Here is a 115,343-nt window from a genome sequence, read left to right on the forward strand (position 1 = left end):
TGACTGCCGTGTTCATGGTCTCTCCGTGATCGATGCGTCGGGGTGTCGGCCGGCGGTGGGGCCGCCCGGGGGGGGTGGGGGGCGCCCCCCCCCCGCCCCCAGGGCGGGGGGTCACGGGGCGCCCCCACGCGCCCCCCCCCCCCCCCGGTGGGGGGGGCCGCGCGCTTCTCGGGTTTCGGGGTGTTTCGGGTGACTTCGGGTGATTCGGGCGGGACGGCCGGGGCCGTCCCGCCCGCCGGTTACACCTTGCGCAGCCAGAACCGCAGACCCAGCGCCGGGTCGCCGTGCTCGAACAACTCCTCGTCCTCCGGGGAGCCCTGGGTGAATTGGGTCGCCAGCACCTCGTCGGCGACCTGGACGCCGTGCGCGAGCAGCGCCGACGTGGTCTCCTCCGACTCGTCGGCGGCCCACCACACCAGGATCCGGTCGGACACCTCCAGGCCGCTGTTCTTGCGCGCCTCCTGGATCAGCCGGACCACGTCGCGGGCCAGACCCGCGAGCCGCAGTTCGGGGGTGATGGTCAGGTCGAGCGCGACGGTGGCGCCGTCCTGACCGGCCACCGTCCAACCCTCGCGCGGGGTTTCGGTGACGATGACCTCCTCGGCCGCCACCTCGACCTCCTCGCCCTCCACCACGACCACCGCGGTGCCCGACGCGCGCAACGACGCGGACAGCGTCGCCGCGTCCGCGCCGGCGATCGCCGCGGCCACGATCGGGGTGCGCTTGGCGAACCGCTTGCCCAGCGCCCGGAAGTTGCCCTTCGCGCTGTACTCGACCAGGTCCCCGCCCGCCTCGGACAGCGCCGCGACGGAGACCACGTTGAGCTCCTCGGCGATCTGCTCGCGCAGTTCGCCGGACAACTCGTCCCAGCCCGCCGCGCCGATCAGCGCGCGGCCCAGCGGCTGCCGGGTCTTGACCCCGGAGTCCGCGCGGGTGGCCCGGCCCAACTCGACCAGGCGCCGCACCAGCGTCATCTGCCGGCCCAACTCCGGGTGCACCAGCGCCGGATCCGCCGTCGGCCACGCGGCCATGTGCACCGACTCGGGCGCGTCGGCGGTGACCGGGCGGACCACGTCCTGCCAGACCCGCTCGGTGATGAACGGCACCAGCGGTGCCATCAACCGGGTGACCGTCTCCAACGCCTCGTGCAGCGTGGCCAGGGCGGCCGGCTCCGCGTTCCAGAACCGGCGCCGGGACCGGCGCACGTACCAGTTCGACAGGTCGTCCACGAACGCGGTGAGCGCCTTGCCCGCGCGCTGCGTGTCGTATGCCTCCAGGGCCGCGTCCACGTCGCCCACGAGGGTGTTCAGCTCGGAGAGCAACCACCGGTCCAGCAGCGGACGCTCGGCCGGTGCCGGGTCGCTCGCGCTCGGCGTCCAGTTGCCGGTGCGCGCGTACAGGGCCTGGAAGCTGACCGTGTTCCAGTAGGTGAGCAGGGTCTTGCGGACCACCTCCTGGATGGTGCCGTGCCCGACCCGGCGGGCCGACCAGGGCGAGCCGCCGGCGGCCATGAACCAGCGCACCGCGTCCGCGCCGTGCCGGTCCATCAGCGGGATGGGCTCCAGGGTGTTGCCCAGGTGCTTGGACATCTTGCGGCCGTCCTCGGCCAGGATGTGCCCCAGGCACACCACGTTCTCGTAGGACGACTTGTCGAAGACCAGCGTGCCGACCGCCATCAGCGTGTAGAACCAGCCGCGGGTCTGGTCGATCGCCTCGGAGATGAACTGCGCCGGGTAGGACCGCTCGAACAACTCGCGGTTGCGATAGGGATAGCCGAACTGGGCGAACGGCATCGAACCCGAGTCGTACCAGGCGTCGATCACCTCCGGCACCCGGGTCGCCCGCCCGCCGCACCCGGTGCCGTCGCCGGCCTTGGCCGGGCAGTCGAAGACCACCTCGTCGATGAACGGCCGGTGCGGGTCCAGCCCGGACAGGTCCCGGCCGGTCAGTTCGGACAATTCGCCCAGCGAGCCGACGCAGGTGAGGTGATTCTCGTCGCAGCGCCAGATCGGCAGCGGCGTACCCCAGTAGCGGTTCCGGGACAGCGCCCAGTCGATGTTGTTGTTCAACCAGTCGCCGTAGCGGCCCCACTTGACCGTGTCCGGGTGCCAGTTGGTGCGCTCGTTCTCGCGCAGCAGCGCGTCCTTGACCGCGGTGGTGCGGATGTACCAGGACGGCTGCGCGTAGTAGAGCAGCGCGGTGTGGCAGCGCCAGCAGTGCGGATAGCTGTGCTCGTACTCCAGATGGCGGAACAGCAGCCCGCGTTCGCGCAGGTCGGCGACCAGCGCCTCGTCGGCCTTCTTGAAGAACTGCCCGCCCACCAGCGGCAGGTCCGGCTCGAAGGTGCCGTCCGGACGCACCGGGTTGATTACCGGCAGGTCGTACGCCCGGCAGGTCTTGAGGTCGTCCTCACCGAACGCGGGCGCCTGGTGCACGACACCGGAGCCGTCCTCGGTGGTGACGTACTCGGCGAGCACGACGAAGTTCGCGTCCTCCAGCGGCAGCAGGTCGAACGGACGCCGGTAGGCCCAGCGTTCCATCTCCCGACCGGTGAACCGCTCGCCGGTGGCCACCCAGCCCTCGCCGAGCGCCTTGGCCACCAGCGGTTCGGCGACCACCAGCCGCTCCGTGCCGTCGGTGGCCACCACGTAGGTCACGTCCGGGTGCACCGCGGCGGCGGTGTTGGACACCAGCGTCCACGGCGTGGTCGTCCACACCAGCAGCGCGGCCTGCCCGGCCAGCGGCCCGGAGGTGAGCGGGAAGCGCACGTAGACCGAGGGGTCCACGACCGTCTCGTAGCCCTGCGCGAGTTCGTGGTCGGACAACCCGGTGCCGCAGCGCGGACACCACGGCGCGACCCGGTAGTCCTGGGTCAGCAGACCCTTGTCGAAGATCTGCTTGAGCGACCACCACACCGACTCGACGTACTCGGGGTCCATCGTCCGGTACGCCTTGGACAGGTCGACCCAGTAGCCCATCCGGGTGGTCAGGTCCTCGAAGGCACCCACATGGGTCATCACCGACTCGCGGCACTTCGCGTTGAACTCGGCGATTCCGTATCGCTCGATGTCCGACTTGCCGGCGAAGCCGAGCTGCTTCTCCACGGCCAGCTCGACCGGCAGGCCGTGGCAGTCCCACCCGGCCTTGCGCGGCACGTTGTAGCCGCGCATGGTGCGGTAGCGCGGGAACACGTCCTTGAACACACGGGCTTCGATGTGGTGCGCGCCCGGCATGCCGTTGGCGGTCGGGGGGCCCTCGTAGAAGATCCAGCTCGGGCCGTCGGCGTTCTGGGCGAGGGAGCGCTCGAAGATGTCGTTGTCCCGCCAGAACGCGAGAACCTCGTGCTCCATGGCGGGCAGGTCGACCTGCGCCGGTACCGGGCGGTACATGTGGCTTCCTTCCGCGGGCTGTGATGCGTGCCTACCGAAGGGACGAGACCGCCGTGCGCCGGTCCCGCGGTACCACCCTTCTTGGCCGCGCGCCGCCGAGGGCGGGCACAACCCACTCGTGTGTGCGAGGGCCGGTTCTACGGGCCGATGCAAGATCGCATCGGCCTTTCCTCCGGCGGCTCCGGGGTGATCTTCACGTCGCGCACACCCCCGGGCTCGCACCGTCCCCGGATCGCTGGTGGCTGCGTGCGGCGCTACTCGTCCCCATCGACACCGTCTCGCTCTGCGGATTGTACGACCCCCACGGGTCGACGTGCCGCCGACTTGTCCCGCGCCCAGGTGCATAACGATCCGCTCGGGAACCGGTAACGAACGGGACACGTAGAAGAGGGATAAGCGTGGTTGCGTCTGGGCACAACCGATTTACGTCGCCGCCCCGGCGCAATCAGTGACGGGACGGCGCGTCCGGTTGTCCGGGGCGACCCATCCCTAAGCGAAACAAGGGGGCCGTGACCATGACGGATACAGAGAAGGCCAGTGGCGGGCGGACGCGTCGTGCGACCGCGACGACGACGCCGCGCGCCACGGTACGGGGAGGAACGGGACGCACCGTGAAGGCACCTGCACACGTGACTACCGCCGCCACGGCCACGCTGGCCACGCCGCCCGACGGGTTCCATGCGCCGGCGGTCTACGTGGTCCGGCCCGGCGAGGACCCGTGGGACACCGCGGAACTGCGCGAGGTGCGCGAGGGGCTGATCGAGACCGCGCACGAGCTGCGGGCCGAGATCGCCGTCTCCGAGAACGGCATCGCCGATCTGTTGCGCGACTCGGGCGAGGGCGCGGGCGACGATCAGGCGGACACGGGGACCAAGAACTTCGAGCGCGAGCACGAGATGTCCCTGACCAACAACGCGCGTGGCATGCTGCTCCAGTCGGAGAAGGCGCTGCGTCGTCTCGCCGACGGCACGTACGGGGCCTGCGAGTCGTGTGGTTCGGCCATCGGCAAGGCGCGCCTGCAGGCGTTCCCGCGTGCGACCCTGTGTGTGACCTGCAAACAGCGCGAGGAACGCCGGTAACCGTCGAGACGGCCGGCGGCGCGTCGAAGGACTGGAGCGAGCCATCGGCACCGGAGCGGAACCACGCGATGACGCGGAGTCGCAGGCCCCCGTCGGGGAGTCGGACACCGAGGCGACCGAGAGCGGGGCGGGCGGCGAGGAGCCGACCGCGCCCGCCGGTTCGCGCACTCGTCGATACATCGCCGTCCTGCTCGGCGTCGCGGCCTTCGCCTACGCCCTCGACCTGATCAGCAAGCTGATCGTGGTGGCCAAGCTGGAGTACCACGCGCCGATCGACATCCTCGGCGACTGGCTCCAGTTCCGGGCCACCCGCAACGCGGGCGCGGCGTTCGGCATGGGGCAGGGACTGACCATCGTGCTCACGGTGATCGCCGCCGCCGTGGTCGTGGTGATCCTGCGGCTCGCCCGCAAGCTGAACAGCCTGCCCTGGGCGATCGCGCTCGGCCTGCTGCTCGGCGGCGCGTTCGGCAACCTCACCGACCGGATCTTCCGGGCCCCCAGCGTGTTCGAGGGCCACGTGGTGGACTTCATCGCGCCCAAGCACTTCGCCATCTTCAACCTGGCCGACTCGGCCATCGTGGTCGGCGGCTGCCTGATCGTGCTGCTGTCCTTCCTGGGCCTGCAGCCCGACGGCACCCGCGAGGGCGACGACGAGGACGAGGCGGGCGAGGACGAGGCCGCGCCCGAGGCGCCGGAGGACGGCGAGGGCCCGGCCCGGGACACCGCGGCGACCGACCGGGTCCCCGCGCCCGTGTCGAACGGCGCCACCAAGGCGGTCGTCGAGCCGGTGCGGAGCGAGTCCGCGCGGGCCGCCGAGCAGGCCGCCGAAGACCAGGCCGTCGAGTCCGGCCCGGATGCCGGGCATACTCGTATCTCGTGACTGTCAATCCCGGCTCGCCCGAAATCCGTACTCTTCCCGTTCCCGATGGCCTCGAAGGCGAGCGGGTCGATGCCGCGCTCTCGCGGATGTTCGGCTTCTCGCGCACCAAGGCGGCCGAGCTGGCCGCCGCCGGGAAGGTGCAGCTCGACGGCCGGGCGGCGGGCAAGTCCGACCGTGTCAACGGTGGCGCCTGGATCGAGGTCGAGATGCCGGGCGTACCCAGGCCCGTGCAACTGGTCGCCGAACCCGTGCCCGGCATGCGGATCGTGCACGACGACGACCACATCGTGGTGATCGACAAGCCGGTCGGCGTCGCGGCGCACCCCAGCCCCGGCTGGACCGGCACCACCGTGGTCGGCGGCCTCGCGGCGGCCGGCTACCGCATCTCCACCTCCGGCGCGGCCGAGCGCCAAGGCGTCGTGCACCGGCTGGACGTGGGCACCTCCGGGCTGATGGTGGTGGCCAAGTCCGAGCGCGCCTACACGCTGCTCAAGCAGCAGTTCCGGGACCGCACCGTGGACAAGCGCTACCACGCGCTGGTCCAGGGCCACCCGGACCCGCACACCGGCACCATCGACGCGCCGATCGACCGGCACCCCACCCACGACTACAAGTGGGCCGTGGTGATGGGCGGCAAGCCCAGCATCACGCACTACGACACGATCGAGGCGTTCCGCGCCGCGAGTCTGCTGTCGATCAAGCTGGAGACCGGCCGCACACACCAGATCCGGGTGCACATGGCGGCCCTGCGGCACCCGTGCGTGGGCGACCTGACCTATGGCGCGGACCCGACGCTGTCCAAGCGGCTGGGCCTGGAGCGGCAGTGGCTGCACGCGGTGAGCCTGGCCTTCGAGCACCCCGGCGACGGCACCTGGGTGCAGTACGAGAGCGGCTATCCGGCCGACCTGAGGGCCACCCTGGAGCGGGTCACCGACAAGTGACACCTTTGCCCGCCGGTCGGTGATTCGGCGGCGTTTCGGGGAACGCTCCAAGATCGAATCGCGGTCGATCGGTCTGGGGGCGCAGTGGGGCAGCTCACGCTGTTGTTCCTGTTGATGTTCGGCACCGTCGTGGTCGTGCCGCTGGCCGGTCGGCTGCGGTTGCCCTTCCCGGTGTTGTTGACGCTCTACGGCGTGCTGCTCGGCTGGTTGTCGTTCGTGCCGAACCTGCGGATCGATCCCGACCTGCTGTTGCCGCTGTTGTTGCCGCCTCTGCTGTACGCGGCGGCGCAACGTTCGAGCTGGCGCGAGTTCGCCGCGAACGCCCGGCCGATCCTGCTGCTCGCGGTCGCCCTGGTGCTGGTGACCACGGCGGCGGTGGCGGCCGTGGCGAACGCGATGGTGCCCGGGCTGCCGCTCGCGGGCGCGGTCGCGCTGGGCGCGCTGGTGGCGCCGCCGGACCCGGTGGCGGCCACGGCGGTCGCCGGGAGCCTGCGGTTGCCGCGCCGGCTGGTGTCGATCCTGGAGGGCGAGGGGCTCTTCAACGACGTCACCTCGCTCGTGCTCTACCAGGTCGCGGTCGCGGCGGTGGTCGGCGGGACGTTCTCGCCGACCCGGGCGCTGGGCGTGTTGGCGCTGTCCGCCGTGGTCGGCGTCGGGATCGGCTTCGCCGTCGGCCTGGCCGGCCGGATGTTGCTCGGCCGGCTGGACGAACCCACGCTGCAGACCCTGCTCACCCTGCTGGTGCCGTTCCTGGCCTACGTGGTCGCCGACGAACTGCACGGCTCGGGCGTGCTCGCGGTGCTGACCACGGCGTTCTATCTGGGTTCGGTCGCCGAGGACGCGGACAACGTGGTCGGCCGGCTGACCGGGCGCTCGTTCTGGGAGGTCATCGACCTGGTGGTCACCGGCGTCGCGTTCGGGGTGATCGGCCTGGAGATGTGGGAGATCTTCCACGCACTGCACGGCGACCGGGGGCGGCTGTTCCTGGAGGCCGGCGCGGTGGTCCTGGTGCTGATCGTGGTGCGCGGCCTGTGGCTGTTCCCGGTCGCCGCGCTGGCCCGACGGCTGCACAACCGCCTGCCGACCAGCGGCGAGACGCAGACCCCGGACCCGCGCGAGACCGTGGTGGTGTGGTGGGCCGGGATGCGCGGCGTGGTGACCATCGCGCTGGCGCTCGCGCTGCCGCTGTCCACCGACGACGGCGACGCCTTCCCCGAGCGGCAGCGGCTGATCGCGATCGCGTTCTGCGTGATCGTGGTGACCCTGCTCCTCCAGGGGGTCACCCTGCCGTGGCTGGTGCGCCGGCTGGGAGTCTCCGAGACGGACGACGCGGAGAGCCACGAGGAGCGCCGGATCGCGGTCGCGGCGACCAAGGCGGCGCTGGTGCGGCTGCGCGAGCTGGAGGAGGAGCGCGATCTCCCGGACGAGATGGTGCAGCGACTGCGGGCCCGGCAGAAGGCGCTGCTCGCCGAGCTGAAGCCGGAGGGCATGCCCGAGGAACTAGCGGACGCGGTGATCGAGCGCTCACGACGGATCAAGCTGCTGCACGAGATCGAGGCCGAGATGACCGCCGCCGCGCGCCGCGAGGTGATCGCGGCCCGGGGGCGGCGCGGGGTGGACCCGTCCGCCGCCGACCGGGTCCTGCGCCGCCTGGACCTGCGCAGCGTGCGCTGACCCGCGGCGGCGGGCGATACGGTTGATCCTTTGTCCGATCCTTCGACCCCTCTCGCTCCCGTCCTCGGAAGGACCCCCCACGTGGCCCGCATCGTGCTGTTCCACTCCGCCTACGGGTTGCGGCCCGCCGTGCACGCCGCCGCCGAGCGGCTGCGCGCGGACGGGCACGAGGTGACCGTGCCCGACCTGTACGACGGGCGCGTCACCGAGTCGATCGAGGTGGGCATGGAGATCAAGGACGAGATCGGCGCGGACGAGCTGATCCGGCGGGCCGTGCGGGTCGCCGCCGGGCTCGGTCCGGGTCTGGTCTACGCGGGCTTCTCGCTCGGCGCCTCGATCGCCCAGAACGCCGTGTTCGCGGACCCCGCGGCGGCCGGGCTGCTGATGTTCCACGGCACCTCGGACCTGCGCGAGGACGCCGCGACCGAGGTGCCGGTGCAGTTGCACGTGGCCGAGCCGGACCCGTTCGAGACCGAGGACTGGCTCGGCACCTGGTACCTGGCCATGCGCCGGGCGGGGGCGGATGTGGAGATCCACCGCTACCGCGGCGCCGGCCACGTGTTCACCGACCCGGACCTGGCGGACTACGACCGCGAGGCCGCCTCGCGGGCCTGGGCGATCGCCTCGGACTTCCTCAGTGAGATCGACTCGGCCGCGGCCGCCGCGGCGGCCAACGACTGAGGCTTCTTGGCCAGGTCCACGTACCGGCGCGGGCCGGTCTGCGCGGGCACCTGGGCGACCGGCTGGGCCTTGGCGAAGCGCCCGTTGCCGCTGTACGGGCCGACCGCCTCGTTGCCCAGGGGAGCGGGCGCGGTGGCGATCCGGGGCAGCGCGTACGGATGTTCGCAGCGCAGGTAGTCGAGCAGCTTCTCGCGCACCTCGCAGCGCAGCGTCCACAGGTCGTCGGAGTCGCGCGCGGTCACCACGGCGCGGACCAGGATCGTGGTCGGGGTGGTGTCGGTGACGTACAGGCTCCAGCCCTGGCCGTCCCACAGGCCGGTGTCCTTGAGGATGCGGTGCAGTTCCTCGCGCAGCTCGGCGACCGGCGCGGAGTGGTCCAGGTGCAGGAAGACGGTGCCGGTCATCCGGATGTCGGTGCGCGACCAGTTCTCGAACGGTCGGGAGGTGAAGTACGAGACCGGCATCACGATCCGACGCTGGTCCCACGTGTTCACCACCAGGTAGGTCAGGGTGATCTCCTCGATCGTGCCCATCTCCTGGTTGACCACGACCGAGTCGCCGATCCGGACCATGTCGCTGAAGGCGATCTGCAGTCCCGCGAACAGGTTGGCCAGCGCGCTCTGCGCGGCCAGACCGGCCACCACGCCGAGCAGACCGGCGGAGGCCAACAGGCTGGTGCCGATGGTCTTCATGCCCGGGAAGGTCATGATCATCGCGGCGAAGGTGATGATGCCGACGATCGCCACCGCAGTGCGTCGGATCAGTGCGATCTGGGTCTGTATCCGGCGTACCCGGCCGGTGTCGGTCGCGTTCGCGGCGTAGCGCTCGAACGAGGTGTTCACCAGCAGCGTGACCGCGTGCACGATCAGCCACGCGCACGCGGCGATCACCGAGAGCACCAGGATGTGCCGGATCATCCCGCGACTGCGTTCGGGCAGGCCGGCGGCGGGTTCCGCGAGCAGCAGGACCGAGGTGCCGAGCGTCGTCACGATCGAGGCGCGGCCACGCCGCATCATCGACCAGAGGGGTCCTGTCAGCGGCTTGCGGGTCTGTACTTCGCGGGCCAGGCGAGCCATTCCCCAGGTCACCAGACCCGTGAAGGCGATCACCGAGACGAGCACGATCAGCGGGCGAAGTATGTGCCACACGTCCACGTCGAGAGCCTCCTAGGGGGCTTGTGGTCAAACCCGTACCGTACCCGAGCAAGCCGAGCCCACCCACGCGTGCGGTTCGCGCCGGCCGTGCCCCGCAGCCCGCGCGGGGCGCTAACGTGCGGGTCGGGCGGCGGACCGTACGGAGGACGCGCGATGTCCAAATGGACCAGGATCGGCAAGGTCGGATTCGGCGCGGTGCGCCGCGGCCAACGGTTTCGCAGCGCCTCCCGGGCGGCGGCGGAACGTTCCGCCGGCAGCGGCGCGACCGCCTTCGACCCGGAAGTGGACACCCGGTTGACCCCGCGCCAGGCGGCCCTGCTGGTGCGCTATCTGGTGGGCAAGGTGGTGCTGGGCCGGTTGGAGTTCCTGTTCCTGCTCAAGTACCCGCTGCTCGTGGCGGGGGTGCCGCTGCTGTTCCTGTTCCCGCCGGCGGGCATCGCGCTGCTCGTGCTGTTCGGCCTTGCCGCGCTCGTGCAGTGGGTGATCGCCCGCGCGATCGGCCGACTCGCCGCCTTCCACCGGCTGGGCGCGGCGGAGAACGAGATGACCGACGCGGCCACCGTGTGGTGGCCCAACCTCAAGCGGGAGACCGCCCGGGTGGGCCTGCCCACCCGGCCGCTCGCGCTGCTCAGGCTCGCCGCCGCCCGGGCGACGCGACGGTTGGACCCGGCGCGCGAGGCCGCGTTCGCGGCGATCGACTGGCGTGCGGTGATCCCGCGCGAACAGTGGCAGCGGGCCCGGGTCCTGCTCGCCGAGGAGGCGGGCGGCCGGGTGGGCGACGCGACCGCGTAGAGTCGTCCCGACTGTGTGTCACCCCACTCGGCCGGCGGACCACTCGGCGCGAGGTGCGGGTCGCACGCCGTCTCCACCACCTTCAGGACGACGCGCGGGGTCGGATGTACAAGCTGCCCGGAACGGACGAGCGGAGCGTGACCATCCCCGGCGAGCCCATGTCGGCCGATCCGTGTTTCACGGTGCGCGGACTGACCAGGACGTACCGCACCGGGCGCCGGCGGGACCGGCACGTGGTGACCGCGAACGACGCGATCGACCTGGACGTGCGTCGCGGCGAGATCTTCGGCCTGCTCGGCCCCAACGGCGCGGGCAAGTCCACCCTGGTCCGGCAACTCACCGGCCTGCTCCGGCCGGACACCGGCAGCATCGACCTGCTCGGCCACGACCTGGTGCGCCGGCCGGAGATCGCCGCCCGCCTGGTCGCCTACCTCGGGCAGGAGTCCGGCGCGCTGGACGAGTTGACCGTCGCGCTGGCGATCGAGACCACCGCCCGGCTGCGCGCCCTGGACGCCGCCCGGGCCCGGGCCGAGCGGGACGCGGTGCTGGACGAACTCGAACTCGGCACGATCGCGGACCGGCCGCTGAAGAAGCTCTCCGGCGGCCAGCGCCGCCTCGCCTGCGTGGCCACCGCGCTGGTCGGCGCCCGCCCGGTGCTGGTCCTGGACGAGCCGACCACCGGCATGGACCCGGTCGCGCGTCGCGCGGTGTGGGCCGCGGTGGATCGCCGCCGGGCCGAACAGGGCGCCACCGTGCTGCTGGTGACGCACAACGTGATCGAGGCGGAGACCGTGCTGGACCGGGTCGCCGTGCTCGACGAGGGCCGGGTGATCGCGTGCGACACGCCCGGTGGACTCAAGGCCATGGTCGGCGACGAGGTCCGCCTCGACCTGGTCTGGCGGGCCGACCCGCCGATGGACGACCCGGCGGTGAGCATGCTCGCGCAGACCGCGGTGCGCACCGGCCGGCGCTGGAGCACCCGGATGGAGCCGGGGGTGGCCCGCGAACTGCTCGCCGGCGTCACCTCGGGGCCCGCGTTCGAGGCGCTCGACGACTTCACGCTGTCCACGCCGAGCCTGGAGGACGTCTACCTCGCGCTCGGCGGGCGCCATCAGGGACTGGTCAAGGGATGAGGGTGTCGACCCCAGTGAGTGCAGCGAGCATCGAGACCGCGCCGGCGCGGCCGGCCGCGCCGGTGGTACCCGCGCCGGCCACGTCGCTCGGCGCCGGGCTGCTGACCGTGTACCGCGCGCAGCTCTCCCGGGTGCGGGTCTCCCGGGTCCCGCTGCTGTTCGTCGCGGTGTTCCAGTCGGTCGGAATCATGATCCTGATGCGCGGCGTGGTGGACACCGGCAGCGACAGCGCGCGCGAGGCGGTGGTGGCCGGCTCCGCCGTGCTCGTGGTCGCCTTCGTCGCGCTCAACCTGCTCGCGCAGCACTTCGGCAACCTGCGCGCGGCCAACGCGCTCGACTACTACCTGACGCTGCCGGTGCGTCCGGCCGCGGTGGTGCTGGGCATCGCCGCGGCATACGCGTCGTTCACGCTGCCGGGCACGGTCGCGACCGCCGTGATCGGCGCGCTGATGTTCCAACTGCCGTTGGCCAACCTGTGGGTGCTGCTCCTGGTCGTGCCGCTGTCCGGCGCGGCCCTGGCGGGCATCGGGGCGGTCCTCGGGCTGCTGGCGCCGCGGCCCGAATTGGCCACGCTGCTGGGCCAACTGGGCATGTCGGCCGCGCTGTTGCTGGGCGTGCTGCCACAGGACCGGATGCCCGAGTTGATCGTGCTGGCCCGGGACCTGTTGCCGTCCTCGTACGGGGTGGACGCGTTCATCGCGAGCTACGGCGATCCGGACTGGGCGGCGGTGGGGGCCAACCTCGCGGTCTGCGCGGGGGTCGGCGTGGTGATGCTCTCGTTGGCCACGTGGTCCTTCCGGCGCAGCACCCGGGCCTAGTCGATGTCGTCGGCTTCGTTCCCGTCCTCGCCGTTGTCTTCGTCCTCGGCTTCGCCTCGCCTCGACTCACCCTGCCGTGCGGGGTCACGCCGCCGGCTCGATTCGCACATGGGACGCTGACCAGATGACGTCTGCCGGGGATTTCGACCCCTACCCCTCGCCCGAGGGCGCGCACGTGGGCTTCGCGCCCGGGCCCGATGCGCCTCCCACGCTGTGGCAGCGCTACCGCGCCGACGTGCTGGCCTTCGCGGTCGTGGTCGCGGCGTGCCTGGTCGTGGGTGCGATCGTGGGGCTGATCTGGGAGCAGGTGACGCCGCGCGTACCGCTGCTCGCGACCAAGGAGGGGGTCTTCCAGACCTCGCCCGAGACCGAGACCTCGATCGCGCTGGACGGGTGGTTCGCGGTGTGCGGTGTGGTCGCCGGCATCGTGCTGGCGCCGCCCGCGTTCTGGCGCTTTCGGCGGCAGGGGGTGGCGACCGCGCTCGCGCTCACCGTCGGTGGGCTGGCCGGGTCGTACCTGGCGTTCCGGGTCGGCGTGCAGTTGGGGCCGGACGGGATCATCGAGCAGGTCCGTCGGATCGGGCTGGGCAAGCGGTTCGATCAGCCGCTGGAGCTCAAGGCCAAGGGCGTGCTGCTGCTGTGGCCGATCGCGTCGATGGTGATCTTCCTCGGCCTGTCCGCCGGATTCGCCCCGCCGGACCGGGAGCCGGCGGCGGGGCCGCAGGGATGGGGACCGGGGGAGGCGTTTCCGTGGGCGCGGTCGGGGCCGTTGCAGGCGGGGTCGCCCGAGGCGGGGGCGCCGCCGGCGGATTCGCCCCCGGCCGGTTCGTCGGCCCTGCCTTCGACACCGGTCGATCTGACGAAGCGGGGGCCCGAGGAGCGGTGAGACCGCTGCCGGGGGCGCGGGGCGGCCGGGGTCAGGCGCGGGCGATGGAGGCGGTGCCGGCCTGGGTCAGGTGGGTGAGCGTGCTCGGCGGGAGCTCGATTTCGAGGCCGCGGCGCCCGGCCGAGATGTAGATCGTGGGGTGGGTCAGGGCGGATTCGTCCACCACCGTGGGGTGCCGGCGTTTTTGGCCGAGCGGGCTGATGCCGCCCAGGACGTAGCCGGTGGCTCGTTCGGCCGCGGCGGGGTCGGCCATCGCCGCGCGTTTGCCGCCGACCGCCGCCGCCAGGGCCTTCAGGTCGAGTCTGCCCGCGACCGGGACGACCGCGACGGTGAGGGTGCCGTCCACGTCCGCCAACAGGGTCTTGAAGACCCGCTCGGCCGGGACCCCGAGCGCCGCGACGGCCTCCTCGCCGTACGAGGCCGCGTCCGGGGCGTGGGTGTACGCGTGCACGGTGAACTCGAACCCTTCGCGGGTGAGTGCGACGGTCGCCGGGGTGCCCTGCCCGCCCTTGGTGCCCTTGCTGCTCTTCGCCATCTCGCGCCCTCGATCGCCGGTCAGTTGGGTTCGATGCTCTGTCGCAACAGCTCGACGGCGGGCAGCGACGGCAGGTGGTCCAGGAGGGCCGCCTCACGGCGCAGCAGCTCGACCTCCGCGGTCAGCCGGACGGTCGCGTCCTCGGCCTCCAGCAGGCGTTGCTTGTCGTGCGGGTCCAGCACCACCGCGGCGGCCACCAGGTAGGACAGCACCACCGGATCGTCGGGCAACTCGGGCAGGCTCATCGGGGTGCGCTGCTGGGCCGAGAGCAACCGGCGCTGATACTCGGCGAACGCCCGGGTGGCGGCCAGACCGAGCACGTCGGCCCGCTCGCCGACCGGGTCCTCCAGGTATTCCACCTCGGCGTACAGGTAGGGACCCGAATCGTCGACCGACAGCAGCCGGAACCGGGTCGCCCCGGTGGCCACCAGGTCGTAGCGCCCGTCCTCGTGCGTCTTGATCGTGGCGATCTCGGCGGTACAGCCCACCGGGTGCAGGATCTCCAGCGGATCGCCCTGGATGTCGCCCACCTCGCGCCCGGTGCGCAGCGCCACCACGCCGAAGCGCTGCTCCGCCTGGGGCAGCACCTCCAGGTCCCGGACCAGTGCGCGGTACCGCTCCTCGAAGATGTGCAGGGGCAGCACCAGACCCGGGTAGAGCACCGAGTTGAGCGGGAAGAGCGGAAGCCGGTCGGTCACGGTGACCAAGAGTAGGCCCTGACCGTCGGAGCGCGTCGATCATTGCCCGCGGCTCACGCGCGATTGAGCACCCGGCCCGCTCCCGCCGCGGCGGCGCCCGCGAGCACCCAGCCGAGCAGGATCAGGGTGTAGGCGAGCCATTGGCCGGCGCCGGTCGGCTTCCAGGCACTGTCCTGACCGAGGGTGACCACCGGCAGGAGAAGGTCCAGGGTGTACCAGAACGGGTTCCAGTGCGGTGCCTCGCCGGGCTTCAGCGGCGCGGGCGGGTCGACCGCGAACACCGCCGTGCCGACCGCGATCAGCGCGACCAACCAGCCGAACGCCCGTGCCGGGCGGTAGCCGTAGCCGATCGCCAGATCCTGCACGTGGCCCCACAATCGACCGGCCGGGCCCAGTCCGGCGCGCCGTCGGCGCTGCTTGGCCAGCAGCACGGTGCGCGCCTGATCGTCCTCGCCCGCCGCGCGATAGGCGCCGGCGAGTTGGTCGTACGGCTGCGGGGTGTACTCCGCGGTCCCGCGCTCGACCCAGTCGATCCGCCGGTCCACGGAGATCGGTCCCTCGGAGCGCAGCGTCGTGTACCGGGTGCCGGCGAGCACCAGATCGCCGGGCGCGGGCCAGGTGTCCGGCGCGTCGGTCAGCGTGCCGATGGTCGCGCCCGCCAACACGATCCGCCCGCGCGGGGGACGGGCCAACGCCATGTGCAGGCCCTCCGCGACCACCCGCCACATGGTGAGCTGCTCGCCCGGATTCGCGCACACCACCGCCCGACTGAGCACGAGACCGCCACCCAGGCGCGCGTCGTTCAGCCGGATCGAGCCGGTCGCGGTGAATCCCACGCTCAGGTGCAGCGAGTGCTCGACGGTGATCCGGCCGAGGTCCATCGCCAACTGCCCCGGGCGCTCCACCGTCGAGCCGTACAGCGTCACCCGTCCACCGAAACGGCCGCCGTACAGCGTCACCTGCCCGGCGAAGACGGTGTTGTCCAGCGACGAGTCCGCGCCGACCTGGAGGCCCTTGGCGTGCAGCGCGCCGCCGTGCCGGTCCGGCCCGATCACGCAGTCGTCCAACCGCAGGTCGTTGTCTATCCGCGCGTCGGGGATCCGCACCCCGTTCGCCACCTCGCAACCGTGCAGCACCAGGTCGCCGTCCACCCGCATGTTGCGGCCGTGCAGCGCGGTGAGCACGCAGCCGCGCAGGTTGACGGTCCGGATCGAGGCCACGTTCAGCAGGATCTCGTCCTCGAAGCGGCAACCGATCATCGACAGGTACACGTCCAGCCGCGCGCTCCCCAACTCCAGCGGGCCCACGACCCGGGCACCGGTGATCCGCAGCGCGGTGCTGTGCCCGGGTTCGGCCTCGGGCGGCTGGAGCAGCACCTGCGCGAGCACCTGGGCCCGGATCGTGCGGTCGGGCCCCCAGCCGGCGCCCAGCCGCGGATCGTCGTCCGCCGGCACGCCCGTGCTCAGATCCAGCCGTTCACCCCTGCGGTACGCCTGCCACACGCGGATCTCGGTGGCGCTCAGATGCCCCGGCGGTGTGCTCATCCGTGCTCCCCCGACACTGGAAGGCCGCTGCGTCCCGCCCATGATCGCGTGTCTCACTGTCCGACACGCAAGGACGGTGTCCCGCCGGCCGTCTCTACACTGGGGCAGGTGATCTCCCGTATCGACCTGCGCGGTCCCGCCTCGCGGGCTGTCCTGGACAGCCCCGCCGCACTGCGCGACGTGTTGCCCCGAGCCGAACTCGACGTCGAGGTGGCCCTGGAGAAGGTGCGCCCGATCTGCGAGGACGTGCGTCATCGCGGCGTCGAGGCGCTGATCGAGATCACCGAGCGCTTCGACGGGGTACGACTGACCGACATCCGGGTGCCCGCCGAGGCGATCGCCGAGGCCCTGGACACGCTCGCGCCCAAGGTGCGCGCGGCCCTGGAGGAGTCCATCCGCCGGGCCCGCCTGGTGCACCGCGAGCAGCGCCGGCGCGACGTCACCGTGCAGGTCGTGCCCGGCGGCACGGTCACCGAGCGGTGGGTCCCGGTCGAGCGGGTGGGCCTGTACGTACCGGGCGGCAACGCCGTCTACCCCTCGTCGGTGATCATGAACGTGGTCCCCGCGCAGGAGGCCGGGGTCGCCTCGATGGCGGTCGCCTCGCCCCCGCAGGCCGACTTCGGCGGGCTGCCGCACCCGACCATCCTGGCCGCGTGCGCGCTGCTCGGGGTGGACGAGGTGTACGCGGTCGGCGGCGCCCAGGCGGTCGCGATGTTCGCCTATGGCGCGGGCTCGTGTGCGCCGGTGCGCCTGGTCACCGGCCCCGGCAACATCTACGTCGCCGCCGCCAAGCGGCTGCTCAAGGGCCGGATCGGCATCGACGCCGAGGCCGGCCCCACCGAGATCGCCGTGCTCGCCGACGACACCGCGGACGCCGGCCACATCGCGGCCGACCTGATCAGCCAGGCCGAGCACGACACGCTGGCCGCGTCGATCCTGGTCACCGACTCCGAGTCGCTGGCCGACGCGGTGGTCGAGGAGCTCAAGACCCGGGTGGACGCCACCCGGCACCGCGAGCGGGTCACCGAGGCGCTGGCCGGCCGGCAGTCCGGCATCGTGCTGGTCGACTCGGTGCCCGACGGCCTGCTGGTGGTGGACGCCTACGGCGCCGAACACCTGGAGATCCAGACCGCGGACGCGGCCGGGGTCGCCGCGCGCGTGCACAACGCGGGCGCGATCTTCGTCGGCGCGTTCGCGCCGGTCTCGCTCGGCGACTACTGCGCCGGGTCCAACCACGTGCTGCCCACCGGCGGTTGCGCGTGCCACTCCTCGGGGCTGTCGGTGCAGTCCTTCCTGCGCGGCATCCACGTCGTGGACTACTCGCGCGAGGCGCTGGCCGAGGTCGCCGAGCACGTGAGCGTGCTCGCCGACGCGGAGGACCTGCCCGCGCACGGCGAAGCGGTGCGGGCCCGGTTCGCGACCGGCGAGCTGGCCGGTCTCGCGGCCTGGGAGGAGAACCGATGACCGGCCTGGCCGAGCTGCCGATCCGGGACGAACTGCGCGGCCAGTCGCCCTACGGCGCACCGCAGTTGGCCGTCCCGGTCCGGCTGAACACGAACGAGAACCCGTATCCGCTCCCGGACGCCCTGGTGGCCCGGATCGCCGAGCGGGTCGCCGTCGCAGCCCGCGAGCTGAACCGCTACCCGGACCGCGACGTGGTCGAGCTGCGCACCGCGCTGGCCGCCTACCTGTCCCGGACCGGCGGCCACCCGCTGGGCCTGCACCAGGTGTGGGCGGCCAACGGCTCCAACGAGGTGATCCAGCAGCTCCTGCAGGCGTTCGGCGGACCCGGGCGCAGCGCGCTGGGCTTCGACCCGTCCTACTCGATGCACGCGCTGATCGCGCGCGGCACCAACACCGAGTGGATCTCCGGCACCCGGGACGCGGACTACCGGATCGACTTGGACCAGGCGCTGGCCCGGATCGCCGAGCACCGGCCCCACGTGGTGTTCCTGTGCTCGCCGAACAACCCGACCGGCACCGCGCTGGCCCGCGAGGTGGTGGAGCGGGTCTACGACGCCGCGCAGGCCGCCCGGCCCTCGATCGTGGTGGTGGACGAGGCATACGTCGAGTTCGCGCACACCGACTCGCTGCTGCCGCTGCTCGCCGGCCGGCCGCACCTGGTGGTGACGCGCACGATGTCCAAGGCGTTCGGCGCGGCCGGGCTGCGCCTGGGCTACCTGGCGGCGGACGCGGCCGTGGTGGACGCGGTGCAACTGGTGCGCCTGCCGTACCACCTCTCGGCGGTCAACCAGGCCACCGCGCTGGCCTGCCTGGAGTTCGAGGACACCCTGCTCGGCTACGTCCGCGAGCTCAAGGAGCAGCGCGACCGGCTGGTCGCCGAACTGCGCGCGCTGGGCTGCGAGGTGACCGACTCGGACGCCAACTTCGTCCAGTTCGGCCGGTTCGAGGACCCGCACGCGATCTGGGCCGCGATCCTCGAACACGGGGTCCTGGTCCGCGACAACGGGGTCCCCGGCATGCTGCGCGTGACCGCCGGCACGGACGCCGAGAACACGGCCTTCCTGGACGCGATGCGGCACGTGCTCAAGAGCGCGCGTCCGAAGGACTGAGAGAAAGTCGGAATCACCGTCATGGCAAGAACCGGTCGCGTCGAACGCGCCACGAAGGAAACCTCCGTCGAGGTCGAGATCGACCTGGACGGCTCGGGGAAGGTCGACGTCGCGACCGGCGTCGGCTTCTTCGACCACATGCTCGACCAACTCGGCAAGCACGGCCTGTTCGACCTGACCGTCAAGACCCGCGGCGACCTGCACATCGACGCGCACCACACGATCGAGGACACCGCGCTCGCGCTCGGCGCCGCGTTTCGCCAGGCGCTCGGCGACAAGAAGGGCATCCGCCGGTTCGCCGACGCGTCCGTGCCGCTGGACGAGGCGCTCGCGCAGGTCACCGTGGACCTGTCGGGCCGGCCGTACCTGGTGCACTCCGAACCGGAGAACATCGCGCCGATGATCGGTCCGGACTACGACACCACGCTGACCCGGCACATCCTGGAGTCGTTCGTCGCCCAGGCGCAGATCTGCCTGCACGTGCACGTGCCCTACGGGCGCAACGCGCACCACATCGTCGAGGCCCAGTTCAAGGCGTTGGCCCGGGCGTTGTCCGACGCGTGTGTGCTCGACCCGCGCCGGGCCGGCGTGATCCCCTCCACGAAGGGCGCGCTGTGAGCACCGGGGCGATGGTTCTGATCGTGTTCGGACTGTTCCTGGTCGGCGGGTGCATTTCGTTCGTCAAGCAGGGACTGCCCAAGAGTGTGATCGCCCTGCTCGCCATCGGCGCGTTCTTCTCGATCGCGGCCGGCGTCCTGAAGATCGGATAGGCACGTGCCCAAGAAGGTCATCGTCCTCGACTACGGCTTCGGGAACGTGCGTTCGGCCGAGCGGGCGCTCGCGCACGCCGGCGCCGACGTCGAGATCAGCGCCGACCACAAGGCCGCGCTGAACGCCGACGGACTCCTGGTGCCCGGCGTCGGCGCGTTCGCCGCGTGCATGGAGGGCCTCAAGGCGGTCCGCGGCGACACCATCGTGGACAAGCGGCTCGCCGGCGGCCGGCCGGTGCTGGGCATCTGTGTCGGCATGCAGATCCTGTTCGCGCGCGGCGTCGAGCACGGCGTGGCCACCGAGGGCTGCGCGCAGTGGCCCGGCACGGTCGAGCGGCTGGTCGCGCCGGTGGTGCCGCACATGGGCTGGAACACCGTCGAGGCGCCCGCGGACAGTGTGTTGTTCCGGGGCGCCGACGCCGATACGCGGTACTACTTCGTGCACTCCTACGCGGTGCGCACGTGGGAGATGCCGGTGGTCCAGGACGGCCCGCACATCCCGCCGGACGTCACCTGGACCACGCACGGCACGCCGTTCGTAGCCGCGGTCGAGAACGGCGCGCTCAGCGCCACCCAGTTCCATCCGGAGAAGTCCGGCGAGGCCGGTGCCCAGTTGCTGCGCAATTGGCTCGCGACCCTGTAGTCCCGCAGTCCCGCAGTCCCGCAGTTTCGCTGTCTCCTGTCGTGTCCCGTACGAACTGTTGAGGATCCGAACCGTCATGACCCAGACCCACCGCCTCGAACTGCTGCCCGCCGTCGACGTCGCCGACGGCCAGGCCGTCCGCCTGGTCAAGGGCGAGGCCGGGTCGGAGACCTCCTACGGCGACCCGTTGGCCGCCGCGCTGGCCTGGCAGAGCGCCGGCGCCGAGTGGATCCACCTGGTCGACCTGGACGCCGCGTTCGGCAAGGGCAGCAACCGCGAACTGCTCGCCGACGTGGTCGGCCGGCTCGACGTCAAGGTCGAGCTGTCCGGCGGCATCCGCGACGACGCGTCCCTGGAGACGGCGCTGTCCACCGGCTGCCGGCGGGTCAACCTGGGCACCGCCGCGCTGGAGACGCCGGACTGGGTGCGCTCGGCGATCGCCCGGCACGGGGACCGCATCGCGGTCGGCCTGGACGTGCGCGGCACCACGCTGGCCGGGCGCGGCTGGACCCGCGAGGGCGGCGAGCTGTTCGAGACGCTGGCCCGCCTGGACGCGGACGGCTGCGCCCGCTACGTGGTCACCGACGTGAACAAGGACGGCACCCTGACCGGCCCGAACCTGCAGCTGCTCAAGGACGTGTGCGCGGCCACGGACCGCCCGGTGGTGGCCTCGGGCGGGGTCTCCTCGCTGGCGGATCTGCGGGCCATCGCCGAACTGGTGCCGCTGGGTGTGGAAGGCTCGATCGTCGGCAAGGCGCTGTACGCCCAGGCGTTCACCCTCGAAGAGGCGTTGGAGGCGGTGTCCCGGTGACGGGAAGCGACAACTCGGGCAGTATCGAGCGATATTCGTCCGGCGGGCGGTGGGAGGAGTCCTTCGGCTACTCCCGTGCCGTCGCGGTCGGCGAATACGTGCACGTGTCGGGCTGCACCGCGATCGTGGAGGGCAATCTCGCGCACGAGGGCGACCCGCACCACCAGACGCTCGCGGCGTTTCGGATCGCGTTGGACGCGCTGGCGCACTTCGGGCTGGGCCCGGCGGACGTGGTGCGCACCCGGATGTTCATCACGCACGCCCGCGACGCGGACGACGTGGGCCGCGCGCACGGCGAGTTGTTCGCCGAGACCCCGCCCGCCGCGACCATGGTCGTGGTGGCCGGGCTGATCGACTCGCGGATGCTGGTCGAGGTCGAGGTGGACGCGTACCGGGGGAGGGCCTCGTGACGCTGGCCGTACGGGTGATCCCGTGCCTGGACGTGGACGCCGGCCGGGTGGTCAAGGGCGTCAACTTCCAGAACCTGCGGGACGCGGGCGACCCGGTCGAGATGGCCCGGGTGTACGACGCCGAGGGTGCGGACGAACTGGTCTTCCTCGACATCACCGCGTCCTCGGGCAACCGGGAGACCACCTACGACGTGGTGCGGCGCACCGCCGAGCAGGTGTTCATCCCGCTCACCGTCGGCGGCGGCGTGCGTGCGGTCGAGGACGTGGACAAGCTGCTGCGCGCGGGCGCGGACAAGGTCGGCGTGAACACCGCGGCCATGGGTCGGCCGGAGCTGATCGCCGAGATCGCCGACCGGTTCGGTTCGCAGGTGCTGGTGCTCTCGGTGGACGCGCGGCGCCGCCGGGACGGCACGCCGGGCTTCGAGGTGACCACGCACGGCGGGCGCACCGGCACCGGCATCGACGCGGTCGAGTGGGCCGCCCGGGCGGCCGGGTTGGGCGCGGGCGAGATCCTGCTCAACTCGATGGACGCGGACGGCACCAAGGACGGCTACGACCTGGAGCTGATCCGACTGGTCCGGGCCGAGGTGGGCATCCCGGTGATCGCCTCCGGTGGCGCGGGCGCGTTGGAGCACTTCGCGCCGGCGGTGCGGGCAGGCGCGGACGCGGTGCTCGCGGCCAGCGTGTTCCACTTCGGCATGTTGCGGATTCCGCAGGTCAAGGACGTGTTGCGGGCGGCGGGGCAGCCGATCCGCTGAGCACGCGAACATTTCGAGGAAGCCGGCCGCAGGTGTGGCCGGCTTTTTCGTGGGCGGGTACGAAGGAATTTTTGCGAAAGACTTATTGCGAAAGAATATTTTCGGATCTACGGTGGGGGTATGAGCGAGCAGCCGGCACGCCGGATGATCAAGGACGTACAGACCCTCAAGGTGTTCACCCACCCGCTGCGGATCACCCTGCTGCGGATATTGCACGCCGGCGGCCCGGCCACCGCGTCGATGCTGGCCAAGCGGGTCGAGGAGACCCCGGCGCTGGTCAGCTACCACGTGCGCACGCTGGCCGGACACGGCTTCGTGGTCGAGGACCCCGAGCACGCCCGGGACGGGCGCGAGCGCTGGTGGAAGGTGGTCGAGGACCTCACCTTCTCGCTCGGCGACTTCGCCGAGGACCGGGTCGGCCGGGATCTCTCCGCGAGCATCGTGCGGGTGCTGGGTTCGCAATCCGAGGACCGTTACCGGCACTTCCTGGACGAGATGCAGTCGTGGGGCGCGGAGTGGGCGGGCGCCGCCTTCAGCGGTGCGCCCACACTCCGGCTGACCGCCGCCGAACTGCGCGAACTGGCGGGCGCCGTCGAGGCGCTCGTGGACGGCTACCGGGGCCGGGAGACGCCCGGCGCCGAGCACGTGGAGGTCTACTACCGCGGCTTCCCGTTCCGCCTCTGAAGCACCCGCCGCCGCTCGGCAGCTCCCGCGCGCCACGACCGCACACACCGCACACACCGAACGGGGACGTCCATGGCCATCACGAGCACCGCCGCCGGGCCCGGGCGGCTCGCCCATCGCGACCCGCGCGTACTGGCCTGGCTCGGCGCCTACACCGCGTCCCTGATCGGCGATCAGATCTGGTTCCTGGCGCTGTCCTGGACCGCGGTGCGCAGCGGCGACGCCACCCAGACCGGCCTGGTGCTGGCCGCCGGGTCGCTGCCACGGGCGCTGCTGATGTTGCCCGGCGGCGCGATCGCGGACCGGGTGGGGCCGCGCCGGGTGGTGATCGGCAGCGACCTGGTGCGCTGTGTGGTGATGCTGGTGGCCGCGTTCGCGGTGTGGGCGAGCAGCCCGGCCGTCTGGCTCCTGGTGGCGATAGCGCTGGTGTTCGGCGCGGTGGACGCCTTGTTCATGCCCGCCGTCGGCGCGTTGCCGGTGCGACTGACCACGCGCACCCAACTGGTCCGGGTGCAGGGGATGCGCTCGTTGTCCCAGCGGGTGGCCACCGTGGTGTCCGCGCCGATCGGCGGCGCGGTGTTGGCGTGGGGCGACGCCGAGACCGCCTTCCTGCTCGACGCGGCCTTGTTCGGGCTCTCCCTCGTGTTGTTGTGGCGGCTTCGCCCGGGGCCCGCGCCGGAGGCCGAAGCCGGCACCGAGGAGCCGGAGTTGGGGCTGCGGGCGGGGCTGCGCTACGTGGCCCGGCATCCGGTGTTGCGCCCGCTGCTGGTGATCACCGCGCTGATGGAGGCGGGCTTCGCCATCCCGATGAACATCGGCATCGTGCTGCTCGCCGACGACACCGGTTGGGGGCCGGGCGGGATGGGCCTGGTGCTGGGCGCGTGGGGGATCGGCGCGGCGATCGGCGCGCTGGCGCTGACGATCGTGGGCCGAGTGCCGCGCCCGGGGCTGGTGTTGCCGGTGGGCATGCTGGTGATGGCGACCGGCCTGGTCGGCCTGGGCTACGCGCCCGGGATCGGGATCGCGGTGGCCGCCGCTGCGGTGCTGGGCATCGCCACCGGTGTGGTCGGCGGTTGCGGGAACGCCCTGGTGCAGAGCATCTGCGCGCCCGGCGCGCTGGGCCGGGTGACCGCGATCCAGATGTTGACCGGGGTCGGCCTGATCCCGCTGCTGTATCCCGTCGGCGGCTTCGTCGCCTCGGCCCACGGCGCCTCGGTGGTGTTCGCCGGCGGCGGCGGTGCGATGCTCGCGGGGGTGCTCGTGACCGTGGTGACCCGACCGTTTCGGGCCCGGCCGCATCCGCCGTCGAAGTGAAATCGGGTCACGGAAGGATTCCGGTCCCACAACGATCATCTGACTCGCAGTCAAGGAGTCGGGCCCGGTCGAGCGCGGGGTTCACCCGATCGGGCAGGCTAGGCACATGACGACGCCGCCATCACCCGGACAGGGTGGCTACCCCGGCTACGGGCAGCAGCCAGGCCAGGGTTATCCGAGCAATCAGCCGTACCCGGGGCAGCAGTACCCGCAGGGCGGTCAGCAATACCCGCAGGGCGGCGGCCAGTACCCGCCGCCGCAGAACCCGTACGGTGGCTCCCCGCAATACCCGGGGGCCGGCGGCGGGCCGCAGTACCCCGGCAACTACGGCGGCGGAGGCTACGGCGGCGGCATGCCGCCGGGGCCCAACCAGGGCGGCTCCGGCAAGGGCCCGCTGATCGCCGTGGTGATCGCCGCGATCGTGGTGGTCGGCGGCATCATCGCCACGCTGGTGGTGGTGCTGGGCGGCGACGACAAGAAGGACAAGACCGCCTCGCCCACGAACAGCGCGAGTGGCTCGCCCAGTTCCGCGCCGACGAACAGCGCGAGCGCGCCGCCCACGTCGCGGCCGACCACCACCCGGCCGACCACGCCGCGCACCACCTCGGCCGGCACGGCGAACCCGGACCTGCCCTCCGAGGTCCAGTACGTGGACCTGTCCAAGGGCGACTGCGTCACCCTGGACACCGTCTCGGGCACCATCGACAAGAAGTCCTGCACCACCACGCACAACGGCGAGGTCGTCATGACCTACGAGCTGAGCGGCAGCACCTACCCGGGTGAAGCCTCGATCACCGAGCAGACCGAGACCAAGTGCACCCCGGCGATGAACACGGCGGTCGGCGGCCGGTCCGACGCGTCGCAGTTCACCTTCACCTACACCTACCCCAAGCAGCCCGGGTGGGACATCGGCCGCCGCAAGGTGACCTGCATCGTGAAGTACAAGTCGGGGCAGACACTCACCAAGCCACTGCGCTGACCCGGGCGTTCGGCCCGTGGGGGGAGGGACCGACCTGATGAGCACTCCCGGCGGATATCCCGGCGGCAATCAAGGCGGCGGCTACGGCGGGGGAGGGTACGGCGGCGGCGCGGGTGGCTATCCGGGCGGCCCCGGCGGCCCCGCGGGCCCGCCCCCGGCGAACCCGCCGCCGCCCTACGACGGCCCGACGATCGGCGGTCCGCCCTACGGCGGGGGCCCGCCGTACGGAGGGGGCGGCCCTCCCTACGGCGGCGGTCCCCCCTACGGCGGCGGCCCTCCCTACGGTCCGGGCGGCCCCGGCGGTCCGCCCGGCGGCGGCCGGGGCAACGGGCGGGTGGTCGCGATCGTGGTGGTCGTCGCCCTGGCCATCGCCGGCGGCGTGATCGCCCTGGTGGTGAGCCTGGGCGGGGACGACAAGAAGGGCGACCGGGCCGGTCCGGCGAGCACCACGCCCGAGCGCACCAGCGCACCGCCGACCACCGACCCGGAACCGACCACCGACGAGCCCGAGCCGCCGACGAGCGAGCCGCCGAGCACGGACGCCCCGGTCACCCCCGCGGCGACCAACTCCAACGGCAGCGTCGCGGTCAAGAAGGTCCCGCTCAGCCCGGGCGACTGCATCTCGTTCGCCACGGGCAGCACGGACGTGAACAAGGTCGCCTGCACGAGCCCGCACGACGGCCAGCACATCAAGAACGTCGCACTGCCGGACGGCACCTGGCCCGGCGACGCGGAGATGGACACCAAGGCGTCCGGGGTGTGCAAGCCGATCGCCGAGCCGGTGATCGCCCGCCAACCACAGGCCGATCAGTTGACCTGGTTGTACATCTATCCCAAGGAATCCGGCTGGGGCAGCGGTGACCGCGAGGTGCAGTGCCTGGTGTCCTACACGGACGAGACCAAGAAGCTGACGGCACCGCTGAAATAGCGCGGACGCCCGCACCCGGACAGGGCGTCGCCCGCGAACGCCGGGAGCGCGGTCGACGCCGGACGGGCTGTTCGAGGCAGCCCGTCCGGCGTTCGACCACGAGCCGGCCGCCGCACCCGGGTCAGCGCGGGTGCGGCGCCGTCTTCTGCTGGGCCGTCCACGACGCGTGCAGCCGGGTATAGATCCCGCCGGCCCCGACCAGGCGCGCGTGCGGGCCGCGTTCGACGAGCTTGCCGGCGTCGAACACCAGCACCTCGTCGGCCGATTCGGCGGTGGACATCCGGTGCGCGATGAACACCGCGGTGCGGCCCCGGGTCAGCCCGTCCAGGGCCCGCCCGATCCGCACCTCGGTGGCCGGGTCGACGGCCGACGTCGCCTCGTCCAGGACCAGCAGGTCCGGGTCGGCGATGTAGGCCCGCACCAGCGCGACCAACTGCCGCTCACCCGCCGACAACGACTCGCCGCGCTGGCCCACGGGAGTGTCCAGGCCCGCGGCCAGCCCGCCCAGCCAGTCCGCCAACCCGAGGTCGACGAACGCGGTGCGAATCGCCGCGTCGTCCGCGTCCGGTCGGCCGTACCGCACGTTCTCGCGCAGCGTGGCGTCGAACAGGAAGCCCTCCTGCGGCACCATCACCACCCGCGCGCGCAGCGACGAGAAGCGCACCCGGGGCAGTTCGACGCCGTCCAGCAGCACCCGACCCTCGTCCGGGTCCACCAGCCGGGTCAGCAGCTTGGCGAACGTGGTCTTGCCCGAGCCGGTCTCGCCGACCACCGCGACCCGGGTCCGCGGCGCGAGCCGCACGTCCACGTCGTGCAGGATCCGCGGCCCACCCGGATAGCCGTACGAGACGTGCTCGAACGCCACCTCGACCGGCCCGCGCGCGAGCACCTCGCCCGCCTCGCCCGGATCGGCGATGTCCGGCTCCGCGTCCAGCACTTCCAGGACCCGGCGCCAGCCGGCGAGCGCGTTCTGCGCCTCGTTGAGGATCTCCACGCCCATCTGCACCGGCCCCACGAACAGCGTGACCAGGAACAGGAAGGCGACCAGTTCGCCGACGCTGAGCTGCCCGTCGATGCCCAGCCACACACCCACCACGACCACCAGCCCGTTGGCCAGGCCGACCACGAACTCGCCCATCGGGAAGGTCAGCGCGACGAACAACTGGGCACGGCTCTGCGCGTCCCGATGCGCGTTCACCGACTCGTCGATGCGATGCGCGGTGCGCTCCTCGATGCCGTGCGCACGCACGATCGCGGCGCCCACGACCGGCTCCGCGATGGCGCCGAGCATGCGACCCATGGCCACCCGAACGTGCGAGTAGGCCGCGGCGATCCGCTTCTGCACCGCCCGCATGAAGAAGTACAGCGGCGCGAAGCACACCCACACCAACAGCGTGAGCTGCCACGAGTAGACGAACATCAGCACCGTCACCAGCGCGATCTGCCCGACGCTGACGATCAGCAGCAACCCGCCGAACTGGATGAACCGGCTGATCGTGTCCACGTCGCCGGTCACCCGCGAGACCAGCGAACCGCGCTTCTCGGACTGCTGGTGCAGGGTGGACAGGTCGTGGATGTGTCGGAAGGCGGCCACCCGCAGGGTGGACAGGCCGCGCTCGCTGGTGCGGTACAACCGCACGTTCATCGCGTAGGCGGACACCGCGGTGACCACCACCGCGAGCGCCGCGACCGCGGCCATCGTGCGCACCACGGTCAGGTCGGGACCGGCGTCGGCGCGCAGCCCCCGGTCGATGGTCTGCTGCACGGCCAGCGGCACCACGATGCGCCCGGCCGTGCCGACCACGGCCAGCAGCAGCGTGACGATCAGGCCCTCGGTGAACTCCGGCGTCATCCGCAGGCCGCGGCGCAGCACGCTCAGGCCGGACTCGGCGGGCCGGTCGGAATCGGGATCGGCGCCTATTCGCGAACCGGGCCCGGGGCCCGGTTCGGGTGCCTTGCGCACGACGGTGGCGATACTCATGAAGCCGTGGCCTCCTCGGCCTCGCTGACGTCGATGTCCTCGTCCGCGCCCTCGCGCGCGGCCCGCTCGTAGGCGTTGACCAACCGGCGGTAGCCCACCGAGCGGTCCAGCAACTCGTGATGGGGACCGCGATCGAGCACCCGGCCGCCCTCGACGTAGACCACCTCGTCGGCGAGCGCGATGGTGGCCTTGCGGTAGGCGACCACGACCACCGTCGCCGGCCCCGCGTCACGCAGCCCGTGCAGGATGGCCGCCTCCACCCGCGGGTCCACCGCCGACGTCGCGTCGTCCAGGACCAGCAGGCGCGGCCGGCGCACCAACGCCCGGGCCAGCGCGATCCGTTGGCGCTGCCCGCCGGACAGCGTGGTCCCGCGCTCGCCCACCCGGGTGTCCAGGCCCTCGGGCAGCGCGGTCACGAAGTCGGCCTGGGCGATCCGCAGCGCCTCGTGCACCGCCGCGTCGTCCAGATCCAGGCCCAGGGTGATGTTGTCGCGCACGGTGTCGTCGAACAGGAACGCCTGTTGCGGGACCAACGCGGCGGTGGCCGCGATCCCGCCGCGCCGATACTCGCGCAGGTCGGTGCCGTCCAGCAGCACCCCGCCGTCGAGCGGATCGACCAGGCGCACCAGCAGCGACACCAGCGTGGACTTGCCGGAGCCGGTCGGGCCGACCACGGCGATGGTGCGCCCGGGTTCGACGTCGAAGGCCACGTCGTGCAGCACGTCGGTGCCGTCGGTGTAGCCGAAGCGCACCGCGCGGGCCTCCAGGCGGGCCGGACCGGCCGAGGCGTCGCCGCCCTCGATCGTGCCGTAGGCGTGCTCGCCCTCGGCCTCCAGCACCCCCTTGACCCGGTCGAAGCCCACCACCGAGCGCGGCATGTCGCCCAGCAGCCACCCGATCGCCCGCACCGGGAAGGCCAACAGGGTGAACAGGTAGGCCACCTGCACCAGGTCGCCGGGCGCCAGGTCGCCGTTCGAGACCCGGACCGTGCCGACCACCAGAACCAGCAGCACACCGAAGCTGGGCAGCGCCTCCAACATCGGGTCGAACAGCGCCCGGACCCGGCCCACCGCGATGTTCGCGTCGGCCAACTCGCCCGAGGCGGCGGCGAAGCGGGTGGTCTCCTCGGTCTCGCGACCCAGGGTCTTGACCACCAGCGCGCCGTCGAAGCTCTCGTGCGCGATCTCGGCGACGTCGGCGCGCAACTCCTGCGCGCGCATCGCCAGCGGCCCCTGCTTGCGCTGGTAGACCACGTTGAGCAGGGCGATCGCCGGGAAGATCACGAAGCCCACCAGCGCCAGCGCCCAGTCGGTGAGCACCATCGAGATCGCCGCGACGAACAACATCACCACCACGCCGGTGGCCATCGGCAGCGGCGCGATCGGGTTCCAGGCCGCCTCGACGTCGGCGTTCGCGTTGGACAGCAGCGTCCCGGTCGGGTGGCGATGGTGCCACGCGAGCGGCAGGCGCAGGTATTGCCGGGTCACCCGACGCCGGTAGGTGGCCTGGAGGCGGTACTGCATCACGCCCGCCCACAACCGGCGGCCGATCACCCCGAACGCCTTGAGCAGCGCGATCCCGAACACCGCCGCGAAGGCGCCGACCAGCGCGCCGGCCGTGGTGTGCCCGTCCCGGAAGGCCGGGATGATCACCTCGTCGGTGACCCGGCCGAGCACCAGCGCCGAGCCGACCGTCATCACGCCGTACACCGCGCTCGCGCCCACCGCGGCGGCGAAGATCCTGGGCTCCTCGCGGATCCCCACGCCGAGTACGCGCAGTCCTTGTCGCAGCACGACCTTGTCCGCCACGGGGCTCACTTTCACGGGAATCCGGCCGTCGCGAACACGGGGCCGGCCAACAGGGTTGTCCCAGGGCTGTCCCAGGATGGTTGTCCAATGAAAGTACAAGGCGCCTCGGACGGTCCCGATTCCCGTCCGGCCCCCGAATTCGCCCCCGATCGGCCGCGTGGCTCGGCTTGGAGCGGATCTTTCCCGCATGTCACCCTGTTTCGGGCACTCCCGCCGGTCCTGCCGGCGCAGGCCCGACCCACGCAACCAAAGCCCGGGTCGGCCGCGTCTTATGGGCATGCCCTGACCATGATCCATAGACCGAGGACGCCGCTGTGGGCCTCACCAGCCTCAAACTGATACTCCTGCTCGGCGTCGTCGCGTTCGCGGCGGTCGTCGCCGCCGTGTTCTTCTGGCCCAAGTTGTCCCGCCAGGCAGTGCTGCCGATCCTGGGCCGGGTCGGCATCCTGTTGAGCACGCAGGTGCTGCTGATGGCCACCGTGGCGGTGATCGGCAACCGCTACTTCGTCTTCTACACGACCTGGGACGACCTGCTCGGGCACACCGGCAAGCCCGTGGTGAACTTCGGCACCGCCGCCGGCCCCGGCGACGTGCCCAAGCTGGTCAAGGAGAACGGGACCGAGACGATAGACGTCCCGCAGGGCAAGAACGCCCAGGCCGCGGGCCAGATCATGCGCATCGACGTGGCCGGCCGGCGCAGCGGGATGGGCACCCCGGCGCTGGTCTACCTGCCGCCGCAGTACTTCCAGGCCCAGTACAAGGACCGGCGCTTCCCGGTCGTGGTCGTGCTCACCGGCTACCCGGGCAACGAGCGCAACCTGGTCACCCGCCTGGAACTGCCCAAGTTCGCCGCGAACGAGATAGCCGCGGGACGGGTCCAGCCGACCATCTACGTGATGATGAAACCGAGCGTCGGCGCCGACCGCGACACCGAGTGCACCGACGTACCCGGCGGACCGCAGGTGGGCATGTTCTTCAGCCAGGACCTGCCCGAGGCGATCAACCAGGCGTACCGGGTCGCGCCCGGCGCCCGCAACTGGGCCATGCTCGGCGACTCCACCGGCGGCTACTGCTCGATCAAGCTGGCCATGCTCAACTCGGACCGGATCGGCGCGGGCGTCGCGCTGTCCGCCGACTACGGCGCGCCGCTGGACGGCGACACCGGCGACCTGTACGGCGGCAGTAAGGCGTACCGCAACCAGAACGACCTGATGTGGCGGCTGAAGAACATGCCGATGCCGCCGGTCAACCTGCTGCTCACCAGCAGCGAGAGCGGCGAGCCCAACCTGCCCGAGACCAAGGAGTTCCAGCGGCTGGCCAAGCCGCCGCTGAAGGTGGACACGCTGCTGCTGCCCACCGGCGGGCACAACTTCAAGACCTGGCAGGCGGTGCTGCCGGACGCGCTGCGCTGGCTCAGCGCCCAGCAGAAGAGCGACCATCCCAAGGACTCCGCTCCGGTGGCGGCATCGCCCTGACCCGCCCGTCCCCTTGACCGCGCCCGGTGCGGGCAAAAGGATCTGCACATGCCCACTTCCCACGCTCGCACCGAACGCGCCGCACTCGCCGAACTGCTGCGCGTGCTGGGCCCGGACGCGCCGACCCTGTGCGCGGGCTGGACCACCCGCGACCTCGCGGCCCACCTGGTGGTCCGCGAGCACCGCCCCGACTCGGCGCCGGGCATCATGCTCGCGCCGCTCGCCGGCTACACCGAGAAGGTCCGGCTGCGCCAGGCGGCCAAGCCGTACGAGCAGAGCGTGCGGCTGGTCGCGGACGGCCCGCCGAGGTTGTCCGTGTTCGGCATCCCCGGCGTGGACGCGGCGGCCAACACGATGGAGTACTTCATCCACCTGGAGGACGTGCGCCGGGCCCAGCCCGGCGGCGCCGAGCCGCGCGAACTGGACCCCGAACTCACCGAGATCCTGTGGAAGCGCGCCAAGGGCGCCTCGCGGATGGCGCTGCGCGGGGTCCCGGTGGGCGTGGCGCTGCGCCGCACCGACACCGCGACCGGGGAACCGGCGCAGATCGTGCACAAGGGCACGCCCGTGGTCACGCTGAGCGGCCACCCGGCCGAGCTGCTCCTGTACCTGTTCGGCCGCAAGGAGCAGGCCCGGGTCGGGATCGAGGGCGACGAGGCCGCGATCGACACCCTGCGTACGGCCCGTACCGGCCTGTGAACACCGCCGCGGTGGGCCCGCATCGGTCTGCGACAATGCGCGCATGACCGGTGCCACCCACCCGCCCGCGCGGCCCTCCGACCTCGACCCGACCATCGCCGCGCGTCTCAAGCGCGACCCCGACGGGTTGATCGCCGCCGTCGCCCAGGCCGGCGACACCGGCGAGGTGTTGATGGTCGGCTGGATGGACGACGAGGCGCTGCACCGCACGCTGACCACCGGCCGCTGCACCTACTGGAGCCGCAGCCGGCAGGAATACTGGGTCAAGGGCGACACCTCCGGCCATGTGCAGAAGGTGCTCTCGGTCGCGCTCGACTGCGACGGCGACGCCGTGCTCGTGCGGGTCGAGCAGACCGGCGCCGCGTGCCACACCGGCGACCGCACCTGCTTCGACGCGGACGTCCTGCCCGTCTCCGACTGACCGCCGCCGACCCGGGGCCCGCGGGCACCCGACTCGGCCCGACCTCGCCGCCCGGGAGATTGCGCACGCCATGACCACCGGAACCGTCACCCCCGACCTCGACACCTTCCGGACGCTCGCGCGCGACCGGCGGGTCATCCCCGTCACCCGGCGCTTCCTGGCCGACGGCGACACCCCCGTGGGTCTGTACCGCAAGCTCGCCGCCGAGCGGCCCGGCACCTTCCTGCTGGAATCCGCCGAGAACGGCCGCTCGTGGTCGCGCTATTCGTTCGTGGGCGTGCACAGCGCGGCGGTGCTCACCGAGGCGGCCGGCCGGGCCCGCTGGCTGGGCACCCCGCCGGTGGGCGTGCCGGTGGAGGGCGATCCGCTGGAGGTACTGCGGGCCACCGTGGCCGCGTTGCACACCCCGCACGGCGTCCCGGGCCTGGAACTGCCGCCGCTGACCGGCGGGATGGTCGGCTACCTCGGCTACGACGTGGTGCGCCGGCTGGAGCGGTTGCCGGAGTCGACCGTGGACGACCTGCACGTGCCCGAGCTGATGATGTTCCTGGCCACCGACCTGGCGGTGCTCGACCACGTGGACGGCAGCGTGTTGTTGATCGCCAACGCGATCAACCACGACAACCGCGAGTCCGGGGTCGACGAGGCGTACCACGCGGCGGTGGCCCGCCTGGACGCGATGACCGCCGACCTGGCCCGGCCGACCGGCCTGGCCGCGGCGGCGTTCGAGCGCGGCGCGGTGGCCGAGGCGGTCGGCCCGTGGGGCTCGGTCGCGTATCGCAAGGCGGTGGAGGCGGCCAAGGAGGAGATCCGGGCCGGCGAGGCGTTCCAGATCGTGCTGTCCCAGCGCTTCGAGATGCCCACCGAGGCCGGCGCGTTGGACGTGTACCGGATCCTGCGGGCGACCAACCCCAGCCCGTACATGTACCTGTTCCGGCTGCCGGGGCCGGACGGCGGCGCCGAGGGCGGCTTCGACGTGGTCGGCTCCAGCCCCGAGGCGCTGGTCAAGGTCGAGGACGGGCGCGCGATGTTGCACCCGATCGCGGGCACCCGCCCGCGCGGTGCCACCCCGGCCGAGGACGCCGACCTGGCCGAGGAGTTGCTCGCCGACCCCAAGGAACGCGCCGAACACCTGATGCTCGTCGACCTGGGCCGCAACGACCTGGGTCGGGTCTGCGCGCCGGGCACGGTCGAGGTGATCGACTTCATGTCGGTCGAGCGGTACAGCCACGTGATGCACATCGTGTCCACCGTGGTGGGCGAGTTGGCCCCGGGGCGCACCGCGTTGGACGTGTTCGCCGCGTGCTTCCCGGCGGGCACCCTGTCGGGCGCGCCCAAGCCGCGCGCGATGGAGATCATCGAGAACTTCGAGCCCACCAGGCGCGGCCTGTACGGCGGTTGTGTGGGCTACGTCGACTTCGCCGGCGACCTGGACACCGCGATCGCGATCCGCACCGCGTTGATCCGCGACGGCGTGGCCTACGTCCAGGCCGGCGCGGGTGTGGTCGCCGACTCCTCGCCCGAGGCCGAGGACGTCGAATGCCGCAACAAGGCGGCGGCGGTGCTGCGCGCGGTGGCCATCGCGGCCACCCTCGCGCCGGCGCACGACGTCACGGCCGGGTAGGGCCGCGAACGCCCGCCCGGGGTCCAGCCGTCGCGCGGCGTGGGTCATGCTGGTGCCATGAGCAACGCGAGGACCGAGGCCGGCGCGGCGGGTGCCGGCACCGAGACGCACGACCGGGCCGACGCCGAACCGGCGACCACCACCGGCGCGGCGAGCGCCGCCGAAGAGCAGCCGGCGGCGGTCGCGACCGCGGCGGTCGAGGACGCGGCGCTGCGCGAGCGCAAGGCCGCCCGCCGCGAGTCGACCGTCACGGTCCTGCTCGCGCTGGCCGGCGCCGCCCTGGTGCTCTCGGTGGCCGGTCGCACCTGGGCCGAGGGCACCGCGCCGGTGCACGGGGCGCGGATCGCGGTGCAGGCGAGCGGCAACACGATCAACAAGGCCCTGTCCGCGTTCGCGCTGCTGGGCCTTGCCGGCGGCCTCGCGGTGCTCGCGACCCGCACGTTCGGCCGGACCGTGATCGGCGTGCTGGTGACCCTGGCCGGGCTCGGGGTCGTGGTGCTGGCCGTGCGGGGCGCGGGCGACACGTCGGCGGTGAACTCCGAGGCGGCGGGCAAGGCGGCCGTCGAGGGGGTTCGCGCGGTGGACGTGAGCCACACGATCTGGCCGTGGTTCGCGGTCGTGGGTGGCGTGGTGATCCTGCTCGCGGGCCTGCTCGTGGTGCTTCGGGGCCGGCGCTGGCCCGGTATGTCCAACCGCTACGAGGCCCCGGCGGGCAAGGTGGTCGCCGCCAAGCGTGGCCCGGCCACCAACGCCGACCTGTGGAACGCGTTGGACCGGGGCGAGGACCCCACGCGCTGAGCACTGCTCCCGACGGGTGACAATAAGAATCGCGCGGTTGTGACCGCGGCGCCCGAAACGGTGTCCCGGCAGCCGCGCCCTCGCGTGTGAATTGTGAAGCCGAAGGAGTAAGCGATGTCGTCGCAAGCCGGAAACCACGGCAGCACCCCCGCCGCCTGGACCGTGACCATACTGGCGCTGATCGGCTGCACGATCTCCGGCGTCGCGATGATCGCGGCCAGCGTGATGTTGTTCTGGGCCGGGGCGGCCGTGGTCCTCGTGGGCTGCATTGCCGGCGCGGGCATGCGGATGGGCGGGATGGGCGCCGCCCCCGCGCGTCGCTGACCTCTAGGGTGGGCGGACTGGTGGGTGTGACGCCGAGGGGGAAACGTGGCCTATGGGTTTCCGGGGGCTCCCGGGGGCGGTGAGGGGCCGGGGCGGGAGTGGAACGCGCCGCCTCGGCCGTTCGGGCACGCCATGCCCTACGGGCCGCCGACCACACCGCCGCCCGCCGGTCCGCCACCGGGACCACCGGACAACTACCTCGCGTGGGCGGTGCTGGCCACCGTCTTCTGCTGCTTCCTCGCGGGCGTGCCCGCGTTGCTCGCGGCGACCAGCGTCAACGAGCGTTGGCACCGCGGCGACGTGGCCGGTGCCCGGCTCGCCTCGTTGCGGGCCCGCAACTGGACCATCGGCACCGTCCTGCTCGGCGTGATCTTCTGGACCACCTGGATGGTCGGCGTTTTCCTTCTCGGTTGGAAAGACACGCTGGGTGACCTCTGACGGTGCTCTCCGACGGCACAATGGGCCGATGACCACCCCGGCCCGTCCCGCGTCCGGCACCGGCTTCCGGCTGCGCAATCTCGCTCTGCCCGCCACGAGCCTGGCCCTGCTCGCCGGTGCGACCGCCTATGTGGGACTGGTGGATCCGCGCGAGAGCGGCCACTATCCGCCGTGCCCCTACCTGGTGCTCACCGGCCTGGCCTGCCCCGGCTGCGGCGGATTGCGCTGCGTGCACGCGCTCACCCACCTCGACCTGTCCGCCGCGCTGGGCTACAACGCGCTCGCGGTCGCGCTGTTTCCGCTGATCGGCCTGTTGTGGCTGCGCTGGACGGTGCGTACCGCGCGCGGCGAGCCGCGTCGGGGGTTGGCCGATCCCCGCGCGTTGTGGGCGCTGCTCGCGGTCGTGGTGCTCTTCTGGGTCGTCCGGGACCTGCCGTTCGGCGCGCCGCTCGCGCCCTGACGGACAGTGACGGCCGGCGGATCCGTCGGCCGGACGCCGCGCACGGACCCACCGTGCGACGCCGTATGCTGCCCCCACCTCTTCGGCGGTGCGGCGTGGACGGGTCTGTTCGAATCGGCCTATACCATCGGAGAGCCGGGGGAGCAGGTTCTCCGGACAAACGAGGGGATGTAGGGCGTGACGGTTCTCGACGAGATCATCGACGGTGTCAACGCCGACCTCGCAGAACGACAGGCCCGCGTTTCCCTTGACGAGATCAAGGAACTCGCGGCCCAGGCGCCGGCGCCCCGCGACGCGGAGAGCATCCTGCGCGGCGACGGCATCGCCGTCATCGCCGAGGTCAAGCGCTCCAGCCCCTCCAAGGGCGCGCTCGCCGCGATCGCCGACCCGGCCGGTCTGGCCGCCGACTACGAGTCCGGCGGCGCCTCGGTGATCAGCGTGCTCACCGAGCAGCGCCGATTCGGCGGCTCGCTCGACGACCTGGACGCGGTGCGCGCCGCGGTCGACATCCCGGTCCTGCGCAAGGACTTCATGGTCACCAGCTACCAGCTCTGGGAGGCCCGCGCGCACGGCGCGGACGTGGCCCTGCTGATCGTCGCCGCGCTGGAGCAGAACGCGCTGGTCTCGCTGATCGAGCGGTCCCGCTCGATCGGTCTCACCACGATCGTGGAGGTCCACGACGAGGAGGAGACCGCCCGCGCGCTCGACGCCGGCGCCACCGTGATCGGGGTCAACGCGCGCAACCTCAAGACCCTCGAGGTGGACCGCAACAACTTCGCCCGGATCGCCCCGCTGATCCCGGACTCGTGCGTGCGCATCGCCGAATCCGGCGTGCGCGGTCCGCACGACCTGATCGCCTACGCCAACAACGGCGCCGACGCCGTCCTGGTGGGCGAGTCCCTGGTCACCGGTCGCGACCCGCGCAGCTCGGTCGCCGACCTGGTCGCCGCGGGCGCCCACCCGGCGATCCGGCACGGGCGCGGCTGAGGACACGAGCAGGCAATGAGCATGGACCCGCGACTGGCCAGGGGCTGCAAGCCCCGAGGCTGCCGCGCGCCCGCCCGCCGGGCGCGCGGGCGTCGGGTGCGCTACGTGATCGGCTGTGAGCCCGGCCAGGTGCCGGGCAGGCGATGGCGCGGACACGTTTCCTGACCCATCCGTCAGCAACGTGCCGTCCGCACGGCATGCCACACCGACAAGGACCTCGCATGTCCAGCACTGCCCAACTACCGGATCCTTCCGGCCACTTCGGCGTCTTCGGCGGGCGCTTCCTGCCCGAGGCGCTGATCGCCGCCCTCGACGAGTTGACCGCCGCCTACGAAAAGGCCAAGAACGACCCGCAGTTCCAGGCCGAGTTCGCCGGCCTGCTGCGCGACTACGCCGGGCGCCCGAGCATCATCACCGAGGCCCCCCGCTTCGCCGAACACGCAGGCGGCGCGCGGATCATCCTCAAGCGCGAAGACCTCAACCACACCGGCTCGCACAAGATCAACAACGTGCTCGGCCAGGCCATCCTGACCAAGCGCATGGGCAAGACCCGGGTGATCGCGGAGACCGGCGCCGGCCAGCACGGCGTGGCCACCGCGACCGCGTGCGCGCTGCTCGGCCTGGAGTGCGTCGTCTACATGGGCGAACTCGACACCCAGCGCCAGGCCCTGAACGTGGCCCGGATGCGCGTGCTCGGCGCCGAGGTGATCCCGGTGGCGATCGGCTCGCGCACCCTCAAGGACGCGATCAACGAGGCGCTGCGCGACTGGGTCGCCAACGTCGACAACACCCACTACCTGCTCGGCACCGCGGCCGGCGCACACCCCTTCCCGGCGATGGTCCGCGACTTCGTCAAGGTCATCTCCGTGGAGGCCCGGCAGCAGGTGCTCGACCTGACCGGCAAGCTGCCGGACGCGGTCTGCGCGTGCGTGGGCGGCGGCTCCAACGCGATCGGCGCCTTCCACGCGTTCATTCCGGACGAGGGCGTGCGGCTGTACGGCTTCGAGGCGGGCGGCGACGGCGTGGAGACCGGGCGGCACGCCGCCTCGATCACCGGCGGCTCGATCGGCGTCCTGCACGGCGCCCGCACCTACCTGCTCCAGGACGAATACGGGCAGACCATGGAGTCCCACTCGATCTCCGCCGGCCTGGACTACCCGGCGGTGGGCCCCGAGCACGCGTGGCTGCACCAGACCGGCCGGGCCACCTACCGGCCGATCGACGACGCCCCCGCGATGGAGGCGTTCCGGCTGCTGTGCCGCACCGAGGGCATCATCCCGGCGATCGAATCGGCGCACGCCCTGGCCGGCGCGATCGAGGTCGGGCGCGAACTCGGCCCGGACGCGACCATCCTGGTGAACCTCTCCGGGCGCGGTGACAAGGACATGCACACCGCCGCCAAGTACTTCGATCTCCTCGACGCGGAAGCGGAGCAGTCGTGACCGGCACCGGCACCACCACCAGGCTCACCGAGGTGCTGGCCACCGCCCGCGCCGAGAACCGCGCCGCACTGGTCGGCTACCTCCCGGCGGGCTACCCCTCCGCCGAGGGCTCCGCCGCCGCGATGCGGGCGATGGTCGAGGGCGGCTGCGACATCATCGAGGTCGGCCTGCCCTACAGCGACCCGCAGATGGACGGCCCCGTCATCCAGCGCGCCGTCGAACACGCGCTCGCCCACGGCACCAACACCCACCACGTGATCGACAACGTGCGCGCCGTCGCCGAAACCGGCGCCGCGACCCTGGTGATGTCGTACTGGAACCCGATCGAGCGCTACGGCGTCGAGCGGTTCGCGAGCGAACTGGCCGCGGCCGGCGGCAGCGGGGTGATCACCCCCGACCTGATCCCGGACGAGGCGCACGAGTGGATCGCCGCCACCGACCGGCACCACCTGGACCGGATCTTCCTGGTCGCGCTGTCCTCCTCGGACGAACGCATCGCCTACACCACCCGACACTGCGGCGGCTTCGTCTACGCCGCGTCCGTCATGGGCGTCACCGGCGCCCGGGCCTCGGTGAGCTCGGCGGCCGGCGACCTGGTCGCACGCACCCGCAAGACCACCGACCTGCCGGTCTGCGTCGGCCTGGGCGTCTCCAACGCGACCCAGGCGGCCGAGGTCGCGGCCTACGCCGACGGCGTCATCGTCGGCTCCGCGTTCGTCCGCGCCCTGCTGGACGCGCCGAACGAACAGGCCGGCCTGGACGCCGTCCGCGCCCTGGCCGCGGACCTGGCCGAGGGCGTCCGCAAGCGCTGACACCCGCGCCCGATCGGCGCCCTGTGTAAAAACGCGCCAAAATGTACATCGGCTCATCAGCGGCCGCCGCAGCACCGTCGCGGCGGCCGTTGTCATGCCCGCACCATCCCACCCCCACCCCCACCCCCACCCCCATCGGAGGAACCAGCGTTGAGCGCCAAACCTGCGGCCAACCGAACACCCGTCATCCTGGCCGTCGTCGGCGTGCTCGTGGTCGCGGTGCTGGCCGCCGTCCTGGGCGTCGTGTTCACCGTCGGCCACGACGACAAGGACGACGACTCCGGCGACGCGAAGCGGTCGAACACGGCCAAGGCCCCCGTCCGCGACGTCGACTTGGCCACGTTGCCCGCCGTCGCCCAGGCGGACGGCACGATCCGGGTCGGCAGCTCCTCGGCACCGGTCACCGTCACCGTGTTCGAGGACTTCCGCTGCCCGTTCTGCAAACGCTTCGAGACCGACTTCGGCCCGCTCCTGGCCGACTACGCCGAGGCCGGAAAGATCAGCGTCGACTACCACATCGCCTCCTTCCTGGACGGCAAGCTCGGCGGCACCGGCTCGGTCAAGGCCGCGAACGCCGCCCGCTGCTCGGTGGACGCGGGCAAGTACGCCGGCTACCACGCGATGTTGTTCAAGAACCAGCCCGAGGAATCCGAGGACGGCTACACCGCCGCCCGGTTGCTCGACCTGGCCGGCCAGGTCCCCGGCCTGCGCGGCGAGGCGTTCGACGCGTGCGTGAACACCGACGCCAACGCCGCGTGGGTGGCCGCCGCCGAGAGCGCGTTCGAAAGCTCCGGCGTCCTTGCCACGCCCGCCGTGGCGGTGGACGGAAAAATTCTGGACAGCGGGAACTCGGCCATGCGTTCGCCCGACAACCTTCGTGAACTGCTCGACCGACGCCTGGAGAACCCCGGGAGTGGTAAGGCGGCTCTCGGACAGGAACCTAAGGTGCCTTCCGCCGGTTAGACAGCACATGTGCCGGTCCGGGGTGCGGGGGACCACGGACCGGGGTCCCCGTACCTCACCCGTCGTGACGGAGGTCAGACCTTGGAAGGCAAGACGATCGAGCCGGTGGGCCGACGGTGACCGCGACGGCCACCCCCGACGGCGCCGCGACCGCCGGCCCGCTCGCGAGCCTGCGCAAAGCCGCCCCCTGGATCGGCCTCGCCGCCCGACTGGGCCTGGCCTTCGTCTGGGCCTACGCCGGCTGGGAGAAGGCGCTCGACCCCGACCAGGCCGCGTACGCGGTCCGGGGCTACGACGTACTGCCCGACGGTCTGGTCGAGCCGGTCGGCTACGCCCTGCCCTACCTGGAACTGGGCCTGGCCCTGCTCCTGGTGGTCGGGATCGGCACCCGACTGGTCGCGTCCTTGTCCGCGCTGCTCCTGATCGTGTTCATCGCGGGCATCGCCCAGGCGTGGGCGCGGGGCCTGGCGATCGACTGCGGCTGCTTCGGCGGCGGCGGTCCGGTCGAGCCGGACAAGACCGCCTACCTCGAGGAGATCCTGCGGGACTGCGGCTTCCTGCTGCTCGCCATCTGGCTGATCGTCTTCCCGCGCACCCGCCTGTCCGCGGACGCCTGGCTGTTCCCCGAGGAACCGCCGTACGACACGGACGAGGACCACGCGGACGCGGACGACGCGGACGACGCGGACGAGGCGGCCGAGGACGAGCGGGACACCGACGCGGACGAGTACCGCGGGGACGCGAACCGGAACCCCGGAACCCGGGAACTGAAAGGCCCTGAGATCACGTGAGCTCGAAGAATTCCGAAGGCAAGCGCACCGCGCGCGAGCGCATGGCCCAGGAGCGCGCGCGCCAACAGGCGCTCGACAAGCGCCGGCGGGTGCTGATCATCGCCGGTGCGGTGGTGGCCGTCCTCGCGGTGGTCGCCATCATCGGCGTGGTCGTGGGCATGTCCAAGACCAACAAGAAGAAGGGGCCCTGGAAGGACGCGCTCGCCAAGCCGTACAGCGCCCCCGTGAACCTGTCCGCGGACGGTCTGGGCATCTCCGTCGGCAGCAACCCGAACGCCCCCTCGTTGATCATGTACGAGGACTTCCGCTGCCCGATCTGCCACGAGGTGGAGAAGTCGCTCGGCCCCACCCTGCGGCAGATGGCCGACGCCGGCACCATCAAGATCGACTACCACATCGCCTCGTTCCTGGACGGCAAGCTCGGCGGCAACGGCTCCAAGTACGCGGCCAACGCCGCCGGCTGCGCGCAGAACGCGGGCAAGTTCGCGCCGTACCACGACACGCTCTTCGCGAACCAGCCCGACGAGCTGGACGACAAGTTCGGCAACCGCTCCTACCTGATCGACCTCGCGGGCAAGGTGGACGGCCTGCGCTCGCCCACCTTCGACGCCTGCGTCAACGACCTGAGCGTGGCCGGGTGGGTCAACAAGGTCGAGGACGCGTTCCAGAACGCCAAGATCGGCGACACCCCCGTCACCGGCACACCGACCGCGGGCATCAACGGCAAGACCATCGACCTGATCGTCAAGGGCCGCGGCCTGGCCACCCCCGACGAGGTGCGCGCCCAGATCCTGGCAGCGATCAAGTAGTCACCCTCCGCTTCGGAGCACCCGGGCGCGGCACCGATTCCCCGGTGCCGCGCCCGTTCGTCGCCGCCCGCCGGCACACGTTCGCCCCCGCACCCGGTAGCGTCGTACCCGCCATGGACCTCGCATTCATTCCCAGCCCCTCCCGCGGCCAGATCGACCTCGGTCCGATCCCGCTGCGCGGCTACGCGCTGTGCATCATCCTCGGTGTCGTCCTCGCGATCTGGCTCGGCGAGCGCCGCTGGGTCGCCCGAGGCGGTCGTGCCGGCACGGTCGGCGACATCGCCGTGTGGATGGTGCCCTTCGGCCTCGTCGGAGGCCGCATCTACCACGTCATCACCACGCCGGGGCCGTACTTCGGCGACGGCGGCGACCCCATGCAGGCGTTCGCCGTCTGGAAGGGCGGGCTCGGCATCTGGGGTGCGATCGCGCTCGGCGCGGTGGGCGCCTGGATCGGCTGCCGGCGCCGGGGCATCCCGCTGCCCGCGCTGGCCGACGCGCTCGCGCCGGGCATCGTGCTCGCCCAGGCCGTGGGCCGCTGGGGCAACTGGTTCAACCAGGAGCTCTACGGCCGCGAGACCGACGTGCCGTGGGCGGTGAAGATCGACGGCGACCACAACGTGATCGACCCCGGTCAGGCCGGCACCTTCCACCCGACGTTCCTGTACGAGTCGTTGTGGTGCATCGGCGTCGCGGCCCTGGTGATCTGGGCCGACCGCCGATTCAAGCTGGGCCACGGCCGGGCCTTCGCGCTCTACGTCGCGGGCTACACGGTGGGCCGGTTCTGGATCGAGTACATGCGCGTCGACGACGCCGAACACGTGCTGGGCATGCGGCTGAACAACTGGACCGCGATCCTCGTCTTCGTCGGCGCGATCGTCTACATCTGGATCTCGGCCCGCACGCACCCCGGCCGCGAGGAGCCGGCCACGCTGCAGGGCCACTACCGGGAGCCGGACGACGCCGACGAGCCGTACGACGCCGACGAGGCGGACGCGGAGGTCGCGGACACGAAGGAAGCGGACGCCAAGGACGCGGACACGAAGGTCGCCGAGGACGCGAAGGCCACGCGGGAGCCGGAGGACGCCGAGAGCGCGACGGATCCGGTGGACGCCGACACCGACAGCGACGCGGTCGTGGCGGCGGATGCGGCCCCGGACGTGGTCCGTGCCGCGGACGAGCCCGACGCGGATGCCGACGCCGACGCCGAGCGCACCCCCTCGGCCGCGCGCAAGCCCGCCGACAAGGGCTGACCCCGAGCCGACCGGAGGCCGCCCCCGACCCGCCCCCCGCGGGTCCGGGGCGGCCTCTTCGGGTTCGGGCAGCCTTTCCTGGCCGGCGGTACCGCGGGTGCGACCGGTAGCGTCCAGGTCCCAGCGTGACGAGAGGGCCGAACGACCTTGAAGACCACCCAGACAGCCGCCGAGGCCCCCGACACGGCCCCGGCGCTCGGGCACCAGGACGGTATCGACCACACCCACCGCGACATCGGCGGTGGCTGGCTGCGCCCGGCCGTGTTCGGCGCCATGGACGGGCTGGTCTCCAACTTCGCGCTGATCGCCGGCGTCGTCGGCAGCGACGCCACGACCAAGACCGTGGTGGTCACCGGACTGGCCGGACTGGCCGGCGGCGCCTTCTCGATGGCGGCGGGGGAGTACACCTCGGTCGCCTCGCAGGCCGAGCTGGCCCGCGCCGAGGTCGAGGTGGAGCGCCGCGAACTGTGCCGCAGCCCCGAAGCCGAGCAACGCGAACTCGCCGAGCTCTACATCGCCCGCGGCCTGGACGAGGACCTCGCCGTCGAGGTGGCCCGGCAACTCTCCCGCGACCCCGAACTGGCCCTGGAGATCCACGCCCGCGAGGAACTGGGCGTCGACCCGCACGACCTGCCCTCGCCGTGGGTCGCCGCCGGCTCCTCGTTCGCCTTCTTCGCGCTCGGCGCGCTGCTGCCGCTGCTGCCCTACCTGCTCGGCGCCGGCACGCTGCTGCCCGCCCTGGCGCTGACCGCGCTCGGCCTGTTCGGCGCCGGCGCCGCGGTCTCGCGGGTGACCGCCCGACCGTGGTGGTTCAGCGGCACCCGCCAGTTGCTCCTCGGCGCCGCCGCGGGCGGGCTGACCTACCTGCTCGGTCTGCTGATCGGGCAACAGGTGTGACGAGTGAGGCATACGTAACACGACCGTAGCGCGGCGACCCGACCCGGAAACGATCGAATCCCACGGGTCGGACAGCCCGTTTCGGTACCGAGATGGTCGGGAATGAGCCCGCTGACATGCCAGGGCGGCCGGCGCGGCGCAGCGTTCGAAAGCCCGCTCGATTCACTTGGCGACCGTATGGTGAGACGGGTTTGTCCCGGGTTCCGGATGCACGTACCGATCATGTAACCTGCACGAAATCGCAGAGGGCCAACGTCGTCCCTGTTGCGCACCACACGCCACGACGACGACGGGAGCGCCCATGCCTCCTGCCATGCCCGCAACTTTGGGCCCCCTCTTCTCCGCGCTTCCCGCGGCACAGGGGTTGTACGACCCCCGTAACGAACACGACGCCTGTGGTGTCGGATTCGTGGCCACGCTCACCGGCGAGCCCAGCCACGACATCGTCGACCAGGCACTGACCGTCCTGCGGAACATGGAACACCGGGGCGCCACCGGCGCCGAAGCCGACACCGGCGACGGCGCGGGCATCCTGATCCAGGTCCCGGACGCGTTCCTGCGCGAAAGCGTCGACTTCGCGCTGCCCGCCGCGGGCGGCTACGCGGTCGGCATCGCCTTCCTGCCCGACGACGACGTACACGCGGGCCGCGCCAAGTCCTCCATCGAGCGCATCGCCGCCGAAGAGAACCTGCGCGTGCTCGGCTGGCGCGAGGTGCCCACCACGCCCGGCCTGGTCGGCTCGATGGCCGCCGAGACCATGCCGCGCTTCGCCCAACTGTTCGTGGCCGGCGTCGACGAGAGCGTCACCGGGATCACCCTGGACCGGCTCGCCTTCGCGCTGCGCAAGCGCGCCGAACGCGAGGTCGAGGTCTACTTCGCCTCCCTGTCCGCGCGCACCCTCGTCTACAAGGGCATGCTCACCACCGGGCAACTGGAGCCGTTCTTCCCGGACCTGTCCGACCGGCGCCTGGCATCCGCGATCGGCCTCGTGCACTCGCGGTTCTCCACCAACACCTTCCCGGCCTGGCCCCTCGCCCACCCGTACCGCTTCATCGCGCACAACGGCGAGATCAACACCGTCAAGGGCAACCGCAACTGGATGGCCGCACGCGAGTCGATGCTCGCCACCGACCTCATCCCCGGCGACCTGAGCCGGCTGTACCCCATCTGCACGCCCGACGCGTCCGACTCGGCGTCCTTCGACGAGGTCCTGGAACTGCTCCACCTGGGCGGTCGGCCGCTGCCGCACGCCGTGCTGATGATGATCCCCGAGGCGTGGGAGAACCACGCCACGATGGACGCCGCCCGGCGCGCCTTCTACAAGTTCCACGCCACCGTGATGGAACCGTGGGACGGACCGGCCTGCGTCACCTTCACCGACGGCACCCTGATCGGCGCGGTCCTGGACCGCAACGGCCTGCGCCCCTCGCGCTACTGGGTCACCGACGACGGCCTGGTCGTGCTCTCCTCCGAGGTCGGCGTCCTGGACATCGACCCCGCCCGGATCGTGCGCAAGGGCCGGCTCCAGCCCGGCCGGATGTTCCTGGTCGACACCGAGGCCCGGCGGATCGTCGAGGACGACGAGATCAAGACCGCGCTCGCCGCCGAACACCCCTACCAGGAATGGCTGCACGGCGGCCTGATCAACCTGGAGGACCTGCCCGAGCGCGAACACGTCGTGCACACGCACGCCTCCGTCTCGCGCCGCCAGCAGACCTTCGGCTACACCGAGGAAGAACTGCGCGTCATCCTGGCGCCGATGGCCCGCGCCGGCGGCGAACCGCTCGGCTCGATGGGCACCGACAGCCCGATCGCCGCGCTCTCCGCCAAGCCCCGGCTGCTCTTCGACTACTTCGTCCAGCTCTTCGCGCAGGTCACCAACCCGCCGCTGGACGCGATCCGGGAAGAACTCGTCACCTCACTCGGCAGCTTCGTCGGCCCCGAGGGCAACCTGCTCGACGCCCAGCCCGCCGACTGCCGCAACGTCGTGCTGCCCTTCCCGGTACTCGACAACGACGAGCTCGCCAAGCTCATCCACATCAACCTCGACGGCGACCAGCCCGGCCTCAAGGCCGTCACCATCTCCGGGCTCTACCCCGTCGACGGCGGCGGCGCCGCACTGGCCAAGCGACTCGAGGAGATCCGCACCGAGACCACCGGCGCGATCGCCGACGGCGCCCGCATCGTGGTCCTGTCCGACCGCCACTCGGACGCCGAACACGCGCCGATCCCCTCGCTGCTGCTCACCTCCGCCGTCCACCACCACCTGATCCGCACCAAGACCCGCACCCAGGTCGGATTGATCGTCGAAGCCGGCGACGTGCGCGAAGTGCACCACATCGCGCTCCTGATCGGCTACGGCGCCGCCGCGGTCAACCCCTACCTGGCGATGGAATCCGTCGAGGACCTCGTCCGCGACGGCGTCTTCCTCACCGACATCGCGCCCGAACAGGCCATCCGCAACCTGATCAAGGCACTGGGCAAGGGCGTGCTCAAGGTGATGTCCAAGATGGGCATCTCCACCGTCGCCTCCTACCGCGGCGCCCAGGTCTTCGAAGCCGTCGGCCTCGCCGAGGACTTCGTCGCCGAATACTTCACCGGCACCACCAGCAAGCTCGGCGGCATCGGGCTGGACATCGTCGCCGAGGAAGTCGCCCGCCGGCACGCCAAGGCCTACCCGCCCACCGGCATCGCCCCCTCGCACCGCCGGCTGGAGATCGGCGGCGAATACCAGTGGCGCCGCGAGGGCGAACCGCACCTGTTCGACCCCGAGACGATCTTCCGCCTCCAACACTCCACCCGCACCCGCCGCTACGACATCTTCAAGAAGTACACGGCGCGGGTGGACGAACAGTCCAAGCGGCTGATGACGCTGCGCGGCCTGTTCGCCTTCAAGAGCGGCGAGCGCGCGTCCATCCCGATCGACGACGTCGAGCCGGTCTCCGAGATCGTCAAGCGCTTCTCCACCGGCGCGATGTCCTACGGCTCCATCTCGATGGAGGCGCACCAGACGCTGGCCATCGCGATGAACCGACTCGGCGGCAAGTCCAACACCGGCGAAGGCGGCGAGGACCCCGAGCGGCTGTACGACCCCGAGCGGCGCTCGGCGATCAAGCAGGTCGCCTCCGGCCGATTCGGCGTCACCAGCGAATACCTGGTCAACGCCGACGACATCCAGATCAAGATGGCCCAGGGCGCCAAGCCCGGCGAAGGCGGCCAACTCCCCGGCCACAAGGTCTACCCGTGGGTCGCCCGCACCCGGCACTCCACCCCCGGCGTCGGCCTCATCTCGCCGCCGCCGCACCACGACATCTACTCCATCGAAGACCTCGCCCAGCTCATCCACGACCTCAAGAACGCCAACCCGGCGGCCCGAGTGCACGTGAAGCTGGTCGCCGAGGTCGGCGTCGGCACCGTCGCCGCGGGCGTGTCCAAGGCACACGCCGACGTGGTGCTCATCTCCGGCCACGACGGCGGCACCGGCGCCTCCCCGCTCACCTCGCTCAAGCACGCGGGCGGCCCCTGGGAACTCGGCCTCGCCGAAACCCAGCAGACCCTGCTGCTCAACGGCCTGCGCGAGCGCATCGTGGTGCAGACCGACGGCCAGCTCAAGACCGGCCGCGACGTGTTGGTCGCCGCCCTGCTCGGCGCCGAGGAATACGGCTTCGCCACCGCACCGCTCGTGGTCTCCGGCTGCGTGATGATGCGGGTCTGCCACCTCGACACCTGCCCCGTCGGCGTCGCCACACAAAACCCCGTACTGCGCGAGCGGTACAACGGCCAAGCCGACCACGTGGTCAACTTCTTCGAATTCATCGCCGAGGAAGTCCGCGAACTGCTCGCCGAACTCGGCTTCCGCACCCTCGAAGAGGCCGTCGGCCACGCCGAACTGCTCGACACCGCCGCGGCCGTCGAACACTGGAAGGCCGAAGGTCTCGACCTCGCACCGCTGTTCCACGTGCCCGCCCTCGCCGAAGGCGCCGCCCTGCACCACACCGGCCCGCAGGACCACGGACTGGCCAAGGCACTGGACAACCAACTCGTCCAGCTCAGCGCCGACGCGCTGGAAAACGGGGAAAAGGTCGTCATCAACCTTCCCGTGCAGAACATCAACCGCACCGTCGGCACGATGCTCGGCCACGAGGTCACCAAGCGCTACCGCGGCGCCGGCCTCCCCGACGACACCATCGACATCACCCTGACCGGCTCCGCCGGCCAGTCCTTCGGCGCCTTCGTCCCCAAGGGCATCACCCTGCGGCTCGAAGGCGACGGCAACGACTACGTCGGCAAGGGCCTGTCCGGCGGCCGGATCACCGTACGCCCGCACCGCACCGCACCCTTCGCCGCCGAAGACAACATCATCGCCGGTAACGTGATCGGCTACGGCGCCACCGGCGGCGAGATCTACCTGCGCGGCGTCGTCGGCGAACGCTTCTGCGTGCGCAACTCCGGCGCCACCGCCGTCGTCGAAGGCGTCGGCGACCACGGCTGCGAATACATGACCGGCGGCCGAGCCGTCGTCCTGGGCCGCACCGGCCGCAACTTCGCCGCAGGCATGTCCGGCGGCGTCGCCTACCTGCTCGACGCGGACCACAACAACATCAACACCGAACTCGTCGGCATCGAGGAACTCGACGCCGCCGACAGCGCCGAACTGCACGACGTTGTGCGCCGGCACCACGAGGAGACCGGCTCGGCCGTCGCCGAAACCCTGCTCTCCGACTGGGACGCCGCCTCCCGGCGCTTCACCAAGATCCTGCCCAGGGACTACAAGGCAGTGCTCGCCGCCAAGGACGCCGCCGAGCGAGCCGGTCTCACCGAGACCGAGATCGTCCAGAAGATGATGGAGGCGGTTCATGGCTGACCCGAAGGGCTTTTTGAGCACGCCCCAAGAGCTCGGCAAGCGTCGCCCCGTCGACGTGCGCATCCGGGACTGGAAGGAGGTGTACGAGGAGCGCACGCTGCTCCCGATCATCACCGAACAGGCCGGCCGCTGCATGGACTGCGGCATCCCGTTCTGCCACAACGGCTGCCCGCTCGGAAACATCATCCCCGAGTGGAACGACCTGGTCTGGCGCGACGACTGGCAGGCCGCGAGCGAACGACTGCACGCGACCAACAACTTCCCGGAGTTCACCGGCCGGCTGTGCCCCGCGCCGTGCGAGGCCGCGTGTGTGCTCGGCATCAACCAGGCGCCGGTCACCATCAAGAACGTCGAGGTCTCGATCATCGACCGGGCGTGGGACGACAACAACGTCGCCCCGCAACCGCCCGACCGCCTCTCCGGCAAGACCGTCGCCGTGATCGGCTCCGGCCCCGCCGGCCTCGCCGTCGCCCAGCAACTCACCCGCGCCGGCCACACGGTCGCCGTCTACGAGCGCGCCGACCGGATCGGCGGACTGCTGCGCTACGGCATCCCCGAATTCAAGATGGAAAAGCGGCACATCAACCGGCGCATCGAACAAATGCGCGCCGAAGGCACCAAGTTCTACACCGGCATGCAGATCGGCACCGACCTGGACGCGGCCAAGCTGCGCCGGCGCTACGACTCCGTGGTGATCGCCGCCGGGGCCACCGCGGCGCGGGATCTGCCGATCCCCGGACGCGAATTCGGCGGCATCCACCAGGCGATGGAATACCTGCCCTTCGCCAACAAGGTGCAGGAAGGCGACCTGGTCGCCTCGCCGATCGACGTGGCCGGCAAGCACGTGGTGATCATCGGCGGCGGCGACACCGGCGCCGACTGCCTGGGCACCGCACACCGCCAGGGCGCGGCCTCGGTCACCCAGTTGGAGATCATGCCCCGACCCACGGAGGAGCGGCCCGCCGCGCAGCCGTGGCCGACCTACCCGATGACCTACCGGGTCGCCAGCGCGCACGAGGAGGGCGGCGAGCGCGTCTACGCGGTCAACACCCAGGAATTCGTCGGCGGCGCGGACGGCCGGGTCAAGGCCCTCAAGCTGGTCGAGGTGGTGTTCGAGAACGGTCGCTTCGTACCGGTCCCCGACACCGAGCGGGAGATCCCGGCCGACTTCGTGTTCCTGGCGATGGGCTTCACCGGCACCGACCGTTCCAACGGACTGGTCGAACAGCTCGGGCTGGCCCTGGACGAGCGCGGCAACGTGGCCCGGGACGAGGCGTACGCGACCAACGTGGACGGTGTGTTCGTGGCCGGCGACGCCGGGCGCGGACAGTCCCTGATCGTCTGGGCCATCGCCGAGGGCCGCTCGTGCGCGGCCGCGGTGGACGCGTGGCTGACCGGCGGGACCAACCTGCCGTCGCCCATCCGGCCCACCGATCGACCGCTCACCGTCTGACCCGAGGCGACCGCTCGGGCGCGGATTGAATCTGTGACGAAAGTCGCGTGAACAGGAAAGGGCGCCGCCGTTGCGGCGCCCTTTCCGCATGCCGGAAAAGCGCCATATACCGGACGCGAGTACGGCTTACCCCGCGGTAGGAACTAGGCTCTATGACCATGCGTCGAGCCAAAATTGTCTGCACCCTGGGTCCTGCCACCAATTCGTATGAACAGATCCGCACGCTGGTCGACGCAGGCATGGATGTAGCCCGCTTCAACCTCAGCCACGGCGCCTACGCCGAGCACGAGGAGCGATATCACCGCGTCCGTCGGGCATCCGACGAATCCGGTCGCAGCGTCGGCATCCTCGTCGACCTCCAAGGCCCCAAGATCCGCCTGGAGACCTTCGCCGAAGGCCCCGTGCTCCTGGAGCGCGGCGACGAGTTCACGATCACGACCGAGGACGTCCCCGGCGACAAGCACGAGGTCGGCACCACCTACAAGGGGCTGACCGCCGACGTCACCAAGGGCGAGCGGATCCTCATCGACGACGGCCGGGTCACCCTGGAGGTCGTCGACGTCGAGGGCCCGCGCGTGCACACGATCGTCATCGAGGGCGGGATGGTCTCCGACCACAAGGGGCTCAACCTCCCCGGCGTGGCCGTGAGCGTTCCCGCACTGTCCGAGAAGGACATCGAGGACCTCAAGTGGGGCCTCGCCCTCGGTGCCGACATGATCGCGCTGTCCTTCGTGCGTGCCGCGAAGGACATCGAGGACGTCCACAAGATCATGGACGAGTTCGGTGTCCGACTCCCGGTGATCGCGAAGATCGAGAAGCCGCAGGCGGTGGACAACCTCGAGGAGATCGTCCACGCCTTCGACGCCATCATGGTCGCCCGCGGCGACCTCGGCGTCGAGATGCCGCTGGAGGCCGTGCCGATCGTGCAGAAGCGCGCGATCACACTGGCCCGGGCCAACGCCAAGCCCGTCATCGTCGCCACCCAGATGCTCGACTCGATGATCAGCGCCTCGCGCCCGACCCGGGCGGAGGCGTCCGACGTCGCCAACGCCGTCCTGGACGGCGCGGACGCGGTCATGCTGTCGGGCGAGACCTCGGTCGGCAAGTACCCGATCGAGACCGTCAAGACCATGGCACGGATCGTGGTCGCGGCGGAGGACTCCTCGGCGATGCGCGAGGAGATCCGCAGCATCGCCGGTCCGCGCACCCAGGGCGGCGTGATCGCGAAGGCCGCGATCGAGATCGCCGAACGACTGGACGCCAAATACCTGGTGGCGTTCACCCAGAGCGGGGACACGGGCCGCAGGTTGTCCCGGTACCGCTCGATGATCCCGATGTTGGCCTTCACCCCGGAGCCGGCGGTGCGAAGCCGCCTGGCGCTCACCTGGGGCCTGGAGACCTTCCTCGGACCGCTGTGCAGCCACACCGACGAGATGGTTCGTCAGGTGGACGCGGCGTTGCTCGCGATCGGCCGCTGCAAGAAGGGCGACCTGGTCGTGATCACGGCCGGCTCCCCGCCCGGCGTGCCGGGATCGACCAACCTGATCCGCCTGCACCACATAGGGGATCTGCCGACCGAGTAGTACCCGGTTGTAGGTGGTACCGATGGCCCGTCACCCGCTCTGGTGGGTGACGGGCCATCAGTATTTGGGGCCGATGTGCTCGTCCATGAGTGCCACGGAGGCTCGGCGGGCGACGGAGAGCAGGTTGCGACGGGCGAATTTCCACTCGACGCCGAGTTCGTCCAGCGTGGTGGTGAGGATGCGCATGATGTCCATGGATTCGTTGGCGAAGAGGTAGCGCGGGTACTCGTAGCGCTTGCGCTCGCCGGCGACCATGCGGGTGGTCCAGTTCATGTTCCGGCAACCGTCGGAGTGGATGAGGCCGCGCACGAGGGCCCAGGGCTCGGCTCGGACGACCCTGGTTTGCCAGCAGGTGAGGATGATCGGTCGATCGTGCTTTCGTCCCGGGCCGTGCTGGGGGAACATGCAGGGCCAGTGTCGGGAGTACCGCTTGACGTCCGTGCATCCCGGTCGGGGTACGAGGTCGGCCGCGGAGCCCGGGAGAACGCGAGTGATGGTGTTCGCGCATTCTCGGATCAGGCCCGGCCAGGCGTTGGCGCAGGAGATGCTGAGGCTGTACGAGCGGGCGTGCGCAACGATGTGGCCGTCGCCGAGGTAGAGGCCGAGCAGGTAGGCGTAGGCCGGGCCGTCGACGTCGAGGTCCAGACAACGGAAGCAGGGGGCGCCGCGTCGGGCGGGGAGTTCGCCACGGCGGGAGCGGTCCATGTGCAGCCAGTAGCCGATGGTTCCTCGGGGAACGCGCAGACTACGGGCTGTTGCGTGATTGGAGAGGCCCGACTGCAACAGGGCCAGTGCCTGGCGGCGGAGATCCGGGTTGTTCATGGATCCAACATGTGCCGCCAGGGCTCACTCGCCTGGGTGTTCGAGTCGGTTTCACTCGAACGAGTTGTTCACGTAGTGAACTGGTACCGGGTGCGGGATTCGAACCCGCAAGCCCTCTCGGGCAGATGGGTTTGAGCCATCCGCGTATGCCATTCCGCCAACCCGGCAGGGGGGTGGGGTGGTGGCCCGGGACCCCCTGTTAGGAGAGCAGCATACCGTGTCTCGGTAGGCTCGTGTGCGCACTATTTCCCTGATCGAGGAGCGACGTGACCGCCGCCACGCAGCCGCCCGCCGCATCGCCGGACAGCCCACGTGCCCGTGTCGTCATCGCCGAGGACGAGGCGCTCATCCGGCTCGATCTGAAGGAGATGTTGGAGGAGGAGGGCTACCACGTCGTCGGGGAGGCCGGAGACGGACAGCGGGCCGTGGAACTGGTCCACGAGCATCGGCCCGACTTGGTCATCCTCGATGTGAAGATGCCGATACTGGATGGGATTTCGGCGGCCGAGCAGATTGCCCAGGCGCGGTTGGCGCCGGTGTTGATGCTGACCGCGTTCTCGCAGCGGGAGTTGGTCGAGCGGGCTCGGGACGCCGGGGCGATGGCTTATCTGGTCAAGCCGTTCACCAAGGGGGATCTCGTTCCGGCGATCGAGATGGCCGTCTCGCGGTACACCGAACTGGCCGCCCTGGAGCGTGAGGTCGGCGACCTCACCCAGCGGCTGGAGACGCGCAAGTTGGTGGACCGGGCCAAGAGCGTGCTTCAGGAGAAGTACGGCATGTCCGAACCCGAGGCGTTCCGCTGGATTCAGAAGGCGTCGATGGATCGGCGGATGTCGATGCGCACGGTGGCCGAGGTGGTCGTGTCCGGGGGCGACGTCGCCGACTGACCCAGGGGTACCCATACTCTGACGAACCCGTCCGGTTGCTGGCAAACCGGACGGGTTCGTTGTTTTTCCGGCACTCGATGATCATATTTGATCACTTTGGATCGTAAGAATTCGTTGGCTGTTTCTTTTGGATTACATCTGGTTACGGGCGCATCACATCTCAGTCGGCGGACTGCCGCTGCCCTTCCGGCCGGACTACATTCCGGGCACCGCATGTTCATCGCGGTTTGTGAAGGCGCCCCGATGCGGGCTCCGAACTTTTTCTACAAGGGGTTGGGGTTTGCTGTGCTCAAGCGACGCGTGATCAAAATCGCGCTGCCCATCGCGGCAGCGGCACTCGTGCTTTCCGCGTGCGGCAGTGACGATGACGGCGACAAGAAGAAGGACGGTGGCAGCACCGCTCCCGGCAACACCGGCGGCGGTAACAAGCCGACCTGGACGATAGGTTTCCAAGCAGGGCTGTCGGGGGAGAATGCCCAGCTTGGCATCAACGAAGAGAACGGCGCTCGGCTCGCCGTCGAGCAGGCCAACGCGAAGGGCGATCTTCCCTTCACGCTCAAGTTCAAGACCTCGGACGACGAGGCATCGGAGACCAAGTCGGTGTCCGCGGCGCAGAAGCTGATCGACGACAGCAACGTTGTTGCCGTTATCGGCCCTGCCTTCTCCGGCCCGACCAAGGCCGCGTCGCCGAACTACGCCAAGGCGAAGCTCGCCACGGTGTCCCCCTCGGCGACCAACCCTTCCCTGACGAGCGCGGGCAACAATTTCACCGCGTTCCTGCGGGGTACGCCGAACGACAATGCCCAGGGCAGTGGGATGGCGAAGTACCTGTCCAAGAAGCTCCAGGCCAAGAAGGTCTTCGTCGTCGACGACAAGACCGAGTACGGCGCGGGCCTGTCGAAGGTCGCCAAGGACGAGCTGACCAAGGCCGGTGTCCAGGTCGTCTCGGACAGCGTGCCGAAGGCGACTCCGGACTACGGTCCGATCTCCACGAAGATCAAGAACTCCGGCGCGGACGCCATGATCTACGCGGGCTACTACCAGGACGGCGCGCCGTTCGCGAAGAAGCTCAAGGAAGCCGGCTTCACCGGCCCCAAGTTCTCCGGTGACGGCACCAACGACTCGCAGTTCGTCTCGCTCGCCGGGGACGCCGCGAACGACTGGTACCTGACCTGCCCGTGCTCCGACGCGAACGTCGAGGCGGCCACGAAGCAGTTCACCGAGGACTACAAGAAGCGCTTCAACACGAACCCGAGCACCTACTCGGCGGAGTCGTTCGACATCGCCAACCTGGTGATCGACCAGATGAAGTCCTTCGGTACGGAGAAGATCGCCCGCGAGGCGATGCTCACCAAGCTCAAGGGTGCCTCGTACAAGGGCCTGACCAAGTCGTTCAAGTTCCAGCCGAACGGCGAATTCGACGGCGCGACGACCTTCATCTACCAGGTGAAGGGCGGCAAGATCGGCTACATGGGCGACATCGACCAGCTCGTGGGCGGCTGACCCGTTAATCGGGGCGGCGCAACCTGACGATCGGGCCCGGGTCTTCCCGGAGTTTTCGGGAAGACCCGGGCCCGTCCGGTTTTCTTGAGGAAGCTTTCCTTATGCAACCTGATGAAATCCTGGATTACCTTATTCCAGGGATCATGCTCGGTGCGTTGTACGCGGTGATCGCCATCGGCTATACCCTGGTCTATGGCGTTCTGCAACTCATCAACTTCGCACACAGCGAAGTCTTCATGGTGGGCGCTTATTCGTCGCTGCTCGCCTTGACCTGGATCGACCCGAGCAGCAATCCGACGACCTTCATGTCGGTGTTGTTGGTCGCGGCCGGTCTGGCCGTTTCCGGTACCGCCGGGGCGGCCACGGCCTTTACGCTCGAAAAAGTGGCGTACAGACCGCTCAGACGCAGGAACGCGCCTCGTCTTGCGTTCCTGATCAGCGCGATCGGGGCCTCGTACTTCCTGCAGAACCTGGCGGGGAAGTTGTTCGGCCGCGACTCGCGGGCACTGCCGACGGTGTTCGAGAACAAGAAGGTCTTCTCGGTCTTCGGCACCCAGGTCACCATCCTTCAGCTCCTCATCGTCTGTGCGGCGGTGCTGATGATGGTCGGCCTGGACTACCTGGTGAACCGCACGAAGCTGGGCTCGGGTATCCGGGCCGTGGCGCAGGACGCCGAGACGGCGGGCCTGATGGGTGTGGACATCGACAAGGTGATCTCGCGGACGTTCATCATCGGCGGGTTCATGGGCGGTATCGCCGGGTTCCTGTTCGGCCTGCATCTGCAGTTGTCGTTCACGATGGGCTTCCTGCCCGGTATCACCGCGTTCGCCGCGGCCGTGGTCGGCGGGATCGGCAACATTCGCGGCGCGATGATGGGCGGCATGCTGCTCGGCATCGTCGAGAGCTTCTCGTCGCCGATCTTCGGTGAGTCGTGGCGGTATGTCAGTGCCTTCGCGGTGCTGGTCCTGGTGCTGATGTTCCGGCCGACCGGCATCCTGGGCGAGCGCTTGGGGAGGTCGGCGTGACCACGACGACGACGAAGGAAGCAGATGTCGCGCCGAGCGGGTCGGCGCTGGCCCGGCTGCGGCGCAAGCGTTGGTATCAGCAGCCGATGGTCGGCCGGCTGGTGGGCATCGTCTCGGCGGCGGTGTTGCTGGATGTGATGAGTGGTCCGCAGGGCAGCCGCGAGGACGTGTTCTTCTCGCTGGACAAGACCCTCGGGTCGTTGCGCGTGGTGTGGTGGCTCATCGGCGCGGTGGTGCTGTGGGCGATCCTGGAGTTCACCAAGCCGCTGTACAACCGGTATCTGGCGGCGAGCGTGGGTCCGCTGGAGCGTTTCCACACCCCGGTGACCGGGCCGGTCCGGCAATTGGTGGCGCAGACCCGGGAGACCTCGGCGAATCTGCGTCGCATCGTCTGGGTCCGGATCGGATTTTCGGTCGTGGTGATCGGCCTGCTGATCCTGTTGCCGAGCCTGCTGTCCACGTTCTGGAACCAGGTGTTGGTCAACGAGGTGGCGATCTACGTCCTGCTCGCGATCGGCCTGAACGTGGTGATCGGCTGGGCGGGTCTGCTCGACCTGGGCTTCATCGCGTTCTTCGCGATCGGCGCGTACAGCACGGCGTACTGGACCGGCGCGATGCCGGTGGATCCGCCGTTCAAGCTGAACGCGTTCCTGGTGATCCCGGTCGCGGTGGCCACGTGTCTGCTGGCCGGACTGTTGCTGGGCGCGCCGACGTTGCGGCTGCGCGGTGACTATCTGGCGATCGTGACGCTGGGCTTCCACGAGATCATCTACCTGATCGCCAAGAACGCGGACGGGTTCACCAACGGTCCGCGCGGGGTCCAGGGCATCTCGAACTTCCGGGTGCACATCGGGCCGATCGACTACAAGTGGGAACTGGCCCCGGAGCCGTACTGGTATCTGCTGATCGGCATCGCGACGGTCCTGATCATCGCGTTCCTGCGGTTGGAGCACTCCCGGGTCGGTCGGGCCTGGACCGCGATCCGCGAGGACGAGGTGGCCGCGTCGGCGACCGGCGTGCCGACGGTGAAGTTCAAGCTGATGGCGTTCGCGATCGGCGCGTCCACGTCCGGCATCGCCGGTGTCGCGTACGCGAGCAAGGCCGGCTTCATCAGTCCGGAGAGCTTCCTGCTGTTGTTCTCGGTGCTGGTGGTGGCGTACGTCATCTTCGGCGGCATGGGTTCGCTGTGGGGCGTGATCATCGGCACGGCGTTCCTGGCCTGGTTGCCGCAGTACATGAAGGACTGGGTCAACCCGAACGACCGGTTCATGTACCTGGGCGCGTTGTTGATCATCATGATGATCTACCGCCCGCAGGGCCTGATTCCCTCGGTTCGGCGCAAGCGCGAGTTGAGCATGGCCAAGGCGGGTCTCGGCGACGCGGACGCGATGTCGGAGCCGGCCGGCGGGAGGATGACGTGAGCATCACCACGACGAAGGCGGACGACCGGCCGCGGGTGGACCCCGAGGATCAGGTCATGCGGGTGCGCGGTGTCACGCTGCGTTTCGGCGGCCTGGTGGGTTTGTCCGACGTGGCGTTGGATCTGCACCGGGGCGAGGTCCTGGCGGTGATCGGCCCCAACGGTGCGGGCAAGACCTCGCTGTTCAACTCGTTGACCGGGATGTACGTCCCGCAGGAAGGCAGCATCGTGCTGCGCGACCGGGCGGGTGGCGAGCATTCGCTCAAGGGGCGCAAGCCGCACCTGGTGAACCGGCTCGGGGTGGCCCGGACGTTCCAGAACATTCGCCTGTTCGGCGCGTTGACCGCGCTGGAGAACGTGAAGATCGCGGCGGAGACCCGGCAGAAGGCCGGTCCGGTGTCGATCATGCTGGGTCTGCCGAACGCGCGTCGCGAGGATCGCGAAAGCGACCGGCGGGCGTTGGAGCTGTTGCACTTCGTGGGTCTGGACGGGTTGCTCAACGAGTTGGCCGCGTCGTTGTCCTACGGTCAGCAGCGGAGCCTGGAGATCGCCCGCGCGTTGGCCACCGATCCGCAGGTGTTGCTTCTGGACGAGCCGGCGGCGGGCACGAACCCGACCGAGAAGCTCGATCTGGAGGTGTTGATCCGGCGGATCAACCGCGAGCTGGGGATCAGCGTGTTGTTGATCGAGCACGACATGCGGCTGGTGATGTCGGTCGCCGACCGGGTCACGGTGCTCAACTTCGGCAAGGTGATCGCGTCCGGTTCGCCGGCCGAGGTGCAGCGCAACCCCGAGGTCGTCGCGGCCTATCTGGGGGCCGAGATGGCCGCCGAGATGGTCGCCGCCGCGGAGGCCGAGGCCGTGGACGGCTCGGACGGTACGGTCCCCGCGCAGCGGGACGGGGAGGAGCAGCGATGAGCGCCGCCGATTCCGCGGATGCGGTCGGGTTGGCCAAGCCGGCCGCGGGTACCGCGACGCCGCCGCGAAAGAAGATGCTGGAGCTGGACGATCTGCACGTGTTCTACGGCGCCATCCAGGCGTTGAAGGGCGTGCACATCGAGGTGAACGAGGGCGAGATCGTGGCTCTGCTCGGCGCCAACGGCGCGGGCAAGACGACGACGCTGCGCACCATCTCGGGGCTGCTCACGCCGCGTGAGGGCGAGGTGCGTTGGCGTGGGGAGCGGATCGACGGGGTGCCCGCCCACCATGTGGTGGGGTTGGGTATCGGGCATTCTCCGGAGGGTCGTCGGGTGTTCCCGGCGATGACCGTCACGGAGAACCTGAACATGGGCGCCTACCGGTTCAAGTCGGTGCCCAGGGCCGAGTTGGATCGGGTGTTCGAGTTGTTCCCGCGGCTGGCCGAGCGGCGTACGCAGCTCGCGGGCACGCTGTCGGGCGGCGAGCAGCAGATGTTGGCGATCGGGCGGGCGTTGATGGGGCAGCCGAAGTTGCTGCTGCTGGACGAGCCGTCGATGGGTCTGGCGCCGCTGATCGTGGCGCAGATCTTCGACATCATCCGGGAGATCAACGAGCAGGGCACCACGGTGTTGCTGGTCGAGCAGAACGCGGCGCAGGCGCTGCGGCTGGCGCATCGCGGTTATGCGCTGGAGACCGGATCGGTGGTGTTGTCGGGTCCGGCCGAACAGTTGTTGTCGGATCCGAAGGTGCGCGAGGCGTATCTCGGCGAGGGCGCGTAGGTCGTCCGCGCGGCGGAGGGGGTCGGCCCCTTCGCCGCGCGGTGCGGTTCAGGCGCGTTTGATCATGCAGGTCAGTCGCGCGGTGCAGACGCGCCTGTCGTGTTCGTCGGTGATCACGATCTCGTAGGTGGCCAGGGTGCGGCCCAGGTGTACGGGGGTCGCGACGCCGGTGACCAGGCCGGACTCGGCGGAGCGGTGGTGGGTGGCGTTGATCTCGATGCCCAGGGCGATGCCGTCCCGGCCGGCGTGCAGTGCCGTGCCGACCGAGCCGAGGGTTTCGGCCAGGACGCAGGACGCGCCGCCGTGCAGGAGGCCGTAGGGCTGGGTGTTGCCCTTGACCGGCATGGTGGCCACGACACGCTGGGCGGAGGCTTCGACGAATTCGATCCCCATGCGGTCGGCCAGGCTCTCCCGGGTGCCGATGTTCATGAACGCCAGGATCTCGTCGAGGCTGGGCTGTGGGGTCTCGTCGGCCATGGGGTGCTCCTCCGGATTCATGGTTGTGTCGGCCTGACAGCCTAGGATCGGGGTCGTGGCAGCGACTCAGACCCCCCAGACCTCCGTCCCCGCCGGTTCCCGGCCGCGACTTCTGCTCCTCGACGGGCATTCGTTGGCATATCGGGCGTTCTATGCGCTCAAGGAAGCGTCGATGAGTACCGCGACGGGCCAGCCGACCCAGGCGGTCTACGGGTTCACGTCGATGCTGGTGAACGTGTTGCGCGACGAGGCGCCGACCCATTTGGGTGTGGCGTTCGACGTGTCCCGGCAGTCGTTTCGCACCGAGGAGTTCCCGGAGTACAAGGCGAATCGCTCGGAGACCCCGGAGGAGTTCAAGGGTCAGGTCGAGCTGATCGTCGAGGAACTGACCGCGATGGGCGTGCCGACCATGCGGGTGGCCGGTTTCGAGGCGGACGACGTGATCGCCACGCTGGCGACCCGGGCGGCGGCCGAGGGTTACGAGGTGTTGATCCTCACCGGCGACCGGGACGCGCTGCAGCTGGTCACCCCCGATGTCACGGTGCTGTATCCGATGATGGGCGTGAGCAAGCTGCACCGGTTCACTCCGGCCGCGGTCGAGGAGAAGTACGGGCTGACCCCGGCGCAGTATCCCGATTTCGCGGCGCTGCGCGGCGACCCGAGCGACAACCTGCCGGGCATCCCGGGGGTGGGCGAGAAGACGGCCGCGAAGTGGATTCGCGAGTTCGGCTCGTTCGCCGAGCTGATGGAGCGCGCGGACGAGGTCAAGGGCAAGGCCGGGCAGAATCTGCGCGACCACCTGGACAACGTGAAGCTGAACCGGCGGTTGACCGAGCTGGTGCGCGAGGTCGAGCTGGAGGTGGCGCCGGCCGATCTGGAGCGCAAGCCCTTCGATCGGGCGGCGATCGAGGTGGTGCTGGACACGCTGGAGTTCCGCAACGCCAACTTCCGGGATCGCCTGTGGGCGGTGGACCCGGGTCTGGTGCCGGAGGTGATCGAGGCGGAGCCGGGTTTCGAGCTGGACACCACGGTGGTCCAACCGGGCGGGCTGGCCGCGTGGCTGGCCGAGCACGCGGCGGGTGCGGAGCGCACGGGGCTGGCGGTGGACGGCTCGTGGGGGCGCGGGACGGGCGAGGTCACGGGTGTGGCGTTCGCCGCGGCGGACGGTGCGGCGGCGTTCGTGGATCCGACGGTGATGGATCAGGACGACGACGCGGCGTTGGCGGCCTGGTTGGCGGATCCGCTGCGGCCCAAGGCGGTGCACGACGCGAAGGGCCCGATCCTGGCGTTGGCCGCGCACGGCTGGGCGTTGTGGGGGGTGACCAGCGATACCGCGCTGGGGGCGTATCTGGTGTTGCCGGGTCAGCGTTCGTTCGCTCTGGAGACGATGGTCGAGCGTTTCCTGGGTCGTGAGTTGAAGTTGGACCAGAGCGGCGCGGGGGACGGGCAGCTCGCGTTGGACATGTCCGATCAGGAGGACGCCGAGCCGGGGGCGGCGTCGATGCTGGCGGCCCGGGCGGTGGTGGATCTGGCGGCGGCGCTGGACGTCGAGTTGGCCGCCAAGGGTGGTCTGGAGCTGCTCCAGGACATGGAGTTGCCGCTGTTGCCGGTGCTCGCGCAGATGGAGCAGGTCGGCATCGCGGCGGATCTGCCGTATCTGGAGTCGCTGCAGGAGCAGTTCGCGGCGGCGGTGAAGCAGGCCACCGACGAGGCGCACGCGGCGGTGGGTCACGAGTTCAACCTGGGGTCGCCCAAGCAGTTGCAGGAGATCCTGTTCAACGAGCTGGGTCTGCCCAAGACCAAGAAGATCAAGACCGGTTTCACCACCGACGCGGACGCGTTGACCTGGTTGGCGGGCCAGACCGAGAACGAACTCCCGGTGATCCTGCTACGGCACCGCGATCAGACCCGACTGCGCACCACGGTCGAGGGTTTGATCAAGACGGTCGCGGACGACGGCCGTATCCACACCACGTTCAATCAGACGGTGGCGGCCACGGGTCGGTTGTCCTCGCAGGATCCGAACCTGCAGAACATCCCGATCCGGACCGAGGAGGGCCGGCTGATCCGGCGCGCGTTCGTGGTCGGCGAGGGCTTCGAGGGCCTGCTGACCGCCGACTACAGCCAGATCGAGCTGCGGATCATGGCCCACCTGTCGCAGGACGCGGCGTTGATCGAGGCGTTCACCACGGGTGAGGATCTGCACTCGACGATGGCCGCGCAGGTCTTCTCGGTGGCCCCGGAGGCGGTGGATCACGCGCTGCGCAGCAAGATCAAGGCGATGTCGTACGGATTGGCGTACGGGCTCTCCGCGTTCGGTCTGTCCCAGCAGTTGGACATCGAGCCGGGCGAGGCGCGGGGTCTGATGGAGACCTACTTCGAGCGGTTCGGCGGGGTGCGCGACTATCTGCACAAGGTGGTCGAGGAGGCCCGGCAGACCGGCTACACCGAGACGGTGTTCGGTCGTCGGCGCTATCTGCCGGATCTGACCAGCGACAACCGCCAGCGCCGTGAGATGGCCGAACGGATGGCGCTGAACGCGCCGATCCAGGGTTCGGCGGCGGACATCGTCAAGGTCGCGATGCTCGCGGTGGATCGGGCGGTGCGGCGGGAGAAGTTGGCCTCGCGGGTGTTGCTCCAGGTGCACGACGAACTGGTCCTGGAGGTGGCGCCGGGCGAGCGGGAGCGGCTGGAGGCGCTGGTGCGTCGGGAGATGGCGGGCGCGTATCCGCTGCGGGCGCCGCTGGATGTCTCGGTCGGTTTCGGGCCGAACTGGGAGGACGCGGGCCACTGATCGGGAACCGGCGCGCCGTGGGGGTGGAGAGCCGGCCGCAGCCGGCATAGGTTCGCACGGTCACGGTGTACGACGCCGTCCCGGGAACAGCCGAACTTGCGTACAGAGGGGGGAGCTTCGTGGAAGAGGCCGAGTCGAGGCCCGATCCGCAGAAGCCGGGCACGCCGGACGAGGTCGCGGTCGATGCGGTGGCGGAGTCGATATCCGCCGCCGCTCCCGCGCCGAGGCCGGAGCCCGAGGCGCCGCCGATATCCGGCGGGGCGGACGAACCGGGCAAGCGCAGACGGGTGTTGAATCCGTGGCTGGGCAGCGCGGCGGCGATCCTGGTGGTGTTGGCGTGTGGTGCGGCGGTGCAGTCGCCGTTCACCATGGTCACCGCGCATCGAGTGCCTACGTCGGATTTGCCGCGATTGTCCGATCCGGCGCCGGCCGACGGCACTTCGGCGAACGGCGGCGGACCCAGCCACTTCGAGTTGCCGCCGCCGGTGTTGCCGGCCGCGTTGCCGGGTGCGCCGACCACGTCCGCGCCGGCCTCCGCGTCGGCGACGCCGACCACGTCGGCGGGCACTCGGGGCACCACCGCGACCGGCACCGGTGGCATTCCGCAGACGGTGTTGTTGGCCTATCAGCAGGCGGCCTCGAACCTGGCCCGGATGGACCCGAGCTGCAAGTTGCCGTGGACGTTGCTCGCGGGCATCGGTCGGGTCGAGTCGGAGCACGCGTACGGCGGCAACGTGACCGTGGACGGCACGGCGGTCACCCCGATCCTGGGCCCGCGGCTGGACGGCGGCCCGTGGGCCCGGATTCCCGACACCGACGGTGGTCGCTACGACTTCGACACCGAGTTCGACCGCGCGGTGGGTCCGATGCAGTTCATCCCCTCCACCTGGAAGGGCTGGGGCATGGACGGCAACCGGGACGGCCAGATCAACCCGCAGAACATCTTCGACGCGACGCTGACCGCGGGGCGCTACCTGTGCGCGGGCAACCGGGATCTGTCCACCGGTGCCGGGCTGAACGCGGCGATCCTGTCGTACAACCATTCCGATGCGTACGTGCGCAACGTGATGTCCTGGATGACGTACTACGCGACCGGCGCGCGCTCGGTCCCGGACGCCCGGCAGCCGACGTCCAGGCAGACGTCGACGCCCAAACAGACCACGTCCAAGCCGGCGACGAGCAAACCGGCGAGCAGCCCCACGACCAGTCGTACGGCGAGCGCGTCGGGCTCGGTGTCCGCGTCGGCGTCGAGCCGCACGTCCGCCCCGGAGGGCTCGACCGAGGCATCGGCCCCGATCGGGTAGTCGTCATCGTCGGGTAGTCGTAATCCACTCCGCAAAAAACGGGAACCTGTTCTCGTTTCTTGCTACCGTGCCCCATCGTCGACCGTCGCGACGACGGTCGAGGCAGCAGCAGGAAGGTGGGACCGCCACATGCGTTCCTTCGCAGCGGTCGTGGTCGGGGCACTCCTGGCCGTCGGTGCCGCATTCGTGCTGAACGCGTGTGCCATCGGCGACCCCGCCCCGGTGCACCAGCCCCTCCAGGTCACCGCGCCGCCCGGCCGGCCCTAGGCCCGCCCGGCGGATCGGTACCCGGCCCCTCGTCGAGAGAGCACTCCACCCAGATGCGTCGTAAGTCCGGCCTGATCCTGCTGGCCGCCGCGGTCTTTTGTGTCGCCATGGCGCCGCTGTTGCGCGAGTTCGTCTTCCCGAAGCTGGTCGCCAAGGCGCTGGCCGGCGAGGACGCCTACCGGGTCGTGGTGCTGGACGCGAACAACGCCACCCTCCTGGGCGCCCCCGAGGGCAGCGGCGCGGGCAAGGCCAAGGTCACCGCGATCCAGACGATCCGACCGGACGCCAAGGCGGCCAAGGACGGCACCGTCGTGTGGGACCTGAACCTGGCGGTCCTGGACAGCAGCGGCAAGGTGGTCACCCAACTCCCCGAGCGCTACGCGTTCGAGGCGGCCGGCCAGATCCCCAGGAACTGCTGCGGCGAATCGGTCGACGGCGCCCCCGCCGCGCACACCGGACTCGCCTACAAGTGGCCGTTCTTCACCGGCAAGCGCGACTACAACTACTACGACTCGCAGGCGCACAGCGCGAACGTGATCGTGTACAAGGGCACCGAGAAGCGCAGCGGGTTGCAGACCTACCGCTTCGAGCAGGAGGTGCCGTGGATGAAGATCCCGATGCCCCGGCAGCTTCCCGGCGGCCTGGACCCGGCCGCCCTGGAGAAGGACGGCCTCCAGCTCTGGTACACGGTGCTCCGCAGGATGTGGGTCGAGCCGGTCACCGGCATCCCGGTCTACCTGGAGGAGACCCGCAAGGAGGAACTGCGCAGCTCCCCGCCGGCCGACGACCCCAACGCCAAGCCGGTGGTCACCAAGGTCTTCGAGGGCACCTTCGTCCCCCGCCCCGCGTGGTCGCAAAAGCTCATCGCCGACGCCAAGGACCGCAGCGCGACCCTGCGCGCCGTCCACGACACGATCCCGCTCGCCCTCCTGGTCACGGGCGTCCTGCTCTTCCTGATCGCGGTGGCCCTGCAATTCGTTGCCGACCGCCGGAACCGCCCGACCCCCACTCCCGCCGGCCGGCCGACCACCGACGGGGCCGAGCCCGCGCCGGTGGGTGGTGAGGTCGGCCGCTGAGGATCAGTGCTTCTCGCACACGAAGATCGCCGTCCCCGGCAACAGCCGCCCGCGCAGCGGGCTCCAGCCTCCCCACACCGACTCCAGTTCCTCCGGCCACTCCGGCTCGACCAGATCGACGAGCCGGAACCCCGCGCCCACCACCTCGCGCACCCGGTCGCCCAGCGTGCGGTGTTGTTCGACGTAGGTCGCCCGACCGGTGTGGTCCTGCTCCACGTACGGCGTGGTGTCGAAGTACGAGGTGACCGCCGTCAGCCCCTCCGACCCGGGTTCGTCGGGGAAGGCCCAGCGCACCGGGTGGGTGATCGAGAAGACCCAGCGCCCGCCCGGCCGCAACACCCGGAACACCTCGCGCATGATGCCTGCGCCGTCCGGACTGAACGGCAACGCGCCGTACGCGGAAAAGGCCAGGTCGAAGCTCGCGTCGGCGAACGGCAGCCGCGCCGCGTCGGCCTGCACCACCGGCACCCGGGTGCCGTGCTCGACGTCCAGGCGGCGCGAATGCTGGAGTTGGCGCAACGACAGGTCCAGCGCGACCGGGTGGGCGCCACGCGCGAGCAACCGGCGCGAACACTGCGCCGCGCCCGCGCCGACCTCCAGCACGACGCGCCCCTCGACCGGGCCCAGCAGCTTGACGCGGTCCTCGTCGAGCCCCTCCGGGCACCAGGTGAATCGCGCGTCGCCGAGGAAATCGCCGTGCTCGACCTGATACTCGTCGGCGTTGGCGTCCCACCACTGGCGGCCGGCCCGCACACTCTCCACGAGCCCCACCTTGCGCCGCACCGCGTCGTCGCCGTCGTCGAGCTCGTCCGGATCGACGTAGCGCGCCGCGAGGGACGCGTGCGGGTCGGGGGAAGTGGGGCGGTTCACAGGGCTCCAGTCGCTGCGGGCGGGCACGGACGCGCGTAGGGTACTCCCTTCGGGGCGTCCCGGTTGACCCCATGCATCCCGTGCGCGTTGACCGCACCCGGTCGGCCCCGTATGCTGCAAGTTGCGCCGCGGGCCTGCGTGAACTCAGACGGAGCAGGTCGCGCTCACCTTTGTCGATCCCACGCCATCCTCTTGCATGGACGCGGGCGTCGGGGGCGAAACCGGGTCCACAAGCGTGTTTGAAAACGACTTCTGTCCGTACCCGGAGCCCTTACCCACATGACGAGCAGCACCGAGGCCACGCCCAGCACCACCCCGCAGGTGGCGGTCAACGACATCGGCTCCGAGGAAGACTTCCTCGCAGCGATCGATGAGACGATCAAGTACTTCAACGACGGCGACATCGTGGATGGCGTGATCGTCAAGGTCGACCGGGACGAGGTCCTGCTCGACATCGGTTACAAGACCGAAGGCGTCATCCCGTCCCGCGAGCTTTCCATCAAGCACGACGTGGACCCCCACGAGGTCGTCACTGTCGGTGACCACATCGAGGCCCTGGTTCTCCAGAAGGAGGACAAGGAAGGCCGCCTGATCCTCTCGAAGAAGCGGGCTCAGTACGAGCGCGCTTGGGGCACCATCGAGAAGATCAAGGAAGAAGACGGCATCGTCACCGGTACCGTCATCGAGGTCGTCAAGGGTGGCCTCATCCTGGACATCGGCCTCCGCGGCTTCCTCCCGGCCTCGCTGGTCGAGATGCGTCGCGTGCGTGATCTCCAGCCGTACGTGGGCAAGGAGCTCGAAGCCAAGATCATCGAGCTGGACAAGAACCGCAACAACGTGGTCCTGTCCCGCCGTGCCTGGCTCGAGCAGACCCAGTCCGAGGTGCGTCAGACCTTCCTCACGACCCTGCAGAAGGGTCAGGTCCGCACGGGCGTCGTGTCCTCGATCGTCAACTTCGGTGCGTTCGTGGACCTCGGCGGCGTCGACGGTCTCGTGCACGTCTCCGAGCTGTCCTGGAAGCACATCGACCACCCGTCCGAGGTTGTCGAGGTCGGCCAGGAAGTCACCGTCGAGGTCCTCGACGTCGACATGGACCGCGAGCGTGTCTCCCTGTCGCTGAAGGCGACCCAGGAAGACCCGTGGCAGCAGTTCGCCCGGACGCACCAGATCGGCCAGGTCGTTCCCGGCAAGGTCACCAAGCTCGTTCCGTTCGGCGCGTTCGTCCGCGTGGACGAGGGCATCGAGGGTCTGGTGCACATCTCCGAGCTGGCCGAGCGCCACGTGGAGATCCCGGAGCAGGTCGTCCAGGTCGGCGACGAGATCTTCGTCAAGGTCATCGACATCGACCTCGAGCGTCGCCGCATCAGCCTCTCGCTGAAGCAGGCCAACGAGGCGTTCGGCGCGGACCCGGCCACGGCCGAGTTCGACCCGACCCTCTACGGCATGGCCGCGACGTACGACGACTCGGGCAACTACATCTACCCCGAGGGCTTCGACCCGGAGACCAACGACTGGCTCGAGGGCTTCGACAAGCAGCGCGAGGAGTGGGAGAAGCAGTACGCCGACGCCCAGACGCGCTTCGAGTCGCACCAGCAGCAGGTCGTCAAGGCCCGCGAGGCCGAGGCCGAGGCCGTGGCCGGCGAAGCCGCGGGCGCGTACTCCTCGGGCGGTGACGACGAGGTCGAGGCCGACACCACCGGTGGCGCCCTGGCCTCCGACGAGGCGCTCGCCGCGCTCCGCGAGAAGCTGGCGGGCGGCCAGAGCTGACCTCGGTCGACTCTGCCGAACACGGTGTTCGACGTGATTCGTAGGTAGCGATACCGACGCGGGCGAAGGCCCCACTTCCCTTCGGGGAGGTGGGGCCTTCGTGCTTTCCCGGTGCCGAGGCGCGAACGCGGCTAGGGTCGGGACCGTCACACGGCAGCCTGGGGGGTGTGCGGGGGTGTACGTCTCGTCCGGACGTCCGGAAGCGGCGACCGAGGCGGCGATCGGGCCGCCCGGGTCCGGGGTCGGCGCGGTGGTCACCGGCAATGTGATCGCGCTCGGCCTGGTCAGCCTGGTCACCGACGTCTCCTCCGAGATGGTCACCGCGGTGATGCCGGTCTACCTGGTCACCGGACTCGGCCTGACCATGCTCCAGTTCGGCTTCCTGGACGGCCTGTACTCCGGGGTCACGGTCTTCCTGCGGCTGGTCGGCGGGCACCTCGCCGACCGGTTCGCCGCGCGCAAACAGGTCGCCGCGGTCGGCTACGGGATGTCGGCGGTGGCCAAGCTCGGACTGCCGCTGGTGGGTGCCTCGGTGCCGGGCATCGGCGCGGTGCTGGCGGCCGACCGGGCGGGCAAGGGGCTGCGGACCGCGCCCCGGGACGCGCTCATCTCGCTGTCCAGCGGTCCGCAGGCGCAGGGGCGCGCGTTCGGCGTGCATCGGGCGCTGGACACCGTCGGGGCGTTCACCGGCCCGCTGGTGGCGTTCGCCATCCTGGCCGCGGTGGGCACCGCCTACGACGCGGTGTTCGTGGTGAGCTTCTGCGTGGGGCTGATCGGTGTCGCGATGCTGGTGCTGTTCGTGCGCGACCACCGCGACCCGGTCGAGCATCGGCCCGGGTGGCGCGACGGGCTGGGGCTGTTGCGGGATCGGTCCTATCGCCGGCTGTGTGTGGTGGCGACCGTGCTCGGCCTGGTCACCGTCAGCGACGCGTTCGTCTATCTGCTGCTCCAGCACCGGCTGTCGATCCAGCCGCACTGGTTCCCGCTGCTTCCGCTGGGCACCGCCGGGGTCTACCTGGTGCTCGCGCTTCCGCTGGGCCGCCTCGCCGACCGGGTGGGCCGGCGGCGGGTGTTCCTGGCCGGGCACGGCGTGTTGCTCGCGGCGTATCTGCTGCTCGGGGGTCCGCTCGACGGGGTCGCGTTGCTGATCGCGGTGCTCGCGCTGCACGGGGTGTTCTACGCGGCCACCGACGGGGTGCTCGCGGCGGCGGTGGGCGCGCGGTTGCCGGCGACGGGCCGGGCGGGCGGGCTCGCGGTGGTGCAGACCGGGCAGGCCGTGGGCCGGTTCGCGTCCTCGATGATCTTCGGCGCGCTGTGGACGGCCTGGGGGCCGGCCGGCGCGATCCGGGTGCTGGCCCTCGCGCTCGCGGTGGCCCTGCTCGGCTCGGCGCTCGCCCTCGCGGGCGGCGGGCGCGTGCGGGGAAGGGTGCGCGATGTCCGTTGACGCACCGGTGAAACCGGCACTGACCAGGGGCCGGATCCTGATCTTCGTCCTGGTGCTGATCCTGCTCGCGGGGATCGCGATCGGGTACACGGTGTACGCGGTCAAGCGTGAGGACGAGCGGCTGCACGGCGGTTCGGGAACCGCGCCGGGCGGGCCGCCGCTGACCCTGGCCGGGGCGCCGCGACTGCTGTTTCGCAGCACCGAGTCGGGCCCGGGGTACGGGCATCTGGCGACCGTCGCGGCGGCCGATCCGGGCGGGCCGCGCACGGTGGGCGAGCGCTCGTGCGACCGGGTCTACGCGGCCGGCGGCACCGCGGTGTGCCTGGCCACCGAGGGCGGCCTCACCCGCACCGGCGTGGCGCTGGTGCTGGACGCCGACCTGCGCCAGGTGCGCCGGGTCGAACTCGCGGGCACGCCCAACCGGGCGCGCGTGTCGGCGTCGGGCCGGATGGCCTCGTGGACGGTGTTCGTCTACGGGGACTCCTACGCCTCGACGACCTTCTCGACCCGCACCTCGATCCTGGACACGCGCACCGGCGAACTGGTCGCCAACCTGGAGGACTTCACCACCACTCGGGACGGCAAGGAACTCAGGTCGCCGGACCGCAACTTCTGGGGCGTCACCTTCACCGCGGACGACAACACGTTCTACGCCACGCTGTCCACCAACACCTCCGGCCGCACCTACCTGGTGCGCGGCGACCTGCGGGCCCGCACCATGACGGTGCTGCGGGAGAACGTCGAGTGCCCGTCGTTGTCCCCGGACGGCACCCGCCTGGTGTTCAAGAAGAAGGTCTCGCAGAGCACCCGCAATCCGTGGCGACTGTACGTGCTCGACCTGGCGAGCATGCGCGAGACACCGCTCGCGGAGACCCGGGGTGTGGACGACCAGGCGATCTGGCTGGACGAGCGCACGGTGGGCTACGCACTGCCGACCGGGGCGGGCGCGGCCACCGATGTGTGGTCCGTCCCGGCCGACGGAAGCGGCGCTCCGGCGCGCCTGGTGACGGGCGGCTTCTCGCCCGTGCCGCTGCGCTGACCCGACCCCGCCGAAAGGGCGAACTCCCGTCCCAGGACGCGCTTGTGCATCGGCCCGGCATCGCGCAGGCTGCGGGTCTGCCACAGTTCCGTCACGAAACGTCGCCGCCTCGCACCGGCGCCGTCACCCGTTTGACAGCGTCTGACCAGGAACGACGAGGTATCGCGGGGGCGTGGCCGGCGCGGGCCCGACCCGGTGGTCGCCGGGCCGGCTCGGCGAAGAGCCCGTGCTCGGTTCGCGTACCCTGACTCACTGGTGCCATGCGCCGGGCTTGTATGGAAGTGGCCCGTGTGGCGGTCGGGACGACCGCCGGAGCACGTAGGCCCCCGGACTTCGGGGCAGGGCGCCCATTCGACGTGCGGTAGGAATGAGGATCTCGATGGCCTTTGGTGGAGCGTTCGCCACCGGGCAGGTAGTCAAGACGGTCGGCGCTTCCGACGTCGCCCTGTACCGCGGCGTGCGCGGGCGTACCGGACATCCGGTCGTCCAGCGCACGAGCAAGGCGCTGTCCTTCGCCGGGGAGCACGCCGGGGTCTGGCTCGCCGCCGGACTGGTCGGCGCGGCCGTGGACCGCGGCCGTCGGCCGGAGTGGCTGCGCGCCACCGCCACCGTCGCCGGCGCACACGTGGCCAGCATGGTGGTCAAGCGTGTGGTGCGCCGACCGCGGCCGGCCATACCGGGCCTGGAGCCGACGGTGCGGACCGCCGGTCGGCACAGCTTCCCGTCCTCGCACTCGGTGTCCTCCGCCGCCGCCGCCGTGGCGTTCCACGGCCTCCTGCCCACCGCCGTCACGGGTACGGCCGCCGCTGCGACGTGTTTCTCGCGGCTCGTCGTGGGCGTCCACTATCCGTCCGACGTGGCCGCCGGCGCGACCATGGGTCTCGCGGCCGGCGGCCTGGGCCGCGCCTGGGCTCGTCGGGCACAGCGTCCGAAGGGGTTCTGAGGTCTTGAGTACATCCGAAGTCGAATCTCCGCTCGAGTCGAGTGAGGCCCTGGTTGCGACCGCGGCCGGCACCACCCCCGTCGAGGCGCCTGCGCGCCCGGCGCACGGGGGTCTCGCGGGCGGTCTGCTGAAGTTGGCCCGGCCCAAGCAGTGGGTCAAGAACGTGCTCGTGTTCGCCGCGCCGCTGGCGGCCGGACGGCTGGACGAGGGCTACGTCCTCGGGCACAGCGCGATCATGTTCGTACTGTTCTGCCTGGCCGCCTCGGCGATCTACTACATCAACGACGCGTTCGACGTCGAGGCCGACCGCGAGCACCCGACCAAGCGCAACCGCCCGATCGCCTCGGGCGCGGTGCCGGTCAAGCTCGCGTGGGTGCTGGGGCCGATCCTGGGCATCACCGCCGTCGTGCTCGGGGTGTTGCTGTGCAACCCCGGGACCGCGCTGGTGCTGGCGCTGTACGTGGTGCTCAACGTCGCGTACTGCTTCTCCTTCAAGCACGTCGTGGTGCTCGACCTGGCCATGGTCGCCTCCGGCTTCCTGTTCCGGGCGATGGCCGGCGGTACCGCCTCCGAACTGCCGCTGTCGCGTTGGTTCCTGCTGACCGCGGGCTTCGGTTCGCTGTTCATGGTGGCCGGCAAGCGCTACTCGGAGATGGTCCTGATGGGCGAGGAGGCCGCCAAGACGCGTGCCTCGCTGGCCAACTACTCGATCACCTACCTGCGTTTCGTGTGGCAGATGGCGGTCTCGGTGACGCTGCTCACCTACTCGCTGTGGGCGTTCCAGATTCCCGAGGGCGATTCGACGCTCGCCTGGCACCAGTTGTCGCTGGTTCCGTTCGGTTTCGCGTTCCTGCGCTACGCCGTCTACGTGGACGCCGGAACCGCCGGGTCCCCCGAGGACGTTCTTCTCAAGGACAAGGTCCTCGTCGGCCTTGGCTTCGCCTGGCTTCTCACCTTTGTTCTGGGGGTTTTCCATGTCTGACGGCCCGTCGGCCGACGTACGACCAACCGCGCGGCGGGTCAGCCTGAACGGTTGGGGACGCACCACCCCCACCTTCGCCGACGTCGTGCGCCCCACCGACCGCGACCAGGTCGCGACCGCGTTGGGGCAACGCACCTCGCGCGGGGTGATCGCCCGCGGCCTGGGCCGCTCGTACGGCGATCCCGCGCAGAACGCCGGCGGCACCGTGCTGGACATGACCGGCCTGGACCGGATCCTCGCGGTGGACCTCGAACGCGGCCTGGTCACCTGCGAGGCCGGGGTGAGCCTGGACCGGCTGATCGAACTGTTCGTCCCGTTCGGCTTCTTCGTGCCGGTCACCCCGGGCACCCGGCAGGTCACCGTGGGCGGCGCGATCGGTGCCGACGTACACGGCAAGAACCACCACGCGGACGGCAGCTTCTGCAACCACGTCCTGTCCATCGACATGTTGATGGCCGACGGCACCGAGCGCACGATCACCCCCGAGGGCGACCCGGAGTTGTTCTGGGCCACCGCCGGCGGCATGGGCCTGACCGGCCTGATCCTGTCCGCGACCATCCGGATGACGCCCATCGAGACCTCGCTCGCGTCGGTGGACACCGACCGCACGAAGAACCTCGACGAGGCCATGGCGCTGATGGCCGAGACGGACGAGAAGTACACGTACACCGTCGCCTGGCTGGACTGCCTGGCCAAGGGCGCCAACCTGGGCCGCTGCGTGCTCACCTGCGGCGAGTTCGCCGCGCTCGACGACCTGCCCGCGAAGAAGCGCCGGGACCCGCTGCGTTTTCGCACCGGCTCGCTGCTGACCGTCCCGGACCTGGTCCCGGGGCGGCTGCCGAACAAGCTCACCATGGGCATGTTCAACGAGCTGTGGTACCGCAAGGCGCCCAAGCACAAGGTCGGCCAACTGCAGTCGATCACCGGGTTCTTCCACCCGCTGGACCTGGTCCAGGAATGGAACCGGGTCTACGGGCGGACCGGCTTCCTCCAGTACCAGTTCGTGGTGCCGTTCGGGCGCGAGGACGGCCTGGTCAAGGCGGTCGAGACGATCAGCGCGCACGGCGCGCCCTCCTCGCTCACGGTGCTCAAGCGGTTCGGTCCCGGCAACGAGGGCTTCCTGTCCTTCCCCAAGCCGGGGTGGACGCTGACGCTCGACTTCCCGACCAACACGCCCGGGCTGGCGCGGCTGCTCAAGCAGCTCGACGAGATCGTGCTGACCAACGAGGGCCGGTTCTACCTCGCCAAGGACTCGCGGATGGACCCGGCCGACCTGGCCCGGATGTACCCGCGGCTGGAGCGCTTTCGCGAGGTGCGGGCCAAGGTCGACCCGGACGGGATCTTCGTCTCCGACCAGGCCCGCCGACTCGGGATCTGACCCACCCCTTCTTCCGTCGTCTCGTGAACCACGTTTTGTGAAGGACACACCGTGAAAGACGCCCTGGGCGCACCGCAGTCCCTGCTCGTTCTCGGCGGCACCTCCGAGATCGCGCTGACCACGGCTCGCGCGATGGTCGCCGAGCGGGTCCGGCGGGTCGTGCTCGCCGGTCGCCCCTCCGCCGCGCTGGACACGGCCGCCGAGGAACTGCGCGGCCTCGGCGCGAGCGTCGAGGTGGTCGGCTTCGACGCGGCCGAGACCGACGACCACGAGAAGACCATCGACGAGGTCTTCGCCGCCGGCGACATCGACGTCGTGCTGCTCGCCTTCGGTGTGCTGGGCGACCAGGAGGCGGACGCGAAGTCCCCGGCCGCCGCCGCGCGCGTCGCGCAGGTCAACTACGTGGGCGGCGTCTCGGCCGGGCTGGCGGCGGCCAACGCGCTGTCCCGGCAGGGCCACGGCGCGCTCGCGGTCATCTCCTCCGTGGCCGGCGAGCGGGCCCGCAAGTCGAACTTCATCTACGGCTCGACCAAGGCCGGCCTGGACGCGTTCGCCCAGGGCCTGGGCGACAAGCTGCACGGCACCGGCGTGCACGTGATGGTGGTGCGGCCGGGCTTCGTCAGGACCAAGATGACCGAGGGTCTGCCGGACGCGCCGCTGGCCACCACGCCCGAGGCGGTCGCCGAGGCGATCGTCAAGGGCCTGCGCCGCAAGTCGTCCGTGGTCTGGGTGCCGGGCCAGTTCCGCTTCGTGATGTCCGCGCTGCGGCACGTGCCGCGGCCGATCTTCCGCAAGCTGAACATCTGACCCGCGGCCTGTGCCCGCGAGCCCGTCCCGTCCTCGGGGCGGGCTCGCGCGTATTGCGGGCCGGCGCCCTTCTACCCTGGGGTCGCCTGGCCTACCGTGGCCCGGTCTTGGTCCACCCGAAAGACGTACGAGGGGCGCCACATGGGCAGCAGGGGCAACGTCGGGCTCACCGGCGGCATCGGAGCCGGCAAGAGCGAGGTGGCGCGCCGGCTCGCCGAACTGGGCGCGGTGGTGATCGACTCGGACCGGATCGCGCGCGAGGTGGTGGCACCGGGCACGCCGGGGCTGGCCGCGGTGGTGGCCGAGTTCGGCGAATCGGTGTTGCTGCCGGACGGCTCGCTGGATCGCCCGGGGCTGGGCCGGATCGTCTTCGGCTCGCCGGATCGGCTGGCCGCGCTGAACGCGATCGTGCACCCGCTGGTCGGCGCGCGCGCGGCGGAGCTGACGGCCGCCGCCGGGGAGGACGCGGTGCTGATCAACGACGTGCCGCTGTTGGCGGAGAACGACCTGGCGAAGCTGTACGACCTGGTGGTGGTGGTGGACGCCGCTCCCCAGACGCAGCTCGACCGGCTGGTCCGGCTGCGGGGCATGCCGGAGGCCGACGCTCGGGCCCGGATGGCCGCGCAGGCTTCGCGCGAGCAGCGGTTGGCCGTCGCGGACGTGGTGATCGACAACGACGGGCCGTTGACGGCGCTGGAGCCGCAGGTGCGCGCGTTGTGGGAGCGGCTGACGGGGGCCTGAGCGGCTGCGGAGCGGCGTGATCGGGCCTCGCGGCGGCAAGGCGTTGCTCGGTTCACGACGCTTGTCGGTGCGGACCCGTAACGTGTATCCCGTGCGACCCATTACCGATCTCGAACGCAAAGTGGCGCCCTTCGAGGTCGTCAGTCCCTATCGGCCGTCCGGTGACCAGCCGCAGGCGATCGATCTTCTGGAACAGCGGGTCGACGCGGGCGACAAGAACGTGGTGTTGCTCGGCGCGACCGGCACCGGCAAGTCGGCGACGACCGCGTGGATGATCGAGCGGCTCCAGCGGCCGACTCTGGTCATGGCGCCCAACAAGACCCTCGCGGCGCAGCTCGCCAACGAATTTCGTGAGCTGCTGCCCAACAACGCCGTCGAGTACTTCGTCTCGTACTACGACTACTACCAGCCCGAGGCGTACGTCCCGACCACGGACACCTACATCGAGAAGGACTCCTCGATCAACGAGGAGGTCGAGCGGCTGCGGCACTCGACCACCAACTCGCTGCTGACCCGCCGGGACGTGGTCGTGGTCGCGTCCGTGTCCTGCATCTACGGCCTGGGCACCCCGCAGGAATACGTGGACCGGATGGTTCGGCTGCGGGTCGGCGAGGAGATCGAGCGGGACGCGCTGCTGCGCCGCTTCGTCGGCAACCAGTACACCCGCAACGACGTCGCGTTCACCCGCGGCACCTTCCGGGTGCGCGGCGACACGATCGAGATCTTCCCGGTCTACGAAGAGCTGGCCGTGCGGATCGAGATGTTCGGCGACGAGATCGAGTCGCTGATGACGCTGCACCCGCTCACCGGCGAGGTGGTCAGCGAGGACGACGAGCTCTACGTCTTCCCCGCCACGCACTACGTGGCCGGCCCCGAGCGGATGGAGCGCGCGGTCGCCGGGATCGAGCGGGAGCTGGAGGAGACGCTCGCCCGGATGGACAAGCAGGGCAAGGTGCTGGAGTCCCAGCGGCTGCGGATGCGGACCACGTACGACATCGAGATGCTCCGCCAGATCGGCACCTGCTCCGGCATCGAGAACTACTCGCGGCACATGGACGGCCGCGAGGCGGGCACCGCGCCGAACACGCTCCTCGACTACTTCCCCGAGGACTTCCTGCTGGTGCTGGACGAGTCGCACGTGACGGTGCCGCAGATCGGCGCGATGTACGAGGGTGACGCGTCGCGCAAGCGCACCCTGGTCGAGCACGGCTTCCGGCTGCCCTCCGCGATGGACAACCGCCCGCTCAAGTGGGAGGAGTTCCTGGAGCGCGTCGGGCAGACGGTGTACCTGTCCGCGACCCCCGGCAAGTACGAGCTGGCCAAGGCGGACGCGGTGGTCGAGCAGATCATCCGCCCGACCGGCCTGATCGACCCCGAGGTCGTGGTCAAGCCGACCGAGGGCCAGATCGACGACCTGCTGCACGAGATCCGCACCCGGGCCGAGAAGGACGAGCGGGTCCTGGTCACCACGCTGACCAAGAAGATGTCCGAGGACCTCACGGACTACTTCCTGGAGCAGGGGGTGCGGGTGCGCTACCTGCACAGCGACATCGACACGCTGCGCCGGGTCGAGCTGCTGCGCGAGCTGCGGCTGGGCGAGTACGACGTGCTGGTCGGCATCAACCTGCTGCGCGAGGGCCTGGACCTGCCCGAGGTCTCGCTCGTGTCCATCCTGGACGCGGACAAGGAGGGCTTCCTGCGCTCGGGCACCTCGTTGATCCAGACCATCGGTCGGGCGGCGCGCAACGTGTCCGGCCAGGTGCACATGTACGCGGACAAGATCACCCCGTCGATGGCCAAGGCGATCGACGAGACCAACCGCCGACGCGCCAAGCAGATCGCGTACAACACCGAGCGCGGCATCGACCCGCAGCCGCTGCGCAAGAAGATCGTGGACATTCTCGACTCGATCTCGCGCGAGGACGCGGACACCGCCGATCTGCTGGCCGGCAACAAGGGTCGGCAGAAGGCGCCGGTGCCCTCGTTGGGCAAGAAGGCGGCGACGGACAATCTGCCCGCGGCCGATCTCGCGGACATGATCCGGGTGATGACCGAGCAGATGCACGCCGCGGCTTCCGAACTGCAATTCGAACTGGCCGCGCGGTTGCGCGACGAGGTCGGGGAGCTGAAGAAGGAGCTGCGCGGGATGAAGGCGGCGGGCATCGCCTGACCCGCGGCCGGGACGGATCACGGGCATCGGGGAACGGCCTGCGAAGCCCGTACGTCTTGACCGGTAGGTTCGTGATCCTGAATGTCACCGAGGGGGCTCGCCGGGACACCGGCGACTCCCGAGGACTACTCTGCGGCCGTGTGGGCCCGCCCCGACCCGGGGACGGCGTTCGCGAGCCGCGTGACCAAATCTGTGAGGGGAGACGTCGCCAGTGGCCGTCAACATGTCCAAGGGCCAGAGGATTTCACTCGACAAGCCGGGTGGTGGCGAGCTGACCATGGTCCGGATGGGCCTGGGCTGGGACGCCATCAAGCGCCGCGGCCTGTTCGGCAGCCGGGAGAAGGAGGTCGACCTCGACGCGTCGTGCGTGCTCTTCGCGGAGAACCAGCCGGTCGACGTCTGCTACTTCGGCCAGCTCACCAGCAAGGACGGGTCCGTTCGCCACACCGGCGACAACCTGACCGGGCACGGTGACGGCGACGACGAGTCGATCCTCGTGGATCTGTCCCGCGTGCCGGTGCACGTGGACCAGATCATCTTCACGGTCAGCTCCTTCCAGGGGCAGACCTTCCAGGAGATCGAGAACGCGTTCTGCCGGATTGTGGACGAGACCACGAACACCGAGCTGGCGCGCTACACGCTCTCCGGTGGTGGCAACTACACCGGCCAGATCATGGCCAAGCTCTACCGGCACGGCACCGGCTGGAAGATGGCCGCGATCGGCGAGCCCGCGCACGGTCAGACCCTGCGCGACCTGCTCCCGGCTCTGATGGCGCACCTGTAGGACGCACAACCAAACATGGTGAGCGGGCCGGGACGGGCGGAGTACGCCTCCCGGCCCGCTCGCGCGGGGTCCGTCCCGGCGGGGCGGGGAGGGGACGAACGCACGTGAGCACCGAACTGGTACGGGGTCAGAACCTGGCGCTGCCCGACACCCGGGTGGAGGTCGAGATCGCGGCACAATGCCCGGTCGAGCTGGTGGTGACCCTGGTGGGGGCCGACGATCGGGTCCGCGACGACGACGACGTGATCCAGCGCGGCGGTGGCGACACCGTCGGGGCGACCATCCGTCAGGCCGGTGCGACCTTCGAGCTGGACCGGCTGCCCGCCGAGATCGAGCGGGTGCTGGTCGGCGCCTCGCTGGAGGGCGGCGGGGTGGACCGGTTCGGCGTGGTCGCGGCGCCGGTGGTGACCGTGCGGGCGGCCGGGGAGGACCTGGCCACGTTCCGGATCACCGATCTGGGCAGCGAGCGCGCGTTGCAGACCGTGGAGCTGTATCGACGCCAGGGTGCGTGGAAGGTGCGCGCCGTGGGGCAGGGCTACGAGGCCGGCCTGGAGGCGCTGCTCAAGGACGTCGGCGTGCAGAACCGGGCGCGGGTGGTGGACCGGGCGCGCACCGCGCTCGGCGGACCGGCCGCCGCGCCGTTCAGCGCCGCGAACGCGCCCACCGAGCCGCGCGAGCCGGGCACCGCGCCGCGGGTGGATCAAAACGGCGGCATGGCGTGGGCCGCGGCCCCGCCGGACGTCGAGCGCGAGGCCGCGCAGCGGGCGGCGCGGCGCGAGGTGGAGAAGCTGTACGAGCAGGTCTGGGGCGTGTTCGAGGACGCGGCGCGATCGGCCGCCGCCTACCGGTCGGCGATCGAGTACGCCGACGGTCGGTTGGACAAGGAGTTGGAGGGGGTCCTGAGCGACCCCGCCGCGCGCTTCTCGCCCGCAGGGCTCGCCGCGCAGGACACCGCGCGCGACCGGCACCGGGCGTTGGCCGAGCAGGCCAAGGCCGTGCTCGATCGGGACACCGCGCAGTTGGTCGGCGAGGTCGAGCAGTTGGAGCCGAACCTGCCGCCGGTGATGGCGCGTTGGGACAGCACGTCGTGGGCCGGGTGGCAGGCGCCGGAGGACGGGGCGCCGGCGATTCGGCTCGGCGATCTGCATCTGCCGGAGCGGCCGGAGTTGCGGGTGCCGATGGTGTTGCGGCTGCCGATGGATCGCGGGTTGTGGATCGACACCGGTGCCAGTGGCCTGGAGGGCGAGCGGGGCAATGGCGCGGAGCGGGCCGACGAGCTCGCGGTGTCGTTGACCGCGCGGATGTTCGCGGCGTTCCCGGTGGGCGAGTTCAAGGTGCACGTGGTCGACCCGGCGGGCAAGGGTACGGCTGCCGCGCCGTTGCAGCCGCTGGCCTCGTCCGGGCTGCTGGTGGGGCCGGTGGCCACCGACGCGGCCGACGTGTCCGCGTTGCTGGGGCGGATCCTGGACCGGATCGAGCTGGTGCGGATGGCGGTGGCCAACGACGCGGTGGACGCGCTGCCGGACGATTTGGATCTGGCCCGACAGTTGGTGCTCGTGCACGACTTCCCGTTCGGCTTCGACGATCGCAGTGCGGCGCAGTTGCGGCACATCGTCGAGGAGGGCCCCAGGGTCGGGGTGCACGTGATCGTGGTGGGCTCGCGTGGGGACGCCGAGTCGTTCGGGCCGTTGCTGGATCCGTTGTGGCGCTCGTTGTTGCGGCTCACCGCGATTCCGGAGGACCACATCATGGACCCGTGGATCGGGCTGCCGTGGGTGTACACGGCGGATCTGCCGTCCGGCGGCGCGGAGGCCACGCGGCAGTTGTTGTCCTGGGTCGCGGGCACGGACGGGCGCTGAGCGCGGGGTTCGGCCGCCGGCCGGGTGGCCTCGAACGCGGGCCGGGCCGGCGTGGGCTGTTCGGGTGGCTGTCGGGGCCGCCGCCCGGTGCCCGGGTGGGGGCGAAGCGGGTGGTTTGTGGCAATGCGGTGAATCGGGCGGGGCGGGGGTCATAGACTCTCGCCCCGTCGGTCGTGACCAAGGCGGCCGGGGGAGAGGGATGTCGCCTTGTTCGCCTATGCCGATCCCGTGCGCACGCTCGGGGTGCCCGCCGAGGTTGCCCGGACCGAATTCGCGGTCGTCGACCTGGAGACCACGGGGTTCTCGCCGGCGCGCGGGGATCGCATCGTGGAGATCGGCGTGGTGCGCGTCCGCGGCACCGGCGAGGTGCTGCGCGAGTGGACCACGCTGCTGGATCCGGGGCGTTCGGTGGGCGCGAGCCACGTACACCGGATCACCGCCGCCGACGTGGTGGGCGCGCCCCGGTTCGCGCAGATCGCCCGCGAGTTGGCCGGGTTGCTGGCGGACGCGGTGGTGGTCGCCCACAACGCGTCCTTCGAACAGCGCTTCCTGGAGGCCGAGTTCGTCGCGGCCGGCCTGGCGCCGCCGACGTTGCCTGCGTTGTGCACGATGAAGCTGGCGAAGGCGTCCGGGCTGCCGTTGGCCGACCACAAGCTCGGGACGTGTTGTGCGCACTTCGGGCTGACCTTCCCCGACGCGCACGCGGCCCTGGCCGATGCCCGGGTGACCGCGCGGCTGCTGCCGCTGCTGTTGGCGGGGCTGGGTACCCGCAGTCTGGGGCTGCCGGTGCCGCCCGCCCGGGCCCCGGAGCGGCTGCCCGCGCCCGTACTCAAGCCGCGCCGGGGGTTCGCGCCGGGGATCTGACGGGTATCCGGGCACTTCGACCGGGCCGGCGCCGCAGGTCTTCTGACAGCCTGTCACCAGGGTTTGGCAAAGGATCGCTTGGTCTTTCCTTTACCTTCTGGCATCCTGGAGGCAATCGGAGGGGTACATCCCCCCTCCGGCGATGACGCGACCCCCCACGTCTGCCGGAGGCGCAGTGGACGTTTCACCCGTTGCCTGGATCCTGACCATCGTCGTGCTGCTGGCACTGGTGGCAGTCGATCTGTTCCTCAATCGCAAGCCGCACGAGGTCACCCTCAAGGAGGCGTCCCTCTGGGGCGTCTTCTGGGTCGGCCTCGCCGTGCTGTTCGGAATCGGCCTGTGGGTCTTCTCCGGGTCGGCACCCGCCGGCGAGTTCTTCGCCGGCTTCATCACCGAGAAGTCGCTGAGTGTCGACAACCTGTTCGTGTTCGTACTGATCATGGGCAAGTTCGCGGTGCCGCCGCAGTATCAGCAGCGGGTGCTGCTGGTCGGCGTGTTGCTCGCGCTGGTGCTGCGCGGCATCTTCATCGCCGCCGGCGCCGCGGTCGTCGCCGCGTTCTCGTGGGTCTTCTTCATCTTCGGCGCGTTCCTGATCTGGACCGCGTGGAAGCTGATCAAGGAGGCCCAGTCGGACGAGGAGGAGGAGTTCGAGGAGAACGCCCTCCTGCGCAAGGTCGAGAAGGTGTTGCCGACCACCGACGGCTACCGCGACATGAAGCTCGTGGTGAAGGAGAACGGCAAGCGTCTCGTCACGCCGATGTTGATCGTGATGATCGCCGTCGGCACCACCGACGTGCTGTTCGCCCTGGACTCCATCCCGGCGATCTTCGGCCTCACCAAGGAGCCGTACATCGTCTTCACCGCGAACGCGTTCGCGCTGATGGGCCTGCGCCAGCTCTACTTCCTGATCGGCGGGCTGCTCAAGAAGCTCGTCTACCTGTCGTACGGCCTGTCGGTGATCCTCGGCTTCATCGGGATCAAGCTGATCTTCGAGGCGCTGCACGGTCAGGGTGTGCACGTGCCGGAGATCGGCATCCCGCTCTCGCTCGGCGTGATCGTGTTGACCCTGACGGTGACCACGGTGCTGAGCCTGCGCAAGAACAAGAAGGACGAGCTCGCGGCGGCCGAGGCCGAGGCGTCCGCCGACAAGGACGCGAGCGTCTAGTTCGGAAGCGGTACGGCCGGCGGCCCCTGGGCGAGGAGCACCTCGTGCGGGGGCCGCTGCGTCGTGGTGGGCCGCAGACGCACACCGACGCTGCCGCACAGGCAGCGGGTGTAGACGATCTCGCCCTGGGATGTGGAGTGTCGGGACAGTACGGTCATGCGCGGATCCTCGATCCGTCCGCAGGCGTCGCACCGGGAAGACATCGGGTTGCCCCCAGGTTGAATAGGGTAATGGGTGTCCTGGTGTAGCTCCTTACATATCCGGCAGCTTAGGTAAGGGTTCAATGGAAGTCAACGGTTACCGTAGTGACGGCGTCGGCGCTGCCGTCGCGATGGTCAACGCGTGGACGGGCGCGGACGGCGTGCCGCCGGATCTGGAATCCGCGCGGGAGGTGCTGAGCACGTTCTCGTTCCTGGTCGCGGATCTGACGCGGGAGGAGCTGGAACCCCTGGTCGAGTGGGCCGGCGAGCTGCGCGCCTTCTTCGTGATCGGCGACCTGGAGGCGGGCGTGGCGCAGATCAACGCGCTGCTGGCGCGGGTCGAGGTGCGTCCGCGGCTGGTGGATCACGGCCGCGGTCTGCACCTGCACCACGCGCCCTCGGGGGTGCCGTTCGTGCAGCGCATCCGGATCAACACCGCGGTGGGGTTGGCCAACCTGGTGGCCGACTACGGCCTGGGGCGGTCCGGGGTGTGCGCGGCCACCGACTGCGAGCGGGTGTTCGCGGACACCTCGCGCAACGGCCGCAAGCGCTACTGCTCCGACGCGTGCGCCAACCGCGCCAACGTGGCCGCGCACCGGGCCCGGCGTCGGGCGGCGGCGCCGAGCGCCGGTCGGGCCTGACCCGACCGTCGCTCGGCGGCGAAATCACCAGCGGCGTTCGCGCCACTCGGTCAGGGCGGGGCGCTCGGCGCCGAGGGTGGTGTCGTTGCCGTGGCCCGGGTAGACCCAGGTCTCGTCCGGGAGCCGGTCGAAGAGCTTGTGTTCGACGTCGTCGATCAGCCGATCGAACGCGGCCGGGTCGCCGAAGGTGTTGCCCACCCCGCCGGGGAACAGGCAGTCGCCGGTGAACAGGTGCGGGTGGCCCTTGGGGTCGTCGTACAGCAGCGCGATGCTGCCCTCGGTGTGGCCCACCAGGTGGATGGCCCGCAGTTCGATCGCGCCGAAGGCGATCGTGTCGCCGTCGTCCACGAGCACGTCGGTGGGCACCGGCACGGCCTCGGCGTCGTCGCGCCCGGCCAGCGTGGTCGCGCCGGTGTGCGCGACCACTTCGGCGAGCGCCTGCCAGTGGTCCTGGTGCCGATGCGTGGTGACCACCTTCGCCAGGCCGCCGTCGCCCACCAGGGTGATCAGCGTGCCGGCGTCGTTGGCCGCGTCGATCAACAACTGTTGATCGGTGGCGCGGCAGCGGAGCAGGTAGGCGTCGTTGTCGTAGGGCCCGACGGCCACCTTGGTGATCATCAGATTGGCCAGCTCGCGCACGGCCGGGGCGCCGCCGACCTTCACGGATCCGTGATACGTCATACGAGCCATCCTCCCCGGCCGCGGCCACTCTCGGCTACCGACCGGCGGATGCCGCCGCCGGTTACATCCACGCGGGCAGCGGTGGCAGCCGGCCGAACGGCTCGACGGTCAGGCCGTCGCCGTTGGTCCGGCCGATCAGCCACGCGAGCAGCGACTGACGGCGACCGGAGACGACCGCGGCGGGAGCCACGCCCTCCGGGCCGATCAACGACTCGCGGTGGGTGATGTCGTCGCGCAGCAGCAGCGGCGGGCAGTCCGGTCGACCCCGGAAGGAGGCGGCCACCTCGTTCAGCTCACGCTCGGTGTACTCGGTCGGCCAGTGCGCCGGGGTCCAGCCCGCGTCCAGGTCGACGTGGTGGATGTACAGCTCGCGCAGTCGTTTGGCGGGCAGCGTCGTGGCGGCGATCTCGCCCGCGTTGCGCGCGGTGACCTTGGCGCCCCACGCGGTCGGCGTCATGGCGGTGAACGCCTGGGCGAACCGGTTGGACGCGTCGTAGAGGTCGGTGAGCTGCTCCTGCGGCGGTCGACCGGCGCCCTCGTCGATGGCCCGGTCGCGGGCGTCCCCCGGCGGGTACATCGGCGTCGGGATCCCGGTGCGGGCCCAGTTCAGCAGGTTGGTCAGGGCGTCCGCGTTGCGCGCGAGGTGGGTCAGCACATGGCCTCTGCTCCACCCGGGCAGCAACGACGGACCGGCCAGGTGCTCGGGCGTCAGTCGTTCCGCGGTCGCCAATACCTGCGCGGTCGCTTCGTTGATCTCCGCGAGCAGAGCGGCGGGGTCGAACCCGTCCGTGGTCACGCATACCTCCCCCGGATCGCCCTCGCCGCCGAACCGCGGGACGAGACGGGTCCCGGTGCGGCGAGGTCTTGGGGTTTCACCTTAGTGGCGCGAGTCGGCCCGAGTGCCCGGGCCGGAGCTTCACACGATCGAGTGAAGAGTGGTCCGAGGAAGTTTTGTTCGAATGAATGTGCGATAGCCTGGCGGCTCAAAGGGGAACAAAAACCTGCCGCAGGCTGCTTACGATGGCGCGAGGCATGGCTTCGGTCGGCTTGGTCCCGATCCGCGCCGCCTCGATCCGCACTGTCGACGCGTACCGATCAGCTCGACATCATTCAGCCGCAGCGGCATGTCGTCGAAGGGTTTCGATTCTCAAGTGGCCGACCGTCTCATCGTCCGTGGCGCGCGCGAGCACAACCTCAAGGACGTCTCCCTCGACCTACCGCGCGACGCGCTCATCGTCTTCACCGGCCTGTCCGGCTCCGGGAAGTCCTCGCTCGCGTTCGACACGATCTTCGCGGAGGGACAGCGCCGCTACGTCGAGTCGCTGTCGTCCTACGCGCGCCAGTTCCTCGGGCAGATGGACAAGCCCGACGTCGACTTCATCGAGGGCCTGTCGCCCGCGGTCTCGATCGACCAGAAGTCGACGAACCGCAACCCGCGCTCCACGGTCGGCACGATCACCGAGGTCTACGACTACCTGCGCCTGCTCTACGCCCGGATCGGTCACCCGCACTGTCCGCAGTGCGCCCGTCCGATCGCCCGGCAGAGCCCGCAGCAGGTGGTCGACCGGGTGCTGGAGTTGGAGGAGGGCACCCGCTTCCAGGTGCTCTCGCCGATCGTGCGCGAGCGCAAGGGCGAGTTCGTCGACCTGTTCGCCGAACTCCAGTCCAAGGGCTACAGCCGGGCCCGGGTGGACGGCGCGGTGATCCAGCTCACCGACCCGCCCAAGCTCAAGAAGCAGGAGAAGCACACCATCGAGGTGGTCATCGACCGCCTGACCGTCAAGTCCTCGGCCAAGCGCCGACTGACCGACTCGGTGGAGACCGCGCTCTCGCTCGGCTCCGGCATGGTCATCCTGGACTTCGTCGACCTGCCCGAGGACGACGCCAATCGCGAGCGGATGTTCTCCGAGCACCTCTACTGCCCGTACGACGACCTGTCGTTCGAGGAGCTGGAGCCGCGCTCGTTCTCCTTCAACTCGCCGTTCGGCGCCTGCCCGGACTGCACCGGCATCGGCACCCGGATGGAGGTCGACCCGGAGCTGGTGGTGCCCGACGGGCAGAAGTCGTTGGACGAGGGCGCGCTCGCGCCGTGGTCGAGCGGACACGCCTCGGAGTACTTCGGCCGGCTGGTGGCCGCCGTCGCGGAGGAGATGGGCTTTCGGACCGACATCGCCTGGGACGGCCTGCCGCAGCGGGCCAAGAAGGCGCTGCTGAACGGCCACAAGACGCAGATCCACGTCAAGTACAAGAACCGCTACGGCCGCGAGCGCTCGTACTACACGTCCTTCGAGGGCGCGCTGCCCTACATCGTGCGCCGGCACTCCGAGGCGGAGACCGACACCAGTCGCGAGCGCTTCGAGGGCTACATGCGCGAGGTGCCGTGTGCCACGTGTCACGGTGCCCGGCTCAAGCCGATCGTGCTCGCGGTGACCATCGCGGACAAGTCGATCGCCGACGTCGCGTCGATGTCGATCAGCGACTGCGCCGACTTCCTCGGCCGGATCAAGCTGGTGGCGCGCGAGAAGAAGATCGCCGAGCGGGTGCTCAAGGAGGTCAACGAGCGGCTGAAGTTCCTGGTCGACGTCGGCCTGGACTACCTCTCGCTGAGTCGGGCCGCCGGCACCCTGTCCGGCGGCGAGGCGCAGCGCATCCGGCTCGCCACCCAGATCGGCTCCGGTCTGGTCGGCGTGCTCTACGTGCTCGACGAGCCGTCCATCGGCCTGCACCAGCGGGACAACCACCGGCTGATCGAGACCCTGGTCCGGCTGCGCGACATGGGCAACACGCTGATCGTGGTCGAGCACGACGAGGACACCATCCGGGTCGCCGACTGGGTCGTGGACATCGGTCCCGGCGCGGGCGAGCACGGCGGCGAGGTGGTGCACTCGGGCAGCTACAAGGAACTGCTCAAGAACAAGCGTTCGGCGACCGGCGACTACCTCTCCGGCCGCAAGTCGATCGCCACGCCCACCGAGCGTCGGGTGCCGGACAAGAAGCGTCGCCTGGTCGTGCACGGCGCCCGGGAGAACAACCTGCGCGACGTCGGCGTGGCCTTCCCGCTCGGCGTGTTCACCGCGGTCACCGGCGTGTCCGGCTCGGGCAAGTCGACCCTGGTCAACGACATCCTGTACACGCACCTGGCCCGCGAGCTCAACGGCGCCCGCCTGGTGCCCGGCCGGCACACCCGGATCACCGGGACCGAGCTGGTGGACAAGGTCGTGCACGTGGACCAGGGCCCGATCGGGCGCACCCCGCGCTCGAACCCGGCCACCTACACCGGCGTGTTCGACCACGTGCGCAAGTTGTTCGCGGAGACCACCGAGGCCAAGGTGCGCGGCTACCTGCCGGGCCGGTTCTCGTTCAACGTCAAGGGCGGTCGCTGCGAGAACTGCTCGGGCGACGGCACGATCAAGATCGAGATGAACTTCCTGCCGGACGTCTACGTGCCGTGCGAGGTCTGCCACGGCGCGCGGTACAACCGGGAGACCCTGGAGGTGCACTTCAAGGGCAAGAACATCTCCGAGGTGCTCGACATGCCGATCGAGGAGGGCCTGGCCTTCTTCGAGGCGGTCCCCGCGATCGCCCGGCACCTGCGCACCCTCAACGACGTCGGTCTGGGTTACGTGCGGCTGGGCCAGCCCGCGACCACGCTGTCCGGTGGCGAGGCGCAGCGCGTCAAGCTCGCCTCCGAACTGCAGCGCCGTTCCACCGGCAAGACGGTCTACGTGCTCGACGAGCCGACCACCGGTCTGCACTTCGAGGACATCCGTCGGCTCCTGGGTGTGCTCACCAGCCTGGTCGACAAGGGCAACACGGTGATCGTGATCGAGCACAACCTCGACGTGATCAAGACCGCCGACTGGGTGGTCGACCTGGGCCCCGAGGGCGGCAGCGGCGGTGGTCTGGTGGTCGCGGAGGGCACTCCCGAGGAGGTCGCCGAGGTGCCCGGCAGCCACACCGGCAAGTTCCTCCAGGACGTGCTGTACGACCGACGGTGACGTGAGCGGCCTTCGGGCCGGGTGCGAGGATTGACCGGCCTCACGGTGGCGTGCCCCGAACGGGGCACGCCACCGGCGTCACCGTTCACAAGGAGATCCCGGATGACCCCGCAGCAGCAGCCCCGACCCGAGACCGCGCCCGACCCGGCGGCGGCCGAGCACGGGCCGGACCGGCGCACGCTGCTGCGCACAGCCGCAGTGGTCGGCGCGGTCGGCGCCGCCGGGCTCGCCATGACGGCGTGCACCGCGGACAACCAGCCCGCGTCGCCGCACGAGAAGAAACTGCTCGACGGCCCGGTCACGGTGGGTCGCTCCGAGGACGTGACGGTCGGCAAGGGCAAGGTCTACACCGACACCTCGATCGTGGTGACCCAACCGGCGAAGGACGATTACAAGGCGTTCGACGCGCGTTGTCCGCACCAGGGGTGTCTGGTCACCAAGGTCGACCAGGGTGTCATCCAGTGCCAGTGCCACGGCAGCCAGTTCTCGATGAACGACGGTTCCGTCGTACGCCGACCCGCGAAGCGCGGCCTGACGCCGCTGCCGGTCACGGTCGCGAACGGCGAAATCGTGGTGGGTTGACCGCAAAAATCTGTTGGAGCCAGCACATAGGGTGGAGAAATGGACCCGTCGTCGTACCGGCCCGCGCCCGGCCAGATCCCGACGTCGCCCGGTGTGTACCGGTTCAGCGACGAGCACGGGCGCGTCGTCTACGTCGGCAAGGCGAAGAACCTGCGCGCTCGGCTCTCGTCCTACTTCCAGGACCTGGCCAACCTGCACCCGCGCACCCAGAGCATGGTCACCACCGCCGCCGCGGTGGACTGGACCGTGGTCGGCACCGAGGTCGAGGCGCTCCAGTTGGAGTACTCCTGGATCAAGGAGTTCGACCCGCGCTTCAACGTCAAATACCGCGACGACAAGAGCTATCCCTCGCTCGCGGTGACGCTGAACGAGGAGTATCCCCGGGCCCAGGTGATGCGCGGCCCGCACCGCAAGGGAGTGCGCTACTTCGGGCCCTACGGGCACGCGTGGGCCATTCGCGAGACGCTCGACCTGCTGCTGCGGGTGTTCCCGGTGCGCACGTGTTCGGCCGGTGTGTTCAAGAACGCCCGCCAGGTCGGCCGCCCGTGCCTGCTCGGCTACATCGGCAAGTGCGCGGCGCCGTGCACCGGCAAGATCTCCGCCGAGGACCATCGGGCGCTCGCCGAGGACTTCTGCGAGTTCATGGCCGGCCGCACCGGGCCCTACATCAAGCGGGTCGAGCGCGAGATGAAGCAGGCCGCGCAGGCGATGGAGTACGAGAAGGCGGCCCGACTGCGGGACGACATAACGGCGCTCACCCGGGCCCTGGAGAAGAACGCGATCGTCTTCGGCGACGGCACCGACGCGGATGTGATCGCGCTGGCCGAGGACGAGTTGGAGGTCGCCGTCCAGATCTTCCACGTGCGCGGCGGCCGGGTGCGCGGTCAGCGCGGCTGGGTCACCGAGCGGGTCGAGGACGTGGACACCGCCGACCTGGTCGAACACTTCCTCCAGCAGCTCTACGGCGAGCAGCGCGGCGAGGCCGTGCCGCGCGAGGTGCTGGTGCCCGCGCTGCCCGCGGACACCGCGGCGCTGACCCAGTGGTTGTGCGAGCTGCGCGGCGCCAGGGTGGAACTGCGGGTGCCGCAGCGCGGCGACAAGAAGTCGCTCCAGGAGACCGTGCAACGCAACGCCGCACAGGCGCTGAACCTGCACAAGCTGCGCCGGGCCGGCGACCTGACCGCCCGTTCGCTCGCACTCCAGCAACTGGCCGAGGCGCTGGAGATGGACACCGCGCCGCTGCGCATCGAGTGCTTCGACATCTCCCATCTGCAGGGCACCGAGGTGGTCGCCTCGATGGTGGTCTTCGAGGACGGGCTGCCCCGTAAGAGTGAATATCGGCGGTTCGCGATCAAGACCTTCGAGGGCCAGGACGACCCGAGGGCGATGCACGAGGTGCTGACCCGGCGGTTTCGGCGGTACAAGGCGGATCTCGCGCGCGACGCGGTGGCCGACGCCGATGCGGCCGCGGTCGGCGACGACGACGCGGACGCGGCGCGGAACGGCGGCCCGATCGACCCGGAGACCGGTCGGCCCAAGCGCTTCGCCTACCCGCCGCAGTTGATCGTGGTCGACGGCGGTCAACCCCAGGTGGCCGCCGCGGTGCGGGCCCTGGAGGAGGCGGGCGTGGTCGACGTCACCGTGTGCGGGCTGGCCAAGCGGCTCGAAGAGGTGTGGGTGCCCGGCGAGGACGACCCGGTGGTGCTCCCGCGCAGCAGCGGCGAGGCGCTGTTGATGCTCCAGCGCATCCGGGACGAGGCACACCGCTTCGCGATCACCTATCACCGGTCCAAGCGGTCCAAGACGATGACGGCCAGTGCGCTGGACGACGTCCCCGGGCTGGGCGCGACCCGCCGCAAGGCGGTGCTCGCCCACTTCGGCTCGCTCAAGCGACTGCGCGCCGCCGGCATCGAACAGATCACCGAGGTGCCCGGCATCGGTCGGGCCACCGCGGCGGCGATCGTGGCGGCGCTCGCCACCCGGGCGCCCTCGGCCCCGGCGGTGAACACCGCCACGGGCGAGATCATTGAAGACGACGCCGACGTTGTGCGGGAGGAGGCCGTCGACGCCGACGAGGCGGTCCCGGTTGTACCCCCGAGGCAGGAACCAGCAGGAGGAAGCGTTGAACTCGCCCAGCCGTAGGTGTGCCACGCACCGGGGGGACGCATGAGTACCGAGATCACGAGCACGGCGGTCGAGGGCACTCCGGAGTTGGTGATCATCTCCGGCATGTCCGGCGCCGGTCGCAGCACCGCCGCCAAGGGCATGGAGGACCTCGGCTGGTTCGTGGTGGACAACCTGCCGCCGTCGCTGATCCCGGCGATGGTCGACCTCGGCGCCCGCACGCAGGGGGCGGTGGCGCGGATAGCGGTCGTCGTCGACGTGCGCGGCCGGACCTTCTTCGACGATCTGCGCTCGGCGCTGAGCGAGCTGGACGCGGCCGGCGTGGTGCGTCGGATCGTCTTCCTGGAAGCCTCCGACGACGTGCTGGTGCGGCGTTTCGAGGGAGTGCGCCGACCGCACCCGCTCCAGGGCGACGGGCGCATCCCGGACGGCATCGCCCGCGAGCGCGAACTGCTGCGCGAGCTGCGCGGCGAGGCCGACCTGGTGATCGACACCTCCGACATCAACGTGCACCAGCTCCGCGCGAAGATGGACGACCGGTTCGCCGGTTCCGGTGAGCCGCAGCTGCGCGCCACGGTGATGTCGTTCGGCTTCAAGTACGGCCTGCCGGTGGACGCCGACCTGGTCGTCGACTGTCGCTTCCTGCCCAACCCGCACTGGATCCCGGAGCTGCGCCCGCACACCGGCATGGACGAGGCGGTCAGCCGCTATGTGTTCGACCAGCCCGGCGCCAAGGAGTTCCTGGACCGGTACGCCGAGCTGCTGCGCATCGTCACCGAGGGCTACCGGCGCGAGGGCAAGCGCTTCGTGACGCTCGCGGTGGGCTGTACCGGTGGCAAGCACCGCAGTGTGGCGATGGCCGAACGACTGGCCCGCCGGCTTACCGAGGACGGCCTGGACACCGTGCTCGTGCACCGCGACATGGGCAGGGAATGAGCGGCCCCAAGGTGGTCGCGTTGGGCGGCGGACACGGGCTCTCGGCCTCGCTGGCGGCACTGCGCCGGCTCACCGACGATCTGACGGCGATCGTCACGGTCGCCGACGACGGGGGCTCCAGCGGGCGGCTGCGCAAGGACCTGGGCGTGTTGCCGCCCGGCGATCTGCGGATGGCGCTGGCCGCGCTGTGCGGCGACGACGAGTGGGGGGTGACCTGGAGTCGGGTCATCCAGCACCGTTTCCGCCGCGAGGGCGAGCTGAACGGGCACGCGGTGGGCAACCTGCTCCTGGTCGGCCTGTGGGAACTGATGGACGATCCGATCGCGGCCCTGGACTGGATGGGTCGGCTGCTCGGCGCGCACGGGCGGGTGTTGCCGATGTCGGCGGTCCCGCTGGACATCGAGGCGGACGTGGCCGGGCACGACCCGGCCCGGCCGGACGAGATGTCCGTGGTGCGCGGCCAGGCGCAGGTCGCGGTGACCCCGGGCGACGTGCACGGGATCCGGCTGCTGCCGGCGGATCCGCCCGCCGTGCCGGAGGCGGTCGCGGCGGTGCGTGACGCCGATTGGGTGGTTGTCGGGCCCGGCTCCTGGTTCACCTCGGTGTTGCCCCACCTGCTCGTTCCCGAGTTGGCGACCGCTTTGGTGGAGACCAAGGCCCGGCGGCTGCTCGCGTTGAATCTGGCCCCGCAGCCGGGCGAGACGGCGGGTTTCTCGCCGCAGCAGCACCTGGAGGTGCTGGCCGCCCATGCTCCCGGGCTGACCTTTGACATCGTCCTCGGCGACCGCGACCGTGTGGAGGATGTACCGGGCCTGGAACGGGCCACGGCGGCGCTCGGTGGACACGTGCACCTGGCCCCCGTTTCGGCGGTCGACGGCACCCCGCGACACGACCCGGAACGGTTGGCCGCAGCCTACGGCCGGATCTTCGTCGATCGTGAAAGGATCGCTCCATGGCGATGACGGCAGCAGTGAAGGACGAGCTCAGCCGCCTCCCGGTCACCCGGTCGTGCTGTCGCAAGGCGGAGGTCTCCGCGCTCTTGCGCTTCGCGGGCGGACTGCACATCGTGGGCGGGCGAATCGTCATCGAGGCGGAGTTGGACACGGCGATGGCCGCGCGCCGCCTGCGCAAGGACATCCTGGAGGTCTACGGGCACAGCTCGGACCTGGTGGTGGTGGCCCCCGGCGGGCTGCGCAGAGGCAGCCGCTACGTGGTGCGGGTCGCCGTCGGCGGCGACCAGTTGGCCCGGCAGACCGGCTTGCTGGACGCGCGCGGCCGGCCGGTGCGGGGCCTCCCGCCGCAGGTCGTCTCCGGCGCGACGTGCGATGCGGAGGCCGCCTGGCGCGGCGCGTTCCTGGCGCACGGTTCGCTCACCGAGCCCGGTCGCTCCTCCGCCCTGGAGGTGACCTGCCCCGGTTCGGAGGCGGCGCTCGCGCTGGTCGGCGCGGCCCGTCGGCTGGGCCTGGCGGCCAAGTCGCGCGAGGTGCGCGGGGTGGACCGGGTGGTGGTCCGCGACGGCGACGCGATCGGCGCGCTGCTCACCCGGCTGGGCGCGCACGAGAGCGTGCTGGCCTGGGAGGAGCGGCGGATGCGCCGCGAGGTGCGGGCCACCGCGAACCGGCTGGCCAACTTCGACGACGCGAACCTGCGCCGCTCGGCCCGCGCGGCCGTGGCGGCGGGCGCGCGCGTGCAGCGGGCCCTGGAGATCCTCGGCGAAGAGGTCCCGGAGCATCTGGCCGCGGCCGGCAAGCTGCGCCTGGACCACAAGCAGGCGTCCCTGGAGGAGCTGGGCGGGCTGGCCGAGCCGCCGCTGACCAAGGACGCGGTCGCGGGTCGGATCCGGCGACTGCTGGCGATGGCCGACAAGCGGGCGGGCGAACTGGGCATGCCCGGCACCGACGCCGGCCTGTCGGTGGACATACTCGTGTCCTGACCGGGATCGGGCCCGGCGTCGCGCCGCCGAAAACCACTCGAAGGCGTCGAACCGCGAGACATAGGGTCTCCGGGTCGGCGCCTTCGTCCGTGTTCGGAGGAAGGCCGCGCACGCGAGGAAGGAACCACAGCAGTGGACATCCGCACGATCGGCGAGGAAGACATCATCCCGTGGACCGCCGCCCTTGGCATCGGGTTTCTCCGAGTCCCCGACGACAACAAGGACAACCGGGAGGAGCGGCTCGCGCACTGGCGCCAACGGGTCGACTTCTCCCGGACGCGCGGCGCCTACGACGGCGATCGTTGTGTCGGTACCTTCCGTAGCTTCGCCACCGGTCTGACCGTGCCCGGCGGGGCGATCGTGCCGGCGTCGGCGATCACCAACGTCACCGTCTCGGCGACCCACCGCCGGCGGGGCCTGCTCACCGAGATGATGCACCTGGATCTGGCGGACGCCGCCGCGCGCGGCGAGGCGCTGGCCATCCTGATCGCCGCCGAGTACCGGATATACGGCCGGTTCGGCTTCGGCGTGGCCACCGACTATCAAAAGTTCAGCCTGGACACGTTGCGCACCGACTTCGTGCCGGACGCGCCGGTCGAGCCCGGCGCCCGGATCGAGCTGATCACCCCCGAGGAGGTGATCGAGCTGGGTCCGCCGCTGCACGAGGAGTTCCGCCCGATGCGGGCCGGGGCGATCGAGCGCACCCCGCTGTGGTGGCGGTTGTACACCGGGCTGGAGCCGTCGCCGATCAATCCGGTGCCGGGCCGCTTCTACGCGGTGTACCGCGATCCGTCCGGCAAGGTGACCGGGATGGTGGGCTACCGTACCGACGACCACTGGGAGGAGTTCGTACCCAAGGTCACGCTGACCGTGGACTCGTTGCTCGCGCTCACCCCGGCGGCCGAGATCGCGCTGTGGCGATTCTGCGTGAACGTCGACTACGTCAACCGGGTCGAGGGGCCGGATCGCAGTCCCGACGAGTTGTTGCCGCTGCTCGTGCGGGACCCGCGGGCGATCACCACGCAGACGCGCCGCGACTTCGTGTGGGCGCGGATCCTGGACGCGCCGGCCGCGTTCTCGGCGCGCACCTACGGCACGCGCGATCGGCTCGTGGTCGAGGTGCACGACGACCTGGGCCACGCGGCGGGTCGGTTCGCCATCGACGGCGCGGCCGAGCAGGCGCGTTGCGTGCCGACCGGGGATCCCGCGGATCTGGCCCTGGACGTCGCCACGCTGGGTGCGCTCTATCTGGGCTCGGGCTCGCCGGTGCGGCTCGCGGCGGCCGGTCGGATCTCCGAGCGCACGCCGGGTGCGGCGGAGCGTGCCGAGGCATTGTTGCGCACTGCGCGTGAACCGTGGTGTCCCGACTGGTTCTGATCACTATGCGGAATCTTTGCGCGTAGCATTGACCAAATATGACCGTGCGTCAGGTCTCGTGTACCACACGGTAGTTGCCGTAGCATGCGCAACACCCGGGCGCAGGAGTCACGTTTCGTACCTTGAGGTCGTGGTTTCGCGCCGTCCCTATGCACGCCGAACCCACGACTGGGGGGTCGATGAGGCGTCATCGTTCCAGGGGCACCACCACACGAGTCCGGATCGGCATCACGGGAGTCGCGGCGCTCTCGCTGGCACTCGGTCTGTTGACCGCAGCGCCGGCGAGCACCGCGGCACCTGCCGACAATCCGGGCTCCTACCCCGAAGTGACCAGTGCACCGCCGGAAGCAAAGCTTCCTCCGGCGGGCGATGCCGGTCTGCGGTCCTACACGATCACGGCCGACGCCGCACAGGTGAAGCAGATCTTCGACCTGGGCGTGGACCGACACGAGACGAAGACCACCAGGGCCGCCGACGGCAAGGCCAAGCTGGAGGTGATCCTGGGCGAGCCCCAGGCCGCCAAGCTGCGTGCCGCCGGCATCTCCCTGGAGGCGAAGTCCCAGGCGGCGAACCGATCGGGCGCCGCCGCCGCGGGCGTTTTCCGCAAGTACAGCGGCCCGAACGGCCTCGGCGCCGAGCTGGTCCAGCTCGCCAAGGACCACCCCGACATCGCCAAGACCGTCAGCATCGGCAAGACCGTGCTCGGGCAGGACATCCTCGCGGTCAAGGTGACCAAGAATGTCCGCACCAGCGCCGACGGCTCCAAGCCCGGCGTGTTGTACATGTCCAACCAGCACGCGCGCGAGTGGATCACGCCGGAGATGACCCGCCGGCTCCTGCACCACTACGTGGACGGCTACGGCAAGGACGACGAGGCCACCAAGCTGGTCACGGACAACGAACTGTGGTTCGTGATCTCGGCCAACCCCGACGGCTACGACTGGACCTTCCAGACCGATCAGCGGTTGTGGCGCAAGAACCTGCGCGACAACAACGGCGACGGTGTGATCACCGCCGGCGACGGGGTCGACCTCAACCGCAACTTCGACTACAAGTGGGGTTACGACAACGAGGGTTCCTCGCCCGACCCGCTGAACGAGACCTACCGGGGCACCGGTCCCTCCTCCGAGCCGGAGACCCGGGCGATCGAGGGCTTCGCCAAGCACATCAAGGCGGAGTTCGTGGTCAACTACCACTCCGCCGCGCAGCTCATCCTGTACGGCGTCGGCTCCCAGGTGGCCACGCCCAGCCCCGACGACGAGATCATGGTCGCGCTCGCGGGCGACGACGCGCACCCGGCCGTGCCGGACTTCGACCCCGACCTGTCCGCCGAGCTGTACGTGACCAACGGTGACACCGACGGGCAGATGAACGAGGCGTACAAGACGTTGTCGTTCACCCCGGAGATGTCCACCTGCGCCACGGCCGCCGGCTACCTGCCGGACGACCCGTACACGGTCGACAACTGCGGCAGCATCTTCAGCTTCCCGAACGACGAGACGCTGGTTCGGATGGAGTACGACAAGAACCAGGCGTTCGCGCTGTCCGTGGCCAAGTCGGCCAAGGACCCGGACGACCCGGTCTCCTCGGTCGGGCGCAAGGCCCCCGACCTGGTGGCCGACCGGTTCGAGCACTCCTTCGCCGAGGACCACGACGACCAGCCCGTCGCGGTGATCGCCAAGCGCTCGCTGACCAACCGCAAGCTCAACTACCGCGTCAACGGCGGCCCGGCCAAAACGGCGGGCGTCAAGGAGTGGAAGGGCGGCGAGCGGTACGGCGAGCAGGGCTCGGCCTACTACGCCGAATACCGGGGCGACATCAAGAACGTGCGCACCGGTGACCGGATCGAGGTGTGGTTCACCGGCGACAAGGCCGGAACCGGCAAGGTGGAGAGCGATCGCTTCACCTTCACGGTGGAGAGCGGCATCGCCGAGAAGACCGAGACGCTGGTCCTGGCCAACGAGGACTACAAGGGCGTCAACCCGACCTACCCGCCGAACACGGTCGGCCCCAAGTACGCACAGCAGTACGTGGACGCGCTCGCGGCCAACGGTGTCAAGGCGGCCGTCTACGACGTGGACAAGTTCGGCGCGCCGCACCACCTCGGGGTGCTCTCGCACTTCAAGGGCGTGTTCTGGTACCTCGGCGACAACCGACTGACCCAGGACGCGGCCCGGGAGAACACCGACTTCCGCGGCCGACCGGTCAAGGACGCCCAGGTCACCCCGCTGGTCCAGGAACTGACCGTCAACGTGCGCGACTTCCTCAACGAGGGCGGCAAGCTCGCCTACCTCGGCGAGACCGCGAGCTACTACGGTCCCCTGCGCAGTGCCGCCGGCGGTGGCATCTACTACGGCCTGAACGGGCACCCGGACCAGCCCTGCAAGGTCGTTCAGGACGCGACGAGCGAATGTCTGATCGTGTCGGACGACTTCAGCCAGTACTGGCTGGGCGCGTACGACCGGTCGGCGACCAACGGCGCCACCGGGGTGGTCGGTTCGGCCGCACCGCTCCAGGGCATCGACAAGGCGCTGCCGGGCACCGCGTCCAACCCGCTGAACGAGGCGGGCGGGTTCCTGCCCACCAGCGCGATCCTGACGCCGGACAAGTTCCCGCTGTTCGACAGCCGTTCGGTGGCGACCTACTCGGGCAACACGTCCGGGCCGTACTCGCCGGCCGAGGGTTCGTGGTACATCAACGGTCTGCACTCGGACAACGCGTACAAGCGACTGACCCGCACGATCGACCTCACCGGGGTGACGGCGGCGGACGCGGCGAAGCTGACCGCGCAGTTCTCGTACGACACCGAGCTCAACTGGGACCACGCGCTCGTCGAGGCGCACACGGTCGGCGGCGACGACTGGACCACGCTGCCCGACCTCAACGGGGGGACCACCACCCAGGTGCCCGACTCGTGCGAGGGCGGCGACCTCGTCGCCACCCACCCGCAGTTGAAGCACTACCTGACGGTGGCCAACCCGAAGTGCCTGCCCACCGGCAGCACCGGTGCGTGGAACGCCTTCACCGGCAGCTCGAACGGCTGGAAGCCGGTCGCCTTCGACCTGTCCGCGTACGCGGGCAAGAAGGTCGAGGTCTCGATCGCGTACGTGAGCGACGCGAACACCGGTGGCACCGGGATGTTCGTGGACGACGCCAAGGTCGTCACGAGTGCGGGCGTGGTGGACGCCGAGGGCTTCGAGGCCGGGCTGGGTCCGTGGACCCTGGCCGCCCCGCCGCCCGGTGACCGCTCGCTCGTGGGCTTCACCCGCAGCCAGGCCGCGTTCGGTTCGTCGGTGATCGCCACCGACGACACCATGCTCTTCGGCTTCGGCCTGGAGCAGTTGGCCACCGCGGACGACCGCAAGGTGGTCGTCGACCGGATCCTGCGGGAGCTGTACAAGTAGGCGCCGATGATCACGGTGTGTTGATCGGCGAAAAGCGGTAGCCGAACGATGGCCCCCGGCGGAGACTTCTCCGCCGGGGGCCATTAACGTCTGTGCGCACACGCGAGTTCCCGCGTGTGCACTTTTTTCGGGGGGAATCACCTTGAGCAACAACGCGCCCGGTCCTTGGGGGCCGCCGCCGAACCAACCCGGCCCGGGTCAGTGGGGGCAGCAACAGCCGGGCCCGCCCGGCCCGTTCGGGTCGGGGCCGTATGGCGGCCCGCCGCCGCGGCAGCCGAACCGGCAGGGCAACGCGGGCCTGGCCATCGCGGCCGGGGTGGTGGCGATGCTGGTCGGCGCCGGAGTGTACGGCGTGATCGTCAAGTCGCTGGAAATCCGGAGCACCTGGTTCGGCGTGGGTGTCGCGGCGCTGATCGCGTTCGCGGTGGGGCGGATCGGTGGACGCAACCCGGTGTTGCCGTTCGTCGCGGCGCTGCTCGCGCTCGTGGGGGTCGCGCTGGGGCAGCTCACCGCGGTCACCCTGTTCGTCGGCGACGAACTGGACATCTCGGTGCTCGACGTGATCTCCGACTTCGGCAGCGAACTCGTCGACGGTTGGACGGAGACGCTGGACTTCCGGGACTTCCTCGTCTTCGTCTTCGCCGGGGGCGCGGCCTTCGGAATCACCAAGTCCGTCGGCGAGAAGTGACCGCATTTTCGACCACCCGTTGATCCGCTTTTCCGATGGTCCGTCCCGCCTCGGGCACTTTGCGCAGCAAGCCTGCGTGAAGGTGCCCGGGGCGTCACGGTAGGGTCGGACATGGCCGGGGATATCGCAGATTCCACTGACCATCTCCTCGGCCATTCACCATCAGGGCATTCGGCGTTCGACAGAGGAGATCGGTTCGTGACGATCCGGGTAGGCATCAACGGATTCGGCCGTATCGGCCGCAACTTCTTCCGCGCGGCGCTGGCCTCGGGCGCGGACTTCGAGATCGTCGGGGTCAACGACCTCACGAACATCGCGACCCTGGCCCACCTGCTGAAGTACGACAGCATCCTCGGCCGGATCGGCCAGGAGGTCACCTACACCGACGACGCGATCACCGTCGGCGACAAGACCTTCAAGGTCATCGCCGAGCGCGACCCGGCCGCTCTGCCCTGGGGCGAGCTGGGCGCGGACATCGTGATCGAGTCCACCGGCATCTTCACGGACGCCGAGAAGGCCAAGAAGCACATCGAGGCCGGCGCGAAGAAGGTCATCATCTCGGCTCCGGCCAAGAATGAGGACGTCACCATCGTGATGGGCGTCAACCACGAGAAGTACGACGCCGCGGCGCACACGATCATCTCGAACGCCTCCTGCACGACGAACTGCGTCGCGCCGATGGCCAAGGTTCTCCTGGAGAACTTCGGCCTGGTCAAGGGCATGATGACCACGGTCCACGCGTACACGAACGACCAGGTCATCCTGGACTTCCCGCACTCGGACCTGCGCCGTGCGCGGGCCGCCGCGACCAACATCATCCCGACCTCGACGGGTGCCGCCAAGGCCACCGCGCTGGTCATCCCCGAGCTCAAGGGCAAGCTGGACGGCATCGCCATGCGCGTCCCGGTCCCCACCGGCTCGGTCACCGACCTGGTCGTCGAGCTGGAGCGCGAGGTGACCCGCGACGAGGTCAACGCCGCCTTCCAGAAGGCCGCCGAGGGCGCGCTCAAGGGCTACCTGACCTACACCGAGGACCCGATCGTCTCCTCGGACATCGTCACCGACCCGTCCTCGTGCACCTTCGACTCGGGCCTGACCATGGCCCAGGGCAAGCAGGTCAAGGTCGTCGGCTGGTACGACAACGAGTGGGGCTACAGCAACCGTCTGGTCGACCTGGTCGGCTACATCGGTGGTCAGCTCTGACGGTGCGGCACACGCACCGATGACGCTTGACGATGCGGGCCCGGGTGACACGTCGTCACCCGGGCCCGTTTCTGCAACCCCCACCCGTTTCCTCCAGCCAAGGACGAATCGAACTTGAAGACCATCGACGACATCGAGGTATCCGGTAGGCGCGTCCTGGTGCGCGCCGACCTCAACGTCCCGCTCGACGGCGGGCGGATCACCGACGACGGTCGGATCCGGGCGAGCGTGCCGACCATCGAGGCCCTGGTCGCGCGCGGCGCCAAGGTGATCGTGTGCTCGCACCTGGGCCGGCCCGAGGGCGCTCCCGAGCCGCGGTTCTCGCTCGCCCCGGTCGCCGCCCGGCTGGGCGAACTGCTGGGCGCCGACGTGGCGTTCGCGACCGACACGGTCGGCGACAGCGCCCGGACCACGGCCCTGGGGCTCGCCGAGGGCGAGGTCGCGCTGCTGGAGAACCTGCGCTTCAACTCGGGCGAGACGGCCAAGGACGACGCCGAGCGCGGTGCCTTCGCGGACCGCCTCGCCGAGCTCGCCGACGTCTACGTCGGCGACGGCTTCGGCGCGGTGCACCGCAAGCACGCCTCGGTGTACGACGTGCCGGCCCGGCTGCCGCACGCGGTCGGCGGCCTGATCGCCACCGAGTTGGACGTGCTCGAGCGGCTCACCGAGAACGTGCAGCGTCCGTACGCGGTGATCCTGGGCGGGTCGAAGGTGTCCGACAAGCTCGGCGTCATCGACAGCCTGCTGGACAAGGCGGACCGGATCCTGGTCGGCGGCGGCATGGTGTTCACCTTCCTGGCCGCGCAGGGCCACGAGGTGGGCAAGTCGCTGCTGGAGAAGGACCAGCTCGACCGGGTCCGCGAATACCTGGCCCGGGCCGAGGCGGGCGGCGTCGAGTTCGTGCTGCCCGTCGACGTGATCGCGGCCACCGCGTTCGCCGCCGACGCGGACCACGCGGTGGTCTCCGCCGACGCCATCCCGGCCGACCGGCTGGGCCTGGACATCGGTCCGGCGTCCGGCGAACTGTTCGCGGACAAGCTCGCCGACGCGCAGACGGTGTTCTGGAACGGCCCGATGGGCGTGTTCGAGATGGAGCCGTACAGCCACGGCACCCGCGCGGTGGCGCAGGGCCTGATCGACTCCGACGCGTTCACCGTGGTCGGCGGCGGCGACTCGGCCGCGGCGGTGCGCACTCTCGGCTTCGACGAGAACGCCTTCGGTCACATCTCGACCGGTGGCGGCGCGAGCCTGGAATACCTCGAAGGCAAGTCCCTGCCCGGTCTCGAAGCCCTGGAGGGCTGATCCCGATGTCTGCGCTCAACGACAACACCGGCCGCATCCCGCTGATGGCGGGCAACTGGAAGATGAACCTCAACCACCTCGAGGCCATCTCCCTGGTGCAAAAGCTCGCGTTCACCCTGAACGACAAGGACTTCGACCGAGTCGAGGTCGCGGTGCTGCCGCCGTTCACCGATCTGCGCTCGGTGCAGACCATGGTCGACGCGGACAAGCTGCGCTTCAGCTACGGCGCGCAGGACATCTCGCAACACGAGGGCGGCGCCTACACCGGCGAGATCGCCGGGTCCATGCTCGCCAAACTGAACTGCACCTACGCGCTGGTCGGCCACTCCGAGCGGCGGCAGTACCACGCCGAGGACGACACCGTGGTGAACGCGAAGGCGCACGCCGCCTATCGCAGCGGCCTGGTGCCGATCGTGTGTGTCGGCGAGGGCCTGGACGTACGCAAGGCGGGCCGGCACGTGGCCCACACGCTCGCCCAGGTCGAGGGTGCGCTCAAGGGCATCACCGCCGAGCAGGCCGAGTCCGTGGTGATCGCGTACGAGCCGGTCTGGGCGATCGGCACCGGCGAGGTGGCCACGCCGGATGACGCGCAGGAGGTGTGCTCGGCGATCCGGGCCAAGCTCGCCGAGCTGTACTCGCCGGAACTCGCGGACCGGGTGCGGGTGTTGTACGGCGGTTCGATGAAGCCCGGCAACGTGGCCGGGCTGATGGCGCAGCCGGACGTGGACGGCGGCCTGGTCGGCGGGGCCTGCCTGGCCGCCGAGGAGTTCGCGCAGATCGTCCGCTACCAGGAGAAGAAGGCCGGCTGACGGCCGAGGCCGGTTGATCCGGGCATCACGAAAGGGCCCGGAGCGGGATGCCGCTCCGGGCCCTTTGCGATGCCCGGAACCGGTCGTCGCCGGCCGCCGGCCGGAATCGTTCGTTCCCCATAAACCCGGCGCAACTATTTCCATTCCGCTTGCCCCTCCCGTAACGGGTGACTGACCATAAGTCATCGCCAAGTGGCCGGTAGTCGCCCCTTCAGGGTGGATCGGCCGGCCGACCCCAGGGGGTCCGGGTGCCATTTCCAGACATGTCCAGAACCGGGGATACCGGTGCCACGCGATATCTGTGCACGGGCGCGGAGATCGACGAGCGGTTCGCCGCACGGGTGATCGAGGAGTTGTGGGAGAACGCGCACCGCGACCGGGCGCCGTCCTACGGATACAACGAACAGGCGGTCCTGGAGCATGCGTTGGCCGCGCGGCGGCGGCGCATCCTGCGCGACGTGATCGCGTTCCTGGTGCCGGCGGTGATGTTCCTGATCGGCTTCGGCTTCGCGCCCGGGTTGTTCTGGCTCGCGATCGTGGTCTTCGTCGGGTTGCTGACCGTGCGTTCGGGCGTCGCCGGCGGGGGTGGGGTGCGCGACTTTCGGACCCGGGCGGCGGCGCAGGTGTCCTGGGTGGCGGCGCTGCTGTTCGGGCTGATGTTGTACGTGGCGGGCGGGGACGGCGGCTTCCCGGCGATCGACACCCTCGCGGTGACCGTACTGCCGACCTACGCGGTCGTGGTCTTCGTGGTGTGGATCGAACGCATGCAGCAGCGCGCCACCGTGGTCTCGGATCTGGGGCCGGGGCGGAGCTGGGTGCCGACCCGGCCGCCCGCCGACGGGAGCGGGTACGCCGGGCCGGGGGGTTTGCAGGGGGCGTTGGCGGAGGTGCTGCCGCCGCGACCCACCCATGCGCCCCTCGCCTCGGACACGGTGTTCGTGCCCGCCGCGCCGCCGATCCCGTCCACGGTGCGCTACAGCGGCTACCTGCCGTTCGTCGGCGCCGGCGAACTGGTCGAGAGCTGGACCTTCCCGGTCGAGCTGCGCGGGGCCGAGCCGTCCGTGCTGGACGCGCCGCGCGAGGGCAAGCGGGCGAAGACGGCGTACACCCCGTTCACCGTCGACGAACTCACCGGCGCGATCTGCACGTCGTTCGAGGAGCTGGCCCGGTCCGAGGAGGGTCGGCACCGGCTGTCCGGGCTGAGCGTGCAGATGCACGAGTTCAGCAGCGGGGTGACCGGGGGGCCGGTGCCGCCGCCGGCCGAGGCCACCCGGCGCTACCTGTGCGTGCGGGTGGGCACGTGGTCGCAGGAGGTGGTGGTGTCGGTGCTGATCCGTTTCACGATGGACGGCCGACTGTTGTACACCGAACTGCACGAGCTGGTGCTGCCGCCGATCCGCCCGGACTTCCACGTGGCCGACGAGTGGCTGCACACCGCGGACGCGGCGACGTTGTGGGCGGCGCTGGGCCGCTCGCTGGTGGAGGCCCCGGGGGTGATGGTCTCCTCGGCGGGTCGGCTGATGCGGGTGTGGGCCTCGTGGTGGCGCCGGGCGGGCAATCTGCGGGCGGCCCACGAGCGCGCCGCGCGCAATCTGCCGGTGGACTGCGGCGCCCGGGCCTCGGTGCGCGAACTGGGCGCGTCGGCGAACTACGCCACGTTCTTCCAGAACTCGGACGCGGAGAAGTACCTCAAGCTGATCGAGCGCAAGTTCACCGTATTCGTGCTGGACTTCCTCCAGCGCAAGAACGTGGACGTGACCGAGTATCGCCAACGCAACGAAATGGTCCTGAACAACGGGATCATCCAGCACGTCTCCGGTGACCTGAACAACAGCGGCGCGATCGTCGCCGGCCGGGGCATCCAGGCGTCCGTACGAGGTTCCGGCGGAGCCGGATCGGGCGCACGATCGACAGCGGGAGGTACCACGTGAACAGCGCCGCATCCAACGACGAGGAAGCGGACGAGAGCGAGCCGCGTGGGAACGACGGGATCAGCCTGTCCGGCGGCCCGGTGAGCAACACCGGCGCGATCGTCGCCGGTGGTGACAACCAGGTCACCGTGCGCCGCACCGGGGCGGCCCGGGCCGCGCGCGGTTCCGCTTCCGGACATCCGCTGACCAGCACGGGTGCGCTGGTCGGCGGCAGCGGCCACCGGGTGGAGGTCGAGGACACCGGGGACGTCGAACCGGCCGACCCGGAGCCGGTCGGCGAACCGGGCGAGGGGCCGCACGGGCAGGCGTCGGAGGGGGAGCGGTCCGAGCCCGGTGGGCCGTAATAGTATGATCCGCCGGATTAGCCGAAGGGCCGTACGGCTCCCACTTGCGGGGCGCGGCAGCGTACTCTGTCCGATGGCCGGGAATCCCCGGCCCCCGCGTTCCGCCAGAAGGAGTTGGGCCCGGCCGTGGTCACCGGTTTCTCGATCGCCCTGATCGTCTTCAGCCTGCTCATGGTGCTGTTGGTGCTGCTGCACAAGGGCAAGGGCGGCGGCCTGTCCGACCTGTTCGGCGGCGGCATGTCCTCCTCGCTCGGCGGTTCGTCCGTCGTCGAGAAGAACCTCGACCGCATGACCATCATCGTCGGTGTGTGCTGGTTCGTGACGATCGTCGTACTCGGTCTGCTGCTCAAGAACACGTACTGACAGCGCCGGTTCGGCCGCTGTTTCCACCCGCGCGGTGGCCTTTCTGACGGACTGTCGGAAAAGGCCCACCGCTCGGTTCAACCTTGCGCGGGGCGCACGTACACTGGACGCCAAGCCGCGCAACGGGGGCGCGACCTCAAGGACCAAGGGGAGTTTTTACCGTGGCAAGTGGCAACGCCATCCGTGGGAGTCGGGTCGGCGCCGGCCCGATGGGGGAGGCAGAGCGCGGCGAAGCAGCCCCACGTCTCCGTATTTCTTTCTGGTGCGCGAACAAGCACGAGACGCAGCCGAGCTTCGCGACCGACGCTCAGGTCCCCGAGACGTGGGACTGCCCCCGCTGCGGCCTGCCTGCCGGGCAGGACCAGCACAACCCGCCGGACGCCCCGCGTACCGAGCCCTACAAGACGCACCTCGCCTACGTGCGCGAGCGTCGCAGCGATGCCGACGGCGAGGCGATCCTCGCCGAGGCGCTGGCGAAGCTGCGCGGCGAGCTCTGAGTTCGTGAGCTTCGACCCACCTGTGCGGCCGTAGGGCCGCGGTGGGCAGAGCCGCCGGGAGTCGCGACACACCTTCGGGTGTGTGGTGACGCCCGGCGGCTCTTTTCGTCGTCCTGCCGTGGGTTCGGGTATCCGCGTCGTCAGTCGCGGGCCGGCAGCGCCTCCTGCGGTTCGGGGCGGTGCACCCGGCGGCGGTCGGCCTGGTGCGGGAGCGGGCGTTGGCCGCGTTCGATCCAGGCGGGCAGTTCCTCGCCGGTGGCCGCCATCCAGCGGTTGCGGACCGCGTCGGGATCGGCGCGATGCGCCCGAACCAGGGTGTCCCCGGCCAGGTCGGAGACCCGGTCCAGGTTCAGCGCGGTGCCCACGCCCAGCGCCGCGGCGAGCGGCGGGACCGCGTCGGCGGGTCGGCCCGCCGCCACCAGGACGATGCCGTACAGCGCGTAGGTGACCGGGACTTCGGGACGGCGGGCCAGTACGGGGTCGGCCCGCACCCGTCTCGCCCGCAGCCGGACCGCCTCCTCCAGCGCGTCCACCGCCTCGTCGTGCGCGCCGCCGGCGCTGTGCAGCAGACCCAGGCTCTGCAGCGACGCGGCGAGTTCGTCCTCGCGGCGGCCGGCGGGCGCGTGCTCCGCGCTCGCGTAGCCGCGTCGCACCTCGACCGCCTCGCCGGCCAGCGCGATCGCCTCGGGGCCTCGGCCGAGCCGGGCGAGCAGGGTCGCGTGCCGCAGCAGCACGGCGGCCTGACGGGCCTGCGGCGGGCCGATCCCGAGCAGGCGTTCGGCCTCGGTGAAGGCCGCGAGCGCGGCGTCCGCGGCGCCGGTGGCGGCCAGTCGGCCGGCGAGTTCGTCCAGGGACAGGGCGAGTTCGGCGCGATGCCGCTCGGGGTTCTGCGCGGCGAGCGTGCGAAACAGTTGCACCGATTCGCGCAGCGCGCCCAGCGCGGCCGACTCGTCGCCGTGGTCGCCGAGCCGGGCGCCGAGTTCGCGCAGCGCCAGGGCGAGCAGCGGGCGGTGCGCGCGGTGGTCGAGCGCGGCCAGTCTGCGGGCGTGCTCGCAGGCGCTCGCGGCCACCTTGACCGCGTCCTCGGCCCGGCCGTCGGCCGCCAGCACGGCCGCGAACGCGCGCAGCCCGCCGACCAGTGCGGGGCCGTGTCGGCGGTGGTCCTTGCCGGCCAGCACACCCAGCATCCGCACCGCGGCGCGGGCGGGCGCCGCCGCGTCCGCGTGCCGACCGGCCCGGGTCAGTTGTTGGGCCTTCTCGGTGAGCATCCGCGCCCGGGTCGCCTCGGCGTCGTCGGACTCGGCCGGCGCGGCGGCGTTGCCACCCGGCGGATTCGATTCCGGTTCGGCCGGATCGCGCCCGTCCCGGCGGACGAATTCGACCAAGGGCGGCGCGGCGGGCGGGGGTTCGGGCATGGCTCGGCCCGGACACGGCGACTCCTGCTCGCGCCGGTGCCGGTATTCCTCCAGGTGACGCTCATGGCGCCGCAGCCATCCGAACCGCACGGGTCCCACCTCGCCTCTGGTCCCGAAGACCTCCGCGTGACGCTATCGCGAGCGGGCCGCCGACGGGGCCGAACGGGTACGGATCCGGCCACCGTCGGCTCGCCCGTTCGGTGACGGGATGTCGACCGAGCGCTATTTTGCCCCGCCCGATATACACCTTGAACTCCTCTTGACCTTACGCGTGTCGGTTGCCCGGTGAGCGACTTCCAAGATCGCTAATGTGTGCGGGTTCCATCGAAGTGCGGGCGCCTCGCGCCCGGCGTACAGGGGGTTCGATGTATTCGACGACTCGCAGGATGTCGGGTGGGATCACCGCCGTGACGGTCGCCGTGCTCGCGCTGGTCGCGTGCGACACGGACGACAAGGACAAGAAGGACACACCGAAGGCGGCCGACACACCGGCCGCCACGGCACCGGTGGTGGCACCCGCGCCGAGCGGTGCTCCCACCGCCTCCGGCCCGGCGCGTACCCAGGCGCCGAAGTCGGCCAAGCCGTCGGCCGGCGGCCAGAGCGCCGAACCCGGTGACGACTGCGGGCCGCCGCCCGCGGCCAAGGCCGGGCACAGGATCGTGTATCCGATCAAGGCGCCGGCCAAGGACTCGCTGTACTACAAGAACACCAAGTTCGTCTGCGACCCCAACGACGGCCACTACGAGGCGGTCGGCGCCGAGCAGACGCCGCTGGTGTTCGCGCCCAAGGCCACCGGCACACTGGTCGGCCCGCCGGCGAAGAAGGCGGAGTACCTCGGCCAGGTGTGGGACCACATCGACAAGTGCCTGTCCGGGCAGGGCGACGGCGCGAACTCGTGCTCGTCCTTCGGCGCGTACGACGTCACCCTGAACGCGGCCGGCCAGATCACCGACATCAGGGAGATCTTCCACTCCTGATCCGGGGCAACCGCCGCCTCGGCTGGACCCTCCCACCGAGGGAGGGTCCAGCATGACGGCATGCAGGAAGACGAACTGCTCACCATCGGCCGCTTCGCCCGGCTGTGTCGGCTGAGCGTCAAGCAACTACGGCACTACGACGACGTCGGGCTGTTGCGGCCCGAACGGGTGGATCGCGCCACCGGCTACCGCTATTACGCGACCGGCCAGGCCCGGGACGCGCTGACCGTCGCGCTGCTGCGCGAGATCGACGTGCCGTTGGCGGTGATCGCCGAGACCCTGGCCGCCCGGGGCACCGACCGCGCACTGGTGCTGCGGGCCGAGCGGGACCGGTTGGCCGAACGCATCGCGCGCGACCGCGAACGGCTGCACCTGCTGGACCGGTTGGCGGCGGACCGCGCGGGCGACCACGAGGTGACCACGACCCACGAGCCCGCACTGCGCCTGACCGCGGTCCGGGCCGGTTGCGGGCCCGCCGACCTGGGCGCGGCCACGGCGGCCTGCGTCACCCGGCTGCTCGGCGCACTCGCGGGCACGCCCTGGACGCCGCCGATCCGCGGCCTGTTCCCGCTCGACCTGGTCGAGGGCATGCGGATCGTGGTGGGCGTGCCGACCGGGACCGGGGACGACCCGCCGGGCACCGAGTCGTCCGTGCTGCCCGAGGGCACCGCCCTGACCACCGTGCATATCGGCCCCTACGCCCAACTGCCTTTGGCCTACCACGCGTTGCTCGGCCGGATGCACGCCGAGGGGCTGCGTGCGACCGGCCCCGCGCGGGAGGAATACCTGGTGACGCCGCACGAGGCCGACCCGGAGGACCTGACCACTCGGGTGTCGATCCCGATCGAGACCGAGAGGGCCGCCGCGTGAGCATGCCCAGGATCGACTTCAAGAAGACCCACGCGTCGTTGTACACCGCCTCGGCGACGCCGACCCTGCTGCGGGTGCCGGAACTGCCGTTCCTGGCCGTCGACGGGTGCGGCGATCCGGCCGGCGCGGACTACGCGGCGGCGGTCGAGGCGCTGTACGGCCTCGCGTACACGATCCGGTTCGCGCTCAAGGGCGCGGGCATCGTGGAGTATTCGGTACCGCCGTTGCAGGGCCGGTGGTGGACGGACGACCGCGGCGGGTTCGACCACGCCGTCGACCGGGCGCACTGGCACTGGACGATGTTGCTGATGCAGCCCGCACAGGCCGACGAAGCACTCGTGTGCGAGGCCCGCGTCCGGACGGCGAAGAAGAAACCGGCCGCGCCCGTCGACCGGGTGCAACTGCGCCGGATCGCCGAGGGGGAGTGCGCCCAGGTGCTGCACACCGGCCCGTACGACACGGAACACACCACCTTGGACCGGCTGTACACGTTCGTCGCCGCCGAGGGCCGCGAGCCGGCCGGTCTGCACCACGAGATCTACCTGGGCAACCCGGCCCGCACCGCGCCGGAGAAACTGCGCACGATCCTGCGCCACCCGGTGCGCCCGACAGCCGGCCCGAGCCGGCCGACCGGGATCTTGATCGGGTAGGGCGCCGCGCCGTATGCCGGGCGGCCGCCCAGGACGGAAGCGGCCCGGCGTACCGCGCCGTTGCCGCGTCAGCCCTGCGTGCCGCCCAGTTGCGTGCCCGCCATCCGGGACCACTCGTACTTCGTCGTGCGCACCTTGGCCGCGAGGTCGTTCGGGAACTCCTCGTGCAGCGTGACGCCCGCCGCGACGATGGCCGCCCGTGCGATGTCCGGGTTGCGTACGACCTGGTCGCCCCACGCCCCGTCGGTCCCGACGAGCACGATCCGGGTCGCGTCGCGCCCGACATACTCGACGATCGCGTCGCCCCCGCCGCCGTGCGCGGCGGTGAAGCGCTCGATGTGTTTGGCGATCCTGCGCACCTGTCGCTCGACCCGCGCATCCGGGGAACCCGGGTCCGGCGTGGCCGTCGTGGTCTCGGTGTCCGTCATGGCGCCCACATTACCGAGGGCACGTCACCGGATCCGAGCGAACGCGCGTGGTCCGGATCACGTCGCCCGGAACCGGCGGATCCGGATCGACGCCGGCGGGCCGCGGCCCGCGCGCCGGCCCGGATCAGAACAGCAGCGGGTCGACGGCCACCGCGATGAACAGGAGCGTCAGGTAGGTGATCGACCAGTGGAACAGCCGCATCTCCTTGAGCTTGCCGCCGGTGATCTCGGCCTTGGCCCGACGCTGGAGACCGTGCGCCTCCCACAACCACGCGATGCCCAACAGCGCCGCCGCGACCGGGTAGAGCGGCCCGGTGTCCGCGGCCGGCCACAGCAGCATCGAGACGCCGACCATGACCCAGCTGTAGATCACGATCTGGTTCGCCACGACCTTGTTGCCCGCCACCACCGGCAACATCGGCACACCGGCGTTGCTGTAGTCGTCGGAGAACTTCATCGACAGCGGCCAATAATGCGGCGGCGTCCAGAAGAAGATCACCGCGAACAACACCACGGGGGCCCAGTCCAGCGAATTGGTCACCGCGGTCCAGCCGATCAGCACCTGCATGCAGCCGGCGATACCGCCCCACACGATGTTCTGCGGCGTGCGCCGCTTCAGCAGCATCGTGTAGACGACCACGTAATAGAAGATCGCGAAGACCGAAAGCGCCGCGGACAGCGGATTGACCAGGAACCAGAACCATGTGGTGGAGACCACGCCCAGCACGCTCGCGAACACGATCGACTCGCGCGGCGACACCATCCCGGTGACCAGCGGCCGGCGTTCGGTGCGGTGCATCAGCCGGTCGATGTCCCGGTCGAGATACATGTTGAAGGCGTTCGCGCTGCCGGCCGAGAGGTAGCCGCCGAACACGACCAGGAGCACCAGACCCAGGTCCGGCAGGCCGTGTGCCGCGAGGAACATCACCGGGATCGTGCTGATCAGCAGCAGCTCGATGATGCGCGGCTTGGTGAGGGCCACGAAGGCGAGAATCCGGGCCATCGGCGGGCGGGCGCCGGCGGGCGCATTTCCCACCAGCCCGGCCGGTCGGGATTCGACGGCTGTCACGAACACCCCATCAGCAGCGTTTTCGGCCGGGCCCGGGTGCCACCCGGAAGCCGGTTTGCTCGTCAATATGTAAGCGGTATGCAAGCGGCGTCGGGACGTCGAGGCCCGGACCCACTAGCAGGAAACTGTAGTCCCTCACCAGGGGCACAAACCCTCCGGGGCATGCCCGCCGCACCGCCGGGTAGCCGAGACGAAGGTGCCGCACCTCCAGGCCCCGTGCCCACCGTGCGTCGCATCAGGTCCCGCGGGTAACTCCCGTCCTGTCCACAAGGCGAACGTCACCACCCGGGTGGGCGTCCTCCGAGCGAGGGACCGTGTCGCCCCCGGTAGGCTCGGCCACGTGCCTGAGGCGCCGGGGCGAAGGCCCCGACCCGGCCGCTTTTTTTCGGCCTATCCCGGAAAACCCCGGAAGGAGCCCTGAACAGGGTGAGCACCAAGCCGACCCCCGACAACAGCTCTCTCGACTGGAGCGACCTCGACAAGCGAGCCGTCGATACCGCTCGCGTGCTGGCGATGGACGCCGTTCAGAAGGTCGGTAACGGCCACCCCGGAACGGCCATGAGCCTGGCCCCGGCGGCATACCTCATCTGGCAGAAGTTCCTGCGCCACGACCCGACCGACCCGGACTGGACCGGTCGCGACCGCTTCGTGCTGTCCCCGGGTCACACCAGCCTGACCCTCTACACGCAGCTCTACCTGTCCGGCTACGGCCTGACCCTGGACGACCTCAAGTCGTTCCGCACCTGGGGCAGCCGCACCCCCGGCCACCCGGAGCACGGCCACACCACCGGCGTCGAGACCACCACCGGGCCGCTCGGCCAGGGCGTGGGCAACGCGGTCGGCATGGCGATGGCGGCCCGCTACGAGCGCGGCCTGTTCGACCCCGAGGCCGCCCCCGGTACCTCGCCGTTCGACCACACCATCTGGGTGATCGCCTCCGACGGCGACCTCGAGGAGGGCATCTCCGCCGAGGCCAGCTCGCTCGCCGGCCACCAGAAGCTGGGCAACCTCGTCGTGGTCTACGACGACAACCACATCTCGATCGAGGGCGACACCGAGACCGCGTTCAGCGAGGACGTCCTCGCCCGCTACGCGGCCTACGGCTGGCACACCATCCGGGTCGAGCCGCAGGCCAACGGCGACATCGACGTCGCGGCGCTGAACGCGGCGCTGGAGGCGGGCAAGGCGGAGACCGGCCGGCCGACCATGATCGGCATGCGCACGATCATCGCGTGGCCCGCGCCGAACGCGCAGAACACCGGCAAGTCGCACGGCTCGGCGCTCGGCGCCGAAGAGGTCGCGGCCACCAAGCGGGTGCTCGGCTTCGACCCGGAGCAGGACTTCGAGGTCGCCGACGACGTGCTCGCGCACGCCCGCAAGGTCGTCGACCGGGGCCGTGCCGCGCACGACGCGTGGAAGAGCGCGTTCGCCAAGTGGGCCGAGACCAACCCCGAGCGCGCCGCCGAGCACGCCCGGATCTCCGCCCGTCGGCTGCCCGACGGCTGGGAGAAGGTGCTGCCCGAGTTCGAGGCCGGCAAGCCGGTCGCGACCCGCAAGGCGTCCGGCAAGGTGCTCGCCGCGCTCGGCGAGGTCGTCCCGGAGCTGTGGGGCGGCTCGGCCGACCTCGCCGAATCCAACAACACCACCATCGACGAGGGCAGTTCGTTCCTGCCCGAGGGCAACCCGCTCAAGGGCGCGAACCCCTACGGCCGGACCGTGCACTGGGGCATCCGCGAGCACGCCATGGGCTCGACCATGAACGGCATCGCGCTGCACGGCGGGACGCGCATCTACGGCGGCACCTTCCTGGTGTTCAGCGACTACATGCGCCCGGCCGTGCGGCTGGCCGCGCTGATGAAGCTGCCCACCACCTACGTGTGGACGCACGACTCGATCGGTCTGGGCGAGGACGGCCCGACCCACCAGCCGATCGAGCACATCGCGGCGCTGCGCGCGATCCCCGGCCTGGACGTGGTCCGCCCGGCGGACGCCAACGAGGTCGCGGTGGCGTGGCGCAAGATCCTGGAGACCACCGACCGCCCGGCCGGCCTCCTGCTCACCCGCCAGGACGTACCGACCTGGGACCGCACCGAGTTCGGCCCGGCCGAGGGCACCGCGCGCGGTGGCTACGTGCTGGCCGAGGCGTCCAGCGGCACGCCGCAGGTGATCCTGATCGGCACCGGTTCCGAGGTGCAGATCGCGGTCGCGGCGCGCGAGGTCCTGGAGGCCGAGGGCGTGCCGACCCGGGTCGTCTCGCTGCCCTGCCTGGAGTGGTTCGAGGCGCAGGACCAGGCGTACCGCGAGCAGGTGCTGCCGCCGTCGGTCAAGGCGCGCGTGTCCGTCGAGGCGGGCATCGCGCAGGGCTGGCGCGAGCTGGTCGGCGACGCGGGCCGGATCGTCTCGCTGGAGCACTTCGGCGCTTCCGCGGACTACAAGAAGCTGTTCGCGGAGTTCGGGCTGACCCACGAGGCGGTCGTTTCGGCCGCCCGGGAATCCCTGGCGCACGCCGGTAGCTGAAGATCACGTAAGCCCACGGGCGGTGTCGGGTGGGAACACCCGCCCGGCACCGCCCGTGCCGGGCGCCGATCCGTCGCCCAAGAGGCAGCCGGACCCGGCCGCCGACTCGAGAAGGAGCCAATTGTCATGACGGAACCCCTGCGTCGCCTGTCCGCCGAGGGCGTGGCCGTATGGCTCGACGATCTGAGCCGGACGCGGCTGGAGTCCGGCAACCTGCACGAACTCGTCCGCGACCGCGAGGTCGTCGGCGTGACCACCAACCCGGCGATCTTCCAGAAGGCGATCACCGGCAACGACGTCTACGACGCCCAACTGCGCGACCTCGCGGTGCGCGGCGTGACCGTCGAAGAGGCCGTGCGGATGATCACCGCGGCCGACGTGCGCCAGGCCTGCGACGTGCTGCGTCCGGTCTACGACGCGACGAACGGTGTCGACGGCCGGGTGTCGATCGAGGTCGACCCGCGCCTCGCGCACAAGACCGAGCCGACCATCGCCGAGGCCCGCCAACTGTGGTGGCTGGTGGACCGGCCGAACCTGTTCATCAAGATCCCGGCGACCAAGGCCGGCCTGCCCGCGATCTCGCAGGCGCTCGCCGAGGGCATCAGCGTCAACGTCACGCTGATCTTCTCGCTGGCTCGCTACCGCGAGGTGATGGAGGCCTACGTCGAGGGCATCGAGCGCGCCCGCGCGGCCGGCCTGGACATCTCCGGGATCGAGTCCGTCGCGTCCTTCTTCGTGTCCCGGGTGGACACCGAGATCGACAAGCGGCTCAAGGCGCTCGGCACGGACGAGGCGAAGGCCGCGGCCGGCAAGGCCGCCGTCGCCAACGCGCGACTGGCCTACCAGGCGTACGAAGAGGTCTTCGGCACCGAGCGCTGGCAGGCCCTCGCCGCCGCCGGCGCCCGCCCGCAGCGCCCGCTGTGGGCCTCGACCGGCGTCAAGGACCCGGCGTACCGCGACACGATGTACGTGGACGACCTGGTCGTCAAGGGCGTCGTGAACACGATGCCCGAGGCCACCCTGGACGCCGTCGCCGACCACGGCGCCATCACCGGCGACACCGTGCACGGCACGTACGAGTCGGCGCAGGCCGACCTGGACGCGGTCGCCAAGCTCGGAATCTCCTACGACGAGGTCGTGGACCTGCTCGAAGAGGAGGGTGTCGAGAAGTTCGAGACCTCCTGGAACGAGCTGCTCGCGTCCGTGCAGGGCGAGTTGGATCGCCTCGCCAAGGGCTGACCGCCCCGCGGACCCACGACCGTGACACCCGGTCGGCCTCCCTCGCCGACCGGTGCAGCACCCATTCGTCCCGTCGCCGCCGCGGGTGACCCGTTCGGCGGCGACGAGACGGATACTCCACGCAATCAGGGCATGATTTCAGCACACTCCCACCCCATTAACAGGAGGGCTGACCGCCCGTGGTACACGCAAACGACGAACGCGTGACCGCCGGCGGCGTGGACGTCACCGTTTCCGGTGATCTATCGCACGCCGTCGCAGTCGCCGAAGTGCTCACCGCCTGCGTCGTGGACAAGGCGCCCGCGCGCCTGGTCGCCTCCGACGCCACGCTGTGGGGCCCGGAGGCCGAATCGCTGGCCGCGATCCGCCTGGGTTGGGTGGACCTGCCCGCCTCCTCGCGCGCGTTGCTGCCGCAACTGGCCGAACTGCGCGAGCGCCTGAGCGCCGAGGGCCTGGACCACGTGGTCCTGGCCGGCATGGGCGGCTCGTCGCTGGCGCCCGAGGTGATCACCGCCACCTACGGCAAGAAGCTCACCGTGCTGGACACCACGGACCCCGCCCAGGTCCGCCGCGCGCTCGGCGAGGACCTGGAGCGCACCGTCGTGGTCGTCTCCAGCAAGAGCGGCGGCACCGTGGAGACCGACAGCCACCGCCGCGCGTTCGAACAGGCGTTCCTGGACGAGGGCCTCACCAACGACCAACTGGCCGGCCGGATCGTGGTCGTCACCGACCCGGGCTCGCCGCTGGAGAACACCGCGCGCAACGCCGGCTACACGATCGTGCTCGCCGACCCCAACGTCGGCGGCCGCTATTCGGCGCTGACCGCGTTCGGCCTGGTGCCCAGCGCGCTGGCCGGCGTGGACGTCGAGCGACTCCTCGACGACGCCGCCGCGCTCGCCCCCGCGCTGGCCGGCGACCGGGACAACCCGGGCCTGCTGCTGGGCGTGGTGCTCGGCGCCGCCGCCAACCACGGCCGGGACAAGCTCGTGCTCGCCGACACCGGCGACATCGTCGGCTTCGGCGACTGGGCCGAGCAGTTGATCGCCGAGTCCACCGGCAAGCAGGGCCGCGGCATCCTGCCGGTCGTGGTCGAGGGTGTGGAGGCGCCCGGCTTCGACCACGCGGTG

Annotated in this window: 102 protein-coding genes, 1 tRNA gene and 1 pseudogene (1 of these 104 running past the window's edge); 87 read left to right on the forward strand and 17 right to left on the reverse strand. The window is 70.6% G+C overall.

What is annotated here, in order from left to right; genetic code table 11:
- Positions 1-239: 239 nt before the first annotated feature.
- Positions 240-3,389, reverse strand: coding sequence for an isoleucine--tRNA ligase (gene ileS / locus ACFXMF_RS00820; protein WP_379989744.1), 3,150 nt, complete (start codon positions 3,387-3,389; stop codon positions 240-242).
- A 629-nt stretch (positions 3,390-4,018) separates the two neighbouring features.
- Between ileS and ACFXMF_RS00825 the strand changes: the two genes are divergently transcribed.
- From ACFXMF_RS00825 to ACFXMF_RS00845, 5 genes and pseudogenes are all read left to right on the forward strand, one after another.
- Positions 4,019-4,468 (forward strand): TraR/DksA family transcriptional regulator, encoded by a 450-nt coding sequence (locus ACFXMF_RS00825; RefSeq protein WP_360305077.1) that lies wholly within the window; start codon positions 4,019-4,021, stop codon positions 4,466-4,468.
- Positions 4,469-4,499: 31 nt separating this feature from the next.
- Positions 4,500-5,117, forward strand: a pseudogene (lspA, locus tag ACFXMF_RS00830) (signal peptidase II); the annotation flags it as partial.
- Positions 5,118-5,344: 227 nt separating this feature from the next.
- Positions 5,345-6,289 (forward strand): RluA family pseudouridine synthase, encoded by a 945-nt coding sequence (locus tag ACFXMF_RS00835; protein WP_360305079.1) that lies wholly within the window; start codon positions 5,345-5,347, stop codon positions 6,287-6,289.
- Positions 6,290-6,373: 84 nt separating this feature from the next.
- Complete coding sequence (locus ACFXMF_RS00840) at positions 6,374-7,963, forward strand: Na+/H+ antiporter (RefSeq protein ID WP_379989745.1); 1,590 nt, start codon at positions 6,374-6,376, stop codon at positions 7,961-7,963.
- 81 nt (positions 7,964-8,044) lie between these two features.
- A complete protein-coding gene (locus ACFXMF_RS00845; protein WP_360305085.1) occupies positions 8,045-8,644 on the forward strand; it encodes a dienelactone hydrolase family protein in 600 nt (199 codons plus the stop codon).
- Here ACFXMF_RS00845 and ACFXMF_RS00850 read toward each other — a convergent pair.
- Entirely contained in the window at positions 8,548-9,798 is a 1,251-nt protein-coding gene (locus tag ACFXMF_RS00850; protein WP_360305087.1) for a mechanosensitive ion channel family protein, read from the reverse strand. The two genes, ACFXMF_RS00845 and ACFXMF_RS00850, sit on opposite strands and share 97 nt — an antisense overlap.
- Before the next feature lie 153 nt (positions 9,799-9,951).
- Here ACFXMF_RS00850 and ACFXMF_RS00855 point away from each other — a divergent pair, with 153 nt between their 5' ends.
- From ACFXMF_RS00855 to ACFXMF_RS00870, 4 genes are all read left to right on the forward strand, one after another.
- Positions 9,952-10,590, forward strand: coding sequence for a hypothetical protein (locus tag ACFXMF_RS00855; protein ID WP_379989746.1), 639 nt, complete (start codon positions 9,952-9,954; stop codon positions 10,588-10,590).
- Positions 10,591-10,748: 158 nt separating this feature from the next.
- Complete coding sequence (locus tag ACFXMF_RS00860) at positions 10,749-11,723, forward strand: ABC transporter ATP-binding protein (RefSeq protein ID WP_379989750.1); 975 nt, start codon at positions 10,749-10,751, stop codon at positions 11,721-11,723.
- 14 nt (positions 11,724-11,737) lie between these two features.
- Complete coding sequence (locus ACFXMF_RS00865; RefSeq protein ID WP_360305093.1) at positions 11,738-12,541, forward strand: ABC transporter permease; 804 nt, start codon at positions 11,738-11,740, stop codon at positions 12,539-12,541.
- 124 nt (positions 12,542-12,665) lie between these two features.
- Positions 12,666-13,427: a DUF2567 domain-containing protein gene (locus ACFXMF_RS00870; RefSeq protein ID WP_360305095.1), complete on the forward strand. Its 762-nt coding sequence runs from the start codon at positions 12,666-12,668 to the stop codon at positions 13,425-13,427.
- A gap of 31 nt (positions 13,428-13,458) precedes the next feature.
- Here the strand turns inward: ACFXMF_RS00870 and ybaK are convergent, their stop codons facing one another.
- The 3 genes from ybaK to ACFXMF_RS00885 are packed head-to-tail and all read right to left on the reverse strand — an operon-like array spanning position 13,459 to position 16,204.
- Positions 13,459-13,962, reverse strand: a complete 504-nt coding sequence (gene ybaK, locus ACFXMF_RS00875; RefSeq protein WP_379989747.1) for a Cys-tRNA(Pro) deacylase — start codon at positions 13,960-13,962, stop codon at positions 13,459-13,461.
- A gap of 20 nt (positions 13,963-13,982) precedes the next feature.
- Complete coding sequence (locus ACFXMF_RS00880; protein ID WP_360305099.1) at positions 13,983-14,669, reverse strand: LON peptidase substrate-binding domain-containing protein; 687 nt, start codon at positions 14,667-14,669, stop codon at positions 13,983-13,985.
- A gap of 44 nt (positions 14,670-14,713) precedes the next feature.
- Positions 14,714-16,204: an oxidoreductase gene (locus ACFXMF_RS00885; RefSeq protein ID WP_379989748.1), complete on the reverse strand. Its 1,491-nt coding sequence runs from the start codon at positions 16,202-16,204 to the stop codon at positions 14,714-14,716.
- Between the two features lie 108 nt (positions 16,205-16,312).
- Between ACFXMF_RS00885 and hisD the strand changes: the two genes are divergently transcribed.
- The 12 genes from hisD to ACFXMF_RS00945 all read left to right on the forward strand — a co-directional run bounded on the left by hisD (position 16,313) and on the right by ACFXMF_RS00945 (position 26,074).
- On the forward strand, positions 16,313-17,668 hold the full coding sequence (gene hisD, locus ACFXMF_RS00890; RefSeq protein ID WP_360305103.1) for a histidinol dehydrogenase: 1,356 nt from the start codon (positions 16,313-16,315) through the stop codon (positions 17,666-17,668).
- A complete protein-coding gene (locus ACFXMF_RS00895) occupies positions 17,665-18,777 on the forward strand; it encodes a histidinol-phosphate transaminase (RefSeq protein WP_360305105.1) in 1,113 nt (370 codons plus the stop codon). The genes hisD and ACFXMF_RS00895 overlap by 4 nt, the downstream gene beginning before the upstream one ends.
- A gap of 21 nt (positions 18,778-18,798) precedes the next feature.
- A complete protein-coding gene (gene hisB / locus ACFXMF_RS00900; protein WP_360305107.1) occupies positions 18,799-19,395 on the forward strand; it encodes an imidazoleglycerol-phosphate dehydratase HisB in 597 nt (198 codons plus the stop codon).
- Positions 19,396-19,406: 11 nt separating this feature from the next.
- Entirely contained in the window at positions 19,407-19,547 is a 141-nt protein-coding gene (locus tag ACFXMF_RS00905; protein ID WP_360305109.1) for a hypothetical protein, read from the forward strand.
- A 4-nt stretch (positions 19,548-19,551) separates the two neighbouring features.
- Entirely contained in the window at positions 19,552-20,190 is a 639-nt protein-coding gene (hisH, locus tag ACFXMF_RS00910; RefSeq protein ID WP_360305111.1) for an imidazole glycerol phosphate synthase subunit HisH, read from the forward strand.
- A gap of 76 nt (positions 20,191-20,266) precedes the next feature.
- Positions 20,267-21,001 (forward strand): bifunctional 1-(5-phosphoribosyl)-5-((5-phosphoribosylamino)methylideneamino)imidazole-4-carboxamide isomerase/phosphoribosylanthranilate isomerase PriA, encoded by a 735-nt coding sequence (priA, locus tag ACFXMF_RS00915; protein WP_360305113.1) that lies wholly within the window; start codon positions 20,267-20,269, stop codon positions 20,999-21,001.
- Complete coding sequence (locus ACFXMF_RS00920) at positions 20,998-21,411, forward strand: RidA family protein (protein ID WP_360305115.1); 414 nt, start codon at positions 20,998-21,000, stop codon at positions 21,409-21,411. The genes priA and ACFXMF_RS00920 overlap by 4 nt, the downstream gene beginning before the upstream one ends.
- A complete protein-coding gene (gene hisF / locus ACFXMF_RS00925) occupies positions 21,408-22,169 on the forward strand; it encodes an imidazole glycerol phosphate synthase subunit HisF (RefSeq protein ID WP_379989749.1) in 762 nt (253 codons plus the stop codon). Before ACFXMF_RS00920 ends, hisF begins: the two co-directional genes overlap by 4 nt.
- A gap of 120 nt (positions 22,170-22,289) precedes the next feature.
- Positions 22,290-22,853: a helix-turn-helix domain-containing protein gene (locus ACFXMF_RS00930; RefSeq protein ID WP_360305119.1), complete on the forward strand. Its 564-nt coding sequence runs from the start codon at positions 22,290-22,292 to the stop codon at positions 22,851-22,853.
- Positions 22,854-22,925: 72 nt separating this feature from the next.
- Entirely contained in the window at positions 22,926-24,167 is a 1,242-nt protein-coding gene (locus ACFXMF_RS00935) for an MFS transporter (protein WP_360305121.1), read from the forward strand.
- Between the two features lie 106 nt (positions 24,168-24,273).
- Positions 24,274-25,146 (forward strand): septum formation family protein, encoded by an 873-nt coding sequence (locus ACFXMF_RS00940; protein WP_360305123.1) that lies wholly within the window; start codon positions 24,274-24,276, stop codon positions 25,144-25,146.
- Positions 25,147-25,183: 37 nt separating this feature from the next.
- On the forward strand, positions 25,184-26,074 hold the full coding sequence (locus ACFXMF_RS00945) for a septum formation family protein (RefSeq protein ID WP_360305125.1): 891 nt from the start codon (positions 25,184-25,186) through the stop codon (positions 26,072-26,074).
- A 121-nt stretch (positions 26,075-26,195) separates the two neighbouring features.
- Here ACFXMF_RS00945 and ACFXMF_RS00950 read toward each other — a convergent pair whose 3' ends face one another.
- Together ACFXMF_RS00950 and ACFXMF_RS00955 are read right to left on the reverse strand one after the other, a co-directional pair.
- The gene (locus ACFXMF_RS00950; protein ID WP_360305127.1) at positions 26,196-28,055 is read right to left on the reverse strand and encodes an ABC transporter ATP-binding protein; all 1,860 of its coding nucleotides are present in this window, start codon (positions 28,053-28,055) and stop codon (positions 26,196-26,198) included.
- Positions 28,052-29,863 carry an ABC transporter ATP-binding protein gene (locus ACFXMF_RS00955; protein WP_360305129.1) on the reverse strand — a complete coding sequence of 604 codons (1,812 nt, stop codon included), beginning with the start codon at positions 29,861-29,863 and terminating at the stop codon, positions 28,052-28,054. The genes ACFXMF_RS00950 and ACFXMF_RS00955 overlap by 4 nt, the downstream gene beginning before the upstream one ends.
- A gap of 314 nt (positions 29,864-30,177) precedes the next feature.
- Here ACFXMF_RS00955 and ACFXMF_RS00960 point away from each other — a divergent pair, with 314 nt between their 5' ends.
- The 20 genes from ACFXMF_RS00960 to pyk all read left to right on the forward strand — a co-directional run bounded on the left by ACFXMF_RS00960 (position 30,178) and on the right by pyk (position 51,953).
- Positions 30,178-31,338 (forward strand): alpha/beta hydrolase-fold protein, encoded by a 1,161-nt coding sequence (locus ACFXMF_RS00960; RefSeq protein WP_360305131.1) that lies wholly within the window; start codon positions 30,178-30,180, stop codon positions 31,336-31,338.
- Positions 31,339-31,386: 48 nt separating this feature from the next.
- Entirely contained in the window at positions 31,387-32,037 is a 651-nt protein-coding gene (locus ACFXMF_RS00965; protein ID WP_360305133.1) for a TIGR03085 family metal-binding protein, read from the forward strand.
- A 43-nt stretch (positions 32,038-32,080) separates the two neighbouring features.
- On the forward strand, positions 32,081-32,458 hold the full coding sequence (gene hisI, locus ACFXMF_RS00970; RefSeq protein ID WP_355537328.1) for a phosphoribosyl-AMP cyclohydrolase: 378 nt from the start codon (positions 32,081-32,083) through the stop codon (positions 32,456-32,458).
- Positions 32,459-32,528: 70 nt separating this feature from the next.
- Positions 32,529-34,082, forward strand: coding sequence for an anthranilate synthase component I (locus tag ACFXMF_RS00975; RefSeq protein WP_360305135.1), 1,554 nt, complete (start codon positions 32,529-32,531; stop codon positions 34,080-34,082).
- A 57-nt stretch (positions 34,083-34,139) separates the two neighbouring features.
- Entirely contained in the window at positions 34,140-34,880 is a 741-nt protein-coding gene (locus ACFXMF_RS00980; RefSeq protein ID WP_379991858.1) for a TIGR02234 family membrane protein, read from the forward strand.
- 114 nt (positions 34,881-34,994) lie between these two features.
- Complete coding sequence (locus tag ACFXMF_RS00985) at positions 34,995-35,204, forward strand: HGxxPAAW family protein (protein ID WP_360305139.1); 210 nt, start codon at positions 34,995-34,997, stop codon at positions 35,202-35,204.
- Positions 35,205-35,336: 132 nt separating this feature from the next.
- Positions 35,337-35,642: a CD225/dispanin family protein gene (locus ACFXMF_RS00990; RefSeq protein WP_379991857.1), complete on the forward strand. Its 306-nt coding sequence runs from the start codon at positions 35,337-35,339 to the stop codon at positions 35,640-35,642.
- Positions 35,643-35,670: 28 nt separating this feature from the next.
- Entirely contained in the window at positions 35,671-36,102 is a 432-nt protein-coding gene (locus ACFXMF_RS00995) for a DUF2752 domain-containing protein (RefSeq protein ID WP_379991856.1), read from the forward strand.
- 177 nt (positions 36,103-36,279) lie between these two features.
- On the forward strand, positions 36,280-37,089 hold the full coding sequence (trpC, locus tag ACFXMF_RS01000; protein WP_360305144.1) for an indole-3-glycerol phosphate synthase TrpC: 810 nt from the start codon (positions 36,280-36,282) through the stop codon (positions 37,087-37,089).
- Between the two features lie 15 nt (positions 37,090-37,104).
- Positions 37,105-37,254 (forward strand): tryptophan biosynthesis modulator TrpM, encoded by a 150-nt coding sequence (trpM, locus tag ACFXMF_RS01005; RefSeq protein ID WP_380020481.1) that lies wholly within the window; start codon positions 37,105-37,107, stop codon positions 37,252-37,254.
- A gap of 56 nt (positions 37,255-37,310) precedes the next feature.
- Entirely contained in the window at positions 37,311-38,531 is a 1,221-nt protein-coding gene (trpB, locus tag ACFXMF_RS01010; RefSeq protein WP_360305146.1) for a tryptophan synthase subunit beta, read from the forward strand.
- Complete coding sequence (gene trpA, locus ACFXMF_RS01015) at positions 38,528-39,343, forward strand: tryptophan synthase subunit alpha (RefSeq protein ID WP_360305148.1); 816 nt, start codon at positions 38,528-38,530, stop codon at positions 39,341-39,343. Before trpB ends, trpA begins: the two co-directional genes overlap by 4 nt.
- 150 nt (positions 39,344-39,493) lie before the next feature.
- The gene (locus ACFXMF_RS01020; RefSeq protein WP_379992834.1) at positions 39,494-40,306 is read left to right on the forward strand and encodes a DsbA family protein; all 813 of its coding nucleotides are present in this window, start codon (positions 39,494-39,496) and stop codon (positions 40,304-40,306) included.
- 116 nt (positions 40,307-40,422) lie between these two features.
- Positions 40,423-41,097 carry a MauE/DoxX family redox-associated membrane protein gene (locus ACFXMF_RS01025; protein ID WP_360305152.1) on the forward strand — a complete coding sequence of 225 codons (675 nt, stop codon included), beginning with the start codon at positions 40,423-40,425 and terminating at the stop codon, positions 41,095-41,097.
- Complete coding sequence (locus ACFXMF_RS01030) at positions 41,094-41,906, forward strand: thioredoxin domain-containing protein (protein ID WP_360305154.1); 813 nt, start codon at positions 41,094-41,096, stop codon at positions 41,904-41,906. Before ACFXMF_RS01025 ends, ACFXMF_RS01030 begins: the two co-directional genes overlap by 4 nt.
- 113 nt (positions 41,907-42,019) lie before the next feature.
- The gene (lgt, locus tag ACFXMF_RS01035; RefSeq protein WP_379992903.1) at positions 42,020-43,156 is read left to right on the forward strand and encodes a prolipoprotein diacylglyceryl transferase; all 1,137 of its coding nucleotides are present in this window, start codon (positions 42,020-42,022) and stop codon (positions 43,154-43,156) included.
- A gap of 147 nt (positions 43,157-43,303) precedes the next feature.
- Complete coding sequence (locus tag ACFXMF_RS01040) at positions 43,304-44,053, forward strand: VIT1/CCC1 transporter family protein (RefSeq protein ID WP_379992335.1); 750 nt, start codon at positions 43,304-43,306, stop codon at positions 44,051-44,053.
- 313 nt (positions 44,054-44,366) lie between these two features.
- On the forward strand, positions 44,367-48,917 hold the full coding sequence (gene gltB / locus ACFXMF_RS01045) for a glutamate synthase large subunit (RefSeq protein WP_379992336.1): 4,551 nt from the start codon (positions 44,367-44,369) through the stop codon (positions 48,915-48,917).
- On the forward strand, positions 48,910-50,370 hold the full coding sequence (locus tag ACFXMF_RS01050) for a glutamate synthase subunit beta (RefSeq protein ID WP_360305160.1): 1,461 nt from the start codon (positions 48,910-48,912) through the stop codon (positions 50,368-50,370). The genes gltB and ACFXMF_RS01050 overlap by 8 nt, the downstream gene beginning before the upstream one ends.
- Positions 50,371-50,528: 158 nt before the next feature.
- On the forward strand, positions 50,529-51,953 hold the full coding sequence (gene pyk / locus ACFXMF_RS01055; RefSeq protein WP_360305471.1) for a pyruvate kinase: 1,425 nt from the start codon (positions 50,529-50,531) through the stop codon (positions 51,951-51,953).
- Positions 51,954-52,010: 57 nt separating this feature from the next.
- Here pyk and ACFXMF_RS01060 read toward each other — a convergent pair whose 3' ends face one another.
- Positions 52,011-52,775: a helix-turn-helix domain-containing protein gene (locus tag ACFXMF_RS01060; protein ID WP_379992618.1), complete on the reverse strand. Its 765-nt coding sequence runs from the start codon at positions 52,773-52,775 to the stop codon at positions 52,011-52,013.
- An 81-nt stretch (positions 52,776-52,856) separates the two neighbouring features.
- Positions 52,857-52,942 (reverse strand) — tRNA-Leu (locus tag ACFXMF_RS01065).
- A gap of 99 nt (positions 52,943-53,041) precedes the next feature.
- On the opposite strand from ACFXMF_RS01065, the gene ACFXMF_RS01070 reads away from it, so the two are divergent.
- The 6 genes from ACFXMF_RS01070 (at position 53,042) to ACFXMF_RS01095 (ending at position 59,307) form a co-directional block, all read left to right on the forward strand.
- On the forward strand, positions 53,042-53,662 hold the full coding sequence (locus tag ACFXMF_RS01070) for a response regulator (protein ID WP_360305164.1): 621 nt from the start codon (positions 53,042-53,044) through the stop codon (positions 53,660-53,662).
- Between the two features lie 213 nt (positions 53,663-53,875).
- Positions 53,876-55,165 (forward strand): branched-chain amino acid ABC transporter substrate-binding protein, encoded by a 1,290-nt coding sequence (locus ACFXMF_RS01075; RefSeq protein ID WP_360305166.1) that lies wholly within the window; start codon positions 53,876-53,878, stop codon positions 55,163-55,165.
- A 101-nt stretch (positions 55,166-55,266) separates the two neighbouring features.
- Complete coding sequence (locus ACFXMF_RS01080) at positions 55,267-56,190, forward strand: branched-chain amino acid ABC transporter permease (RefSeq protein ID WP_360305168.1); 924 nt, start codon at positions 55,267-55,269, stop codon at positions 56,188-56,190.
- A complete protein-coding gene (locus ACFXMF_RS01085) occupies positions 56,187-57,611 on the forward strand; it encodes a branched-chain amino acid ABC transporter permease (RefSeq protein WP_360305170.1) in 1,425 nt (474 codons plus the stop codon). Before ACFXMF_RS01080 ends, ACFXMF_RS01085 begins: the two co-directional genes overlap by 4 nt.
- Before the next feature lie 56 nt (positions 57,612-57,667).
- Positions 57,668-58,528, forward strand: a complete 861-nt coding sequence (locus ACFXMF_RS01090) for an ABC transporter ATP-binding protein (RefSeq protein WP_360305473.1) — start codon at positions 57,668-57,670, stop codon at positions 58,526-58,528.
- A gap of 74 nt (positions 58,529-58,602) precedes the next feature.
- Positions 58,603-59,307 (forward strand): ABC transporter ATP-binding protein, encoded by a 705-nt coding sequence (locus tag ACFXMF_RS01095; RefSeq protein ID WP_360305475.1) that lies wholly within the window; start codon positions 58,603-58,605, stop codon positions 59,305-59,307.
- A 48-nt stretch (positions 59,308-59,355) separates the two neighbouring features.
- On the opposite strand, the gene ACFXMF_RS01100 is transcribed toward ACFXMF_RS01095, so the two are convergent.
- A complete protein-coding gene (locus tag ACFXMF_RS01100) occupies positions 59,356-59,784 on the reverse strand; it encodes a hotdog fold thioesterase (RefSeq protein ID WP_379991163.1) in 429 nt (142 codons plus the stop codon).
- A gap of 55 nt (positions 59,785-59,839) precedes the next feature.
- On the opposite strand from ACFXMF_RS01100, the gene polA reads away from it, so the two are divergent.
- The 4 genes from polA (at position 59,840) to ACFXMF_RS01120 (ending at position 65,225) form a co-directional block, all read left to right on the forward strand.
- Entirely contained in the window at positions 59,840-62,578 is a 2,739-nt protein-coding gene (gene polA, locus ACFXMF_RS01105) for a DNA polymerase I (RefSeq protein ID WP_360305172.1), read from the forward strand.
- Positions 62,579-62,697: 119 nt separating this feature from the next.
- Complete coding sequence (locus tag ACFXMF_RS01110) at positions 62,698-63,882, forward strand: lytic transglycosylase domain-containing protein (protein ID WP_379991164.1); 1,185 nt, start codon at positions 62,698-62,700, stop codon at positions 63,880-63,882.
- A gap of 129 nt (positions 63,883-64,011) precedes the next feature.
- Positions 64,012-64,149 carry a hypothetical protein gene (locus tag ACFXMF_RS01115; protein WP_360305176.1) on the forward strand — a complete coding sequence of 46 codons (138 nt, stop codon included), beginning with the start codon at positions 64,012-64,014 and terminating at the stop codon, positions 64,147-64,149.
- 53 nt (positions 64,150-64,202) lie between these two features.
- A complete protein-coding gene (locus ACFXMF_RS01120) occupies positions 64,203-65,225 on the forward strand; it encodes a DUF3068 domain-containing protein (protein ID WP_360305178.1) in 1,023 nt (340 codons plus the stop codon).
- 3 nt (positions 65,226-65,228) lie between these two features.
- Here ACFXMF_RS01120 and ACFXMF_RS01125 read toward each other — a convergent pair whose 3' ends face one another.
- Positions 65,229-66,095: a class I SAM-dependent methyltransferase gene (locus ACFXMF_RS01125; protein WP_379991165.1), complete on the reverse strand. Its 867-nt coding sequence runs from the start codon at positions 66,093-66,095 to the stop codon at positions 65,229-65,231.
- Between the two features lie 279 nt (positions 66,096-66,374).
- On the opposite strand from ACFXMF_RS01125, the gene rpsA reads away from it, so the two are divergent.
- From rpsA to ACFXMF_RS01190, 13 genes are all read left to right on the forward strand, one after another.
- Positions 66,375-67,862: a 30S ribosomal protein S1 gene (rpsA, locus tag ACFXMF_RS01130; protein ID WP_360305180.1), complete on the forward strand. Its 1,488-nt coding sequence runs from the start codon at positions 66,375-66,377 to the stop codon at positions 67,860-67,862.
- Positions 67,863-68,037: 175 nt separating this feature from the next.
- On the forward strand, positions 68,038-69,306 hold the full coding sequence (locus tag ACFXMF_RS01135; RefSeq protein ID WP_360305182.1) for an MFS transporter: 1,269 nt from the start codon (positions 68,038-68,040) through the stop codon (positions 69,304-69,306).
- Positions 69,296-70,345, forward strand: a complete 1,050-nt coding sequence (locus tag ACFXMF_RS01140; protein ID WP_379991166.1) for a TolB family protein — start codon at positions 69,296-69,298, stop codon at positions 70,343-70,345. The genes ACFXMF_RS01135 and ACFXMF_RS01140 overlap by 11 nt, the downstream gene beginning before the upstream one ends.
- A 379-nt stretch (positions 70,346-70,724) precedes the next feature.
- A complete protein-coding gene (locus tag ACFXMF_RS01145; RefSeq protein ID WP_360305185.1) occupies positions 70,725-71,288 on the forward strand; it encodes a phosphatase PAP2 family protein in 564 nt (187 codons plus the stop codon).
- A gap of 4 nt (positions 71,289-71,292) precedes the next feature.
- A complete protein-coding gene (locus tag ACFXMF_RS01150) occupies positions 71,293-72,270 on the forward strand; it encodes a decaprenyl-phosphate phosphoribosyltransferase (RefSeq protein WP_360305187.1) in 978 nt (325 codons plus the stop codon).
- Positions 72,263-73,648, forward strand: coding sequence for an FAD-binding oxidoreductase (locus ACFXMF_RS01155; RefSeq protein ID WP_360305189.1), 1,386 nt, complete (start codon positions 72,263-72,265; stop codon positions 73,646-73,648). Before ACFXMF_RS01150 ends, ACFXMF_RS01155 begins: the two co-directional genes overlap by 8 nt.
- Before the next feature lie 51 nt (positions 73,649-73,699).
- Positions 73,700-74,455, forward strand: a complete 756-nt coding sequence (locus ACFXMF_RS01160) for a decaprenylphospho-beta-D-erythro-pentofuranosid-2-ulose 2-reductase (RefSeq protein WP_360305191.1) — start codon at positions 73,700-73,702, stop codon at positions 74,453-74,455.
- Between the two features lie 141 nt (positions 74,456-74,596).
- A complete protein-coding gene (gene coaE, locus ACFXMF_RS01165; protein WP_360305193.1) occupies positions 74,597-75,196 on the forward strand; it encodes a dephospho-CoA kinase in 600 nt (199 codons plus the stop codon).
- A gap of 91 nt (positions 75,197-75,287) precedes the next feature.
- Positions 75,288-77,366 carry an excinuclease ABC subunit UvrB gene (gene uvrB / locus ACFXMF_RS01170; protein ID WP_360305195.1) on the forward strand — a complete coding sequence of 693 codons (2,079 nt, stop codon included), beginning with the start codon at positions 75,288-75,290 and terminating at the stop codon, positions 77,364-77,366.
- 211 nt (positions 77,367-77,577) lie between these two features.
- Positions 77,578-78,150 (forward strand): TerD family protein, encoded by a 573-nt coding sequence (locus ACFXMF_RS01175; protein ID WP_020553592.1) that lies wholly within the window; start codon positions 77,578-77,580, stop codon positions 78,148-78,150.
- 104 nt (positions 78,151-78,254) lie between these two features.
- Positions 78,255-80,009 (forward strand): TerD family protein, encoded by a 1,755-nt coding sequence (locus tag ACFXMF_RS01180; RefSeq protein ID WP_360305198.1) that lies wholly within the window; start codon positions 78,255-78,257, stop codon positions 80,007-80,009.
- Between the two features lie 207 nt (positions 80,010-80,216).
- On the forward strand, positions 80,217-80,873 hold the full coding sequence (locus tag ACFXMF_RS01185; protein WP_360305200.1) for a 3'-5' exonuclease: 657 nt from the start codon (positions 80,217-80,219) through the stop codon (positions 80,871-80,873).
- 175 nt (positions 80,874-81,048) lie between these two features.
- A complete protein-coding gene (locus ACFXMF_RS01190) occupies positions 81,049-82,038 on the forward strand; it encodes a TerC/Alx family metal homeostasis membrane protein (protein WP_360305202.1) in 990 nt (329 codons plus the stop codon).
- Here ACFXMF_RS01190 and ACFXMF_RS01195 read toward each other — a convergent pair.
- Positions 82,035-82,196 carry a hypothetical protein gene (locus tag ACFXMF_RS01195; protein ID WP_360305204.1) on the reverse strand — a complete coding sequence of 54 codons (162 nt, stop codon included), beginning with the start codon at positions 82,194-82,196 and terminating at the stop codon, positions 82,035-82,037. The genes ACFXMF_RS01190 and ACFXMF_RS01195 overlap by 4 nt on opposite strands.
- A gap of 125 nt (positions 82,197-82,321) precedes the next feature.
- Here ACFXMF_RS01195 and ACFXMF_RS01200 point away from each other — a divergent pair, with 125 nt between their 5' ends.
- Positions 82,322-82,879, forward strand: coding sequence for a CGNR zinc finger domain-containing protein (locus ACFXMF_RS01200; protein WP_360305206.1), 558 nt, complete (start codon positions 82,322-82,324; stop codon positions 82,877-82,879).
- A gap of 24 nt (positions 82,880-82,903) precedes the next feature.
- Here ACFXMF_RS01200 and ACFXMF_RS01205 read toward each other — a convergent pair whose 3' ends face one another.
- Together ACFXMF_RS01205 and ACFXMF_RS01210 are read right to left on the reverse strand one after the other, a co-directional pair.
- Complete coding sequence (locus ACFXMF_RS01205) at positions 82,904-83,560, reverse strand: MBL fold metallo-hydrolase (RefSeq protein WP_360305208.1); 657 nt, start codon at positions 83,558-83,560, stop codon at positions 82,904-82,906.
- 61 nt (positions 83,561-83,621) lie between these two features.
- Complete coding sequence (locus ACFXMF_RS01210; RefSeq protein WP_360305210.1) at positions 83,622-84,356, reverse strand: maleylpyruvate isomerase family mycothiol-dependent enzyme; 735 nt, start codon at positions 84,354-84,356, stop codon at positions 83,622-83,624.
- Positions 84,357-84,711: 355 nt separating this feature from the next.
- On the opposite strand from ACFXMF_RS01210, the gene uvrA reads away from it, so the two are divergent.
- The 16 genes from uvrA to ACFXMF_RS01290 all read left to right on the forward strand — a co-directional run bounded on the left by uvrA (position 84,712) and on the right by ACFXMF_RS01290 (position 105,051).
- The gene (gene uvrA, locus ACFXMF_RS01215) at positions 84,712-87,558 is read left to right on the forward strand and encodes an excinuclease ABC subunit UvrA (protein WP_379988049.1); all 2,847 of its coding nucleotides are present in this window, start codon (positions 84,712-84,714) and stop codon (positions 87,556-87,558) included.
- A gap of 102 nt (positions 87,559-87,660) precedes the next feature.
- Positions 87,661-88,140 carry a Rieske (2Fe-2S) protein gene (locus ACFXMF_RS01220; protein WP_360305214.1) on the forward strand — a complete coding sequence of 160 codons (480 nt, stop codon included), beginning with the start codon at positions 87,661-87,663 and terminating at the stop codon, positions 88,138-88,140.
- Positions 88,141-88,179: 39 nt separating this feature from the next.
- Positions 88,180-90,282: an excinuclease ABC subunit UvrC gene (gene uvrC / locus ACFXMF_RS01225; protein ID WP_379988048.1), complete on the forward strand. Its 2,103-nt coding sequence runs from the start codon at positions 88,180-88,182 to the stop codon at positions 90,280-90,282.
- A 24-nt stretch (positions 90,283-90,306) separates the two neighbouring features.
- Complete coding sequence (gene rapZ / locus ACFXMF_RS01230) at positions 90,307-91,200, forward strand: RNase adapter RapZ (RefSeq protein ID WP_360305218.1); 894 nt, start codon at positions 90,307-90,309, stop codon at positions 91,198-91,200.
- Entirely contained in the window at positions 91,197-92,162 is a 966-nt protein-coding gene (gene yvcK / locus ACFXMF_RS01235) for a uridine diphosphate-N-acetylglucosamine-binding protein YvcK (protein ID WP_360305220.1), read from the forward strand. Before rapZ ends, yvcK begins: the two co-directional genes overlap by 4 nt.
- Complete coding sequence (gene whiA / locus ACFXMF_RS01240) at positions 92,153-93,133, forward strand: DNA-binding protein WhiA (RefSeq protein WP_020553580.1); 981 nt, start codon at positions 92,153-92,155, stop codon at positions 93,131-93,133. Before yvcK ends, whiA begins: the two co-directional genes overlap by 10 nt.
- A 132-nt stretch (positions 93,134-93,265) precedes the next feature.
- Complete coding sequence (locus ACFXMF_RS01245; RefSeq protein WP_360305222.1) at positions 93,266-94,510, forward strand: GNAT family N-acetyltransferase; 1,245 nt, start codon at positions 93,266-93,268, stop codon at positions 94,508-94,510.
- A gap of 179 nt (positions 94,511-94,689) precedes the next feature.
- Complete coding sequence (locus ACFXMF_RS01250) at positions 94,690-97,914, forward strand: M14 family zinc carboxypeptidase (RefSeq protein WP_360305224.1); 3,225 nt, start codon at positions 94,690-94,692, stop codon at positions 97,912-97,914.
- A 142-nt stretch (positions 97,915-98,056) separates the two neighbouring features.
- Positions 98,057-98,602 (forward strand): hypothetical protein, encoded by a 546-nt coding sequence (locus ACFXMF_RS01255; RefSeq protein ID WP_379988047.1) that lies wholly within the window; start codon positions 98,057-98,059, stop codon positions 98,600-98,602.
- Between the two features lie 198 nt (positions 98,603-98,800).
- Positions 98,801-99,805, forward strand: coding sequence for a type I glyceraldehyde-3-phosphate dehydrogenase (gene gap / locus ACFXMF_RS01260; protein WP_360305228.1), 1,005 nt, complete (start codon positions 98,801-98,803; stop codon positions 99,803-99,805).
- A 114-nt stretch (positions 99,806-99,919) separates the two neighbouring features.
- Positions 99,920-101,107, forward strand: coding sequence for a phosphoglycerate kinase (locus ACFXMF_RS01265; protein ID WP_379988046.1), 1,188 nt, complete (start codon positions 99,920-99,922; stop codon positions 101,105-101,107).
- A gap of 5 nt (positions 101,108-101,112) precedes the next feature.
- On the forward strand, positions 101,113-101,916 hold the full coding sequence (gene tpiA / locus ACFXMF_RS01270) for a triose-phosphate isomerase (RefSeq protein ID WP_360305232.1): 804 nt from the start codon (positions 101,113-101,115) through the stop codon (positions 101,914-101,916).
- A 263-nt stretch (positions 101,917-102,179) separates the two neighbouring features.
- Positions 102,180-103,847, forward strand: a complete 1,668-nt coding sequence (locus ACFXMF_RS01275; RefSeq protein ID WP_360305234.1) for a hypothetical protein — start codon at positions 102,180-102,182, stop codon at positions 103,845-103,847.
- Entirely contained in the window at positions 103,844-104,191 is a 348-nt protein-coding gene (locus ACFXMF_RS01280; protein ID WP_360305236.1) for a hypothetical protein, read from the forward strand. The genes ACFXMF_RS01275 and ACFXMF_RS01280 overlap by 4 nt, the downstream gene beginning before the upstream one ends.
- A 126-nt stretch (positions 104,192-104,317) precedes the next feature.
- Positions 104,318-104,554, forward strand: coding sequence for a preprotein translocase subunit SecG (gene secG, locus ACFXMF_RS01285; protein ID WP_026218871.1), 237 nt, complete (start codon positions 104,318-104,320; stop codon positions 104,552-104,554).
- 209 nt (positions 104,555-104,763) lie between these two features.
- The gene (locus ACFXMF_RS01290) at positions 104,764-105,051 is read left to right on the forward strand and encodes an RNA polymerase-binding protein RbpA (protein ID WP_020553570.1); all 288 of its coding nucleotides are present in this window, start codon (positions 104,764-104,766) and stop codon (positions 105,049-105,051) included.
- A gap of 140 nt (positions 105,052-105,191) precedes the next feature.
- Here ACFXMF_RS01290 and ACFXMF_RS01295 read toward each other — a convergent pair whose 3' ends face one another.
- Positions 105,192-106,556 (reverse strand): hypothetical protein, encoded by a 1,365-nt coding sequence (locus ACFXMF_RS01295; RefSeq protein ID WP_379988045.1) that lies wholly within the window; start codon positions 106,554-106,556, stop codon positions 105,192-105,194.
- Positions 106,557-106,873: 317 nt separating this feature from the next.
- Between ACFXMF_RS01295 and ACFXMF_RS01300 the strand changes: the two genes are divergently transcribed.
- From ACFXMF_RS01300 to ACFXMF_RS01310, 3 genes are read left to right on the forward strand one after another with little or no spacing between them, the layout of a single operon-like run.
- Positions 106,874-107,443, forward strand: a complete 570-nt coding sequence (locus tag ACFXMF_RS01300; protein ID WP_360305240.1) for a hypothetical protein — start codon at positions 106,874-106,876, stop codon at positions 107,441-107,443.
- A gap of 60 nt (positions 107,444-107,503) precedes the next feature.
- Entirely contained in the window at positions 107,504-108,313 is an 810-nt protein-coding gene (locus ACFXMF_RS01305) for a MerR family transcriptional regulator (RefSeq protein WP_379988044.1), read from the forward strand.
- A 2-nt stretch (positions 108,314-108,315) separates the two neighbouring features.
- Positions 108,316-108,963 (forward strand): GyrI-like domain-containing protein, encoded by a 648-nt coding sequence (locus ACFXMF_RS01310; protein ID WP_360305481.1) that lies wholly within the window; start codon positions 108,316-108,318, stop codon positions 108,961-108,963.
- A 68-nt stretch (positions 108,964-109,031) separates the two neighbouring features.
- Here the strand turns inward: ACFXMF_RS01310 and ACFXMF_RS01315 are convergent, their stop codons facing one another.
- A complete protein-coding gene (locus ACFXMF_RS01315; RefSeq protein WP_360305244.1) occupies positions 109,032-109,391 on the reverse strand; it encodes a hypothetical protein in 360 nt (119 codons plus the stop codon).
- Between the two features lie 124 nt (positions 109,392-109,515).
- A complete protein-coding gene (locus ACFXMF_RS01320; protein ID WP_360305246.1) occupies positions 109,516-110,460 on the reverse strand; it encodes a heme o synthase in 945 nt (314 codons plus the stop codon).
- A gap of 426 nt (positions 110,461-110,886) precedes the next feature.
- On the opposite strand from ACFXMF_RS01320, the gene tkt reads away from it, so the two are divergent.
- The 3 genes from tkt to ACFXMF_RS01335 form a co-directional block, all read left to right on the forward strand.
- Positions 110,887-112,977 carry a transketolase gene (gene tkt / locus ACFXMF_RS01325; RefSeq protein ID WP_360305248.1) on the forward strand — a complete coding sequence of 697 codons (2,091 nt, stop codon included), beginning with the start codon at positions 110,887-110,889 and terminating at the stop codon, positions 112,975-112,977.
- 126 nt (positions 112,978-113,103) lie between these two features.
- A complete protein-coding gene (tal, locus tag ACFXMF_RS01330) occupies positions 113,104-114,216 on the forward strand; it encodes a transaldolase (RefSeq protein ID WP_360305250.1) in 1,113 nt (370 codons plus the stop codon).
- A 179-nt stretch (positions 114,217-114,395) separates the two neighbouring features.
- A protein-coding gene (locus ACFXMF_RS01335; protein WP_360305252.1) for a glucose-6-phosphate isomerase crosses the window boundary here: on the forward strand, positions 114,396-115,343 show its 5' portion. The gene runs 735 nt beyond the window's last position; 948 of the gene's 1,683 nt are visible here — the first part of the coding sequence; the start codon lies at positions 114,396-114,398; its stop codon lies beyond the right edge, outside the window.

This window comes from Embleya sp. NPDC059213, from assembly GCF_042754445.1.
Classification (GTDB): domain Bacteria; phylum Actinomycetota; class Actinomycetes; order Streptomycetales; family Streptomycetaceae; genus Embleya.

Excerpts from the sequence above, each read along its gene's own strand:
- ACFXMF_RS00965 (WP_360305133.1), top strand. The coding sequence starts at position 31,387 with ATGCCCACTTCCCACGCTCGCACCGAACGCGCCGCACTCGCCGAACTG.
- ACFXMF_RS01155 (WP_360305189.1), top strand. The coding sequence starts at position 72,263 with ATGTCTGACGGCCCGTCGGCCGACGTACGACCAACCGCGCGGCGGGTC.
- whiA (WP_020553580.1), top strand. The coding sequence starts at position 92,153 with ATGGCGATGACGGCAGCAGTGAAGGACGAGCTCAGCCGCCTCCCGGTC.
- ACFXMF_RS01060 (WP_379992618.1), bottom strand. The coding sequence starts at position 52,775 with ATGAACAACCCGGATCTCCGCCGCCAGGCACTGGCCCTGTTGCAGTCG.
- pyk (WP_360305471.1), top strand. The coding sequence starts at position 50,529 with ATGCGTCGAGCCAAAATTGTCTGCACCCTGGGTCCTGCCACCAATTCG.
- ACFXMF_RS01275 (WP_360305234.1), top strand. The coding sequence starts at position 102,180 with ATGTCCAGAACCGGGGATACCGGTGCCACGCGATATCTGTGCACGGGC.
- priA (WP_360305113.1), top strand. The coding sequence starts at position 20,267 with ATGACCCAGACCCACCGCCTCGAACTGCTGCCCGCCGTCGACGTCGCC.
- ACFXMF_RS01120 (WP_360305178.1), top strand. The coding sequence starts at position 64,203 with ATGCGTCGTAAGTCCGGCCTGATCCTGCTGGCCGCCGCGGTCTTTTGT.
- ACFXMF_RS01195 (WP_360305204.1), bottom strand. The coding sequence starts at position 82,196 with ATGACCGTACTGTCCCGACACTCCACATCCCAGGGCGAGATCGTCTAC.
- trpM (WP_380020481.1), top strand. The coding sequence starts at position 37,105 with ATGAGCATGGACCCGCGACTGGCCAGGGGCTGCAAGCCCCGAGGCTGC.
- trpB (WP_360305146.1), top strand. The coding sequence starts at position 37,311 with ATGTCCAGCACTGCCCAACTACCGGATCCTTCCGGCCACTTCGGCGTC.
- tpiA (WP_360305232.1), top strand. The coding sequence starts at position 101,113 with ATGTCTGCGCTCAACGACAACACCGGCCGCATCCCGCTGATGGCGGGC.
- ACFXMF_RS00930 (WP_360305119.1), top strand. The coding sequence starts at position 22,290 with ATGAGCGAGCAGCCGGCACGCCGGATGATCAAGGACGTACAGACCCTC.
- hisB (WP_360305107.1), top strand. The coding sequence starts at position 18,799 with ATGGCAAGAACCGGTCGCGTCGAACGCGCCACGAAGGAAACCTCCGTC.
- ACFXMF_RS01095 (WP_360305475.1), top strand. The coding sequence starts at position 58,603 with ATGCTGGAGCTGGACGATCTGCACGTGTTCTACGGCGCCATCCAGGCG.
- ACFXMF_RS01080 (WP_360305168.1), top strand. The coding sequence starts at position 55,267 with ATGCAACCTGATGAAATCCTGGATTACCTTATTCCAGGGATCATGCTC.
- ACFXMF_RS00980 (WP_379991858.1), top strand. The coding sequence starts at position 34,140 with ATGAGCAACGCGAGGACCGAGGCCGGCGCGGCGGGTGCCGGCACCGAG.
- ACFXMF_RS00940 (WP_360305123.1), top strand. The coding sequence starts at position 24,274 with ATGACGACGCCGCCATCACCCGGACAGGGTGGCTACCCCGGCTACGGG.
- coaE (WP_360305193.1), top strand. The coding sequence starts at position 74,597 with ATGGGCAGCAGGGGCAACGTCGGGCTCACCGGCGGCATCGGAGCCGGC.
- ACFXMF_RS00860 (WP_379989750.1), top strand. The coding sequence starts at position 10,749 with ATGTCGGCCGATCCGTGTTTCACGGTGCGCGGACTGACCAGGACGTAC.
- ACFXMF_RS01050 (WP_360305160.1), top strand. The coding sequence starts at position 48,910 with ATGGCTGACCCGAAGGGCTTTTTGAGCACGCCCCAAGAGCTCGGCAAG.
- ileS (WP_379989744.1), bottom strand. The coding sequence starts at position 3,389 with ATGTACCGCCCGGTACCGGCGCAGGTCGACCTGCCCGCCATGGAGCAC.
- ybaK (WP_379989747.1), bottom strand. The coding sequence starts at position 13,962 with ATGGCGAAGAGCAGCAAGGGCACCAAGGGCGGGCAGGGCACCCCGGCG.
- yvcK (WP_360305220.1), top strand. The coding sequence starts at position 91,197 with ATGAGCGGCCCCAAGGTGGTCGCGTTGGGCGGCGGACACGGGCTCTCG.
- ACFXMF_RS00870 (WP_360305095.1), top strand. The coding sequence starts at position 12,666 with ATGACGTCTGCCGGGGATTTCGACCCCTACCCCTCGCCCGAGGGCGCG.
- ACFXMF_RS00935 (WP_360305121.1), top strand. The coding sequence starts at position 22,926 with ATGGCCATCACGAGCACCGCCGCCGGGCCCGGGCGGCTCGCCCATCGC.
- ACFXMF_RS00985 (WP_360305139.1), top strand. The coding sequence starts at position 34,995 with ATGTCGTCGCAAGCCGGAAACCACGGCAGCACCCCCGCCGCCTGGACC.
- ACFXMF_RS01090 (WP_360305473.1), top strand. The coding sequence starts at position 57,668 with ATGCGGGTGCGCGGTGTCACGCTGCGTTTCGGCGGCCTGGTGGGTTTG.
- ACFXMF_RS01310 (WP_360305481.1), top strand. The coding sequence starts at position 108,316 with ATGCCCAGGATCGACTTCAAGAAGACCCACGCGTCGTTGTACACCGCC.
- ACFXMF_RS01115 (WP_360305176.1), top strand. The coding sequence starts at position 64,012 with ATGCGTTCCTTCGCAGCGGTCGTGGTCGGGGCACTCCTGGCCGTCGGT.
- ACFXMF_RS00885 (WP_379989748.1), bottom strand. The coding sequence starts at position 16,204 with ATGAGCACACCGCCGGGGCATCTGAGCGCCACCGAGATCCGCGTGTGG.
- ACFXMF_RS01315 (WP_360305244.1), bottom strand. The coding sequence starts at position 109,391 with ATGACGGACACCGAGACCACGACGGCCACGCCGGACCCGGGTTCCCCG.
- ACFXMF_RS01305 (WP_379988044.1), top strand. The coding sequence starts at position 107,504 with ATGCAGGAAGACGAACTGCTCACCATCGGCCGCTTCGCCCGGCTGTGT.
- ACFXMF_RS00990 (WP_379991857.1), top strand. The coding sequence starts at position 35,337 with ATGCCCTACGGGCCGCCGACCACACCGCCGCCCGCCGGTCCGCCACCG.
- ACFXMF_RS00995 (WP_379991856.1), top strand. The coding sequence starts at position 35,671 with ATGACCACCCCGGCCCGTCCCGCGTCCGGCACCGGCTTCCGGCTGCGC.
- ACFXMF_RS01100 (WP_379991163.1), bottom strand. The coding sequence starts at position 59,784 with ATGGCCGACGAGACCCCACAGCCCAGCCTCGACGAGATCCTGGCGTTC.
- rpsA (WP_360305180.1), top strand. The coding sequence starts at position 66,375 with ATGACGAGCAGCACCGAGGCCACGCCCAGCACCACCCCGCAGGTGGCG.
- uvrC (WP_379988048.1), top strand. The coding sequence starts at position 88,180 with ATGGACCCGTCGTCGTACCGGCCCGCGCCCGGCCAGATCCCGACGTCG.
- ACFXMF_RS00905 (WP_360305109.1), top strand. The coding sequence starts at position 19,407 with ATGGTTCTGATCGTGTTCGGACTGTTCCTGGTCGGCGGGTGCATTTCG.
- ACFXMF_RS01290 (WP_020553570.1), top strand. The coding sequence starts at position 104,764 with ATGGGGGAGGCAGAGCGCGGCGAAGCAGCCCCACGTCTCCGTATTTCT.
- ACFXMF_RS00950 (WP_360305127.1), bottom strand. The coding sequence starts at position 28,055 with ATGAGTATCGCCACCGTCGTGCGCAAGGCACCCGAACCGGGCCCCGGG.
- hisI (WP_355537328.1), top strand. The coding sequence starts at position 32,081 with ATGACCGGTGCCACCCACCCGCCCGCGCGGCCCTCCGACCTCGACCCG.
- ACFXMF_RS00975 (WP_360305135.1), top strand. The coding sequence starts at position 32,529 with ATGACCACCGGAACCGTCACCCCCGACCTCGACACCTTCCGGACGCTC.
- lgt (WP_379992903.1), top strand. The coding sequence starts at position 42,020 with ATGGACCTCGCATTCATTCCCAGCCCCTCCCGCGGCCAGATCGACCTC.
- ACFXMF_RS01075 (WP_360305166.1), top strand. The coding sequence starts at position 53,876 with ATGTTCATCGCGGTTTGTGAAGGCGCCCCGATGCGGGCTCCGAACTTT.
- ACFXMF_RS00895 (WP_360305105.1), top strand. The coding sequence starts at position 17,665 with ATGACCGGCCTGGCCGAGCTGCCGATCCGGGACGAACTGCGCGGCCAG.
- tal (WP_360305250.1), top strand. The coding sequence starts at position 113,104 with ATGACGGAACCCCTGCGTCGCCTGTCCGCCGAGGGCGTGGCCGTATGG.
- ACFXMF_RS01145 (WP_360305185.1), top strand. The coding sequence starts at position 70,725 with ATGGCCTTTGGTGGAGCGTTCGCCACCGGGCAGGTAGTCAAGACGGTC.
- gltB (WP_379992336.1), top strand. The coding sequence starts at position 44,367 with ATGCCCGCAACTTTGGGCCCCCTCTTCTCCGCGCTTCCCGCGGCACAG.
- ACFXMF_RS01220 (WP_360305214.1), top strand. The coding sequence starts at position 87,661 with ATGACCCCGCAGCAGCAGCCCCGACCCGAGACCGCGCCCGACCCGGCG.
- ACFXMF_RS00945 (WP_360305125.1), top strand. The coding sequence starts at position 25,184 with ATGAGCACTCCCGGCGGATATCCCGGCGGCAATCAAGGCGGCGGCTAC.
- ACFXMF_RS01205 (WP_360305208.1), bottom strand. The coding sequence starts at position 83,560 with ATGACGTATCACGGATCCGTGAAGGTCGGCGGCGCCCCGGCCGTGCGC.
- ACFXMF_RS01250 (WP_360305224.1), top strand. The coding sequence starts at position 94,690 with ATGAGGCGTCATCGTTCCAGGGGCACCACCACACGAGTCCGGATCGGC.
- ACFXMF_RS00855 (WP_379989746.1), top strand. The coding sequence starts at position 9,952 with ATGTCCAAATGGACCAGGATCGGCAAGGTCGGATTCGGCGCGGTGCGC.
- rapZ (WP_360305218.1), top strand. The coding sequence starts at position 90,307 with ATGAGTACCGAGATCACGAGCACGGCGGTCGAGGGCACTCCGGAGTTG.
- ACFXMF_RS01200 (WP_360305206.1), top strand. The coding sequence starts at position 82,322 with ATGGAAGTCAACGGTTACCGTAGTGACGGCGTCGGCGCTGCCGTCGCG.
- ACFXMF_RS01140 (WP_379991166.1), top strand. The coding sequence starts at position 69,296 with ATGTCCGTTGACGCACCGGTGAAACCGGCACTGACCAGGGGCCGGATC.